This is a genomic window from Flavobacterium sp. HJ-32-4, from assembly GCF_022532105.1.
Taxonomy (GTDB): Bacteria; Bacteroidota; Bacteroidia; order Flavobacteriales; family Flavobacteriaceae; genus Flavobacterium.
Genome location: NZ_CP092832.1, coordinates 576714 through 692056 on the forward strand (window position 1 = coordinate 576714; position 115343 = coordinate 692056).

At 50.7% G+C, this 115343-nt stretch carries 93 protein-coding genes and 2 tRNA genes (2 of these 95 cut by a window edge); 56 read left to right on the plus strand and 39 right to left on the minus strand.

Features of this window, described 5'->3' with window-relative positions; all coding sequences use genetic code 11:
• On the minus strand, positions 1-281 hold the 5' portion of the coding sequence (locus MKO97_RS02195; RefSeq protein ID WP_241104440.1) for a succinate dehydrogenase cytochrome b subunit. The gene continues 610 nt to the left of window position 1, outside the view; 281 of the gene's 891 nt are visible here — the first part of the coding sequence; it begins with the start codon at positions 279-281; the stop codon falls past the left edge of the window.
• A 252-nt stretch (positions 282-533) separates the two neighbouring features.
• On the opposite strand from MKO97_RS02195, the gene MKO97_RS02200 reads away from it, so the two are divergent.
• Positions 534-1904: a hydroxymethylglutaryl-CoA synthase family protein gene (locus MKO97_RS02200; RefSeq protein ID WP_241104441.1), complete on the plus strand. Its 1371-nt coding sequence runs from the start codon at positions 534-536 to the stop codon at positions 1902-1904.
• Here the strand turns inward: MKO97_RS02200 and MKO97_RS02205 are convergent.
• Both MKO97_RS02205 and MKO97_RS02210 read right to left on the minus strand, forming a co-directional pair.
• Complete coding sequence (locus tag MKO97_RS02205) at positions 1887-3038, minus strand: hypothetical protein (protein WP_241104442.1); 1152 nt, start codon at positions 3036-3038, stop codon at positions 1887-1889. The two genes, MKO97_RS02200 and MKO97_RS02205, sit on opposite strands and share 18 nt — an antisense overlap.
• Positions 3035-3625, minus strand: coding sequence for a hypothetical protein (locus MKO97_RS02210; RefSeq protein ID WP_241104443.1), 591 nt, complete (start codon positions 3623-3625; stop codon positions 3035-3037). The genes MKO97_RS02205 and MKO97_RS02210 overlap by 4 nt, the downstream gene beginning before the upstream one ends.
• A gap of 122 nt (positions 3626-3747) precedes the next feature.
• On the opposite strand from MKO97_RS02210, the gene MKO97_RS02215 reads away from it, so the two are divergent.
• The 4 genes from MKO97_RS02215 (at position 3748) to MKO97_RS02230 (ending at position 6779) form a co-directional block, all read left to right on the plus strand.
• Positions 3748-4308: a Crp/Fnr family transcriptional regulator gene (locus MKO97_RS02215; RefSeq protein ID WP_241104444.1), complete on the plus strand. Its 561-nt coding sequence runs from the start codon at positions 3748-3750 to the stop codon at positions 4306-4308.
• Positions 4309-4380: 72 nt separating this feature from the next.
• Positions 4381-5673 carry an aminopeptidase P family protein gene (locus tag MKO97_RS02220; RefSeq protein WP_241104445.1) on the plus strand — a complete coding sequence of 431 codons (1293 nt, stop codon included), beginning with the start codon at positions 4381-4383 and terminating at the stop codon, positions 5671-5673.
• 130 nt (positions 5674-5803) lie between these two features.
• On the plus strand, positions 5804-5953 hold the full coding sequence (locus MKO97_RS02225) for a hypothetical protein (protein WP_241104446.1): 150 nt from the start codon (positions 5804-5806) through the stop codon (positions 5951-5953).
• A gap of 52 nt (positions 5954-6005) precedes the next feature.
• Positions 6006-6779, plus strand: a complete 774-nt coding sequence (locus MKO97_RS02230) for an alpha/beta fold hydrolase (RefSeq protein ID WP_371820416.1) — start codon at positions 6006-6008, stop codon at positions 6777-6779.
• Here the strand turns inward: MKO97_RS02230 and MKO97_RS15100 are convergent.
• The 5 genes from MKO97_RS15100 to MKO97_RS02250 form a co-directional block, all read right to left on the minus strand.
• Positions 6771-8093 (minus strand): PD-(D/E)XK nuclease family protein, encoded by a 1323-nt coding sequence (locus MKO97_RS15100; protein ID WP_371820417.1) that lies wholly within the window; start codon positions 8091-8093, stop codon positions 6771-6773. The genes MKO97_RS02230 and MKO97_RS15100 overlap by 9 nt on opposite strands.
• Entirely contained in the window at positions 8023-9528 is a 1506-nt protein-coding gene (locus MKO97_RS15105; protein WP_371820418.1) for a hypothetical protein, read from the minus strand. Before MKO97_RS15105 ends, MKO97_RS15100 begins: the two co-directional genes overlap by 71 nt.
• A gap of 63 nt (positions 9529-9591) precedes the next feature.
• A complete protein-coding gene (locus MKO97_RS02240) occupies positions 9592-10986 on the minus strand; it encodes an OmpA family protein (RefSeq protein WP_241104447.1) in 1395 nt (464 codons plus the stop codon).
• 108 nt (positions 10987-11094) lie between these two features.
• The gene (kbl, locus tag MKO97_RS02245; protein ID WP_241104448.1) at positions 11095-12288 is read right to left on the minus strand and encodes a glycine C-acetyltransferase; all 1194 of its coding nucleotides are present in this window, start codon (positions 12286-12288) and stop codon (positions 11095-11097) included.
• A 20-nt stretch (positions 12289-12308) separates the two neighbouring features.
• Positions 12309-15716 carry a UvrD-helicase domain-containing protein gene (locus tag MKO97_RS02250; RefSeq protein ID WP_319800024.1) on the minus strand — a complete coding sequence of 1136 codons (3408 nt, stop codon included), beginning with the start codon at positions 15714-15716 and terminating at the stop codon, positions 12309-12311.
• A 50-nt stretch (positions 15717-15766) separates the two neighbouring features.
• Here MKO97_RS02250 and MKO97_RS02255 point away from each other — a divergent pair, with 50 nt between their 5' ends.
• Positions 15767-16375 carry a superoxide dismutase gene (locus MKO97_RS02255; RefSeq protein ID WP_241104449.1) on the plus strand — a complete coding sequence of 203 codons (609 nt, stop codon included), beginning with the start codon at positions 15767-15769 and terminating at the stop codon, positions 16373-16375.
• Between the two features lie 54 nt (positions 16376-16429).
• Here MKO97_RS02255 and MKO97_RS02260 read toward each other — a convergent pair whose 3' ends face one another.
• Positions 16430-17632, minus strand: a complete 1203-nt coding sequence (locus tag MKO97_RS02260; RefSeq protein ID WP_241104450.1) for an ABC transporter permease — start codon at positions 17630-17632, stop codon at positions 16430-16432.
• Between the two features lie 3 nt (positions 17633-17635).
• Positions 17636-18028, minus strand: a complete 393-nt coding sequence (gene rbfA, locus MKO97_RS02265; protein ID WP_241104451.1) for a 30S ribosome-binding factor RbfA — start codon at positions 18026-18028, stop codon at positions 17636-17638.
• Between the two features lie 512 nt (positions 18029-18540).
• On the opposite strand from rbfA, the gene mce reads away from it, so the two are divergent.
• The 9 genes from mce (at position 18541) to MKO97_RS02310 (ending at position 30576) form a co-directional block, all read left to right on the plus strand.
• Positions 18541-18948, plus strand: a complete 408-nt coding sequence (gene mce / locus MKO97_RS02270; protein ID WP_241104452.1) for a methylmalonyl-CoA epimerase — start codon at positions 18541-18543, stop codon at positions 18946-18948.
• A 147-nt stretch (positions 18949-19095) separates the two neighbouring features.
• Positions 19096-20832: a discoidin domain-containing protein gene (locus MKO97_RS02275; RefSeq protein WP_241104453.1), complete on the plus strand. Its 1737-nt coding sequence runs from the start codon at positions 19096-19098 to the stop codon at positions 20830-20832.
• Between the two features lie 103 nt (positions 20833-20935).
• Complete coding sequence (gene bglX / locus MKO97_RS02280; RefSeq protein WP_241104454.1) at positions 20936-23191, plus strand: beta-glucosidase BglX; 2256 nt, start codon at positions 20936-20938, stop codon at positions 23189-23191.
• On the plus strand, positions 23179-24600 hold the full coding sequence (locus MKO97_RS02285; protein ID WP_241104455.1) for a glucoamylase family protein: 1422 nt from the start codon (positions 23179-23181) through the stop codon (positions 24598-24600). The genes bglX and MKO97_RS02285 overlap by 13 nt, the downstream gene beginning before the upstream one ends.
• 617 nt (positions 24601-25217) lie before the next feature.
• Positions 25218-26045, plus strand: a complete 828-nt coding sequence (locus tag MKO97_RS02290; RefSeq protein WP_241104456.1) for a phytanoyl-CoA dioxygenase family protein — start codon at positions 25218-25220, stop codon at positions 26043-26045.
• Between the two features lie 142 nt (positions 26046-26187).
• Positions 26188-26261 (plus strand) — tRNA-Ile (locus tag MKO97_RS02295).
• Between the two features lie 384 nt (positions 26262-26645).
• A complete protein-coding gene (locus MKO97_RS02300; protein WP_241104457.1) occupies positions 26646-27077 on the plus strand; it encodes a response regulator in 432 nt (143 codons plus the stop codon).
• Positions 27077-29767, plus strand: coding sequence for a PAS domain-containing protein (locus MKO97_RS02305; RefSeq protein WP_241104458.1), 2691 nt, complete (start codon positions 27077-27079; stop codon positions 29765-29767). Before MKO97_RS02300 ends, MKO97_RS02305 begins: the two co-directional genes overlap by 1 nt.
• Positions 29764-30576: a carboxypeptidase-like regulatory domain-containing protein gene (locus MKO97_RS02310; protein WP_241104459.1), complete on the plus strand. Its 813-nt coding sequence runs from the start codon at positions 29764-29766 to the stop codon at positions 30574-30576. The genes MKO97_RS02305 and MKO97_RS02310 overlap by 4 nt, the downstream gene beginning before the upstream one ends.
• Here the strand turns inward: MKO97_RS02310 and MKO97_RS02315 are convergent.
• From MKO97_RS02315 to MKO97_RS02325, 3 genes are read right to left on the minus strand one after another with little or no spacing between them, the layout of a single operon-like run.
• Positions 30554-31741: a hypothetical protein gene (locus tag MKO97_RS02315; RefSeq protein ID WP_241104460.1), complete on the minus strand. Its 1188-nt coding sequence runs from the start codon at positions 31739-31741 to the stop codon at positions 30554-30556. The genes MKO97_RS02310 and MKO97_RS02315 overlap by 23 nt on opposite strands.
• Positions 31742-31771: 30 nt before the next feature.
• On the minus strand, positions 31772-33046 hold the full coding sequence (locus tag MKO97_RS02320) for a sensor histidine kinase KdpD (protein ID WP_241104461.1): 1275 nt from the start codon (positions 33044-33046) through the stop codon (positions 31772-31774).
• Positions 33043-33723 (minus strand): response regulator transcription factor, encoded by a 681-nt coding sequence (locus tag MKO97_RS02325; protein WP_241104462.1) that lies wholly within the window; start codon positions 33721-33723, stop codon positions 33043-33045. Before MKO97_RS02325 ends, MKO97_RS02320 begins: the two co-directional genes overlap by 4 nt.
• Positions 33724-33932: 209 nt before the next feature.
• Between MKO97_RS02325 and MKO97_RS02330 the strand changes: the two genes are divergently transcribed.
• From MKO97_RS02330 to MKO97_RS02400, 15 genes are all read left to right on the plus strand, one after another.
• Positions 33933-34427, plus strand: a complete 495-nt coding sequence (locus MKO97_RS02330) for an ankyrin repeat domain-containing protein (RefSeq protein ID WP_241104463.1) — start codon at positions 33933-33935, stop codon at positions 34425-34427.
• Positions 34424-35188 (plus strand): T9SS type A sorting domain-containing protein, encoded by a 765-nt coding sequence (locus tag MKO97_RS02335; protein ID WP_241104464.1) that lies wholly within the window; start codon positions 34424-34426, stop codon positions 35186-35188. The genes MKO97_RS02330 and MKO97_RS02335 overlap by 4 nt, the downstream gene beginning before the upstream one ends.
• A 1-nt stretch (position 35189) precedes the next feature.
• Complete coding sequence (locus tag MKO97_RS02340) at positions 35190-35579, plus strand: hypothetical protein (RefSeq protein ID WP_241104465.1); 390 nt, start codon at positions 35190-35192, stop codon at positions 35577-35579.
• A 6-nt stretch (positions 35580-35585) separates the two neighbouring features.
• Positions 35586-36446 carry a DUF5777 family beta-barrel protein gene (locus tag MKO97_RS02345; protein ID WP_241104466.1) on the plus strand — a complete coding sequence of 287 codons (861 nt, stop codon included), beginning with the start codon at positions 35586-35588 and terminating at the stop codon, positions 36444-36446.
• Position 36447: 1 nt separating this feature from the next.
• A complete protein-coding gene (locus MKO97_RS02350; RefSeq protein ID WP_241104467.1) occupies positions 36448-36789 on the plus strand; it encodes a hypothetical protein in 342 nt (113 codons plus the stop codon).
• A gap of 6 nt (positions 36790-36795) precedes the next feature.
• The gene (locus MKO97_RS02355; protein ID WP_241104468.1) at positions 36796-37338 is read left to right on the plus strand and encodes a YceI family protein; all 543 of its coding nucleotides are present in this window, start codon (positions 36796-36798) and stop codon (positions 37336-37338) included.
• Positions 37339-37823: 485 nt separating this feature from the next.
• Positions 37824-38318, plus strand: a complete 495-nt coding sequence (locus MKO97_RS02360; protein ID WP_241104469.1) for an OmpH family outer membrane protein — start codon at positions 37824-37826, stop codon at positions 38316-38318.
• Entirely contained in the window at positions 38302-38901 is a 600-nt protein-coding gene (locus MKO97_RS02365) for a hypothetical protein (protein ID WP_241104470.1), read from the plus strand. The genes MKO97_RS02360 and MKO97_RS02365 overlap by 17 nt, the downstream gene beginning before the upstream one ends.
• Complete coding sequence (locus MKO97_RS02370; RefSeq protein ID WP_241104471.1) at positions 38898-44465, plus strand: hypothetical protein; 5568 nt, start codon at positions 38898-38900, stop codon at positions 44463-44465. The genes MKO97_RS02365 and MKO97_RS02370 overlap by 4 nt, the downstream gene beginning before the upstream one ends.
• An 11-nt stretch (positions 44466-44476) precedes the next feature.
• Positions 44477-45571, plus strand: a complete 1095-nt coding sequence (locus tag MKO97_RS02375; RefSeq protein WP_241104472.1) for a hypothetical protein — start codon at positions 44477-44479, stop codon at positions 45569-45571.
• A gap of 4 nt (positions 45572-45575) precedes the next feature.
• A complete protein-coding gene (locus MKO97_RS02380) occupies positions 45576-46280 on the plus strand; it encodes a hypothetical protein (RefSeq protein WP_241104473.1) in 705 nt (234 codons plus the stop codon).
• A gap of 156 nt (positions 46281-46436) precedes the next feature.
• A complete protein-coding gene (locus tag MKO97_RS02385; protein WP_241104474.1) occupies positions 46437-46934 on the plus strand; it encodes a hypothetical protein in 498 nt (165 codons plus the stop codon).
• A gap of 109 nt (positions 46935-47043) precedes the next feature.
• Positions 47044-56292, plus strand: coding sequence for an RHS repeat-associated core domain-containing protein (locus MKO97_RS02390; RefSeq protein ID WP_241104475.1), 9249 nt, complete (start codon positions 47044-47046; stop codon positions 56290-56292).
• Between the two features lies 1 nt (position 56293).
• Positions 56294-57040, plus strand: a complete 747-nt coding sequence (locus MKO97_RS02395; protein WP_241104476.1) for a toxin-antitoxin system YwqK family antitoxin — start codon at positions 56294-56296, stop codon at positions 57038-57040.
• Between the two features lie 144 nt (positions 57041-57184).
• Positions 57185-58228, plus strand: coding sequence for a tyrosine-type recombinase/integrase (locus tag MKO97_RS02400; RefSeq protein ID WP_241104477.1), 1044 nt, complete (start codon positions 57185-57187; stop codon positions 58226-58228).
• Positions 58229-58550: 322 nt separating this feature from the next.
• Here the strand turns inward: MKO97_RS02400 and MKO97_RS02405 are convergent, their stop codons facing one another.
• Positions 58551-58946, minus strand: a complete 396-nt coding sequence (locus MKO97_RS02405; RefSeq protein WP_241104478.1) for an MlaD family protein — start codon at positions 58944-58946, stop codon at positions 58551-58553.
• 6 nt (positions 58947-58952) lie between these two features.
• A complete protein-coding gene (locus MKO97_RS02410; protein WP_371820419.1) occupies positions 58953-59873 on the minus strand; it encodes an RHS repeat domain-containing protein in 921 nt (306 codons plus the stop codon).
• A 174-nt stretch (positions 59874-60047) separates the two neighbouring features.
• On the opposite strand from MKO97_RS02410, the gene MKO97_RS02415 reads away from it, so the two are divergent.
• The 13 genes from MKO97_RS02415 (at position 60048) to MKO97_RS02475 (ending at position 71316) form a co-directional block, all read left to right on the plus strand.
• Positions 60048-60806: a toxin-antitoxin system YwqK family antitoxin gene (locus MKO97_RS02415; RefSeq protein WP_241104480.1), complete on the plus strand. Its 759-nt coding sequence runs from the start codon at positions 60048-60050 to the stop codon at positions 60804-60806.
• Positions 60790-61995 (plus strand): polymer-forming cytoskeletal protein, encoded by a 1206-nt coding sequence (locus MKO97_RS02420; protein WP_241104481.1) that lies wholly within the window; start codon positions 60790-60792, stop codon positions 61993-61995. Before MKO97_RS02415 ends, MKO97_RS02420 begins: the two co-directional genes overlap by 17 nt.
• A complete protein-coding gene (locus tag MKO97_RS02425) occupies positions 61970-62287 on the plus strand; it encodes a hypothetical protein (protein WP_241104482.1) in 318 nt (105 codons plus the stop codon). Before MKO97_RS02420 ends, MKO97_RS02425 begins: the two co-directional genes overlap by 26 nt.
• Positions 62275-62766 carry a hypothetical protein gene (locus tag MKO97_RS02430; RefSeq protein WP_241104483.1) on the plus strand — a complete coding sequence of 164 codons (492 nt, stop codon included), beginning with the start codon at positions 62275-62277 and terminating at the stop codon, positions 62764-62766. The genes MKO97_RS02425 and MKO97_RS02430 overlap by 13 nt, the downstream gene beginning before the upstream one ends.
• Positions 62763-63878, plus strand: a complete 1116-nt coding sequence (locus MKO97_RS02435; protein WP_241104484.1) for a type II secretion system F family protein — start codon at positions 62763-62765, stop codon at positions 63876-63878. Before MKO97_RS02430 ends, MKO97_RS02435 begins: the two co-directional genes overlap by 4 nt.
• Before the next feature lie 78 nt (positions 63879-63956).
• Positions 63957-64391 (plus strand): type IV pilin protein, encoded by a 435-nt coding sequence (locus MKO97_RS02440; protein ID WP_241104485.1) that lies wholly within the window; start codon positions 63957-63959, stop codon positions 64389-64391.
• Between the two features lie 196 nt (positions 64392-64587).
• The gene (locus tag MKO97_RS02445) at positions 64588-64866 is read left to right on the plus strand and encodes a hypothetical protein (RefSeq protein WP_241104486.1); all 279 of its coding nucleotides are present in this window, start codon (positions 64588-64590) and stop codon (positions 64864-64866) included.
• A 65-nt stretch (positions 64867-64931) separates the two neighbouring features.
• Positions 64932-66260 (plus strand): GspE/PulE family protein, encoded by a 1329-nt coding sequence (locus tag MKO97_RS02450; RefSeq protein ID WP_371820420.1) that lies wholly within the window; start codon positions 64932-64934, stop codon positions 66258-66260.
• 1 nt (position 66261) lies between these two features.
• Complete coding sequence (locus MKO97_RS02455; RefSeq protein WP_241104488.1) at positions 66262-68172, plus strand: type II secretion system protein GspD; 1911 nt, start codon at positions 66262-66264, stop codon at positions 68170-68172.
• Positions 68172-69362 carry a PilN domain-containing protein gene (locus MKO97_RS02460; protein ID WP_241104489.1) on the plus strand — a complete coding sequence of 397 codons (1191 nt, stop codon included), beginning with the start codon at positions 68172-68174 and terminating at the stop codon, positions 69360-69362. The genes MKO97_RS02455 and MKO97_RS02460 overlap by 1 nt, the downstream gene beginning before the upstream one ends.
• Complete coding sequence (locus MKO97_RS02465; RefSeq protein WP_241104490.1) at positions 69355-69885, plus strand: hypothetical protein; 531 nt, start codon at positions 69355-69357, stop codon at positions 69883-69885. Before MKO97_RS02460 ends, MKO97_RS02465 begins: the two co-directional genes overlap by 8 nt.
• A gap of 55 nt (positions 69886-69940) precedes the next feature.
• Positions 69941-70831: a hypothetical protein gene (locus MKO97_RS02470; protein ID WP_241104491.1), complete on the plus strand. Its 891-nt coding sequence runs from the start codon at positions 69941-69943 to the stop codon at positions 70829-70831.
• Positions 70828-71316, plus strand: a complete 489-nt coding sequence (locus MKO97_RS02475; RefSeq protein ID WP_241104492.1) for a hypothetical protein — start codon at positions 70828-70830, stop codon at positions 71314-71316. The genes MKO97_RS02470 and MKO97_RS02475 overlap by 4 nt, the downstream gene beginning before the upstream one ends.
• Positions 71317-71347: 31 nt before the next feature.
• Here the strand turns inward: MKO97_RS02475 and MKO97_RS02480 are convergent.
• A tRNA-Ala gene (locus tag MKO97_RS02480) sits at positions 71348-71424 on the minus strand.
• 85 nt (positions 71425-71509) lie between these two features.
• On the opposite strand from MKO97_RS02480, the gene MKO97_RS02485 reads away from it, so the two are divergent.
• Positions 71510-72271 carry an enoyl-CoA hydratase/isomerase family protein gene (locus tag MKO97_RS02485; RefSeq protein ID WP_241104493.1) on the plus strand — a complete coding sequence of 254 codons (762 nt, stop codon included), beginning with the start codon at positions 71510-71512 and terminating at the stop codon, positions 72269-72271.
• Here MKO97_RS02485 and MKO97_RS02490 read toward each other — a convergent pair whose 3' ends face one another.
• From MKO97_RS02490 to MKO97_RS02505, 4 genes are all read right to left on the minus strand, one after another.
• Positions 72272-72724 carry a 6-carboxytetrahydropterin synthase gene (locus tag MKO97_RS02490; protein WP_241104494.1) on the minus strand — a complete coding sequence of 151 codons (453 nt, stop codon included), beginning with the start codon at positions 72722-72724 and terminating at the stop codon, positions 72272-72274.
• A gap of 267 nt (positions 72725-72991) precedes the next feature.
• A complete protein-coding gene (locus MKO97_RS02495; RefSeq protein WP_241104495.1) occupies positions 72992-74872 on the minus strand; it encodes an OmpA family protein in 1881 nt (626 codons plus the stop codon).
• A 19-nt stretch (positions 74873-74891) separates the two neighbouring features.
• Positions 74892-75815 (minus strand): type IX secretion system membrane protein PorP/SprF, encoded by a 924-nt coding sequence (locus MKO97_RS02500; protein ID WP_241104402.1) that lies wholly within the window; start codon positions 75813-75815, stop codon positions 74892-74894.
• Between the two features lie 55 nt (positions 75816-75870).
• Entirely contained in the window at positions 75871-82689 is a 6819-nt protein-coding gene (locus MKO97_RS02505; RefSeq protein WP_241104496.1) for a fibronectin type III domain-containing protein, read from the minus strand.
• 193 nt (positions 82690-82882) lie between these two features.
• On the opposite strand from MKO97_RS02505, the gene hflX reads away from it, so the two are divergent.
• On the plus strand, positions 82883-84103 hold the full coding sequence (gene hflX, locus MKO97_RS02510; protein WP_241104497.1) for a GTPase HflX: 1221 nt from the start codon (positions 82883-82885) through the stop codon (positions 84101-84103).
• Positions 84104-84115: 12 nt separating this feature from the next.
• Here hflX and MKO97_RS02515 read toward each other — a convergent pair whose 3' ends face one another.
• From MKO97_RS02515 to MKO97_RS02540, 6 genes are read right to left on the minus strand one after another with little or no spacing between them, the layout of a single operon-like run.
• Positions 84116-84997 (minus strand): DUF3078 domain-containing protein, encoded by an 882-nt coding sequence (locus MKO97_RS02515; protein ID WP_241104498.1) that lies wholly within the window; start codon positions 84995-84997, stop codon positions 84116-84118.
• Between the two features lie 22 nt (positions 84998-85019).
• The gene (locus MKO97_RS02520) at positions 85020-85526 is read right to left on the minus strand and encodes a DUF2480 family protein (RefSeq protein WP_241104499.1); all 507 of its coding nucleotides are present in this window, start codon (positions 85524-85526) and stop codon (positions 85020-85022) included.
• 2 nt (positions 85527-85528) lie between these two features.
• Entirely contained in the window at positions 85529-85852 is a 324-nt protein-coding gene (locus MKO97_RS02525; protein WP_241104500.1) for an SUF system Fe-S cluster assembly protein, read from the minus strand.
• Positions 85852-86274: a SufE family protein gene (locus MKO97_RS02530; RefSeq protein WP_241104501.1), complete on the minus strand. Its 423-nt coding sequence runs from the start codon at positions 86272-86274 to the stop codon at positions 85852-85854. Before MKO97_RS02530 ends, MKO97_RS02525 begins: the two co-directional genes overlap by 1 nt.
• Entirely contained in the window at positions 86271-86711 is a 441-nt protein-coding gene (locus MKO97_RS02535; protein ID WP_241104502.1) for a hypothetical protein, read from the minus strand. The genes MKO97_RS02530 and MKO97_RS02535 overlap by 4 nt, the downstream gene beginning before the upstream one ends.
• Position 86712: 1 nt before the next feature.
• Complete coding sequence (locus MKO97_RS02540; RefSeq protein ID WP_241105489.1) at positions 86713-87933, minus strand: aminotransferase class V-fold PLP-dependent enzyme; 1221 nt, start codon at positions 87931-87933, stop codon at positions 86713-86715.
• A gap of 222 nt (positions 87934-88155) precedes the next feature.
• On the opposite strand from MKO97_RS02540, the gene MKO97_RS02545 reads away from it, so the two are divergent.
• The 7 genes from MKO97_RS02545 to MKO97_RS02575 all read left to right on the plus strand — a co-directional run bounded on the left by MKO97_RS02545 (position 88156) and on the right by MKO97_RS02575 (position 94807).
• On the plus strand, positions 88156-89442 hold the full coding sequence (locus MKO97_RS02545; RefSeq protein ID WP_241105490.1) for a serine hydrolase: 1287 nt from the start codon (positions 88156-88158) through the stop codon (positions 89440-89442).
• A complete protein-coding gene (locus MKO97_RS02550; RefSeq protein WP_241104503.1) occupies positions 89439-90095 on the plus strand; it encodes a hypothetical protein in 657 nt (218 codons plus the stop codon). The genes MKO97_RS02545 and MKO97_RS02550 overlap by 4 nt, the downstream gene beginning before the upstream one ends.
• A gap of 96 nt (positions 90096-90191) precedes the next feature.
• Entirely contained in the window at positions 90192-90665 is a 474-nt protein-coding gene (locus tag MKO97_RS02555; protein WP_241104504.1) for a methylated-DNA--[protein]-cysteine S-methyltransferase, read from the plus strand.
• A gap of 1 nt (position 90666) precedes the next feature.
• Positions 90667-91380 carry a hypothetical protein gene (locus tag MKO97_RS02560; protein WP_241104505.1) on the plus strand — a complete coding sequence of 238 codons (714 nt, stop codon included), beginning with the start codon at positions 90667-90669 and terminating at the stop codon, positions 91378-91380.
• A gap of 18 nt (positions 91381-91398) precedes the next feature.
• Positions 91399-92112: a 3'-5' exonuclease gene (locus MKO97_RS02565; RefSeq protein ID WP_241104506.1), complete on the plus strand. Its 714-nt coding sequence runs from the start codon at positions 91399-91401 to the stop codon at positions 92110-92112.
• Between the two features lie 66 nt (positions 92113-92178).
• Positions 92179-93627, plus strand: coding sequence for a nucleoside recognition domain-containing protein (locus MKO97_RS02570; RefSeq protein WP_241104507.1), 1449 nt, complete (start codon positions 92179-92181; stop codon positions 93625-93627).
• Position 93628: 1 nt separating this feature from the next.
• The gene (locus tag MKO97_RS02575; RefSeq protein WP_241104508.1) at positions 93629-94807 is read left to right on the plus strand and encodes a DUF1569 domain-containing protein; all 1179 of its coding nucleotides are present in this window, start codon (positions 93629-93631) and stop codon (positions 94805-94807) included.
• Here MKO97_RS02575 and MKO97_RS02580 read toward each other — a convergent pair whose 3' ends face one another.
• From MKO97_RS02580 to MKO97_RS02620, 9 genes are all read right to left on the minus strand, one after another.
• Positions 94808-95941 carry an esterase gene (locus tag MKO97_RS02580; protein ID WP_241104509.1) on the minus strand — a complete coding sequence of 378 codons (1134 nt, stop codon included), beginning with the start codon at positions 95939-95941 and terminating at the stop codon, positions 94808-94810.
• A 46-nt stretch (positions 95942-95987) separates the two neighbouring features.
• Positions 95988-96647 carry a CoA transferase subunit B gene (locus tag MKO97_RS02585; protein ID WP_241104510.1) on the minus strand — a complete coding sequence of 220 codons (660 nt, stop codon included), beginning with the start codon at positions 96645-96647 and terminating at the stop codon, positions 95988-95990.
• Entirely contained in the window at positions 96647-97345 is a 699-nt protein-coding gene (locus MKO97_RS02590; RefSeq protein ID WP_241104511.1) for a CoA transferase subunit A, read from the minus strand. Before MKO97_RS02590 ends, MKO97_RS02585 begins: the two co-directional genes overlap by 1 nt.
• A 97-nt stretch (positions 97346-97442) precedes the next feature.
• The gene (locus MKO97_RS02595; protein ID WP_241104512.1) at positions 97443-99806 is read right to left on the minus strand and encodes a penicillin-binding protein 1A; all 2364 of its coding nucleotides are present in this window, start codon (positions 99804-99806) and stop codon (positions 97443-97445) included.
• Between the two features lies 1 nt (position 99807).
• Complete coding sequence (locus MKO97_RS02600; RefSeq protein WP_241104513.1) at positions 99808-100293, minus strand: gliding motility lipoprotein GldH; 486 nt, start codon at positions 100291-100293, stop codon at positions 99808-99810.
• Positions 100277-101635: a regulatory iron-sulfur-containing complex subunit RicT gene (locus MKO97_RS02605; RefSeq protein WP_241104514.1), complete on the minus strand. Its 1359-nt coding sequence runs from the start codon at positions 101633-101635 to the stop codon at positions 100277-100279. The genes MKO97_RS02600 and MKO97_RS02605 overlap by 17 nt, the downstream gene beginning before the upstream one ends.
• Before the next feature lie 94 nt (positions 101636-101729).
• Positions 101730-101960: a ferredoxin gene (locus MKO97_RS02610; RefSeq protein ID WP_241104515.1), complete on the minus strand. Its 231-nt coding sequence runs from the start codon at positions 101958-101960 to the stop codon at positions 101730-101732.
• A complete protein-coding gene (locus MKO97_RS02615) occupies positions 101957-103192 on the minus strand; it encodes a U32 family peptidase (protein WP_241104516.1) in 1236 nt (411 codons plus the stop codon). Before MKO97_RS02615 ends, MKO97_RS02610 begins: the two co-directional genes overlap by 4 nt.
• 11 nt (positions 103193-103203) lie before the next feature.
• Positions 103204-104571: a rhodanese-related sulfurtransferase gene (locus MKO97_RS02620; RefSeq protein WP_241104517.1), complete on the minus strand. Its 1368-nt coding sequence runs from the start codon at positions 104569-104571 to the stop codon at positions 103204-103206.
• Between the two features lie 142 nt (positions 104572-104713).
• Between MKO97_RS02620 and MKO97_RS02625 the strand changes: the two genes are divergently transcribed.
• Entirely contained in the window at positions 104714-105637 is a 924-nt protein-coding gene (locus tag MKO97_RS02625) for a PfkB family carbohydrate kinase (protein WP_241104518.1), read from the plus strand.
• 194 nt (positions 105638-105831) lie between these two features.
• A complete protein-coding gene (locus MKO97_RS02630; protein WP_241104519.1) occupies positions 105832-107730 on the plus strand; it encodes an amidophosphoribosyltransferase in 1899 nt (632 codons plus the stop codon).
• Positions 107731-108077: 347 nt separating this feature from the next.
• On the opposite strand, the gene MKO97_RS02635 is transcribed toward MKO97_RS02630, so the two are convergent.
• Together MKO97_RS02635 and MKO97_RS02640 are read right to left on the minus strand one after the other, a co-directional pair.
• Positions 108078-109040 carry an OmpA family protein gene (locus tag MKO97_RS02635; protein WP_241104520.1) on the minus strand — a complete coding sequence of 321 codons (963 nt, stop codon included), beginning with the start codon at positions 109038-109040 and terminating at the stop codon, positions 108078-108080.
• A 29-nt stretch (positions 109041-109069) separates the two neighbouring features.
• Positions 109070-109834, minus strand: coding sequence for an exodeoxyribonuclease III (locus MKO97_RS02640; protein WP_241104521.1), 765 nt, complete (start codon positions 109832-109834; stop codon positions 109070-109072).
• Positions 109835-110005: 171 nt separating this feature from the next.
• On the opposite strand from MKO97_RS02640, the gene MKO97_RS02645 reads away from it, so the two are divergent.
• Positions 110006-111814: a lysophospholipid acyltransferase family protein gene (locus tag MKO97_RS02645; RefSeq protein ID WP_241104522.1), complete on the plus strand. Its 1809-nt coding sequence runs from the start codon at positions 110006-110008 to the stop codon at positions 111812-111814.
• 287 nt (positions 111815-112101) lie between these two features.
• Positions 112102-113385, plus strand: coding sequence for an OmpA family protein (locus MKO97_RS02650; RefSeq protein WP_241104523.1), 1284 nt, complete (start codon positions 112102-112104; stop codon positions 113383-113385).
• A 77-nt stretch (positions 113386-113462) separates the two neighbouring features.
• Here MKO97_RS02650 and MKO97_RS02655 read toward each other — a convergent pair whose 3' ends face one another.
• Together MKO97_RS02655 and MKO97_RS02660 are read right to left on the minus strand one after the other, a co-directional pair.
• Positions 113463-114527 (minus strand): AMP-binding protein, encoded by a 1065-nt coding sequence (locus tag MKO97_RS02655; protein WP_241104524.1) that lies wholly within the window; start codon positions 114525-114527, stop codon positions 113463-113465.
• Positions 114524-115343, minus strand: partial view of a CPBP family intramembrane glutamic endopeptidase gene (locus MKO97_RS02660; protein ID WP_241104525.1) — the 3' portion only. The gene runs 89 nt beyond the window's last position; only the last 820 of its 909 coding nucleotides appear in the window; its start codon lies off the right edge, out of view; its stop codon occupies positions 114524-114526. The genes MKO97_RS02655 and MKO97_RS02660 overlap by 4 nt, the downstream gene beginning before the upstream one ends.

A 115343-nucleotide genomic window follows, 5' to 3' on the forward strand; every position in this document is an offset into this window, starting at 1 on the left:
TTTACATATCCCACCGGACGCGCCTTCGCGTTCTGGATCGTCAGCAACAGGCCGTCGACCGCGTGGAAAAGAATGGAGAAATACGTCAGGTACGATAACACTTTCACCGCCGGATTGGTGGTCATGAACAGCGCGTACGCGTTGAATTGATGTGCATCGGCGTAGAGGATCTGGAGGTTCCCCAGCAAGTGTCCTACAAGGAACAGGCAGAGGAAAAGTCCGGTCATGCCCATCCAGTATTTTTTCGCCAGCGACGACTTCAGTAAAGCGGATTTTGCCATACGGAATAACGGTTTTAAAAATCAAACAAAAGTAAGGCTTATGACCTTTAACACAAAGGGGTTTCGTAATTTATAATCAGTATAAAATGTTGAAGCGAAAACGTTTCCCCGACGCGAAATTCCGCGTTTTTATCAGCGATTCAAAAAATCGTGTTAAGATTTCCATCATATCCGTAAAAAGTTGGGTGTAAAGGCACTCCGGGTTTCTTACAGCGTCCGGATATCGTATTTTTGCACCTCAAAATCCTACTTATGACTGTCGGAATCGATGCTGTTGCGTTTGATGTTGCCCGTATCCATTTACCTATCACGTCATTGGCCACTGCCCGTGGCATTGACCCGGAAAAGCTTGAAAAGGGACTCGGACTGACCCGAATGACCTTTCCGGATGTGCACCAGGACGCCGTGGTGTTCGCCGCGAATGCCCTCACGCGGCTCGCCCAGCAGGAAAACCTCGACTTCCGTACGATCACACGGCTGTATGTCGGGTCGGAAAGCGGCATCGACAACGCCAAGCCTATCGGGTCGTTCCTGACAGCATTGATGGAGCAACAGTTTGGCGACGGTGTGCTCGAAAACTGCGACACGGTTGATTTTACCTTCGCCTGTATCGGGGCGGTCGACGCGTTGCAGAATTGCCTCGATTATATCCGTCTTCATCCAACGGAAAAAGCCATTGTGGTAGCCACGGATTTTGCCAAATACGATCTCGGTTCCACAGGTGAATATACGCAGGGAGCCGGAGCCGTGGCGTTGCTCGTATCGGCACAGCCCCGGCTGCTGTCGCTGGGCACCGACTGGGCGGTAAGCACGAAAGGCGTGTTCGACTTTTTCAAGCCGTATCGCACGCTCGCCAAAGCGGAGATCCTCGGCGGAAAGGACAATACACCCTGGTTCGGGCACCTCGAAGCCCATCTCGAAATACACAAAGACCAGCCGGTATTTGACGGTCAATACTCGAACCAATGCTATATGGACCGCACGCGCCAGGCGTATTTTTCATTGAAAGGAAAAAAGAATGCTCCGGCTACACTTTACGATTCCTGGAGCCGTATCATCATGCACTTACCTTACGCGTTCCAGGGACGACGGATGCTGACGGAGATTTTTGCATTGGACGGTGACTTGTCACTCGACGCTACGGATGCCGAATTCCCGCAAAAACTCAAAGACCTGGCGAAATCGGATGCGTACCGTGGTTTCGTCACCGAGAAATTGCAGCCGGCGGAACGGGCGTCTTCCCTTATCGGGAACCTGTATACGGGCTCGATCTTTATGGGCTTGCTGTCGACACTGGCCGATGCGGCGGAAAAAAACACCGAATTGTCGGGATCGACTTTCGGCTTCATGGCCTACGGAAGCGGATCGAAGTCGAAAGTGTTTGAAGGAACGGTGGAAAATGGCTGGAAGTCGCAAATCGAAAAAATCCATTTGTTCGAAACCCTCGCGGCAAGCCAGGAAATGGATTTCGACACCTACGAATCATTGCACCGCAAAGAACGTGGGGAAAGCGTCCGAAAACCCGAAGGGGAATGGCGGTTGGCTTCCATTGAGACGACGCGTCCCAACCTCATCGGAGCGCGGTATTACGAATGGGTGGCGCCTTCACTCGAAGTCGTCTAAGAGAAAATGGGTATCATCCTGCAAAGCGGGAAGTTTCCGGATATCGATTGCCTTCCCGTTGAACAGCCAGCCCCTTTCGGGCACCTCGAGGCGTAACAAACTGTCTTTTCGGGAAAACTGAAAACGGCCGACCGTCTTTTTTCCTGCGTAATCCTCTACCAAAATAGCAGGGCCCACCACCTCGAAATGGTAATCCACAAGAGACCCTGTCGTATCCTGTAGGATCAGGTAATCGTGACTGTGGACAAAAAAACGCCGTATGCTGCCCGGCCGGGATGCTACTCCGGAAACCACTTCATAAGCACCATTTGGAAACGCACGGTGCCGGTCGGTCGGAAGTTGCTGCCAGATCGCCGTCACAACGATCGTCGATGCGAGAAACACCTGCTGCCACAGCGTCCAAACAGAACGGATCGACCATTGAGGGAACAGCCCGTTGAGCGATACAACGCCCTTCCCTGCGAAAAAACGACCAAGGGCGGGCAAAACAGGCCACAGGCAAAACAGGTTGAGCGCCGTAAGCAGCAATGAAAATAATTTGACAGATATATCGAACGTGAAGTTGAGGAGTACGATTCCCAGCAACACGAACAGGCACAAAAATAGACCCAGCACCCTTGTTCGTCCTAACAGCAACAGCAACGCAATGGCGCACTCTATAATGCCCGTCACCACATTGAAGGAGTGCGACGTGCCCACCGTGCTCCAGAAGAGGATGTCTTTGGTCAGTTGCCCGAAGGGCGTAAAAAGGACATTGGCTTCGGGGATGTAAAATTGTAATCCGAGTATTTTCCCGACGCCGTAACACAGCAGGACATAGGCCAGGTAGTAGCTACCCCCGATGCGGACCACTTTGGCAACCCGAAAGCCCGTCTTCAAAGCAGACAAAATCCAGCCCAGGGCGGCGGCCAGGATCGCGAGTAGGCCTAACAGTATCAAAAGGGACAGGGTGTCGGAAGAGAAATCGGCCGGCAGCGGATGGTCGTGTACAAAATAGGAAATATGGGTTACGAGATCCCCGAATACGAATAACGAAAGGCCTCGCTGCCAGCCTTCCCCTGCATCGAAGGGAAGGAAGAACATCGTTCCCGCAAAGAACAGCGCCGTTGCTGTCGAAACTACCCGCTGTATCACGCAGCCAGGGGCGTTTTCATACCCCGAAGTCGCCACAGTGAAAACGCCACGAGTCCAGACCCAAACGCGAGCATTAGTAACAATCCGACCTGCGGCCACTTGTTTGCAAAAGGAAGGACAACGCCTTTTTTCCTTGCTTTTTTGGGCGGTTTCTTGTTGTTGTCGTAGCCCACGAACACCACCTCTTCAATGTTATTCCGGAAATTATAGTCCCGCGCCAGGATGTTCTTTATCGAGTCAAGGGAATGGTAATTTGAAAATAACGGATGCCGACTGACCGTATCGCGACCCGCCGACCATTTTTCTGTTGACACGACCCTACAGGTGCTACGGTTTGTTTCGTCACAATATTCGCTCGTTACCAATATTGCTTTACCATCCGGCAGGCGGATGACGGAGTCAAGTTGTGCGTTCTTTACGGTCTCAGTCGGCGCGATTCCCAAATTGGACGCTTCCAGGTCGAAGGCCCGATGTTCAATTGCACTTCGGAAATGCCGCATGTCGCCGCTATGGCTGCGGAAGGAAATAAGCCGGGTTTGGCCCATTGCACAAAGTGACACCAATAAAGAAAACACCACTAACCTCATAACCAACGCTTTTGGGCAAAAGTATAAAAAAGCGCATACCCGCCTGACGCTTTAACAAAGCTATAAGACCATCCAACAATGCAAACTTCAATTATGTAATTTTACCAGGTCAACACAAGGCTATGTATCCCAAAAACGACCCTGACGACGCCAAAGCACTACGCCTTTTTATCGAGGGTGGCGCCGTGCATTTTGTGAAGAAGCGGTTTCGAAAAAACGAACTGATCGTTCGACAAGGCGAGGTATGTCCGTGGTTTTGTTATGTGGAAAGCGGAATACTACAGCATCTTATAGAGGTCGAAAATGGTGAAAAAACAACGTATTTGGCGCTGCGAAACACCTTTACCTCCTCACTCAGGAGTTTCCTTTCTGGAACGCCCTCTCGCAAGAGCATCAAAGCGATTGCCGACAGCACGGTTTGGGTCATCGACCGCCCGGGTTTTGAAAAACGCATGGCAGACGATCCCACTTTCCGCGATTATTACCACCAACTCATCGAGCGCCAGATCTGCCTCATCGATGAATACAGAATTGACCTGCTTACCCTAACGCCCGAGGCCCGCTACCGCAAACTGCTGGCGACTGAACCGAAATTGCTGCTAGAAATCCCGCTCCGCCACCTGGCGTCGTTTCTCGGGATATCCGACCGTCACATGAGCCGCATCCGGAAAAGTGTACGCTGATTTTTCGGCCAAATGGCGGCAAGCCGATGCGCCATTCTCGTTACATTTGCCTTATATACAAGTTTGCCCACCATGAAATACCATCCTATTCCCAATTCCCTGTTTATCAAAAACCGCCAGAAGTTCATGGCGCAAATGAAGCCGAACGCCGTAGCGGTTTTCAATTCGAACGATATTTATCCGATCAGTGCCGACAGCACCATGCCGTTCCAGCAGCATCGGGATATCTTTTACCTGAGCGGCGTCGACCAGGAAGAAAGTATCCTCGTGTTGTTCCCCGATGCGCCGTACCCGCACCTGAAAGAAGTGCTGTTCCTTACCGAAACCAGCGAGCACATCGCGATCTGGCATGGCGCCAAACTGAACAAAGACCAGGCATTTGAAGTGTCGGGAATCAAATCGGTGTATTGGCTACAGGATTTCGAAAAGGTCTTTTTTGAAATCATGACCTACGCCGAGACCCTTTATATCAACACGAACGAGCACTACCGTTCGGCCGTCGAAACGCAAACGCGGGAAGACCGCTTCATTGAATGGGCGAAAAAGAAATATCCGGCCCATACGGTAGCGAAAAGCAATCCGATCCTGCAGCGCCTGCGGTCGGTGAAGGAAGCGGAAGAACTTGCCCTCATCCAAACAGCCTGCGACATCACGGAAAAAGGGTTCCGGCGATTGCTGTCGTTCGTCAAACCGGGTGTGATGGAATATGAAGTGGAAGCGGAGCTGCTGCACGAATTCGTCCGCAACCGCGCGCGTGGTTTCGCCTATGGCCCTATCATCGCCTCGGGCGCCAACGCCAACGTCCTGCATTATGTCGAAAACAATAAAGAATGTAAAGCCGGCGACCTGCTGCTGCTGGATGTCGCGTCGGAATATGCGAATTATTCATCTGACCTGACGCGCACCATTCCGGTTTCCGGTCGTTACACCGCCCGGCAGAAAGATGTCTACAACGCCGTGCTGCGCGTGAAAACCGAAGCTACCAAAATGCTCGTGCCGGGCACGCTGTGGAAGGAATACCATAAGGAAGTAGGAAAACTGATGACGTCTGAACTCCTGGGTCTCGGCCTGTTGGACAAAGCCGACGTACAGAATGAAAATCCGGACTGGCCGGCGTATAAGAAGTATTTTATGCACGGCACATCGCACCACCTCGGACTCGACACCCACGATTACGGACTGCTGCATGAGCCGATGAAGGCGAACATGGTCTTTACCGTTGAACCGGGCATCTATCTCCCGGCAGAAGGTTTCGGCATCCGGATCGAAGACGACGTCGTGGTGCAGGAAACGGGCGAACCGTTTAACCTCATGCGAAACATACCGATTGAGGCCGACCACATCGAAACGTTGATGAATGCCTAGAAAAAAGCGGATGGAGCCCAGTTTCATCCGCTTTTTTGATTTAAACTGCAACGTTTCATAACAATCCCACAACAACGGCGGAACATGGAGGCGGTACCTTTACGGAGACGTGATCGTAATCCCCACTACCATGAGAACCCTACAATTTCCCTACCGGCTGACCGACGCGTACGACGGGCAGCAAGACATCCGCGAAGCCGAAAGCAACGACGAAATCACGGATATTACGGAAGACATCCAATACGATTGGTATAACTTCTATCCGGACAGCGCATTCTGAGCCTTTGTGTCGGGCAACGGAAGCCCTATATTTGCGCCTCAGTGTGCTTCGTATGACCTATAAAAACATCCCTGTTTCGTTTTCGGATACCGGCAAAGGTACGGCCGTCGTACTACTGCATGGTTTTCTCGAAAACAGCACCATGTGGAAGGCGCTCACTCCGGCATTGGCCCGCAAATACCGCGTGGTTTCCATCGACCTGCTCGGGCATGGCGGCACGGACTGCCTGGGGTATGTGCACGGAATGGAAGACAATGCCGATTTGGTGCATGCTGTCTTAGCCGAATTGAAGATCCGCAAGGCCGTGTTCGTCGGCCATTCAATGGGCGGGTATGTAGCCTTGGCCTTCGCTGAACTATATCCGGATATGGTAAAAGGGATTGCCCTGATCAACAGTACGTCACGGGCCGACAGTGAGGAGCGCCGTGTCAATCGCGATCGGGCCATCGTGGCGGTCAAGCAAAACCACGCGAACTTCGTGCGGATGTCCATTTCCAACCTCTTCAGCGCCGACAATCGGGCGCGGCTGGCAGACGTGATCGAAGAGGTTAAAAAAGAGGCCCTCTCCACGCCTTTACAGGGTATCGTTGCCTCTCTTGAAGGGATGAAAATTCGCAAAGACCGGGAGGTATTGCTCCACTTTGCGCCCTATCCCATCCTATTGGTACTCGGCGAAAAGGACGAAGTATTGAAATACGATGAGAATCGCGCGCAGGTCGAGGGAACCGATGTGCGATTGGTGACGTTTCCGGATGGGCACATGTCGCACATTGAAAACCGCGAAGAGTTGGAAAATGCACTGCTTGACTTCCTGAAATCACGCTAATACCGGCTCGGCAAACGGCACCGTCGGGTCAAGTATCTCCGAAAGCAACCCTACCAATGCCTCTTCATACGCTTCAAGCGCCATTCGGTCGATGACAGCAGGCACTTGTTCGCCTTTCATGCGGAATCCCAAAAATCCGGATTTGAGGTTTTTGAAGGATACCACACCGGCTTCCATCGGACTACCACCCGCCTCCTCTTCATACATATAGGCATACGCCAACACCTGGATGATTTTGTCATGTTCCGGCGCGATAAGCGCGTCCCAATCGCCCAACGTCAGGTTTCGTTGCTCGGCCCGTCCGGTCTTGAAATCGACGATTCGGATACGCCCATCCCGTCGCTCGATACGGTCGACATTTCCTTTTAACAATACCGGATACGGCAGACGTGGGTGGTGGATCCATCTTTGGTATTCCTGTTCAAGGGCCAACACCGTGATGTCTGCATTCTCGTCTACCAGCTGTGCTTTCTCCTGTTTCAGGTAATTCGATACGTGCCGACGGGCTACTTCAAACGCCAACAGGTTTTTGCCTTTTCGGATATCACCCTCACGGTAGACTTCGCGGAATTGATAGGCAACCTCATCATCCAGCCCCGCTTCGCAGCCTTCGATATCAGCCACCGTCAGGCGCTTGCCAATCAAGGGGCGGTAGAGTCGTTCCAGTGTGCCGTGTATGATAGTGCCCAGCGTGTTGACCGCGATATTCTCTTCGACCTCATCGGCCTCGCGGATGCGCAGGATCCGACGGAAGTAGAATTCGATGGGGTTGCGCACATAGGTGGTAAGGGCCGATGGAGAAAAACTGCTATTGGCAATCTCTCTCAACCGATCCTGGACCGCAGTCGACTTCTCAATAACAACGGGTGTCCCATCGCCCTCAGGAACCGGCGCGTTCCAGATCGTATGTGTAAGACGGTGGTTTGCCTGGGTTTCGATTTCGAGTTGGGTGATGAAGCGGCTCTTTTCGCCCGCGTCGAGTCCTTCGCTTTCCGTATTATACAGCAGATAGACGTGTTGCGCCCGTTGCAGCAGATGGTAAAAGTGGTACGTGTAAATCGCGTCTTTCTCTTTGTAGGTGGGAAGTCCGAGCTCGCGCTTCACATCATGTGGGATGAAGGAATTCGACGATTTCCCCGCTGGGAAACTTCCTTCGTTCACCGATGTCAGGATCACCGTATCGAAATCCAACACGCGACTCTCGAGAACACCCATGATCTGTAAGCCGCCGAGGGGTTCCCCTTCAAACGATACCTCGGCCAGTTGTACCGCCTGCCGATAGAGCGCGTAAACGGTTTTCCAGCGACGTGGCATAGGCGTGCGCGCCACAATAGTGGGCCAATTTGTTTAGGGTTTGGTAGAGTGTATAGACGAAAGCGCCTGTTATGGCGTCCGCATTGTCGTGGGTGTCGAGAGTATGACGTATGGCCAGCAGGAGCTCCGATAACCGGTTCAGGCTTTGTGTCGGAGCGCCGTCCCAACGTGAAAATACCAACTCGAAGATGGCATCCCTTTTGCCGAATAACTCGTGCAATCGTTCAGGGCGTACGAAGGTGAAGTTGTTCCGACGCAACACCGCCGCCAGCGCCCTGTAGTCGCCCAATCGCGTCATCATCGGATGGTCGAGGATTTCGAGCAGGTCGCGGTGGTAAAACACATAACCCGACTTTCCGGATGCGTTTACGTGCAATCGAAATATCCGGGACAAAAGGACCTGCACCGGATTGCCTTTTGCCGGATATCCCATTGTGATATTGAGGGCAGAAAAAGCGTCGGGAAGGGCGTGCAACACGGGAAGTAACAGGCTTTCGTCGCCCAAGACTACGGCTGTATGGTCGGCCACGTTGCCCGGTTGGGCCGCTTCCAGGGTTTCGAGAAGCGAACCTACGATATACGCCTGCCCGACCGCTTTCGGCGTGCCGATAATGTTGATCTCCTTAGGATCGGAAAAAGCCGTGCCCATCCATTCAAAGGAATGCGAGCGGTAGTAACGCCACGTATCGCGGTAGCGGCGCAGGAAAAGTCCGGCGTCGTGCAAAGGATCGTCAAGAAAAGTCTTCTCCGCATCCCAGATAACGCGTGCTTTTCCTGTAACTAAGAGATGCTGGAACAACGTCTCTTCTGCGGCATTGAGTGCGTTGAAGCCGGCAAACAGCAGCGTGCCGTCCGACAATGTGGCCGCCACATGCTCCAGATTGTGAATGGCTTCGCGGTAGAGCATCCCCTGGTAGCCTTTTCCCTCTGCACGCAGTTTCTGCTGGAGGCCGTCGTAGTAGAGCGGCAATTGTTGCCAGAAGCCGACATACTTCTCTATGAGAGGGGTTTTCTCGTCTTGCCCGATGTTCCAGCGTTTGATGTCATCGATATCTTTCAGGTACGAGAACACGCGATCGGGGTCGAGTAAATAACGGTCTATTTCATTGAAGTCCTGCAACAAGGTCACCGCCCAATTCGAGAACACGTCAAAAGGCTGCGCCTGCCCCACTGGCGTCACCTCAAGGTAAACAGCATAAAAAACGAACAACAACTCGACATTGTCAACGGCCTTCAAACCCGCCATCTCGGTGACCATCTCTTCGATGCTGACGATGCGCGGTGCCAATAACGGCTGTGGTGTTTGTTTGCGGATGGCTTCCAACAGGAAAATCCGGGCCCGTTTGTTCGGAAGCACCACGGTCAGGTCAATCGTGTGGGGATACTGCGCCAGGATATCGGCAGCAAGGTGATCGAGAAACGTGGGTTGGGCCATGCTATAAAAATAAAAAAACGCCCCGAATTACCGGGGCGCTTTTGCTTTTATTGAAGCGGAGGATTACTTGATCAGTTTAACCTCTACCCTTCTGTTGTTTGCTTTACCAGCTTTGGTTTTGTTGGTGTCAATTGGTTTTGACTCACCGAAACCTGCTGATGTCAGCCTGTCAGCTGCGATACCGTTCTGAACCAGGTAGTTTTTCACAGCACCTGCACGGTCTTCTGACAGTTTTTGGTTCTTAGCGTCTGATCCGTCGCTATCTGTGTGACCTTCGATGCTGAATTTAGCAGTTGGGTACTCTTTCAGGATCGCTACGATAGACTGAAGAACTGGATATGTTTGTTGCAGGAAGGTTGCTTTTCCGCTGTCGAACAGGATTACTTTAGCATACGCATTCAGTTGGCTGATTGCTGCTTCAGACATTTCAGGACAGCCATTGTTAGCTACAGTTCCTTTCACATCCGGACATTTGTCGTCTTTGTCAAGAACGCTGTCGCCGTCACGATCTGGCCATGGGCATCCACCGTTTTCTTTTGGACCTGCTGTGTCAGGACACTTATCAGACTTGTCGGTGATACCGTCGCCGTCTTTGTCAGGACAACCTTGAAGGTTCTTAAGACCTGCTACGTCTGGACAAGCATCAGCGCTATCCTGAACGCCGTCTCCGTCTGTGTCAGGACATCCCTGGAACTGTGGAAGACCTACAGTGTCTGGACATGTATCGTCTTTGTCAAGAACGGTGTCGCCATCGCGGTCAGGACAACCATTAAGTTCTTTCGGACCTGCATCATCCGGACATGCATCGTATTTGTCATAGATACCGTCGTTGTCTTTGTCGCTACCACCGAATTTGAAGGTCAGACCTGCAAAGTTCTGGAAATGGATAGGGAAGTTTGCCTGATTGTCAGCAAACGAGTGCTTGTACGTTGAACGAAGCTCAAGACCTACTGTTTCTGTGAACCAGAAAGTCACTCCGACTGAAGCGTTAGCCGTACCTTGGTTGTAGTCACCCATCCAGGTATAACCACCACCTACAGCAAGTGAAGGATCGAACCACTTGGCACCGATCATCTGCATGAAGCTATACTTGATCTGCGCATCAGCAGCGTAGTAGCTAAGGTCGCCAGGGTTGAACGTTTCGAAGTCTTTTGGATTTGAGGTGCTACGAACGACGAATTTGTCGATCTTGTTTACCGATCCGGTAACGCCGAAAGAGAATCCACCTCCTACATACTTACTTACTGTAAGGTATGAAACGGATGGAAGGATGTTCCAGTTGTCTTTAACACTGAAGAACTGGTCGAAACGGTGTAGACCGCCGTCACCAGCACCAGGCCTTGTACTAACGGCATTTGCACCGAAACTGACCGCCCATGGATTGTCAGCATCCTGTGCCTGGCTGCCGAAGCCCAATGCCAGAAGCGCCACGACCAGGAATTTGTTAAGGTTTTTCATACTTGATTTTATTTTTAGTTCTAAATATTAACACAAAGGTAAACTGTAGATTTTGAACGGCAAAAGTAAGTGTTAAAAAAATAACATATTTTTTCGCCCATCTTATAATTATATAACACCTAATTCTTTTCCTGCATCAACAAACGCTTTAATTGCTTTGTCAAGATGTTCCTGTGTGTGGGCTGCGGAAAGTTGCACCCGGATGCGGGCTTTTTCCCTCGGCACCACCGGGAAGAAAAACCCGATGACGTAAATGCCTTTCGTTAACAAATTTTCGGCCATACGTTGGGCCAGTTTGGCGTCGTATAACATAACAGGTACGATTGCCGAATCACCGTCGATGATGTCAAAACCGGCCTTCTTCATACCCTCCTTGAAATACTGGGTATTCCACTCCAGGCGGTCGCGAAGCGTAGTGTCTTTCTCCAACAATTCGAAGACTTTGATGGAAGCGCCGACAATGGAAGGAGCAAGCGAGTTCGAAAACAAATACGGCCGCGAGCGTTGGCGTAGCATTTCAATGATTTCTTTCTTTCCGGTAGTATAGCCTCCCATGGCACCGCCGAGCGCTTTGCCGAGCGTCCCGGTGATGATGTCGATCCGGCCCATCACCCCTTTAGCTTCCGGTGTGCCTTTGCCCGTTGCGCCAATAAAACCGGCCGCGTGGCACTCGTCAATCATCACAAGGGCGTCGTATTGATCCGCGAGGTCGCAAATTCGGTCAAGTGGCGCCACGAGCCCATCCATTGAGAATACGCCGTCGGTAACAATGATCTTGAAGCGGGCACCGGCTTCGTTCGCTTTGATTAACTGTTGTTCAAGGTCCGCCATGTCGCTGTTCTCATAGCGGAACCGCATGGCCTTGCAAAGGCGCACACCGTCGATAATCGAGGCGTGGTTGAGGCTGTCGGAAATAATGGCATCCTGCTCACCGAACAACGGTTCGAACACCCCGCCGTTGGCATCAAAGGCCGCTGCGTAAAGAATGGTGTCTTCCGTTCCGTAAAAATCGGCGATCTTTTTCTCGAGTTGTTTGTGGATGTCTTGCGTGCCGCAGATAAAACGCACCGACGACATCCCAAATCCGTGGGAATCAAGGGCGTCTTTCGCGGCCTGGATCACCTCCGGATGCGAGGAGAGCCCAAGGTAGTTATTCGCACAGAAATTCAATACCGTCTCACCGGTTGACACGGTGATTTCGGCTCCCTGCGGCGACGTGATGATGCGTTCCTTTTTGAAGAGTCCGTTTTCTTCGATGGCCTGCAATTCGGCCGTCAGGTGGTCTTTCAGTTTACCGTACATATGCTATAGTGTGTTTGTGCTTACAAAAGTACGACTTCCGTTTCCGCCCCGGTATATACCAGTGCCTTTTTCACTACGTCGTACCCCATTCCCTGCAGCAGCGAAGCGTAGTGCTCGATCTGCGTGAGATGGCTATTCGAACGTGCGCCGGTCTTGTAGTCTAGCAGACGGGCTGACTTACCCGAAAGCACGATGCGGTCTGGACGGGCGATGCCGGCGGGTCCCACGAGGCTGCGTTCGTTAAGGACGACGCTTTCGGCAGAGAAAAACGCCTGCAGGTCCGGATGGGCTACGATACCCTCGATATCGCGCGTGACTGTCTCGAGTTGATCGGGCGCCAGCCAGCCAGATGATACGGCGTCCTGCACGGCCCATTGGATATCGTCGGCTGTCCGCACGGATGCCAGTATCTCGTGTAACATCGTGCCATACGCGATGGCTTCCTGCTGCCGGGTGCCCCACATCAAAGCTTCGCGACGGGCAATGCGGATGGCCTGGAAGTCAAGCGGGCGCGCCACCCTTCTGATAGGGTTGGCCTGGCGCAGCGGCGCGGGTGTTGTCGACAGTCGCGTCGGGTTGCCAAAAACGTAGTCGGTACGATTGGATTCGAATAGTCCTTTTTGCTGTAGGTAGCCCAGGAAAAAACCAGATAAGGTGTTGGGTTTGGGTTCGCCTTTCGGACTCAAATTCAGTGAAGAAATGACATAGAGCTGTTCTTCGGCCCGGGTCAGTGCAACATACAGTACGTTGACGTTGTCAAGGAGTTCCTCTTGTTTTCGGGCGGTATACACCTCACGCGCGGCCGGGCCAAATTGCAGCACCGCGGAACTGCTGTCGACCAACACTTTGGGAAGGCCCAATTCAGGATCTTCGGCGTCGAGCCACAGCTTTTCACGGGGCTTTTTAGCGAAATCTTCCTCCGCAAACGGCATGATGACCACCGGAAACTCGAGTCCTTTTGATTTATGTATGGTCAGGATTCGCACGGCATCACGCCCTTCCGGCGACGGAATGCTGAACGTTTGGCCTTTCTTCTCCCAATAATCGAGAAAATCGGCAAGGCCGCCCTGCCCCCGTTGCTCGCGTTCGAGCACCAGGTCAAGAAAATACTGGGTGTAGGCATTGTGACTACCCGTAAGGAAGACACTGGCCAGCAAACCGGCCATTTCGTACATCCCTTTTGTTCGGGCATGGGAAAAGCGAAATGGTAGTCCTTCGCGTTCGAGCCACTGTTCGAGTGCCGTTTCGTCCCGGCAGTCGAGTCCGGCCGCGATGAAATCGTGCAACGGCGCTTTCCCGGCTTTTGAACCTATATGGAATAGGAACAACGCCTTTGATTCGGCATCGCCGGGATGGTTCAGGTAGCGAAACGCCGCGAGTAAGAGTTGCACTTCGGGTGCGTTGGCAATCAACAGCGTCTCTGATGACACGATTGGGATGCCCAACGACGTAAGGTAACGTGCCACCGCAATACCTTGCCCGGTTTTACGCGTCAAAACGGCTATGTCGGCATAGGAGAACCCGCGGCCTCGCACCTCCTCTATCGTGGCCGCCGTGGCTTTGGCAAACCGGATATCGGCCGTTTCGTCTTCGTCATCGGTAGCGATGGTGGGGAGGAAGGAAAGCCGCACGTATCCGCCCACTTTATCGTTTGTTTTTTGGGCGGCCCGGTTTTCATACAGGTCGGCATAATCCGGATGCTCGAAGGTACCCGAAAGGTAGCGGAAAAAATCGTTGTTGAAGTGGATGACCTCGGTAGCGCTGCGGCGGTTGGTTTCGAGTGAAAACAGCTTCCAGTCGGGATTCTTGAACGGATGTTTGCCTTTTGACAGCTCGATGAACTGTTCGGCTTTACCCCCGCGCCAACGGTAAATCGACTGCTTCGGGTCGCCAACAATCAGCAGCGTTCCCTTTTGTCCGTAGTCGTCGGTGCCGGAAAGGGCATTGTCAATCAACGGCACCAGGTTGCCCCATTGCATTTCGGATGTGTCCTGGAACTCGTCGATAAAGAAATGCCGGTAACGTTCCCCTATGCGTTCATAGATGAACGGCGCAGGTTGGTTCTTGATTTCGTTATGGATAATGGCATTGAACTCGGATATCGGCAGCAGGTTCTGCTCGTCGCGGATGACGGCAAGTTGCTGCGCGACGGTATTCAACAGCGACAAGGGTGTGATATTTCGCGTGAGGGCGGTATAAAAAAGATGTTTCGCGGCCAGTGCATTCAGGGTCACCAGCATTTCCAGCAGCGTGTCGGCGATGCCGTCGATAGCAGCTTTATCGGATGCCGGAGCCTTCGCCGGATACCGTTTTCCTTCGGCCGCTTCGAGGTATTTGTAATGGCCTTCCTTGATTTCGATGGCACCCTGTTGCACGCGCAGGAAGTGCTTCGGCACATAACTGCTGTAAAAAGAACTCGGGTCGATGCCGTGTTGTGTAATGAGCGCCAGCGCCTGGCCGGCCAGTTCGCGGCTTTCGGCTTCGATGGCGGTGAGGGTGTCGCGCAATCGGTCGCGGATGGTGCGGAACTGCCCGATGCTGGTTTCCGACAGCAAGGCGATTTCATGTCGGTTGGTTTCGCGTAGCAGCAGTTTGCCGGTATCGAGGATGTCGCGCGACACGTCCCAGCTTTTGTCGTCGTCGGTTTTTTCGAGGGTATACGACAGCAACAATTCAGTGAGTTCAGGATTTTCGCCCGCCTGGGCAATCACCGCATCGACCGCCTCGGCCAACAGGTTTTCGGTGTCGAGGCTGACTTCGAACGACAGCGGCAATTCGAGGTCGTGCGCGAAGGTACGGATGACCCGGTGCGTGAATTTATCGATGGTGGAAATATCGAAGGCCGCATAGTTGTGGATCAGGTGCCGCAGGATGGCATTTGCCTTCGCTTTCAACTGTGGAAGCGACCGCCCGGTTTCGTCGGCGAGCACCTCCATGAGCCGGACCGTCTTTTCCGATGGAGTGTCGGAAGCGAAGCCGACCAGACTGTCGACGATGCGCGACTTCATCTCGTGCACCGCCTTGTTGGTAAACGTGATCGCCAGGATGTTGCGATACGCGTCGGGGCGGTCGGCGGTGAGGATAATCCGGAGGTATTCCTTTACGAGCGTGTAGGTCTTACCCGAACCAGCGGACGCATCGTAAACGGAAAAAGAAGGCTGTTCGTAGCTCATGGTGTTTGCCTCGTAAATGTACGACTTTGGTGGAATTATTGTGGCGGTTGGATGGTAGAAGGATGCAGCCCGGATAGCAGCGGAAAGCCTTTCGAACGGGAGCGGCGCGGCGGCCGGACGGCGGGGGCGACCAACGGAAGCCGATGCCGGACGATGCCGCCGCCCGCGATCGGAGAAAGCTTGCAGCGGATAGCCGGATAGGCTGCCCAAAAAACGAAAATCGGAAAAATCATCGGGTGTTTTTTTGAATGCCATTAATCCGTAACTTTGATAGGATATTTACAAACCATTAAAAACAGACTATTATGGCTTTTGAGTTACCGAAACTGCCGTATGCCTACGACGCGCTGGAACCGCATATCGACGCGCGGACGATGGAGATACACTACACCAAACACCACAATACCTATGTGACCAACCTCAACGCGGCGATTGCCGGCACGGACATGGAGGGGAAAACGATCGAGAACATACTGATCAACCTTGACATGAAGAATGCGGCGGTACGCAACAACGGAGGTGGTCATTACAATCACACCCTATTCTGGAGCATCATGGGACCGAACGGCGGCGGAAAGCCGACCGGGGAACTGGCTGAAGCGATCGAGCGCGAGTTCGGCAGCTTCGACGAGTTCAAGGCGCGTTTCGCGAAAGCGGGCACCACCCGTTTCGGCTCAGGCTGGGCGTGGCTTTGCGTTCACAAAGGAGGAAAACTGGAAGTGTGCAGCACCGCCAACCAGGACAATCCGCTGATGCCTGACACCGGTTGCGACGGCACGCCGATTTTGGGTATGGACGTTTGGGAACACGCGTATTACCTGCATTACCAAAACCGTCGCCCAGACTACATCGAGGCGTTTTTCAACGTCATCAACTGGACGGAGGTCGCGCGGCGTTACGCGGTTGAAAAATAAAGGAGGAAGTACTCCAATAGAAGACCCGGCACCCAAAGCCGGGTTTTTTTATGCCTATTGGCGAAGGAGGGCGGCGCTGATGCGACGTGACGCGATGAAGGACGCCAGGGTGCCCAAAGTGCCGATGGTGGCAAACACGATCAGCACATTGACCATTTCGAACTTCACCGGATAGGGCTGCGTCATGGTAATCATAACAAGTTCAAACTGTTGCTGGACAAAAACAAGCAGTGCGCCGAGCGCGATGCCGAGGAGGCCTCCGAAAACCGTCAGCAACGTGCCCTGTAAAAAGAAGATGCGACGCAATTCGGGCAGCGTCGACCCGAGGCTGAACAAGGTGCGCAGGTTCGATTGCTTTTCGATGATCATCATGGTGAGCGCACCGACGAGGTTGAAGAGCGCGATGATGATAACGAGGGTGAAGATCAGATACAACACCAGGTTCTCGGTATTGAGCATGCGGTAGAGCGAGGCGTTGAGTTCGGCGCGGTTCTTAATCGTAAGCGACGGGCCGACTATAGTAGTGATGCCTTTGCGTACGGCGGCCTCGTCGGCACCGGGCGCGAGGGCGATTTCAAGCGAGGAAATACGGGTGGGCGGGTATGCGAGTATCGCCTGCACGAGGCGGATGTCGGCGAAGACATATTGGCTGTCGAGATCCTCGCTGAGGGCGAAGAAACCTACCGGTACCAATTTGGCGCGGGTGAGTGCCTCGTCGGGCGAATCAATGGTGCCTGTTCCGGGTCGCGGCACGTAGACCTCGAGTAAGTTATTGGCATCGACGAGTCCGATAGAAAGACGGTCGAGGATGCCGTAACCGACGACGCACTCAATGGTTTCGGGTGTCCACCATTGCCCATCCTGCAGGGATTTCTCTACGGTGCTTACCTTATTATAAAGCGTATCGGTGCCTTTGAGGTAGGCGACCATTTCCTTTCCTTTGAACGAGAAGAGCACCCGTTCTTCGACGGTTTTGCTTACCTGCGCGATACCTTTCACCTGCCGAAGCGCCCGTTCCTGTGCGGGCGTAACGGTAAACGTCTTGCCGATGCGGGCGGTAGCTTTCAGGTCGGGGTCGGAGGTGTTGGAAAAAGAAAGGCTGAAATCGACGAGTCCGCTGAACACCGACATCACCACGAACAGCGCCATCGCACCCGCTACGACGCCGATGGCCGCGATGCGGTTGATGATGTTGATCGCATTGTTCTTGCTGGCACTCCGAAGGTAACGCTTCGCGATGTAGAGCGGGAAATTCACGTGTCAGGACTTTTTCCGACGGGCCAACAGTTCGGGGTTTTCGAGTGGGTTATCGGCACCCGTAAGCGCACGGTCAATCTTGGCGATATACTCGAGTGAGTCGTCGATGAAGAATTGCAGGTTCGGCACTTTGCGCAGTTGTTGCCGTACGCGTTGTGCAAGGTCGTGTTTGATGAGAGGCCCGTTCGACTTAATGGCGGCGAGGGTAGCCTGTGCCTTGTCGCTTGGGAAAATACTCAGGTAGACGTTGGCAATGGAAAGGTCGCTGGTAACCGCCACTTTCGAAACGGAAATCACCAGGTTCGGGATGGCGTTTTTGCGCACTTCCCCCTGCAGGATGTCGACCAGATCTTGCTGCAAGAGGCCTCCTATTTTCTTTTGTCTGTTCGTTTCCATGGGGCAAAGATACGGAAGAGAGTTGGGAGTTGGGAGTTCAGGGTTCATAGTTCATGGTTCATAGTTGATGGTTCAGGGTTCAGGGTTCAGGGTTCATAGTTCGTAGTTCATGGTTCATGGTTCGTGGTTGAGGTTGAGGGACGATGGTTCATGGCATTGGGTACGATAGCGGGCTGACACCTTGCAGGGAGCCATTGCACCACAAACCGGAATGCTGTATCTTGCATCCCGCAATTTCTCAGTTACTCAGTTACTCAGTTACTCAGTTACTCAGTTACTCAGTTACTCAGTTACTCAGTTACTCAGTTACTCAGTTACTCAGTTACTCAGTTACTCAGTTACTCAGTTACTCAGTTACTCAGTTACTCAGTTACTCAGTTACTCAGTTACTCAGTTACTCAGTTACTCAGTTACTCAGTTACTCAGTTACTCAGTTACTCAGTTACTCAGTTACTCAGTTACTCAGTTACTCAGTTACTCAGTTACTCAGTTACTCCTTACCCCTCCCTCCCATGAACAAAATCGAACACCTCGGAATCGCTGTCAAAGACCTCGCCGCTTCGAATGCCCTTTTCGAAAAACTGCTGGGTGTGGCGCCGTATAAAATGGAAGAAGTAGAAAGCGAAGGCGTGCGCACCTCGTTTTTCCTGTCGGGACCGAACAAGATCGAATTACTGGAAGCCACGCATGACGATAGCCCGATTGCAAAATTCCTGGAGAAAAAAGGGGAAGGCATCCACCACATCGCCTTTGACGTAGACGACATCGCAGCGGAAATCGCCCGTTTGAAAGGCGAAGGGTTTACTGTTTTGAACGAAACACCCAAGAAAGGTGCCGATAACAAACTCGTGGCCTTCCTACATCCGAAGGGAACGAATGGCGTTTTGGTGGAGTTGTGCCAATCCATCACGCCGGAATAGCGATGATGTAGTGTTACTGCCGCCTAACGTGGTCAAAAAGCAGTAAATACGCGAAAAAAATTAGGGGTTGATGTAGTTTTGAGAAGGTACGCGATCAGCGCCCTCATTTCTCTTTTCGTTATTTTAGCGCTACCAACCACACAAACCATGAAGTATTTTTTCGCACTAGTGGCAGCCGTATGGTGCCTATCCGCCACGGCCCAACAACAAACCTTCTGTAACCCCATCAATGTCGATTATGGTTACACCCCCTTCGAGAGTTTTACCGAATGGGGGCGCCATCGCGCCACGGCCGACCCGGTAGTGGTGAACTACAAAGGCGACCTTTACCTGTTTTCAACCAACCAATGGGGCTATTGGCACAGCAACGATATGTTGAACTGGAAGTTCCACGAAAAGCGTTTCCTCCGCCCCTGGAACCCTGAAAAAGATGAACTGTGCGCACCGGGTGTAGGCGTTATCGGCGACACGATGGTGGTGTTCGGCAGTACCTATAAAAAGAACTTCAGTCTGTGGGGCAGCACCGACCCCGAACACAACAAATGGTTCGTTATCAAAGACTCGCTTGAAATCGGCGGCTGGGATCCGGCCTTTTTTACCGACGACGATGGCCGCTTTTATATGTACAATGGCAGCAGCAACCGCTACCCGGTGTGGGGCGTCGAGCTGAACCGCAAGACGTTTGAGCCGATTGGCACCCGCATGCCGATGTATCTTTTGGAAGACTGGCGCTACGGTTGGCAGCGTTTTGGGGAATATATGGACAATACCTTCCTCGATCCGTTCATTGAAGGGGCGTGGATGACGAAGCACAACGGCAAATACTATTTCCAGTATGGTGCGCCCGGCACCGAATTCAGTGGCTATGCCGATGGTGTTGTCATGGGAAGTAAACCGCTGTTCGACGGCATACAGACCTTTCCTCAATCGGACCCACTGAGTTTCAAGCCCGGCGGGTTCTCGCGGGGAGCCGGACACGGATCGACTTTTCAGGATAAATACGGCAATTACTGGCACATCTCGACCAGCATCGTGTGCGTCAAAAACACCTGGGAGCGACGCATGGGTATCTGGCCGACCGGGTTTGACAAAGACGATGTGATGTGGTGCAACACGGCCTTCGGCGATTATCCGCAGTACCTGCCGGAGGCGCGCAAAGACGGCAAGACCTTTCCAGGATGGATGCTGCTGAACTACAAAAAACCGGTGACGGTATCGTCGACGCTGGGCAGTTTCTTCGCCAATAATGCCGTCGACGAAAGCATCAAAACCTATTGGAGCGCCAAGACGGCGAACCCGGGCGAATGGATCCAGAGTGATCTCGGACAAGTCTGTACCGTCAATGCGATCCAGATTAACTATGCCGACCAGGACGTGGAATTCCTGGGTAAACAAACCACTACCTACCACCAATACCGTCTCTATTGCTCGAATGACGGCAAGAAGTGGACCTTACTTGTAGATAAAAGCAAGAACAAAACGGATGTGCCGCACGACTATGTCGAACTCGCCCAACCGATAAAAACCCGTTTTATCAAACTCGAAAACCTGCACATGCCAACCGGGAAGTTCGCCATCAGTGGACTTCGGGTCTTCGGAAATGGCGGCGGCGCGAAACCCGACGCGGTAAAAGAACTGATCGTCCTGCGCACCGAGAAAGACAAACGCAGCGCCTACATCAAATGGTCGCCGGTGGATAATGCATACGCCTATAACCTGTATTACGGAACCGCTCCTGATAAGCTCTACAACTGCATCATGGTGCACGACTTCAACGAGTATTGGTTCAAGGCGATGGACCTTCAGAAAACCTATTATTTCACCATCGAAGCCATCAACGAAAACGGCGTGTCCGAGCGTACACCGGTTAAAAAAGTAGAGTAAGTGATCGCAGTGCCGACAGCGCCTCCGTTTGGGGGCTTTGGGGTTTGACACTTCCTCACCCTTCGGACCTGACCAGAAATTTAGGACCTCTTATTTCCCTCTAATGAAACACTTGTATGCACTTCTGTTGCTGGGCGCCTCGTTTAGCTACGCACAGAACACCACCAAAGACGCCTTCCTCGACCAATTGCTGTCTAAAATGACGCTTGAGGAGAAGATCGGGCAGCTTAACCTCATCTCACCCCCGGGGGATATCTCTACCGGGGCCGCCGTCAGTTCTGATGCTGAAAAGTACATCATCGACGGAAAACTCGGCGCCGTCCTTAATATGACTTCTATCGATCGCATCCGCAAAACGCAGGAAATCGCGGTTACGAAAAGCCGCCTGAAAATCCCGCTTTTGTTTGGGTTGGATGTCATCCATGGCTATAAAACACAATTCCCGATCCCACTTGGCCTTTCTGCCACCTGGGATCCCGAAGCGGTGCAACGGGCTGCGCGCATTGCCGCGACGGAGGCCACCGCAGATGGTATCGACTGGACCTTCTCGCCCATGTGCGACATCAGCCGGGATCCACGTTGGGGACGTGTGGCCGAAGGATTTGGGGAAGACCCCCTCCTGGGCTCGAAAATGGCGGCCGCCATGGTAAAAGGCTATCAGGGACAATCGCTATCGTCACCTAACAGCATCCTGGCCTGCGTAAAACACTTTGCTTTGTATGGCGGTGCCGAAGCCGGACGCGACTACAATACGGTCGACATGAGCCTGAACCGGATGTATAACGAGTACTTCCCTCCGTATAAAGCCGCGGTTGACGCAGGTGCCGGCAGTGTCATGACGTCCTTCAATGACATCAACGGCGTTCCGTCGACGGCCAATAAGTGGTTGCTGACAAACGTGTTGCGCGACCAATGGCATTTCGGCGGTTTCGTTGTCACGGATTTTACGGCCATCAAGGAACTTATTGCGCACGGACTCGGCGACAGTCCACAGGTGGCGGCCCGATCGCTCAAAGCCGGAACCGATATGGACATGGTCGGTGAAGACTTCCTAAACACCCTGGCCACATCCGTGAAAGAAGGCAAAGTGACCGTCGCGGATATCGACCATGCCTGCCGTCGTATCCTTTCCATCAAATACGACCTCGGACTCTTCCGCGATCCCTTCCTCAGACTCGACACCAAACGCCGTGATACGGAAATTTTCACCCCCGCCAACCGTTCTGAGGCGCGGCGCACGGCAGCTTCGTCTTTCGTGTTAATGAAAAACGAACGGAAAGCGTTGCCCCTGCCCACATCCGAACGGGTAGCCTTTATCGGACCGTTGTTGGATGATAAAGCCAATATGCCCGGAACCTGGGCGGTGGCCGTGGAATCCGACAAGGCCGTTACGCTGAAACAAGCCCTGAACGAACGTACTGACCGTGAACGATTTTCCTTTGCCAAAGGCTGTAACCTTACGGATGACCCGAAAATGGCCGAAAATGTCTGGATCAAGACGCCGATTGACAATCCGGAGAAGTTGTTGGCGGAGGCGCTGGCCGTTGCGAAAAAAGCCGACCGCATCGTATTAATATTGGGCGAAGCCTCAGAAATGACCGGGGAAAGTGCCAGTCGCTCCGACATCGCCTTCCCGGAAAACCAATTGAAACTGGTGGCGGCAATGCGGGCACTGGGGAAACCTATGAGTGTTGTGCTGTTCACCGGCCGGCCACTTGACCTCACAAAATTGCTGCCGCTCACCGACGGGTTGCTGAACGTGTGGTTTCCGGGGACCGAAGCGGGCTATGCGATTGCCGACGTGCTGTTCGGAGACGTCAATCCTTCCGGCAAACTTACGATGACCTTCCCGAGGGCGGTGGGTCAGGTGCCGATCTATTACAACCACAAAAACACCGGCCGTCCGATTGGCAACCTGGACGGCAAATTCGAGAAATACCGTTCAAACTACCTTGATGTTCGCAACGAACCACTGTTTCCGTTTGGGTTTGGCCTGAGCTATACGACCTTCGAGTACTCGAAACTGACCGTATCGAAAGAGCGACTGAACGGCAACGAAACCCTTCGGGCGAGCATTACGGTCAAAAACACCGGACGTGTTGACGGCACGGAAGTCGTTCAATTGTACATCCGCGACCAGGCCGCCAGCATTACCCGGCCGGTTAAAGAACTCAAAGGCTTCCAGAAAATCAGCCTTGCCAAAGGGGAAAGCCGCGTGATCAGTTTTGACATCACGCCTGAACTACTGTCCTTTTACAATGAAGACCTTATTTTTGATTGGGAAGCGGGCGCATTCGACATCATGATTGGCACCGATTCTGAAAACCTCCAAACCAAAACCGTAGTATGGGAAAAATAACCCTCTCCGCCCTGCTGCTCTCGTGTGCAGCGCTGTTTGCACAGAAGCCGAACGAAGCGAATGTCACCGAAAAAATCCCCGTGGTGGGTGTCGTCAAAGGACTGACCGACGAACAATTGATGGAAACCGTGCAACGGCAAACGTTCCGGTATTTCTGGCACTACGGCCACCCAGTATCGGGAATGGCCCGCGAGCGTAGCAATACCGTTACCTGCAACTATTATTGGGATTACATCAATGAGGCCTGGGACGAGCCCAACCTCAGCAAGGGCACCTTCGGCCCCGAAGCGATTGCCGTGGGAGGCACGGGCTTCGGCATCCTATCCACCGTAATTGCCGTCGAGCGGAAGTGGATCAGCCGCGAGGCCGCACTTGACCGTTTGATCCAGATTGCGGACTTTCTCACGAAAGCGGATCGGTTCCACGGTGCCTTCCCGCACTTTATGGACGGTGCAACAGGTAAGACCATCCCTTTTGGCCGTCTGGACGATGCGGCCGACCTGGTCGAAACCTCCTATCTAATGATGGGATTCCTGTGTGCCCGCGAATATTTTGATGGAAAGACGCAGAAGGAAGTGTACCTCCGCCGTCGTATCAACGATATGTGGGACACTATCAACTGGAAATGGTTCACCAACAACGAGCCCAAGCTTTACTGGCATTGGTCGCCCTATCAGGGCTTCGACATGAACTTCCCGATCTGGGGGTGGAACGAGGCACTGATCACGTATATCGTTGCCGCATCGTCGAACTGGCATGCCATTCCGAAGTCGGCTTACGACGGTACCTGGGTCGGAAGCCAGGGGTTCCGGAATACACAAAAGTATTACGGACTCGAACTCCCCTTGGGCAATTACGGAGAAGACAAGGGCGGTCCTTTGTTCTTCGAGCAGTACACCTTCCAGGGAATCGACCCTAACGGTTTGAAGGACTCGCTGGGCATCGACTACGCCCTGCAAGCCCGCAACCATACGCTGATCAACCGGGCCTACTGTATCGAAAATCCGAAGAAATTCAAAGGGTATAGCAGTAAATGCTGGGGATTGACGGCTGGCGACAGCTATAAAGGATACGTCGCGCACAGTCCGTCGAGCGACAAAGGCGTCATCCAGCCGACCGCCGCCATTTCGTCGATGCCTTTCACGCCGAAGGAAAGCATGGAAGCGATGCGGTATTTCTATGAAGAACTGGGTGGTAAGATTTGGGGCGAATACGGCTTTCATGACGGTTTCGACCTCGGACACGACTGGTCGTCGAACACCTATCTGGCGATTGACCAGGGGCCGATTGTGGTGATGATTGAAAACCACCGCAGCGGCCTGATATGGAAACTCTTCATGAAGATTCCGGAAATACAGAGGGGATTGAAGCGATTGGGATTCCGGAGTCCGTATTTCGAGAAGAAGTAAAGAAAGAGATCGGAAGTTGGGGAGATCGGAAGTTCGGAAGACGGAAAGTCGGGAAGAGACGGATATAACCTGCAAGGTTTTCATAACCTTGTAGGTTTTAATGGAGATCGGAAGATGGGGACTCCGAAAGAGAACGATACAACCTGCAAGCGTTTTATAACCTTGTAGGTTTACGAGAAAATTGGAAGATCGGAAGAATCCGCATGGAAACCTAAAAACCGATTTAACCTAAGCCTTTATACCACCCAAAAACCATGATACATTTTAAGAAAATATGCGGGTTTCCCGTACCCACAATTCCGACGCATTTCGTAGCGACTGCCATGGCCCCTCCCCAATGCCAAACTACCGATTCCACCGCACACGGCCGTGCGGGAAAACCGTACTTATTGTTAAACTATGAAGACGGAAAACAATGCTGAATTTTAACAAAATATGCGGGTTTCCCGTACCCAAAAGTCCGCCGCGTTTCGTAGGGACAGCCATGGCCCCTCCCCAATACCAAACTACCGATTCCGCCGGACATGGCCGTGCGGAAAAACCGTACTTATTGTTAAATTCGTAAGCACCGGAACGTAAAGCGACACTCTCTAAAACCACCACACAACCATCAAACTATGGCCTATTCCACACTCACCACCGACCAAATCGCCGCCTATCACCGTGATGGGTATGTGATCGTAAGCGGCTTTCTTTCCGCAGAAGAAACACGCAAACTGCATGACATTGCGGTAACCGATGATGTCATGCGCCGCAATGCATTCCACCTTAACGACCAAACCGGCAAAAAGACTAAACTGACCCTGTGGTATACGCCGGGTGACGACATGTATGGCTTGCTCTCAAAATCAGAGCGTATGGTGCACAATGGCGACCTCTTGATGGACGGCGACGGCCCAGTCTGCCATTTCCATTCGAAGCTGATGCAAAAAGAACCACGGGTGGGTGGCGCATGGGAATGGCACCAAGACTATGGCTACTGGTATAAGAATGAATTCCTGTTCCCCGACAAGATGCTGTCGGTGATGGTGGCGATCACCGATGCCAACAAAGAAAACGGCTGCCTGCAGGTCATCCGGGGCACCCACAAAATGGGCCGCATCGAACATGGGTTTTCCGGCGAGCAGGTAGGAGCCTCCCAACATTACGTCGACCTGGCGTTGAAGACGATGCCTCTCGTCTATGTCGAACTCAAAGCCGGCGATGCGCTCTTCTTCCACCCCAACCTCCTGCACCGCTCAGAGGCCAACCTGTCAGACTATCCAAGGTGGAGCCTGATTTCGTGCTACAACCGCGCCTCGAATGTGCCCTATAACGAACCCAACCTAAGTTGTATCAAACCCCTCGAGGTCGTACCCGACAGCTCGCTACTCGACTGCGATACGCATGGTTTGACCGACAGCATGGACTTTTTAGAAAAGGACAAGGATGAGGCGTTGAAGTAGTGGATTGAGAGTTGAGGGTTTAAGGTTCAGAGTTGACAGTTAACAGTTCGTACTCTTTCGGACTTCCCTACTCCCGATCTTCTGATCTCCCCAACTCTCTTGCACCAAACCGAAAATAGTCGTAATATTGCAGCCCTAACCCGGTCCTATAGCTCAGTTGGTTAGAGCACCTGACTCATAATCAGGTGGTCCCTGGTTCGAGCCCAGGTGGGACCACTTTTAAGTCGCAGTCTCAGTGAACAGAGATGCCGAAACAGTAAGCCTCCAACTATTGGGGGCTTTTTCTTTTTGAAAAAGAAACTGCACCTGACTCATAATCAGTCCCGATAGCTATCGGGACAAGTGGGACACTTTTTAGTCTCAGTCGCAGTATCCGCGGACAGAGATACCGAAAAGGAGAAACCCTTCGCACTTTAAACACCTCATCCCGGATTGCAATAAACCCGCGCAACTGAATTAACTCCGAATTCAATCTCCGGCCTCCACACTGACTACTGTCTACTGACTACTGTCTACTGTCTACTCTCCAGCTTCAACAAATCTTAACAAATCGCGAATTTATATTCCGTATATTTACATTACAACCTACACGTAACCCTCATGAATGTGTTTTTGGCCGATGATGACGAAGACGACCGCCTCTTTTTTGAAGAAGCTTTGCGGGAGGTCTGCACCAAGTCGCTACTGATGATGGCCGATAATGGCGAACGGCTGATGGAACTCCTGCGCGACCGCCGCAACCCGCAGCCGGATGTGCTGTTCCTCGACCTCAACATGCCAAAGAAAAACGGCTATGAGTGCCTGACGGAAATCCGCCGCGATGAAAACCTCCGACACATTCCGATCGTGATCTTCACCACCAGCCAGCAGGAAGACAGTATCAACGCCGTCTACCAACAGGGCGCGCACTTCTATATCAGGAAACCGAACGATTTTGGCCAGCTGAAATCGGTCGTGCGCAAGGCGCTTTCCATCGACTGGGCCGCGCAGCACGCACAACCTGAGAAAGAACGCTTTATCCTGACGCCCTGATGCAACACCGAATCGCCGACGCACGCAACGCCCTTTATGACGCTCTGGCATCCGGTGGGAACCATCCGTTACCCGCCCTCGCCAACCCGTTCGGAAAACGGCCGGGCACCGAGGCACTACCGGAAATCCTCGACTTCCACGACACCTTCCTCAAATTGCGCGAAGCCGGTGACGTGCCCTCTTATTGGCGCGAAATCGGTATCCGTCACCTAATCACCCTGCTCGATCTCATCACCTTGCGGTGGAACGACAAGGGCGAACACCATCATTCCGACGCCGAATTCGATGAAATCGAACGCCGCATCGAAGACCTCAATGCCCGTTACCGCGAGCAGGCCGACGAACTCGACCGCACCCGCGCCCGCACCCAACGCGACCTCGAAGTGTTCTTCCGCCAGGCACCCATCGGTATCTTGGTGCTGCGGGGGCCTGAACTACGGGTCGAACACGCCAATCCGCTCTACCTCTCGCTCATCGACAAAGGGCCCGACTTCATAGGAAAGAACTTCCTCGAGGCCCTTCCCGAACTGAAAACGCAGTCCGTCAAAGACATGCTGTTCGAGGTCTACCAAACCGGGCGGCCACACGTGGGCTATGAACACGGTGTGGTCCTGCGCCGCCACCAGCGCGAAGAGCAAACTTACTTCAACTTTGTCTACCAACCCCTGCGCGAAGACGACGGCACGGTCACGGGTATCATCGTCGTGTGCAGTGAAGTAACAGACATCGTCCTGGCCAAACAGGTGCTTTCGGAAAAGGAACGCGAATTCCGCAACATCGTGACCCAGTCGCCTATTGCCATCGCTATCTTTAAAGGCCCCAACCTTGTAATTGACCTGGCCAACCGCACGATGCTGGAAACGCTTTGGCGACGAACGGATGCAGATGTAATCGGACATCCGCTGATGGACGTCTTTCCCGAACTCGAAAACCAGCCCTTTCCGCGACTGCTGCACCATGTAATTGAAACGGGCCAGCCACTCCGCGACCGCGAAGCACTGGCGGTTGTGGATGGACCTGACGGACGGCGTTCGTTTTACGTTGACTACGACTATACGCCTCTTATGACGTCGTCAGGAAAAGCGGAAGGCGTGATTTGTACGGTAAACGATGTCACCGAAAAAGTGCAGGCCCGCAAACTGCTCGAATCCGCCCAAGTGCGCTACAGCCACCTCATCGAAACGCTGCCGGTAGGGATGTACACCATCGATGAAAACGGCTATATCGACCTCTACAACCAGGCCGCCGCCTCGGTATGGGGACGGCATCCGGAGCCGGGGGTCGACCGTTGGTGCGGCGCCTATCAGTTATATTCCCTTGACGGCGTGCCCATCCCACATGATTCGTGCCCCATGGCCCTGGCCTTCCGCAACGGTCAGTCATTGGAGGAAGAACTGTATATGGTGCGCGAAAACGGCGAACGGCGCCATGTGATCGTGTATCCACGGATGCTGCATGACGAAGACGGACGCCGGATTGGGGCTTCGAAAGTGATGATTGACATCACCGAACGGAAAAAAGCAGAAGAGGCGTTGCGGGAAAGCGAAGAGAAGTTCCGCCTGCTGACCGATACCATTCCACAACTCATCTGGACGGCGGACGCCCTCGGCAATATCGACTACTACAGCGATTCGGTCTACCAATACTGTGGCAAAAGTCCGGCTGAACTTGCCCGGAAAGGCTGGCTCGAAATTGTCCACCCTGACGACCGTACGGCCTATCGAAAACGATGGCTGCACTCGTTGCAGTCGGGCGAGGATTATACCTTCGAACACCGCCTGCGTGGCTACGACGGCCAGTATCGCTGGTACCTCAGTCGGGCCGTACCGTTGCAGAACGAAAACGGGCAGGTGACGCAGTGGGTCGGAACAGCCACGGATATTCAAGACCAGAAGGACTTCCAACAGACGCTCGAAAAGGTGGTAGAGGAACGCACCTTCGAACTCAAACGGGCGAATATGGAACTCGAAGGCCGCAATAAAGAGCTGTCGTCGTTTGCCTACATCTCAAGCCATGACCTGCAGGAGCCGCTGCGGAAAATCCAGACGTTTGTCAGCATCATCATCAAAACCGACCACGACAACCTGTCGGAAGCCGGACGCAGGAACTTCGAACGCATGCAAGTTGCCGCCAACCGGATGAAGACGCTGATTAACGACCTCCTCACCTACTCAAGGGCCAATAACGGTGAAAAAGTCTTCGAGCCCACCCACCTCAACACGATACTGGGCGAAATAACGGCGGAACTATCCGATGCGGTCGAGGCGAAAAACGCCCGTATCCTGATAGACGATCTTCCTGTGGTAAACGGCATCCCCTTCCAGTTACGGCAGCTGTTCATCAACCTGGTATCGAACGCGCTGAAATTCACCCGCCCCGAAGTGCCTCCTGTCATCCGGATTACGTCCGAATCGGTCAACGGGAAAGACCTTACACACGAAAAAGCGGATCCGGGTCGCCGCTACGTACACCTCGCGGTAGCCGACAATGGCATCGGGTTCGAACCGGAATATGCGACGAAGATCTTCGAAGTATTCCAGCGCCTCCACTCCCGTGGCGATTATGAAGGCACCGGTATCGGCCTCGCCATCTGCAACAAAATCGTCGAAAACCACGAGGGCATCCTCTATGCGGAATCGCAACCCGGAGAGGGCGCGACGTTCCACATTTACCTACCTTTGCCGGCATGATGCGATGGTGTTTGTTTGTATGGGGATGGATGTCGGTAGCCGCTTTTGGCCAAACCGTCACCGGGAAAGTGATAGAAGCGGGTTCGGGCGCGCCGGTACCCTATACCAGTATTGGGGTCGTCGGACGCAATATCGGAACGGTTTCCGGTAGCGACGGATCGTTTTCGCTCTCCCTTCCGGAAGGCGTCGACGGCACGCTACGGATTTCCGCCTTGGGATATGTATCGTTCGAAGCATCGGTAGCCGACTTCCGCAAACGCGGTGACAACACCATTATCCAACTAAAACCCGATGTAAAAGCGCTCCGGGAAGTGACCGTACGCCACTTCGCGAACGCCGACGAGTGGGGCAACACGCGCATTTCTCGAAAAGAGAAGGTCGACGCCGGTTTCGTCAACAACAAACTAGGCAATGAACTCGGTATGGTCATCAAAGCACGGCAAAAACCCGTCAAACTGATGAAGTTCAAGGCCCAGGTCGCCTATAACCGGTATGAAGAAATGCGGTTCCGCCTGAATGTGTATGCCATGAAAGACGGCCTGCCGGGCGAATCATTGCTGACCGACAACATCATCGTAACAAGTACCATCCGCAAGGGCGTATTGGAAGTCGATTTATCGGATTACGGCATCGTGGCGGAAGGGGATTTCTTTATCTCCCTGGAATGGATTGAGGACTTGGGAGAAGGCGGACTCCACTTTTACGCCGATTATTCCGGACCCAAAATCATCACCCGGGCCGCCGCACAGGGCAAATGGAACGAACAGGACGACCTGAGTTTCGCCTTTACCGTTTCGGTGCGCTATTAGCTTTTACCGGATATATCCCGATGGTGTGATTCGCCAACCGATAATCGGACGGCTGCGCATGCCCGTCCAGGCGGAAGGTAATCGCCGACGAGGCTTCCTTAGGCATGTGGCATTCTACACATTGCGCTACGAGCGTTTTGGCATCGCGCGAAGCGGCCGTTCCGGTCTGGTGTTTGACGCCCGTGTGACATTGCAGGCAGACGTTTCCGAAAAAGGCCGGATCGTGTGAACTGTCGCCGTGCGAATCATGGCAGGAAACACACGTCATCTTCCCACTTCCCTGAAAACAGGCGCTCTTCGACAAAGCCGCATACTGGTTGCCATGTACATCGTATTTTTCCTTGGGGATGATGCGGTAATAGTCTTCCAACACATCGCCCGGCCGGAAATCGAAAGGGGTTTTCACCCGTGCACCGTCCACACCCGAGTGGCAAATGGCACAGGCATCGTTTTGTTGTTTGGGTGTAAGGGAGGCAAAAGACGTCATAAACCGGGCCGACTTCAGGTTCGGATGCTCCCGATGTGCCTCCACATGCTGTTGGGCAGGGCCATGGCAGCGTTCACAGTCGATGCCCAACACCAACGCCTGCGGGTCAATGAAATCCTGGGCGTCGTAGTCGGCGAAACCACCCGCTCCGGTGCGGGGATGTGCGGCGGCGAAAGAGGCGTGGCACGTATAGCAGTCTTTGGGAATCTTGCGGTCGAAGTAGGCGCCCACGGGTTCAAATCCCGGACTCATGCCCCATGCACCGGCATCTTTGTAATACGACACCGGCAATTCATAGGTGTTGTGATCGCGCCAGTAGGCAGACGTTTGGGCGTGCCTGGAACCGAAGACCACCGCAACCGGATACGCTTTTTTCTCCACCCGGTTTTGGTAGACGACGTGGTAAACGCTATCGCCGCGCTGTTCGACCTTCACGACGGTGCCGTTGCCGAAATCGAATCCGGTTTTTCCACCCAGGCCCAGCACCTGATCGGGATTTCCGGGCGCTGTGGCAAGCCAGTGCGCCGTTTGCGTATACTGTTGGTGAATGTCAGCGTGGCATTCCACACACGACGCACTGCCCGCGAACTCCGGTCCGCGCGGGTCATAGTAGTCGGGTTCACGGTTACAGGAAAAGGCACACGCTGCCGCGATGCTGAAGAGCCACCACTTTTTCATCCCCTAAATATAGGAGTTTCCGGTTGTATGTCAGTCGGCCCGCGTCAGGCGAAACACGTGCAGGCCGTCTTCAAAATCGTAGCGCAACACCAAACCGCTCGCGTTCGCGATCTCAGCCGCAATGGAAAGCCCGAGGCCAATCGAGTCTTTGACCTCCGCATTCTTATTGAAGCGTTTGAAGAGTCCTTCTTTCCGCAGCGCTACGGACGGCCCGGTATTGGCGATCTGGAAAAGGTTTTCCTCGACCGTTACGTCAATCGAACCGCCCGGATAGTTATACCGGATGGCATTTTGCACGAGGTTATTGACGAGCACCAGGCACAGGTCGGCATTGGCCGTCAATTGGAAATCGCCTTTTTCTTCCACTTTAAGGGAGAGTCCTTTCTCTTTCAGGTGGTCATCGAACAGGGCGAGCGCGCTCTTTATTTTCTTTAGGAAGGAAACCCCGTCCGAAGCCGGAAACTGCTTGTTTTCGATCCGCGTCAGCAAAATAAGCGAACGGCTCATCCGGATGAGTTTCGAGCACGCATCATCGATACTGGCCACGAGGGGTGCCATCTTGTCGGTGAGGTCGGGCGACTGGATCAGGATATCGATTTTTGACTTGATTACCGCCAACGGCGTTTGGATTTCATGTGAAACCGCTTCCGAAAACTTTTTCTGGCGGCCATAATCGGCTACCATCGTCTGCATCATTTGCTCGAGTGAAGCGTTCAGTTCTTTGAACTCCGTAATCTTGCTGTCGACAAAGACCGGTGTTTCGCCTTCACTCGCCCGGAAACCGCGAAGGTTGTCGAGCGCGCGGTAGAACGGTCGCCAGAGCCATTGTGAGGTATAGTAATTCAGGATGAAATAAATTCCGCAGAGAAACAACAGCACCGTCAGCACCGCCGCGGAAATGCCCAGCACCAATTGACCCGACTGCATCGTCGTGCGCCATACCTTGATGCGATAGCCCTGGTTTCGGATGTTGACGTCGGCCGTGATCATCCGGTTGACGTTCAGTTCGTCTTCACCCGGATCGGCCGGATCGGCAATCAACGTATCGGAAAAGGTGACGGTGGGCTCCTCCACCTTGGGTATCCGGCGCACATAGGCTTCGCCGCTGCGTAGAAGAGAATGTAACGAAGCGGTATCCTTCCTTTTTATCAGTCCTTCCACCTGGTGCCGCACGTGACCGAGCAAAAGGTCGCTGTTTTCCCGTATTTCCTCCGTCGCAATTTTATAGCAGACGAAGCCCGAAATGATCATCACCGGGATGCCCGACACAAGGTAATACAGACTGGTGCGCGTTACGAGTTTCATTCGGTTGCCTTAAACGTGTATCCCAGGCCGTACACGGTATGTATATAATCCGTACAGCCCTGTTGCAGCAATTTCTTCCGCAGGTTCTTCACGTGGTTATAAAGGAAATCAAAATTGTCGAGTCCGTCGGCATAATCACCCCAAATGTGCTCCGCCAGTGAACTTTTGCTCAGCACCCGGTTCTTGTTGGCGATGAAATACATCAAAAGTTCATACTCTTTACCGGTAAGCGTGATGTTTTTGTGGTGCACCATCACCGTTCGTTCGGCGGGCACTACCGTGATTTCGTTGAACACGATGTCGTTCTCGCCCTGGAATTTCCGTCGTCGTATGAGGGCTTTTACCCGTGCATTGAGTTCGGGCAGGTAGAAGGGTTTCGGCAGGTAGTCGTCGGCGCCCAGGTCAAGGCCGGCGATTTTATCGTCTAACGAGTCTTTGGCGGAAATGATGATGACGCCTGCGGGTGATTTCCGGTTTTTGATATCGCGAATCAGGTCAAGGCCCGATCCGTGTGGCAGGGTGATATCGACCAGGATGCAGTCGTATTCATACTCCGCTATTTTCTGCGCAGCCCGGACGTAGTCAGTGGCCTCTTCGACGATATTTCCTTCCGTTTCGAAATATTGGCGTATGCTGTCGCGAAGTCCGGGTTCGTCTTCTACTACAAGTATCTTCATTTGGGTTGGTTCATGTAGGGTTGGCGCGCAAAGATGGCATCCGATTCTATCGCAATCCTGTAGCGGTTTACCGCATTTTTTGGCAGGGCTTTTTTCATCCTCTTAAATTTCCATTTTTTTCTACAGAATTGAAATAGATTCTGCGAATAGTTTTGTAGAGAAATTTAAAATAGATGAAAACTCGCCTATCTTTCTTGTTAATTCTTTGCATGTCTTTTAGCACATGGGCGCAACAAACTACGGTTTTCGATGTGGCCCGCAAGGGAACGCTGGCCGAGATGAAGGCACTGTATGACGCCGACCCTGCTATTACGTCGCAGCTAAATGAGTCTAAAGCCAATGCCCTGATATTGGCTGCCTATCGTGGAAACCGTGATGTGGCCTTGTTCCTTTGTGATAAAACCGCCGACCTCAACTATAATTGTGGTCGTGGCACGGCACTGATGGCCGCCGTCATGGGAAGCGACATCGAAATTGTAAAAGCACTGATCGCGCGTCACGTCAACCTTGACACAACGGATGACGACGGCAAAACCGCGCTGATGTATGCTGCTTTCTTCAATAAAAACGACATCGCGCGCCTGCTTATCAAGAGCGGCGCTGATAAAACCCAAAAAGACCACGAAGGCCGAACGGCGCTTGATGTGGCACGATTTAACCAAAATACGGAACTCATCATCTTACTTGACACCTCGAAATCATGAAAAAAATCCTTGTATGTGCGCTTTTGGCGCTTTCTGCCGGTGCCGGTGCCCAGATAAAAACCACCGGCGTAAAGAACATCGGTTCCATGACCATTAAAATTGACCTCAACCAGGCAACGTCGGTGGCCACGTTTACCATGACCGGGCCTTCTACAAAATGGCTTACGGTTGGCCTCCATGCCACCACCATGTCGAGCAACACCCCAATCGACTGTATGACCTTTTCTACCTCGCTGCTCGACCAGCACCTTTCCGGCGGTCACAACGCGGCCATTACCGATGGCACACAAAACTACACGCTGGTGAGTAACACCGTCAGCGGCACAACGCGCACGGTTGTCGCCACACGTCCGTTCAGCACGGGCGATGCCAACGACTACACCCTTACATACTCGATGACCTCCATGAGCATCATCTGGGCTGTCGGGCCATCGACCAACGTAAACAGCGAGCACGCATCAAAAGGAAGCAGTTCGGTGACATTTACGACCGTACTCGGACTCGACGAGCCTTCGCTTGATGATAAATTGTCGGTCTATCCGAACCCATGTAAGGAAAAACTGTCGATTAAAAATGACTTCCACACACGCATCGACCGTATCGCGATTTACAATACTGAAGCGGAATTGGTGAAAGAAATTAACATTAATGCGGATGATGCCGACATTCCTGTATCTTTATCCGGTATTGCATCGGGCGTTTATTTTGTCGAAATTGCCGCAGATAACAACCGTGCAGTGAAAAAAATCGTAGTTGAATAGTATGAAGAAACGACTCAAATGGGGGCTTATAGCCCTGGTAGTACTGGCGATAGGGATCGGCGGCGGGTACTATTATGTAATGTATGCCGGTGCCCGTGATGTCGCATCCGAAGACGCGGCCTTTACGCTAACGTCAAAGCAGTTGACGGATGCTTTCAGTGCAGACGCAGCCAAATCGACCGCGCTGTATCTGAACAAAACCATCGAAGTCACCGGGCCGGTTTCATCGGTCAAAGACAAAGAGGTGGTATTGGATGGTACGATTATCTGCTCGTTCACCGCAGCTACAACCGTTGCTGAGGGCGCATCTGTCACCGTAAAGGGACGACTGCTGGGCTATGACGACCTGCTGGGAGAAATCAAACTTGACAATTGCTCTTTAACCAACTGATACAACATGAAACACTATGCAATGATGCTGGGTCTGTCGATGCTGTTTGCCGGATCGGCGATGGCCCAGGACGATGACTTAATGAAAGAGATTGACCAAAAAGCTGGCGATAAGGAAATCGCGACGGCCGCCTTCAAAGGGATACAGGTCGTGACCATGCAGTCGACCAAACTGGCCGCGAAAAATGAATGGTATTTTGTGGTCTCGCACCGATTTGGCGATTTGACCAACGGACTCGACAATTTCTTCGGACTCGACAATGCCTATACCAAACTGGGGGGTATTTATGGAGTAACCGACTGGCTTTCCCTCGGACTTTCCCGCCACACCTATAACAAGGTATTTGAAGGAAGTGCCAAATTACGGTTGTTCCCACAGCAAAACGACGGCTTTCCGGTGACGATCGTGGCATACGGCACGATGGATGTCAATACCAAGCTCAGTACGGACGAATATCCTAACCTAAGTGGTTCCGACCGTTTGGCGTATACAGCCCAACTGCCGATTTCGCGGAAGTTCTCGGAGTCGTTTTCAATGGAGTTGAACCCGGTTTACGTACACAAGAACCTTTATGATGCGCTGACGGAGAAGAAAGACCAGTTTTTGGTGGCTGCCGGCGGACGTTATAAAGTTTCGAAACGCCTGAGCATCAACTTTGAGTATGCCGCGCGTATGGGCCAACCGGAAGTGGACATGTATACCAACCCCCTTTCAGTAGGACTCGACATCGAAACAGGCGGACACGTATTCCAACTGTTGTTCTCGAACAGCCAGGCCATGAACGATGTGGCCTATTTTACAAACGCAGCCGGCAACTGGGACGGCGGCGGTATTTTCTTTGGATTTAACATGTATAGAGTATTTTAAGATGAAGACGATTGGAACCTTACTTATCGCAGCGGTAGCCTTTGTGGCCGTATCGTGCGAATCACGAACGTATGATGAAGTGTCGGCCACGGTGACCGACCCCACCTATACGGCAGATGTTAAACCGATCATGAACGGAAACTGCACCAGCTGCCACAGCGTAGACGGCAATCAGGAACCGTATCTCGAAACTTACGACCAGGTGCGGAACGCCGTAATCGAAGACGGACTTCTGGATGAAATCTCCGCGCCATCGGGTGACGGTATGCCTGAGTCAGGTCGGATGCCACAAAGCAAAATCAATATCGTTACGACCTGGGCCGAAAACGGATTCCCTAATTAAGTAGTTATGAAAAAATGGCTTGTTGCCTTGTTGGCGACCCTCCCGTTCGCTGGTGCCTCGGCCCAGAAAATGATTACCCGCTCGGGTGAAATCAGCTTTGAAGCGTCGATGCCGGCTCTGGAAGAGATCGCGGCGAAGACGAATACGGCTTCCTGCCTGTTCGATACCTCGACAGGGGAGTTCGTGTCGCTGGTGCTGGTGAAGGCCTTCCATTTCAAAGTCCCTTTGATGGAAGAGCACTTCAATGAGAATTACATGGAGTCTGACAAATACCCGAAAGCCACCTTTAAAGGGAAGGTCAGCGGTTTCAACCCCAACTCCAAACAGAAGCAGGTGTGCGATGTAGAGGGCGATTTGACCATCCACAACGTAACGAAGCACGTGAAAACGACAATGACGTTTGTACCCTCGGGTGACAAGCTATCGGCCAAAGGCACCTTCTCGGTCAAACCGCAGGATTACGGCATTTCGATTCCGGCCGTGGTCAAGAACAAGATCGCCGACAAAGTGAATATTGTGCTTTCTTTTGATTTGGAGAAGAAGGCGTAAGACGGATATGGAAAAGGAAAAGAGAGGACGCTGGGAGGCGTCCTTTTTTATGTACCATACAACTCAAAACGCGGGCCTTCCCATCGACCCCGGTTTGCGCTTTTCCCGATATCTCAAAACGCCCAACCGGAATGTCACTCTGACATTTCAACTGAGGAAAATTGGCTTTTTCTTTAGTCTGTTTAGCGATAGATAAACTTGTACTGCGTTAGACACATGTTCGTTCCCATCGGATGGAATCCGGGTATTTAATCGATATTGAATTGGGTTACTGGCAACTGTACGGGCATGCCAAAATTTCTGTTGTGACCCCGGAAATTGTTAAATCTTGGGCGGCTGTATGTTTTTAAAATAAATAAAGGTTTGTAAAACAATTACTTAACTTGTATCCCAATTTTGAATCTTTAAATTTTCATTAAGATTTTTTTTGTAGGTGTTGAAGTGTAGCTCCGAATCGTTATATTTGGACTTCACTTACCTTTTGTATGTCCACACAAAAAAAATGGCTGTATACCTTCCTAACGGTTACGACCGTGGGTGCTATAGCCTTTTTGATTACCTCTGTCTTCACTGCACCTACGATTAAGGTGATAGATAAAAAGATTTTGTTTGAAAAGTTTACCATGACCCTAGAAGCAAAAAAGAGAGGGGAGGCTGCGTTTAACAGGTTGAACTACGAACTGGACAGTCTCCGGCTTTTGACCGCTGCTGACGAGAACAGGCAGCGCATGCTGACACAGGAGATAGAGCAAAGATCGCAGGCGTTGGCAGATCTTAACGGGCGTTTTTGGCAAGAGGAGAGTTCCTCTATATGGGAACGAATAGATACTTATGTAGCGGAATACGCCAAGGAAAAGAAGATCAAAATCCTGCTCGCAAAGGATGTTGTGGGCGGAAACGTGCTCTATTTTGACAAGGAATACGACATCACGGCCGATGTACTACAATACGTAAATAAGCGCTATGAGGGTCAAAACTAAACATCTGCTAGTAGCGCTGCTTTACATGGTTCTTTTAAGTTGTAAGGAAGAAGCAAAAAAGACACCTGATGATAGTGCGATTCGCTATCGCTACTTCAATCTTGAAAAAAGCGGCTGGCGTTCTCGTAACCATACAGAACGATTAGGCGAACTAACCTTCAGCGCGGCAGAAGTGCCTGTCGAGTATTATATTTTAAAAGAAGAGGGGAATACCGATCTCCTAAAGGTGGACTCATTATATGAAATGCACAAAAACGAGCGAATCATAGAATTCACATTTCGTTCAAAAGACGACGCAGATGTACTAGAGAGTCGGTTCACAAACCGCGGCTATTCCAAAGCCGTCGAATACATGTCATTCGGGATTGAGAACGACTTTTCCATAGTGACGGAAAAGCACGATACTATAAAATGCGCTGGGGTACTTTTTGAGCGCAATTTCAAGATTGCCCCTTTCTCAAGAGTTATCCTGTTTTTTGGTGGGGTTCCTCCAAAAGATAAGATACAGTTAGTATACCGTGACAAGCTCTTTAAAAAAGGCACGATAAAATTCCAATTTAACGACCCAATTATTGCATTATGACCATGATGGACCAAATCAGAAAAAGCCGCGCCACCAAAGTAATCGCGTGCTATCTCGTTTTGATGCTTGTTGTCGAGACGCTGGCTCCCACAGCCGCATACGCGTTGACCGAAGGGCCATCGCAGCCCGAGTTCAACTCGTTTACTCCGATAGGAACCTCGGATATGGTGAATCTTTCATCTGGGGATTTGAATTATAATATTCCGATTATGGATGTGGGTGGTTATCCCATTAACCTAGCCTACCAATCAGGCGTCACCATGGACCAGGAAGCCTCTTGGGTAGGCTTGGGCTGGAACCTTAACATTGGGCAAATCAATCGGGAAGTAAGGGGGCTGCCAGATGATTTTAAAGGGGATAAAGTCGTCAATCAAAATAAGGTAAGGCCGAATGTCACAATTGGTGTGACTTCGTATGTTAACCCAAGTTTTATTGCCTTTGGTGATGGCGATAGCATGGGATTGAAGTACGGTGGTGGTCTTGACATTCAGTATAACAATTACACTGGTATATCTGTTGTGCCGTCGCTAGGCGCAACTTTTCAGATTGGTGAAAATGTGTCGGTGGGAATGTCTCTTACTGCTTCTTCTGAAACGGGAGCATCGATTACGCCCTCCATTTCCGCAAAGCTCACGAAAACAGTAAAGGACAACGACTGTAACGAATCCTCGTTTGTTGGCACTTTATCTCCCAGTCTCACTTATAATTCCCGTCGAGGACTTGAATCTTTTAATCTAAGCTCGTCCCTCGCTGTAACCACACAGATGCAGAAAACAAGATCCGAAGGGACAAAGGATTTCACAGTCAGTTCATCGGGGATGGGAACTATGTCTTTTAACCCCGTAAGTTTTTCTCCTACAAAACGTCCTGGTATGAAAAATACCAGTGCCAGATTCACATTTTCATTTGGTCCCAATGCCTCGGGCCTATCTACGGAATTTAGTCTTGGAGGTTATGGGACGATTCAAAAACTAGCCGAAAATGAGAGACATATAGCGGCTTATGGATATGAAAATTCTGAGTCTGCAAATGCTGATGATCTTATGGACTTTAATAGGGAAAAAGAGAGGTCTGAGATCACATCCAACACACGTGTGCTCTCTCCGTCCGTATACACCCATGATCTGTATTCTATCCAAAGTCAGGTTGGGGGCGGGATGTTTCGCCCGTATCGCTCACAAGTCGGATTTGTTTACGACCCCGGCGTATCAGACGGCTCTGGTTCAGCTAGTTTCGGTGCGGAACTCGAAGTTTTGACAGCAGCCCACTATGGCTATAATGCGCGGGTAACTAAATCAAAAACGAAAACGGGTGTTTGGAATACGACGGCAACTCCTTTTTTTAAGGAGAAAACAGCAAGTGCTTCACGTGATTACGAACCCGTTTACTTTGCGAGGGTCGGTGAATGTAAACCCGATCCCGGATATAACTCATTATCTCAGACTCTTCAGGGTAACAAAGCCATTACGCTTAAGTTCGAAAGACTAAATAAAAGCGCAGTCAACGCCTATCAGTCAAAGGATTCGACTTCCAACCCCCTTGTCTCCAATCTAGGCGCAGCGGTCCCCTTTCTGGCGCCTATTAGGAGAACTACACGGCAACAGCGCAACACGGTCATTCAAAAAGTAACGAAGGCCGAGGCTATTGCTTATGGCTTGTCCCCATTTATCAACTACAACACGTCTGTCAGGAAAAGGTTCGGGTCGAATGTATTTAAACCGTTAGCGCCCGGACACCACACAGCAGGTTATATAGTTACGGATGAAAATGGTAGCCGCTCTATTTATGGCGAAACTGTCTATAACAAGGAGAAACGAGAGGTAACGTTCAACGTCGGGAACCGTCCCTCTGCAGTCTCTAATGCTACAGGCTTGGTGAAATACGAGACACAAGACACTAGTCTTGATAACTCCAATGGAATCGATAACTACTTTAGTCGCGTTATAACTCCTGGATACGCCCATACCTACCTTTTGAGTTCTGTACTCTCCCCAGACTATTCGGATATAACAGGCAACGGTCCATCAGACGACGACCTAGGCTCCTACACAAAATTCGTTTACAAGAATTATGGCGACTATCAATGGCGTGTGCCATTTGGCGTCGTAAAACCTGACAATGCTGACGTATCCTCGAATGGCTATGGTGCCTCTTATAATGAAGGACTCAAGTCTAATAAGAGAGACCAAAAGGGCAGTTACCTATACGGCGTAAAGGAAAATAAGTACCTAAAAATGATTGTGACTAAAACACATGTCGCATTCTTTGATTTGTCTGAACGATATGATGGATTTGGAACTATGAACGAATATGGAGGTGGAACACCCTTAGCGCCCGCTAACAACCGCACCTACCATCTGGATCAAATCCGGTTGTACTCAAAGGCCGACGCGCTCCGACTCATGGACAACAATCCTGCAAATGACGCAGGAATACAACCGATTAAAACAGCACACTTCAAATATGATTACTCCCTTTGTGGCCACGTAGACAATAATTTGGCTCCGCAGTCGGCCGAAGGAAACGCAAACAAAGGTAAACTAACCCTACGACAGGTATACTTTACATATCGAAACTCCCAAATGGGCAAATACACTCCGTATAAGTTTGACTATAGCCCACACAACCCGGACTATAACGCAAAGGCATATGACATCTGGGGCAACTATAAACCGTTCGAAGCCGGGAGCTGGCTTGACTCGAGTTCGAAGACAACGCCACAAGAGTTTCCTTACGTAGACCAGCAGGATAGTCAATTAGATGCATATGCGGAAAGTTGGAGCCTAAAGACTATAACCCTGCCATCCGGCGGAAAAATCAGTGTTTCGTACGAAGCGGATGACTATCAATATGTGCAGGACAAACCTGCAATGCAAATGTTTAAGGTCGATGGTGTTACTGATGATATCGGCCGTTATGTGTCGGGAAGCAGTACGAGTCTTTACACCTCAAGCGGGCATAAAAAGTATATTGTTGTAAAACTTCCTCCACAGGTGGGTCTCACACCGAATCAAGTAGTTGAGCGCTATACCAAAGGCCTCGACAAAGAGAACGTTTACTTTAACTTTCTAGTAAACATGACTGACAGTGATTACGATTACGTGTCGGGATACTTTAAAATGGAGAATAACAAAAATGGATTGCATCCTGAATATCAATCTTCGTCAGGACTTTTATTTATTCCCATGAAGATGATAGATAAGGAGGGCGGAAATGGTACAGGCGACAGCAGTCCAATCTCGGTAGCCGGCTGTTTTTTTGGCCGTCAGTATCTAAATACGCAGATCAATGGTTTGCCTGACCCGGATGGTTCCATACCGAACATTGCGGATATGGCGAAGAATCTCGTCAAACAAATGGACTTCTTTTCGGAACTCTGGAACGGGGCTAACGGGCGTCTCCTAAAAAGAGGAATTGCCCGCAACTTTAAGCCAAAAAAATCGTGGATTCGCCTATGGGATGCGTCAGGACATAAAAAAGGAGGCGGATCTCGGGTTAAGCAAGTCCTTCTTTACGACGAGTGGAATTCGATGCTTGAGAATCCAGCTTCAACCAACCTTGACAGGTACAATAAAAGTTATGGTCAAAATTATGCCTACACGTTGGCTGACGCTCAGGGAACATCAAGCGGTGTGGCGACTTATGAGCCAAACGCCTGTAAGGAAAATCCATTAATTGTGCCACTTGAAGAAAAAGCGCAGCGCCTTGCTGCAAAAACGTATGCAGAAAAGCCCTTTGGAGAAAGTTATTTTCCGGCGTCGACCGTGACCTACAGTAGAGTAGTGGTAACTAACGAGGCGGCTGACGGTAATTCAAAATCGGGAAGCGTCGTTTCAGAGTTTTATACGAGCAAAGACTTTCCAACACTTTCTGACTACACGAACCTCGCCAAGAGTTCAAAGTATCACAGCGATACTGGTAATTTGCAGAACGCCCTCGCCTCATCATTTTCTTCGCTTTTTGGACTCACTGTCTTCACAAACGACTATCTCGTTGGTACGCAGGGCTTTGTAGTGCAAACGAATGACATGAATGGTAAGGACAAAAAGAAATCTGTTCTCGACGCGGGTGGTAAACTTATTTCTAGCGTTGAATACAGATACAGTACTAATGCAACCGATAACAGGTTACTTAACAACAAGATTCCTACCATCGATGCGACTGGGGCGGTGTCAACCGATAATGAGGTTGCCACCTCTATGGATGTCGTCAACGACTTCAACGAAAGTTTTGCGCAGACAGAATCATATGGCCTTTCTGCCAACGTTGACTTATTAAATTACGGTATTCCGATTATTGTAGGGATTGCGTTGCCCGAGTCGGCAGTCCACAAACAAATACTGCGAACAGCCGTAACTACGAAGGTCATCCACCGCTGCGGAATCCTTACGGAAACCATCGCGACCGATCTTGGCTCACGGGTGAGCACCCGTAATGTCGCATGGGATGCCAACACTGGCAAAGTGCTCCTCACCCAAACGGTAAATGAGTTTGACGACAGTTATTATACGTTCGATTTTCCTGCTTACTGGCATTACAAGGAAATGGGAATGGCGTCAAAGAACATCGACATAAAAGGTGAATTCGTTAACCAGCCAGAAGGAAGCAATATGTTCTACAGCGCAACCATCAATGGGTTTGCGACGACCAGTGGCATCGACCAATATCTTCGCCCGGGTGACGAAATCCTAATTGGCCAACCCCAGCTTCGCGTTTGGGTAGGTGGGTATAACACCTCGAAGACTGCTGTTTTCCTCATAGACGCGATGGGACAACGAATAAATTCGCTACTGCAAAACGCATCCTATAATCGAAGATTTAGGGTTCTCCGCTCTGGCTTCAAAAATCAGCAGATGGCGTCAATGGCATCGATTACCCTAATGGCCAATCCAGTAGCAACTAGTTCCATTGTTAATCGATTCAAAAAAACGGCAGCATTTGATCCCCGTGTCATAAATGCCTCCGCGATAGAGTATACGGATATATGGCAATCTCAATGTGAAAACGGACTTCCAAGCCCCGGACAAACCGACATCAATGCTTTTCTCTACAACACCCGTAACATCTGGCGTCCTTCAAAATCATACGCCTATTTAACTGGGAGGAACCGTAATCTCAACGACAATACGAGGAAGTCTGGATTCTTCAGCGCATTCAGTCCTTTTTACTACTTCGACGACGGTTGGAAAAAGGACCTGTCCGGATGGGAGTTTGCGAGTGAGGTTACTTTAGTAAACCCCTATGGACCGGAAATCGAGAACCGTGACGCACTTGGCAGATATTCATCAGCACAGTATGGCTATGGTTACCAGCTTCCAATGGCAATATCAGCCAACGCGCGCTATCAGGAGATGGGTTATGACGGATTTGAAGATTACAATCCACTGTATTTTGCAAAGCCAAATCCAAAACGCAGCCACTTTGGGTTCCAAAATGAGGTCAACAACGAAGACGGGACGATCACTGACGAGGCCGCCCATACCGGAAAACGTAGTTTGCGCGTCCCCCAAGGACATGCAATCTCTGTAAGTCGCGATCTAATTCCTTGCGCCCAAGGCCAATAAAAAGCAAAATTATGAAACAACTACTTTTCCTTCTATGCTTTTACCCGTTGATGGGGCATTCACAGGATTTTATGGAGGCCAATTCATCTCTGCTGATTGACCCAACATTCGAGTGTTACTCCACGTCTGTTTCAGCAAACGTGTGCCAAGACATACAAGACGTTAGTTGTGCGGGGATGGGAAGTGTTTCCAATGACCCTCTAGAGATTTGTGGGCATGAAAATAGCACATCGGACTTAGGTGCTGTATATGTGACGGCATCTTCTTACACAGACGCGTTTGGTAATATAACCATGCCCGAAATTGCGTTTAAAGCATCAAGCTCCTCTAGTTTTAATTACACATTTTTATGCTCATATTCCCTGTTGTCTGTCCCGGAAGAGGCCACGTTTGACGGAAGTCTCTTCATGGTGATCAGATTGGGCAACCGGGAGTTTCGTAGGCTCATATCACCAAATGATATGGCGTGGACCAACCTTCAGTACGACTTCTGTACGGACGAGTTCGAAAACTCCTTACCTATATCGATTTCGTTTGAGCTCCCCAATATAGAAGAGGGTCAAACAATCCGAGTAGGAATTGATGGCATTTCCTTATTGAAAAAAATGGGCTGCCAGGCGTGTCACTGTAGTTCATTTGCACCAGTAAATAAGCGGTATGCGATCAGCGGATGGGTCAAAGAGGGGGAGCAATATTACGGTTTTAACTACACATCAACGATTCATGTATCTATTCAGGGGGCGACCGGTCCGCCAACAACCGAAACATTCGAACCCTCCGGCGAAGTTATAGATGGTTGGCAGCGGATTTTGGGCGTGTTTGAAACACCAGAAGACCCCCAAAACTTCTCCATAACACTAGAAAACATGGCGAGTCAAGTCCCTGCATTCTTTGATGACATACGGGTTTACCCGCTAGACAGTTCCATGAAGTCTTTTGTATATGATCAAGACAGTAAAAAGCTTATGGCCGAACTTGATGAGAACAACTATGCAACGTTCTATGAGTATGACGCAGAGGGGGGGCTTGTACGTGTAAAAAAGGAGACAGAACGAGGTGTGTTTACGATACAGGAATCGCGTTCCTCAACTCTTAAAAAGCAATAGTAGTATGAAACCGCGGTTCAGTAGGATAGTGTTGCCTTTATGTGCCTCCCTGGCATTCAATTTCGGTTTTGGGCAGTCAGCCGAAAATAAAAAGATTCGTGATCTGTTGGCCGAAACACAGAGAAATTATGCCGCTGCAGGGGCATTTTCCGTAGACACACGTTATTCGTTGAAAATAGGCGAAGACGTATGTGAAAGCCACACCGGTGGTCTAATCGTTGACGGAAAAAACTACTACCTCCGCATCGCCCAAACGGAATTCGTTGGAATAGCAAACCGCTTTTTGAAAATAGATGGGGTCAATCACCTGATGCAACTCGTTCCGGACGACTCAGCCCCTGTGATCATCAACCTGGAAACCACACTTTCCCATTTTGAGAACGGCACGTTAGCCGAAACGGCCCAGGAATGGGTTTGTACGCTTCTAGCGCCAAAATACACATCTGTACCCTATGGGAAGGCGGTTATCTATATTGACAAAAAAACACGCCTGATCCGCCGCCAGATACTGTTCCTGTCAATCAAATCCTCCTGCAAAAACAAAGCCGGAAAAATCGTAACCGGTTTCTCCAAGATTGATGTCGTTTTCAGCAACTTTTTACGAGGTAACGTAAAAACAGACAAACTGGAACTCTCTCGCTATATCAGATCTAGGAACGGACGTTATATACCGGCCGTTAACTATAAGGATTTTACAATTGTCGATTAAACTCGTTGTGTTATGAACCATACTCATCTTGTAAATGGAGAGTTTCTTCGGAAATGCTCCCTTGTCTTTTTGCTATTCGCGTCGATTTTCGCGTCAGCCAAGGATACGCGGTTGGAACAAAAACTATCAGGGAGTGCAATAGTAGTCGGTCAATCAATGACCCTGACTGACCCTGCGGATAGTGGGTATCTTGCCTCGTCACGGGGGGCCGTCGAACTGCGTGTCGAAGATTATATAGGTCCGTTCGAATGGTATACCTGCGAAGTCCGTTTGGCTGTTTCAAGGCTAGACAATGGGGACTGGTCGGCTCCGACCGAAGTTCGCCTCAAAGTAGAAAATAATCGACTACGGGGTGTCGGCAACTTTGTCGACCTACAGAAATACCTGGTGGACGGCGCTACGGGAATAATGATCGAAATCGTGTCGATAACTTGCTTGGACCCTCAGACAAACGAATTGTTGGGAACGACTCCGGAAAACGTGTCTCTGACGATATCGTACGAATCAACGCGATATTTCCAAATGGACGCATATACGCTCATCACCCCGACATTTACTCCGTTGTCCAGCAACGAATTAGCCATCTCGTGGAGTCCGATTGAAGGTGCAGAAGAATACGATGTTTTTTTGGACGTGGGTCGACAACTACAGTGAGGACAGTTTGCAAACTGTACTCAGCACATCCGAAGTAGGACTTACGATTGACGACTTCACCCGCAACTCCAGTCGCGTACAGGTAACAGATACCCATTACACCCTTCCTTTGATTTACGATCGTGGTTACCTGGTCTGTCTGATCCGGAGCGTAGGCAGGGCCTGGCCTAATTACGAATTCAAAAGCTATTCCCTTTATCTGGACGCAATAAGCAATCCCGTATTTGTTTCCGATTGGCCAGAGGGCAATGTGTATGAGATAACTAGTGGGTTTGAAGGCAAAAAAAACTGGCAGTTTACCGCTTCATATGCTGAAAATGGAAAGAAAAAAGAAGTAGTCTCCTTCTTCGACGGTTCGCTTCGAAACAGACAAACCGTCACAAAAACAAACACAAATAATGAGACTATAGTTGGAGAGGTTATATACGACAATGAGGGCCGGCCGGCCGTGGAGGTTCTGCCTGTTCCAACCGGCACGAACCGGTTTAAGTACTACGAAAGGTTTAATCGCATTTTACAGGGAGAATCGTATTCCTATCAGGACTTTGTATCTCCATCAAGCTGCACCCCGATTGTAACACCGATGTCAAATGCCTCTGGGGCAAGCAACTATTACTCCGGTCAAAATGCAATTACCGACGGGCCGCTGACGGGCTTCATCCCAAATGCGGAGGGCATTCCGTTTACACAAACCCAATATACCGCTGATAATACAGGTCGCATTGCCAGAAAAAGCGGCGTCGGCCCCACACACCAGTTGGGAAGTGGGCACGAAATGAAGTACTACTATGGAATACCCGATAAATCCGAACTAGATCGTCTGTTTGGCTACAGCGTAGGCAATGTTTCCCATTATAAGAAAAATGTCGTGATCGATCCAAACGGGCAAGTTAGTGTGTCCTATCTCGACCCGAAAGGGAATGTAATTGCAACCGCCCTGAGTGACGAAAACCCGGCAAATCTCAGTGGCCTCGTGCCTGATGAAACGGCACCTAGTACACCAATTACCTTGGATCTACTTGGCAAAGCTAATCCTGAGGCGATGGATACCGTACTCGATAACAACGAAAGGACGTCATCGGGTGCTTTTGGTATGCTGGACGATGGTTTACGCTATTCTGGACAGAAAATATTTACTAGCCAAAGCAACTACACTTTTAACTACAGCATCTCAAATACGCCACTCATATATAGCTGTGATGGGAAATTCAACTACAGCTATCCTATGGTGTACAAACTGGAAGAGTCTGTTACAGACGCATGTGGGAATAGTATGCTCTCGGTCAGCCAAACGATTGGAAGTACCATTCCTAATTCCAATACCTCCACAACGCTGTCGAATTCCAACGTTCGGGAATTACAACCGGGTTCCTACCAAGTCACGAAAACGCTGACCGTCGATCCCGTAACGCTTGAGTCCTTTGCTAACGATTATATCGCCCGCGGATTGGAAAGCGGCTGCATCCTTCCCGAACAGTATCCCGCCGCTCCCCTGGACTGTTATGAAACCTGCGAACAATGTGCAGCGCACTACACAGGACTCACGTATCTGAATTTCCCTCCGGGAAGAGTGTCATATCAGGAAATGATGCTGGCGTCGGACTCAACCTATTTAATGGCTGATCCTCCATTAGACGCTGATGCGATTGCGCTTATAAAAGACCGATATGGAAGGGAATATGACCTGTTGGTCGCCACTTGTTGGATGCCATGTGATGGAGACCCAGCAACAGGACCTCCTGCGCCCGGAGATGGTGATCTCGTTTCCGACACTTGTGCAATAAGCCTGAAAGCGCTGATGCAAGACATGATGCCAACCGGTCAATACGGTGTTGCCGGTATTGATGTAGATGAGGAGGACTTCAGTTTTGTGCTGGGTTCTGCTGATACCGTCGACGAATACATCGGAAACCTGAAGATGTCTGTTTACAACGAACAAAATCAAATATTCAGAGGATATCCTGACCCTCTCTATCCCGATAATCCAGACTGGAGGCACCCCAATTTCTATGATGCTGATGGTATCCTCGGCGCCAATCCGACCTATGCGGCCCGCGCCCACTACTTCGATGAAAACGGCCATATCGATTATACAGAAGTTAAATGGTCCGATGAAGAAAGTACATTTACACCTCCACTGAAAGATGGCTATAATACGCCCGCACAGTTGGATGCATTACCCGATGAAATAGCCTTCAAAGTCAAAGACGGGGTTTACAAGATTGAACCGCAATACCTGGCGGATGTAAAGGATTTCATTCGTATTATCCCAGACCACGATACCTGGACGCAGTCATTGGTACGATATCATCCGGAGTTCCTCTATATGGACTATATCTACAAAACGTGCTCCATGGTAAACACCGTGACACTTCAGCCAAACGGACACCAGTATACGTTCAATCCCGATGGTTTTGACACATTCCTTAATTCCGTCGACACGTATGAAGACGCGGTAAACAAAGGCCTTTTGGCTGATGCGCTTACCCTTTTTAATAACGACCCTTACTTCAACAATCACCATCCTTATGATGGCGTATCCCAGGATCCTGGAATGATACCGACGGTCGCAAACGCCGACCAATGGTATAACATCAAGCGGGCTATTATGTTTTATGCACTGAATCCAAATGGCTCTTATACCATGCAGGGTAGCACATCAAGCGGCGACGCCTATACTAACAGCAATCAAGGAGGATTTGAAGGATCCGATAAGAGCCTTTCCAATTATGCGTACCATGGCGTAAAATGTACGGGTATAGACGGCGGGTGCGTTGGGGGAAGTGACGATTTCGGGACGCTCTTAGGCTATATGCAGACCAACCTCACAGATGTAGAACGCAACGAATGGTGGAAGCGCTACAGCGCATATTACCAGAGCCTGAAACAAAAAATACAATCGTCATTCGTGAACGCGGTTGCAGCTCGAAAAGGCTTCTTTGGCGATTGTATCGGCCGCAGCAACGGGGGCGAAAAAACCCGCCGGATTTACAATATCGTCAAGAAATATGCAAACCAACGGGAAGTAATCAAAACCTGGATACAGGACCAGCAAATACCTGACCATCGGCTTAAGACAGAAAATGGCCAGTTTGTGAAAAAATTTTCGCGCCGCTTCCCTCCATATGATGCTAAATATGATTCAGATTCATCTGAGGACGAAATCTTTGAAAATGGCTTGGCTGAAGGCAATTATCAGTATTTGAGCGAAACGGGGAATTGTCCTATCATGCAAGATATTTCTGCTTTCCTCGAGGGTATTTCAAAAGAGAAAACGGCGAACGGCACGCCGAAATATATGAATGGTACAACGCCTTTGTACTTCAACCCCCCGTATTTTTCGGAAACGCTGTTCAAAGCAATCGGCGGTGTACTGGATACGACTTTCATAATGGGCGAACCTAAATTGGGCACCACTGTCATTTCACCCTACGTTTTGAAACTCGAAGTGTTAAGAACGAATAACCCCATGAGTCCGTTTAATCTGACCATCCCATCATCCGCTTCTTTCCCCGCTGACACTACGGCCCAACTCGGCGTACTAAACATGACGTGGAATAACTACGGATTCTCCGGTAACACCTGGAAGATTACCGAGATCCGCAACATCGGATACGTATCGGGCCCCGTAAACGGTATCTATACATTCCAGTTTGCGGTGCGCGTACACCGTAACAACGACCCCAATAGCTATTCCTTCAAGGAAATGCTATTTACAGGTACTACCGGCGCAAAGCTGACGTGCAGCACCGATCCGGGCGTTGCCGTATCGGAAGGGTCTATCTATGTACCCTATGCCGATAATGACTGCCACAAAAAAGAAGATTTCGAAATCTCCCTGGCCAACCTGATCAATGCCCTCATACAGTCGGGGCAGGTGAATAGTACGACGCCCGTCGACCTTATTAATTTACCAGCTTACACGGAAGGTTTCCTGCCCGAATACTATCATTTAGGAGGTGTGCCTCAGGTCAAGTGGCTCCATATTCCGGCGTACGATACTTACGAATTTAGAGCTGGTGCGGTCGGTTCGTCTGGCAGCTATTTTTCAATGACTGTCGATTTCGGGACGATATCAAACGATTATTCAATTGAGTATCTATCGGTTGGGGAGCCTGATGCCTCTGGAGGCAACAAAATCCATTTCAAGAAAATATATGAGCCTACCGGCGCTGAAACGATAATTGACGGAGTCATAAAAGGAGAAATGTGGGCTAATACCAACAGCATTATGGATTTTGCCTGTTGCGACGACGGAACGAAACGACTGCTTGAGCTCTTTAAAATCGTTTTCAATCAAGGCCTTGATACATATGTCGCTGCAGTCCAGGGCAATCCGGTTCCGGCACCTATAGTAACGCCGGAAGTTCTCGAGTTTGCACATAATCTGGACATAAATATAGGTGGCCCGAATTTCGGCCTATGGATGGCAGATGCAAATGCTGTAAACTATAGTTATTGGAACGCGTTTCAGACCAACGTACCTTACATCTTTACACCCACAACTGATGTTTGGTTCGCTATCGGCGATCAGTCGCCTAACTTATGTGTGTTTGGAAACTCTTGGAACTACGCCGATCTTTTTACCACGTCGATAGTCAATGGCGTAAGAGTTGCACAGGTTATTCCAGTCACATATGAATTTTTCAATTCAGACAACAATCTTCCCGCCGCCGCTTTTGTGATGACGGATGGGAGTGTCTTCGCGTTCAAGCTTCCCAACTGCCTGTTTCGTCCACAACGAACCTGCGACTGCCAACCACAGCCTATTGCCCCAGTTGACTGTTCGGCCGCCTATCAGCAATACGCCAGCCTGATACAGTCATTACCGAATTATGCCACTGCCAATAATCCGATGACCGAAGAGGATTTCTGCAGCCACAACTACCACTATGTCATTGCCGGTTACTCGTACTATCTCTCGTCGTTTAACCTGACCGCCACATCATTTGAAAGTACTAACTATATTTCGTTAACGGAGTTTGCCAGCTCCGCGTTTGGCTACGGCTATCCGAACTATAACACGCAGATTGACCTGTTCAAGTCGTATCTTGGTGGTTCCAACCTTTACTATAAGGGTCCTGATGGCCATTTCGTTACTGCAAACGAGCGTATATCCGGCATCGACTACAACCTTGTTGACACCTGGAGGGAATATGCCGAGTGGGTCGTCAGCCGCGATCAAATCTGTTTACCCAGGGCATTGCCGTCAGCACCTGTGAAGAACCTGATCCCGTCTGATCCTTGTATCAGCTTTACAACAAGTGTGTACGACGCGTACAATCACGATGCCTATAATGCCTATATCCAAAAGAAAAAAGACGACTTTAAAAAGGCGTATTTGGAAAAGGCCCTGAAAGCTGTCGAACAATTTACTGTATCGTACCCCGACAAGGAATACCAATACACGCTGTACTACTACGACCAGGCGGGCAACCTGATCCAGACGGTGGCTCCGGAGGGCGTCAGCCGCCTGAACATGACTACTTCATTGTCAACACAGATAGCCACAGCAAGGGCGCAGAATATAACGACGTCTACGGAAAACACCAGCCTACTGCCTTCCCATAGATTCAAAACCCAGTACCGATACAATTCCTTAAATCAACTCGTGTGGCAGTCGACCCCAGATGGCGGGGAAACACGCTTCGCCTATGACAAACTTGGTCGTATCATTGCCTCTCAGAATGCCAACCAAACCCAGGAAGTGCCTGAATTGTTTAGTCTCCTCATAGGAGCTCCCACTATTTCTAAAACAGCCGACAATGTTTTGGTAAAGGCCGGAAACAATTTGTGGGCGGACCAACACAGCAGTTCACCCATACTGCCGGCCGGCGTGAAGGGGTATGTAGAGTTCACCGTGCGTGAGTTGGCTAATAATCCCAATGCCTCCGTTAACCTTATGGTCGGATTCTCAATAAATAACCTGTCAAATCCCACCTCAATGCGGTACGCGTTTAGCGTCACCTCACTGACAGATGTCAAATATGTTTTAAATAATGTCCAGTATGCATTCCCTACTTCTATTACATTGAAAGACGGTGACATTCTTCGGGTTGAACGTAGTAGTAGCAACCAAATGCGCTGGCTCGTAAATGATGTAGTCGTCCACTCTATCGCGGATCCGACACCTAACCAACCGTTAATAGTTGATACGGCAATGTATACTCCTACCAGTCGTATCGAAAATCTAAAAGCAGCTCGTTTCGACAAAGGAAACCTCTTTGCTTACAGCAAATATGATAATTTGGGCCGCGTTGTCGAATCCGGAGGGATGACACTCGCTTCCAACTATTTTGTCGATGACAACGGTCGCCTGTCAGACAGAGCGACCAACCAACCTGTGACGATCAACCCTGAGACGTATCCGTATGCTTTCTCACCTACTACGACTGAAGTCACGAAGACATACTACAGTGATTATCCCCTTAATCCAGACGCCTATCTTACACCCAAACCGACGCGTAATTCCCAAAACAGGGTGACGGCAATACTGACATTTAAAGAGAATACACTGTCTACGCCTGTCACAAACCATGAAACGGCTATTCTCTACGATTACGATATACATGGAAACGTAAGTGAGATGGCACAGCACTTGAGTGCTGACGTGTCGTATATGCAAATGACGAAAAAGGTAGAGTATGAGTATGACCTGATAAGTGGGAACGTAAATAAGGTGACCTATCAAAAGAACCAAACCGACCAGTTTATACATCGCTATGAATATGATGCTGATAACCGTATCAGCTCTGTCGAAACGTCGAAAGATGGCGTCATCTGGGAGCGTGATGCAGCTTATAAGTACTATGATCACGGACCTTTGGCACGCGTTGCTTTGGGTGACAAACAGGTACAGGGAATCGACTATGCCTATACCCTCCAAGGCTGGCTGAAAGTGGTAAACTCGGAAAACACCGCAAACTTGCATTCCGACATGGGACAGGATGGGGATGTCGTATCGAAAGACGTATTCGGCTATTCGCTGGGTTATTTCGACAACGATTACCAACCGATTGCGCCGGGGAATATCACACCCCTTTCCGTCTCCCCAACGTCGCCAGGCTCAGCCGACCTCTTTAACGGCAATATCAAGCGTATGATAACCACGTTACGCTATGCAAGCGATGAAAAACAAATTCCTATTCAGTCAAACCGCTACCAATATGACCAGTTAAACAGGCTGATCAGAATGGAAGGATTCCGGATCGGTGATACGGGCGAGCCTGCACCTGACTACACCAGTATGTATAGCTACGATCGAAACGGCAATATAAAAACATTGCAGGCAATGGCGCCCAACAATACGCAGAGTATTGTGGCAATGGACAATCTCACATATCAATACCAGCCAAATAAAAATAAGCTAGAATATGTTTCCGACGCGATTGGTGCCGGCGTATTCGGATCAACTGGTATTGATAAAGACATCGACAACCAAACGGCTGGCAACTACACCTATGACGCGATTGGCCAGCTCAAATCAGACCAGGCCGAGGGAATTACGAATATCGAGTGGCGTTTAGACGGCAAGGTTAAAAAAATCGAAAAAACGAATGGTGTAGACCTCATGTTCTTTTATGATGGCCTCGGCAATCGTGTGAGTAAATTCGTTATGGGTGACGCCAAAGATTTTACGGTATATAGCCGCGATGCGCAGGGCAACACCCTTGCGGTATACAAAAATAGTAGTAGTTCGCCGTCCCGTCTGCTCGAACATCATCTATATGGCAGCAGCCGACTGGGGATCCAGCAGTACGAGGGGCCTCCCGGGAATCCCGGGTCAGCAATTTACGGACGTATCGTGGGAGATAAACGATACGAACTTTCCAATCATCTGGGCAACGTGCTGTCGACCATAACCGACCGTAAAACGGTTAGCAATGAACAGAAAAGGACGGTATTCGATAACTTCTTCAACGCCACACCCTGGGCCGCGTTCAATAGCCCTGTCAGCACCAGCCTTGAGAATGGAGTTCAGGTGATCCAGGTCAGCCAATCCTATTCGGGCGCGTCTGACTCATTCCCACTTGATGCGGGAACGCCATACGTATTCCAGCTTCAGGTAAACCGGGGCGACCTGCCGGCCACTGTCGCTGCGCGGCTTAGCCTTCATGATCTGACGGGTGACATTCTCGCAACTACTACGTCTGTTTTGGACGGCGTTGTCTATCTGCGGTTCACGCCCACGCTTACAGACACCTATTCGCTTTCCATCACGTGTGACAACCTGACAGGTGGCTCCTACCAGTTTTCAATCGACAACTTTGCTGCGTGGAAGGAGGAAATCCAGCTTACGACCGACTTTATCGCTAACTTCGTACCCGATGTGGTTAGCACCAATGATTACTATCCTTTCGGGATGCTGGTGCCCAATCGACATGAAAGTACCGATGGGTCGTATCGATACGGGTTTAATGGGAAGGAGAAGGATGATGAGTTGAAGGGGGAGGGGAACAGTTATGATTATGGAGCGAGGATGTATGATTCGAGACTGGGGAGATGGTTTTCGACGGATCCGTTAACTGATAGTTTCCCTTTCGAATCGCCATATGGGTTTGCGGGTCAAAACCCCATTGTTTATAATGATCCAGATGGGGAAGCCAAGTATCTAACTATAAACATACTGGATGAAACAACTGGGCTTAGGACACAAATTAGAGTCTGTGTTGATGAGGACGCCCTAGCAAAAGTCAGACGGGATGTTGGGCCGAAAGGACACGCGGAGTACGTTTATGATTGGTATGATATAAATGTGACGCAGAATATCGTTAGGAAAAAGGATGGGACTTTTGTCTTAAACGGTACTACAAATGAGAGTTTGGGAAGTAAAAGAACCACTACTCTTTGGGACTGGGGAGAGTCTTATGCAAATGGGCAAGCTCAACTTGGTGATTTTTTGACACAGGAGGAATCTCCTTCAAAGTGGGAAGGGGGAATCGCCTGGTACAGCAAAACTGGCCAAGGCGAAGAAGAAAGAATTGGAAAAAGAGAAAATGTCAAGTTTGAAAATGGCGACGAAATGCTGGAATTGTTATCTACTTTTAAGACGTTTGGTCGACCTGGAATAAAAACGCCCTTTCCTACAACGATCGATGGAAAATTGGGAGTAAAGTCAACTGAGGCTATCAAAAAAGTTTACGACAAAGCAAAACAACTTGCCGAGGAAGTTGAGAAATTTTCTAAGATATACGACAATGGTATTAAAACAATAGATACAGCAGAAAAGGCGATACCTGAAGAGACTGCGAGTCCTAAGGTTCTACCCGACTCAATAGATCGCCATTATTATGAGAATCCCGATCATAGTCATAGTAGAACTGAAAGAATTGCAAACCCAGATAAAAAAAAGAAATAAATTGAAGAAAGCAAAAAGTTTGTTTGTAGCGATATTAGCCTGCTTGACTGCCTCTTCGTGTCAGAGAAATGAGGATAACCCTAAACTTATCAAATCTTACCCCAAAGAAAATAAAATAGCCGAATTTGGTTATTTGCTCAAGGGAAATGACACTATCATCGACGGCGAAGCGGTGTATTACAGCCTGGATAAGAAAACTATCTTAGGTAGAGCTTTCTATAAAAATGGTCTTTTAAATGGAATTTACACGGGGTATTACGGAAACGGAAAAATTGAACAGATTGTGAATTACCGGAATGATACAATTATTGGAGATAGAATACATAATTACACAAACGGAAGTATAGAACGTTACATTTTATATGATGAGTCGGGTAGAGCGGCTTTTCTGATTAAGTTCGACAGTAAGGGAAACGTTATAGACTATCAAGGCCACCCCATTGTCGATGTTGAAAATGTTGGACTTAAAAAGTTAGATTCTTTAGAAATAGGTGACTCACTAAAGTATAGTTATTATTTGGCGAACATTCCCGCTTCAAAATATCTATTCACGGTAAGGTCTCTAAGATCGGATAAAAGTAAAAATCATCGAGAAATATCGTCCAGAAAACAGTGTCGTATAACCGTGAAGGAGAAAATTCTAGTAAGAGGAGAAAATTCTATCATCGCAAAAGTGAAGTTCGAATTTTCTGATCTAAATAAAACCACTATATCTGATTCATTAAGATTTGACTACTATGTGAGATAATGGCTCTCTTACGCGGCCGCGAACGTCTTCCGCCTTTCCGCTATCATAAAACCGTCTTTTCCGGTCAAATCAGAAGACTCTATAGTCCAGTTTGCAATCTTGCAAGCCACTGCAAGAATTCGTACTTTAAGTGTTTAACCAACCGTGAAAAAAACCACCGCGCTTCTTCCGTTATTCACCCAATTCATCCGCGATTCCGAAACTGGGAAGCGGCTGAAGAAAAATGGCGAGAAGATCCGTCCGCAGTCTATCGACAATTATCGCTATGTACACCAAAACCTGGTGAAATTTTCGACTGAAACCGGCTTTGTGTTGCTTGTGTCGGATGCGTCTAAACTTAACGCGCGCGAATACCAGGTGGAGAAGAATTATTGGAAGAAGTTTTACCGCAACTTCACTAACTTCCTATACAAGCAAGGCTGCCATGACAATTATGTGGGCGCCAACATAAAAGTGATCCGCACGTTTTTCACCTACCTTAAAACCGAGAAAAACCTCGACGCCGGTGATTTCCATAAAGCTTTTTATGTGCGGAAGGAAGAAATTCCTGTTCTCGTTTTGTCGCCGGAACAGTTGAAGTTTCTCATACATGACGACGCTTTCGCACGCCAATTGCTGCCATCGGAGCGGCGGGTGAAGGATGCATTTGTGTTTGGGTGTACTACCGGACTGCGTTTCTCAGATCTCTTCCTGCTTACCAACCAGAATTTTGAACCGACAACCGATGGCTACTACCTGAAACAGCGCTCTAAGAAAACCAAGACCTACACCCGTATCAAGTTGCCACCCTATGCCGCCGAAATTTATGAACGCTACCGCCTAAAAGAGGCAGCGGCCCCCGTCTTCGGTAGCATCAGCCTGTTTAACTTCAACAAGACACTGAAGCAAGTAGGCGCAAAAGCCGGCTTCATTCACCCGGTTGATGTGACAAGGGAAAAATTAGGCCGCGCCGTACGGCCCACCGCCAAAAAAGAAAGCGGCCGAAACCGCTTTTGTGACCAGATGAGCTCGCACATGATGCGCCGAACGGCCATTACTACCTTGCTGACCCTCGGCATGCCGGAGCACGCGGTTCGCAACCTCAGCGGACACAGCGCCAACAGCACCTCATTTCGCCGATACGTGCACTATGCGCAGGCGTATTTGGATGAGGAGATGGAAAGGGTGCATAAGCGGTTAGAGAGATAGGCAAAAGTTTCTCTGTTGGTGATCGCGCAAAGTCAGAGACTATTGCGCAACTTATCGTTTCATACCAGATGTTCCCGAGCGGGTGGCAGTATGGTTTTTCATGTTTAAGAGGGCACGTACGGGACGTCTGCGCCATAGGGGGGGTAGAGATGTAATTCAAATACGTATGTAGGAATCGCGCAAAGTCAGAGACTATTGCGCAGCTTATCGTTTCATAGCAAATGTCACTTAGATGGGCGAATGCTGGAGCCTATGGTGTATTCAAGAAGAGGCTCCGCTGTTGCAAGTGTGTCGCCGAATATTTGCCGTAATTCAATATCTTTTACATTTTATCTAAAATCGGTTGAATTGGCAAGTATAATCCGTCAACAGTATCCTTTTCCGTAAGAATTTTTCTTTTTTTCCCGACCATTGTTACCTCAATACTTCTAGTTAATACACCTCTGTCCTTAACGCAAAATTTGGAATCAACCGGAATTTTTACTTTCTTATCAATTTCGACTTCAACAATGACGCCGTTTTGACATAAATCCATCTTCCGAACTTTTCCAATTGTAACGCCCCGAGATTCAACAATCGACTCAATGTTCAAACCTTCAACATTATTGAATTTCACATACATTCTATATGTTTCTTGTCGCTGGGAGCAGGAATCGAGCAGCCAAAATATTGCGAGTAGAAACCCTATTTTTTGCATTAAGTTTCTATTATGTTTCATATTCCACTAGCTTTTCTTCTTGCCTTTTTCTTTTTTAGAAATATCCGTTGCTTTTTTCTTATCACCGAAGGGCAATTCAATTTGAAAATACAAAATTCCCTGATTAGTATAATACCTCAGTGTGAAACTGATTACAGTATCATATTTTACATTGGTATATGTATTGCCCTTCGCCTTTTCATATTTGAAGACATCGTGCCTAAAACGCACTATTAAATCAGCATTGCCATCTTTGATATCATTGTAAACTTTCCTGATTAACTCAGCACTTGTTTCGACTATTAAGCCTTGGAATTCTTTAAAGTCTTTGTTTTTTGCGAGTTCTTCGGTTAATTTCTGAAGTCCGTAGTCAATAACATTTCGTAACTTACCCGTAAGGTAATCACTTTTGAGGGCAGTTCTTATTTCTCTGGATGGATTGACACCTGTTTCAAATTCATTGGAGACTTCATCCAAAGTAATACTTGGACAGAGCCCCAATCCAATCCTTACTTTGTTCTTAATCTCTGAATTCATGTCTATGGCTCCTAAGACATTTACGCCATCGATTTGGTTTATCGCGAACCTACCTCTCTTAGTATTTATATCATACTCCATATAGCTGTAAAAATCTCGATTTAGGAAAAGAGACCTTACTCGTTCCAAACCTTCGAGTTCTCTGCCATCTATTAGCCTATTCTCACTAAAGCTATATGGAGAATTAGCTGGATATTTTGACCATAAAGGATCCACAGCAAAAAACCTCCCCAACCTTGGATCGTGCATCCTGTAGGTATAATTCAACGAATTACCTTCGCCCTTGATTTCATCATCCTTTTCCTGGCCCTGGAAGCCGTATCGATACGACCCATCGGTACTTTCATGTCGATTGGGCACCAGCATCCCGAAAGGATAGTAATCCAAAGCAGCGGACAGCCTTGTATGCAAAGAACGTAGCGCCGATAACGGCTTTTTAAAGATAGCACAAAAAGACGGAAACCGGTCAAAACAGCCCCGTTTTTTATTGCCATCCGTTCCCTCCCACCCAATTTTATATCGTCGTACAACTATTTTGAGCGTAACGCCAAAATCGTATATTGCACCTACACAATTCCGTCGGTTTTGAAGCGATTCCCTTTACTCCCGTTCCTGGCGCTGTTGCCGTTGGCGGCGCTGATGGCGTTCCACGATCCGTATACCCTCAAACGGATCACAGATGCCAACTTCCGCTATGAATTCTATACCACCACCCAATCGGTATCACCCAAAGAAGGTCGCGTATACTATTGGTTCAAAGGGGGCGCCATCCACTTTTCGGAAGCAGGTATGGCGGGCGAATTGCTTGATGGCCCCTACCGGCGTTCCTACCTCGACAACCAGATTGCCGAACAGGGCAGTTTCAAAGCCGGACTGCGCACCGGCACCTGGAAAACCTGGCACCGCAATGGCCTGCTCGAAACCCGCTCGAACTGGAAAGACGGGCGGCTGGAAAAAGACTACGCCCGTTATGACGCCCTCGGTAACCTCGTCGAAAAAGGCCACTACCGAAAAGGTCGCAAAGACGGCACCTGGATTGATGCCGCCCAAAATGATACCGTCGAATACCGCAAAGGCCGCGTTTACCATACACGCCCGAAGCTGACGAAGGAACAGAAAAAAGCCGCACGCGAAGAGAAAGAATGCCTGCGCGAAGAGGCTAAAAAGGCGAAAGCAGCCCGGAAGGAAGCCGCAAGGCAAAAACAAGCGCCCGGTCCGTCAGCCGCACCCGTAAAAGGAAAGACCCAGACAAAAGCGCAAACAAAGCCTGAACCGCAACCGGGTTTCTGGAAGCGGCTCTTCTCAAAAAAACCCAAAACCAACACCCATGGTAAAGGCCAATAGCCTGATCTATGCGGTATATGTGTGCCTGGTCATCGGCATATTGTGTGCCGGACTCTTGTTTGTATCCGATCTTTACAGCCGGCTCAACCTGCATTATAACAGCCTGGAATCGCTGTATATCGCCCACCGCTCGGCGGTGCACTACGCCCTCGGGCAGTTTCCCGATACCGAAACGACGATAGAAGGCACCGACGGCATTGCGTCACAATCCAGCATGCGTCCCTATGGGGTTTTCGATATTCTGAGCGTGCAATCGCATGACGCCCATGATTCGATTGCTTCCTGTTACCTCGCCGCTCCGATAAATCGCGATCCTACCTGCCTGTTCGTCAGCCGTATCAGCCGCTCTATCTCCTATTCCGGCGCGGTGCGGCTTATCGGAGAAAAATCGATCCCGGGCGGCGTGCTGACCATCAATTTCCTGTCCGGCGAAAAAACCACGCTGCAGTCAGAAGGGCCATCCCGTGAACAACAGTCGTTATTGCCTCCCTTTTCGGATCGGTTTGAAAAAGCCTTCCAAAACGCGAATTTCATTGGCGTCGGGCGCGGTGAACTGTCGCAGGGCGAAAACGGCGTCTACCATCGCTCATTCGCTGAACCCGGCGCCCAGCTGTCTACCCGTTCGTTAGACGGGATGGCACTGTCGGGTAATTTCCTGGTGACGGCTTCGGATACCCTGGTCGTGCCGCGCTCCTCGACACTCGACAACGTGATCCTGCGGGCACCGGTCATCCTTATCGAAGAAGGATTCAGGGGACGGCTACAGGCCTTTGCCACCAAAAGTCTGCTGGTGGGAAAAGACGTGGTACTTCGGTACCCTTCCGTTCTTTGCCTAAAGGCACCCGGAGCCGGGCTTTCAGAACTGGCGCTCGGTGAAAAGTCAAGGGTGGCGGGTCTCCTCGTTCTGTTCGGAAATGATGTCGGCAATATCCCGCAACATAAATTGCACATTGATCCGGAGGCGGTGGTAACAGGCGATGTTTACTGCAGCGGCAAGGTATCGATCAGGGGTAAGGTAAACGGCTCAGTATATGCAAACCGGATGTATTATGAAGATGGCGGAACTGCCAGCGAAAATGCGCTGGTAGGAACCTGGATCGATGTGTCGAAGCGCCCTGCCTTTTTTGTGTCCCCTAACTTATTTGAAACCAATAACAAACGGTATGGCATTGCGGGTCGTCTTGAATAAAGTTCGCGCCGGCTCATTGATCGAATCGGTGATGGCATTGGCCATTATCTCCGCCTGTCTTTTTATCGCGCTGGGTATTTACGGACAGGTATTCAGCAAACGCACCAGCGCGCGTTTCTACCTTACGTCGCAGCACATCCAACGCGACTATTTCCTGATGCAGGTGACGCCCGATTCTGTCACCTCAGGCCTTCCCCAAACCGAGTGGGTAAACGCCGGCTTGCGCGAATTCGTGGTCCCGCAAACCGATTCAACCGCCTTTGAAACGCGTTACTACATATGGGAACCCTGAGACACAAAACCGTGCCGGCCTTTTCGGTTTTTGAGGTCATCATCGCGCTGGTGGTGACAGCGATTGTCGTGAGCCTTGTCTTCGTGTTGTTTGACATCGTAGGCGGACGGCTCCGCGATCTGAAAACGGAGAATGAAAAAACGGCCGACCTTAACCGGCTCTGCTTCCTCCTGAACCGCGACGTATTCGATGCGACCTCGCTTCGGGTCTCCGATTCGGTTGCCACATTCGGATATGCCTCGGCCGATTCCGCACGCTACCGGGGAACGGATCGGTACCTCATCCGCGAACAACGGGGTTATGTAGATACCTTCCACCTCGCCTTCCGGGGCTTCCGGTCTGATACCCTGCGGAATGCCCAACGTACAACCTGCCTGCAACGCATCCGGATCCGGGCGGACATCAACGATAGAAAAGAAACACTTTCCTTTTTTCGGACCTTATTTCCTGATATACTTCTTAACCGCGACTCCCTATGAGCCTTGACCTATCCCAATACGAACGGATCCAGAAGGGACGTGAGGAGAAAAAAACCGGTTTCTCCTTTTCCAGTAAGAAACTGTCTGATAAAAAGAAAGAAATTCTGTATCGGGAGTTGGGACTTTTGCTCCGTTCCGGGGTAGATTTTCGAAAATCGCTTGAAATCCTGGGCCATCAGGCGGACAGCACATTGGAAAAAAAGGTGATTGAGGACATCCGGCTTAAAGTCGTACACGGAAAGCCCATATACGAAGCGATGCGTTCGTCGGGGCAGTTTTCGCCTTATGAATACTACAGCGTACAGATTGGAGAAGAGACACGAAAACTCGAACAGGTACTGACAGAACTACAAAAGTTCTTTACACGAAGGATCCAGATGAAGCGCCAGGTCATTTCGGTACTGACCTACCCTTCCATCGTATTGGCCGTAACGTTTGGCGTGCTCTACTTCATGCTGCATAAAGTCGTTCCGATGTTTAGCACGGTGTTCCGTCAATTTGGGAGCGAGCTACCCAAAAGCACCCGCATCATCCTGTCACTTTCCCAGCACAGCGGCTTGATTTTCGGCACATTTGGCGCAGTTATCATAGCGTTGGTGGTGGCGCACTACAGCCTGCGGAACCAGGAAAACTATCGGCGGATGACAGCGTCTGCCGTGCTCCGTATACCGTTCTTTGGGAAACTCATCCGCAAGATCTACCTGTCGCGTTTCTGCCAGTCTATGAATTTACTGCTTTCGTCCAGGACCACCCTGTTGAATTCGCTGACCCTTACGTCAAAAATGATTGGGTTTTATCCGGTAGAAAAGTCGATTGAGGCCGTGAAAGCGGATATTACGAAAGGCGCCACCTTATCGGAAGGACTCAGGAAGCATGCGGTGTATGAAAATCGGATGGTGGCGATGATTGAAGTAGCCGAACAAGTCAATGAACTCGACACCATGTTTGAGCGTCTGTCTGAACAGTATAACGACGACATCAACCACCAAACGAAAATGATTGGCGTTGTGCTTGAGCCCATGATTATCATATTTATCGGCGTGATCGTGGGCGTCATTATGATTTCGATGTATGCGCCGATGTTTGACCTGAGCAAAATTATACACCGATGAATTTAACAGTACATCGCGCTTTTTTATTAAGAGAATTTTAAAAAAAACACGTAATTAGTGACGTACAAATCATGCATCATGAGAAAGTTCTACAGACATCCGGCGAGGCGCAACCCAGCCTGGCGGGTACGGGCCTATTCTATGACTGAAATCCTTATCGTGTTGTGCATTATCGGCATCATCCTGCTTATGGTGTTGCCGAACCAGACATCGGTTATCAGCCAGGCTAAATCAATTGAGGCGCAGGCGATGCTGAACCAGGTATATGGTCTTGAGAAAAGTTATTTCTATCGCTATTCAAAGTACACGTCCAATTTGGAGGAACTGGGTTTTGAGCAAGAGCAAACCGTCGACCAGGGCGGCCAGGCGGTTTATAAAATTGAAATCGCAGAAGCCACCAACAACGGGTTCCTGGCACGAGCGACGTCTGTTTCTGACCTTGACGGTGACGGCGCGTTCAATACCTGGGAAATAGACGATAAGAAAATATTGACGGAAACGAATAAGGAATAAGGTGGGACTTTTGCTGGCCTGTTGCGTCATGGTAAGCCTTGCGCTCATGTTTTGGCAGGATATCCGATATCGCGAGATACATATCCTACTTCCTCCAGCGGTTTTTGCCTGCGCATTTGGTCTCGGCGGTAGCTGGCGTCAAGCCCTTGCGGGAATGGGTTTTTTTATGGTGGTATTCGGGACAATGACGGTTTATATGAGGGTACGGCAAAAAGAGTGGGTGAATCCGTTTCGGGCTTATTTTGGGCTCGGCGACTTCCTGTTTTTTCTCGCCGTGACGCCTTTTTTCAGCCTCCGGTCATACGTCCTGTTTTTCATTTGCTCGATGGTCTTTTCCCTTGCGATAGTAACCGTTTGGGGAGGGCAGCTGAAACAGAGTGTGCCGTTGGCCGGCCTGGCCGCGCTCTTTTTCGCAGGTGTCATAGCGGCTTCTTTCTTCTTTCCCATTGAGGGCTTAGCTTTTCAATTACGATGATTGAGCTAACTGTACATCCGAGGCACCGACACCTGATCAGCGGCGATCTGGCTAATCACTATCGTGTGATTCCTGCAGACGGGGACGAGCATTTCGTTCGGTTCTATATAGATGATGCCGCCGACCTGTCGTGTCGGGATGAACTTGAATTGCTATTAGGGAAGGAGGTAATCCTCGACCCTGTATCGGGCGGCTCGGTTGAAAAAGCCCTGTCATTGCATTATCGAAAAGACCGGGGTGACAGCATTCGGGCGTTCAGTGTCGGCGAAACTGACTTCCTTGAGGATCTTCTTACTGAGGCCCGCTCGCTCAAATGCAGTGACATCCACTTCGAAGCGTTCGAAAAAAGCGCCCGTATCCGGTTTCGAATAGACGGACAACTGCTAGAGCGCTACAAGATCGAGCCTGACCAATACCTTGAATTAGTGAACAAAGTCAAGATACGTTCTAAACTTAACATCACTGAGAAAAGGCTACCCCAGGACGGTCGTATTACAAACGATACTTTCGACATTCGTGTATCAATACTGCCTACGCTTTTCGGCGAAAAAATCGTTTTGCGTTTGCTCGGCCAGGACGCGTCTGCCATTGAGCTCGATACCCTCGGCTTTCGCCGGGAGGAACTCGACATCTACCTGGAAGGCGTTAAAAAACCTAATGGCATCATCCTCATCAGCGGCCCGACAGGATCCGGAAAAACCACAACGTTGTATGCCACACTGCGTCTGTTGAATGACGCGCGGCGGAATATTGTTACAGTCGAAGATCCTATTGAATATACACTTGCTGGCATCAACCAGGTACAGCTAAAAGAAGATATCGGCCTTACGTTTGCAGCCGCACTACGTTCTTTCCTGCGCCAGGATCCGGACATCATTATGCTGGGTGAAATACGGGATCCGGAAACAGCCCTCATGGCCATTCGGGCATCCCTTACAGGACACCTTGTATTGTCGACCATCCATACGAATTCTGCCACGGGTACGATTTCCCGACTCATCGATATGGGCATCCCTCCCTACCTGATTTCAGAGACGTTAAATCTCTCGGTAGCACAACGACTCGTTCGTAAACTTTGCGTGCACTGTCGGGAAGCGGTATCCACAGACGAGACCGATTTCCCGGATCACTTCTCTTTCCCTTTCCCGATTGATAAGCACTTTCAGGCAAAAGGGTGTAATGCCTGTTATCATACCGGATACAGTGGCAGGATAGCTATTTATGAACTGCTGCCGGTAGACCGAAAAGTAGCGGAGAAAATCAAGGCGGGACAGGTGACGGAACTCGTTACCGGAGAGTGGAAAGACCAGACCTTATCGTATAAAGCGTTCTCCCTTCTCGCTGAGGGTGTCACATCGCTTGAAGAAATTTATCCTATCCTTATAACCTATTAGCATGACAAACCGTCTCTGGGTCATCCTTATTCTTTTTTTGTCGTGTTGCGCATCCGCCCAACAAGACCTGAGCGCTCTTGATAAACAGTTCACGGAACTGGCTTTCAAGAAAAAAGGACTGAACGACGTCATTAAAACGGATGTGTCAGGACTGGTGCTTCGCGATTTTATCAATACCGTCGCGCAGGAGCATCAGCTAAACGTTAGCATTGATTCCGATCTCGACCAGTTGGTGGTAAATAGCTTTTTCGACGTAACGGTAAAGGACGTGTTCCTATTCCTTGTTCAGAAATACGATCTGGAGGTATCCTTTATGAATACGATCATACTCTTCAAAAAAAGAAAGGCCCTCCCTCCACCCTTAGTAGAGAAAATCAGGAAGCTTCCGAACATCGAATACAACGCCCAGAACGATTTCCTTTCCGTAAAACTTGAAAAAGATTCACTCGCGAACGTAGCCCAGGGCATCATTGACCGTTCAGGGAAAAACCTGGTTTTGTCTCCAGAGGTACGAAACCAAACCATTTCCGCTTACATCCTAAACCGACCCTTCGACCAAGTGCTTGACATGATGGCCAAATCCAATGCACTTCAGGTCACAAAAGACGAAAATGGGTTTTATTATATTGACCGGGGTTCGCCTATTTTGACACCTGCTTCGCCAGACAAGGCTTCGAAACAACCCAAGACTACGAAAGCCAACGCCGACGTGCCAGGCGGATTTGAGATAATCGAAAACGAGAACGGGTATGTTTCGGTTCGGGCCAATATGGCCGATATGGCAGAGCTTATAACGGCCGTGGCAGAGAAAGTAAAGGCAAATTACTTTTATTATAACAAACCGGAAGGTGAAAAAGTCAGCCTTAACGTTGAAAACGTAACGTTCGATACCTTATTGGGGCATATTTTCAAAGGAAAAAAATACACCTTTAAGGTTCAGGATAATTATTACCTTATCGGAGAACAGGTAGTGGAAGGACTGCGTTCTACCGAGCTTATTCAACTGGAAAACCGCTCTATCGAATCGGTGTTGCAGTCGCTACCGCGTGTTTTCAGTGAGAAATTGGAAATAAAAGAGTTCATCGAACTCAACGGATTGATTGTATCAGGCGCCAAAACCATCGTTGACGAATTGCGCGTTTACGTGAGGCAGATTGACAAAGTCGTTCCGATGGTACAAATCGAAGTGATTATCGTACAATACAAGAAAGCGTACGATATTCAAACCGGAATTAAAGCCGGTCTTGACAAAACGGCCAATCCAACGACCTCTGGCGTACTATTTCCCAATCCGGAAGTCAATCTTAATGCCTCTTCCGTCAACAATTTGATTGATGCGTTTAACGGACTTGGTTTCATTAAGCTCGGTAAGGTCACGGAGGCTTTTTACCTGAACTTACAGGCCCTGGAGAACAATTCTATCATCAAAATCGAGTCGACGCCCAAGATAGCCACCATTAGTGGTCATGAGGCCCGTTTGGCCATCGGCGAGACGAGCTATTATTTCGAGCAGACTAACCAGCTGATCAACAGCGGACTAAACAATAATGTCTTACAATCTGGATCTTGGAAGAGCACCGACGCTAACCTTAGCGTATCTATAAAACCGTATGTATCGACCGATGAAAATGTCACGCTGACAGTTGTCGTAGAAAAAAGTTCCTTCCTGGCTCGGGTCGGAGCCACAGCACCGCCGGGCAAAGCGACGCAGAAATTCGAGTCGTTGGTACGCGTGAAGAATGGGGAAATGGTACTCCTCGGCGGACTTGATGAACTACAAAAAGAAAATTCCGGAACTGGAACGCCTCTTCTATCGCGGATTCCCATTCTAAAATGGCTTTTCAGTAGTCGGAAAAAATCGAAAAGCAATTCGAAGTTGCATATTTTCATCAAACCGTCTGTAATCTATTGATGAGTGCTGTTTGGGAAAATATCACGTCTATTCGGCAGCTACGGGTAATCGGGCTTTACCGTGACGATGACAATAATGAATATTGGAACGTTCTGACGGTTAAACGCAAAGGTAAGTCCCTTGTCATTACAGATGCCGTCTCATTCGATGATCTCGAAACACTGGATAAGGCGACCGATAAAAAGACGCCTGTTGTAATTGTTCTGGAGGGAAAAGGCATACTATTCAAACAAACAACGGCAACCGACCCGGTAGATGCTGCATGGCTTCGCAGCCTCGCATTCGACACTATCTATTTCTCGGCCTGGGAACATCGTGAAAACAGTTACCTCTTCTTTTGCCGAAGAAGTCTGGCCGACCGATACCTCGACCTCCTGAGAGATCGAAAATTTGAAATACTCGATGTGTATGTTGGAAGTATTACTTCTTTGCTTCTTTTGAACGGACAACCGGGGGCGTCGCTATTTGCCGGTGATTATCGATTACAGATCTCAAGCGATTTTACCCCTGTCGTCGAACGACATTACCCCGTTGACAAGGCGGTTCTTTACGCAGTGGGTGACTGGAGCTTGAACCCGCTACAAACCTCGCTTTTTGCTTCCGCCGCGCATTTCTTTGTACCTGTGGAAGCCCTCACAAAATCCAATGGGCAATGGGCTGACATCGAAGAGGTCAAATACAAGCGATTGTTCTCGGTGGTTGGTGTGGCTGTTCTTCTGGGGTTTTTCGTGCTTCTTGCCATCAGCTATGGGCTCATGCAGTATTACAACAGCAGGAATGCCGAGTTGTCTCTTAAAATGGTCTATTATAATCAATCTTTCGAAGACATTAAGGACATGGAACGAAAGATAGAGGAAAAGCAGGCAATACTAAATGGCACTGGGTTCTCGTCTACCCATTTTCTTAGTTTTTATCTATCCGAACTGGCACAAACCTGCCCGGCTGATATCCAGTTCACAGATCTTGGCGTTCAACCGGTGGAGAAAGAGATCAAGAGCGCGGAGAAAATCCTGACACAGGTAGGCACGATTATCCTGAAAGGATCTGTATACGATCAGACCTCGTTTAATACCTGGATCAAATCCGTTCGTTCCCGCAGCTGGATTGATAGGGTGGAAATCAAATCGCTAAAGAAAGACAAAAAAGGTGCCACTCTTTTTGAACTCGACATCTCGGTGAAAAATGTTTGAAAACCTATCTTATAAGACGAAGTTCAGGGCCTTGATCGTCATCGCCTGTATGCTGTCTGTGGCAGCATACAGACGGTCATTCTACCCGCTTTTTCAGGTGGTGGAGGAGCACCATGCCCTATCAGAAAAAGTGCGGGAGATAACGCAACGTACGGAAGGAAAGCGTGATCTCGACAAAAAGCTGTCGTTGCTTGACCGGCTCATCGGAAAACAGGATGTGGTTCCAGATCAAGTACAGCAAGATATCATATCGTTTGTAACACAACATGCTTCCGGACGTATTTCCGTAAACAAACTAGCACCGGTGCATGCGATACAAGAAGGCCGATATCGTATTTTCAGCTATCAGGTAGAACTGACCGGCTCTTTCAATGACCTTTTACGGTTGTCGTACGAGTTTGAAAAATCGTTTACCGATTCGAAAATAGTCAGTATGCAGTTTTTTGTAACCCGAAAAAATGAACGTGTTGAGGCACTACATCTCACTATAATATTTCAAAACTATGAAAACAATCCGGCTTAGCCTTCTGGCTGCTCTTGCGCTACTTCCCGTGATATTCCTCTCTTGTGATGATGTTATGGAAGAGGACATAACCAATCGATCCGTCAATTTACTTGCACCCGCAGACGGCGCGACCGTTTCCACTAATGTGGTACACTTTGAATGGTCTGAAATGGATGGCGCGGACGATTATCGCTTACAGATTATAGACGAAACCCAATCAACGGTACTTGATACGCTTATCAGCGAACGCCTATTCGCCTACGCCATGCAGCCCGGGCATTATCAGTGGCGGGTGCGGGGCGAGAATTTTGCCTATACCTCCTCATACTCTTACACGTCAGAATTTGACGTAGTCCGCACAGATGACCTCTCATCGCAACAAGTTGTTCAGACGGCGCCAGCGGCGGGTCTTTTTACCAAGAACACCTCGCTGACATTACTTTGGGATTCCGTATTTGCGGCAGATTCATATGATCTGACAATTTATAACCTCACAACAGGAAGCGTCTCACAACAAACCGGCATTACATCGACCACATTCACCCTTTCAGGTACAGCACTTGAATCGGAGGGGGAATTCCAATGGAAGGTTCGGGCAAAGAATAGCGCAAATGGAACAGAGACTGCCTATAGCACCCGCAATTTCTTCATCGACAGAACGGCGCCGCAGGCCCCTTCCTATAACACCCCGGCGGCAAACGCAACTGTTTCATCGGGAACAGCCGTGAACTTTACCTGGTCAACGGTTACACACGGAGACAATGAGAGCCCCATAAGCTATACACTCGAGATATCCGAGTCGAACACGTTCACCTCGGTTCTCCAGACTTATAACGTCGCTGTAAACTCGCAAAGCCATACGTTCTCAACAAGTGGTGATTTCTATTGGCGCTTACGATCAAAAGACGCAGCTGGGAATATAGGGAGTTACGGCCCTGCGTATAAGGTGACGGTCACGCAATGATGAAAAAGAAACTAAATGTGGTGCTCCTACTTGTCGTGGTTGGCGTTTGGGGAACGGCTATATACCGCTATGTAGCACATTTCTTTTCTAACGACACTTTGACATCGATTCCTGTGGGGGATGCATCCCGTGCTATTTCCTTACACGAAAAAGATACATTTGCGCTTGCTGACATACAACGCGATCCTTTTCTAGGCAAAACCTATCCCGCTCGTGGCGCCGCAACTGCCGGCCTAAGGCCATCGAAATCATCCAACTCCCCATTTACGAAAAAACCGCGGGTCACCCCTGTGGCTCCCGACATTCGTTATTTTGGCTATATCGGGACCAATGAAACCACCACGTTCCTACTGGAGTTAAATGGCGAGCTACAGAAGATTCGTAAAAATGAAGTAAAAAACGGCGTTAAGGTCTTATCATTTTCAAAAGACTCGATCACGATTCGGTATGACGGATCTTCGTATCGATATGCAAAAAACAAATAAAAAAACCCGAACGTTATGTTCGGGTTTTTTTTGGTGGAGAAGATGGGGCTCGAACCCACGACCTCTTGCATGCCATGCAAGCGCTCTAGCCATCTGAGCTACATCCCCGGCTAAGTGGAGGCAAATATAGTATTTTCAAGCCAATCCCAAAACGGTTTACCCAAAAATCGTACCTTGTCACAAAGATTCTACTATGTCCGATTCCGGTTCTATTTCGGTCTCGATCCGCGGTAATGCGGCGTATGTCACATTCGGTCACCCGGCTGGAAATTCCTTTCCATCTTCGCAATTATTAAAACTTACGGAAGCCCTGGGGCAACTCGCGCACGATCCAGCCGTGGCGCTGGTGGTGCTGCAAAGCAGTGGCGACGGGGCCTTCTGTGCGGGCGCTTCATTCGATGAGCTATTGTCAATCTCTGATCCGGATGCCGGCACTCGGTTCTTCTCGGGTTTCGCCAACGTCATCAATGCCATGCGACAGTGCCCGAAACCCATCATCGGACGGGTGCAGGGGAAAGCCGTGGGCGGCGGCGTCGGATTGGCTGCTGCCTGTGATTACGTATTCGCTACCCATGCGGCGTCGGTACGGCTATCAGAATTGGCGATTGGCATTGGTCCTTTTGTCATTGCGCCGGCCGTCGAGCGGAAGGTAGGCAAATCCGGACTCGCAGAGCTCTCATTTGCGCCGTCGGAATGGAAGGATGCGACGTGGGCCCTGCAACGCGGCCTTTTCTCGCGTCTGTGCGACGATATCGCATCCATGGATGTGGCGTTGGACAACTTTATCGAAACCCTGGGCGGTTGCAATCCAGAGGCGTTGTCGGAAATGAAAAAAGCGCTATGGGAAGGCACCGATCACTGGGGCACCCTGTTGTATGAACGCGCAGCGATCTCGGGTAGTCTGGTGCTGTCGGATTTTACACGGCAAGCGCTGGAAGCCTTTCGGAAGAAATAATCAGGGGTTATCGGAAGCGAACCACTCGGCATAAGACGTTTCGGTCTCTTGTAGCCTTAGCGAAAAAAGGCTGACATTAGACGGGAGGCGTTTTTGGAGCTTAGCTGCGAAATCAATGACCATATTCTCACTCGTCGGTTGGTAGTCAACTAGAATGACGTGATGCCCGCGCTCCCGAAGTTCCTTGGCTAATTCCACGTGGGGCGTACCGCCGTTGAAGACCGTGGCATGGTCAAATACATCGACGATCTCCTCGCGGACGATTTTCTTCAGATCCGAAAAATCAATCACCATCCCATACTTTACATGCGCTGTATCGGCCAAGGGCGTTCCGATGACGGTTACTGACAGTTTATAGCTATGGCCGTGCACATTACGGCATTTGCCATCATAGCCATAGAGGGCGTGGCCGGTTTCAAAACTAAACTGCTTGGTGATACGGATTTTCGTCATGCGACAAAGGTAGGCGACAATCGACAAATACACAATCATTGCCCTTGACGTTCCCGACTGAACCGTTGCGCCCGGACGGAGGCGGAAATCGCACGCCGGGCACGGGCCCGACTTTGCCGAGCAGCGGGGCGACCAGCGGAAGCCCGGATGCGAGAGACAAAGATGCGCGGGGCCCAGTGGGATTGCAGTCGTAGGCCGTGAAGGCGCCCAAAAACAAAAATCCCAGGCAAGTATACCCGGGATTCTGTTTGGACGTTTTCAGGTCGCTTATTTCTTCACGATGAGGAACTCGCTTCGGCGGTTCATCGCGTGTTGTTCTTCGGTGCAGGCCTCTTTGCAGTCGACCTTCGGCTCGCTCTCGCCATAGCCCTTGCCCGAGATGCGGTCTTTGGAGATGCCTTTCGAGATGACATACGCCACCGTGGACTTGGCACGACGCTCGGAGAGGTCGAGGTTGTATTTGTCGGAACCGCGGTTGTCGGTGTGCGACTTGACCAGTATCACCATGTTCGGGTTGTTATTCAGCACCTGTACGAGCTTGTCAAGTTCGAAAGCGCCCTGCGGGGTGATGTTGCTCTTGTTGTACTCGAAGAAGATGTCTTTGAGGATGATTTCGGTCTCGGTCACGATCACATCGATCGGGTTCAATGCCGCCGGTACCTCTACCTTGCCGCCCTTGTTCTTGTCGATACCAAAGGTGCCGCTCTCAAAGCCGTCTTTCATCGCCTGGACGGTGTAGGACTTGTTACACTCTACCGTATAGACCACCGCCCCGTTCGAGTCGGAGTTGCGCGTCTCAATCACGTTCTTCTTATCGTCGAGGATTGCCACGCGAGCCCCGTCAATCGGTTGGCCTGTCTTGGCGTTGGTGACCATAACCGTGGCCTCTACGCTACATATTGGGTCGGCGATGTAGAGATCGTCACTACCCGAACGGTTCGAGGCCAAAAAGCCAATGTTCTGGGCCGTGTTGAAGCTGAAGGAGAAGTCGTCTTTCTCACTGTTGACCGGCTTGCCTAAATTGGTCGCCTCGGCCGGTTTCTTGGTATCGAAGACAAAGATGTCGAGTCCGCCAAGGCCCGGTTTGCCGTTTGAGGCGTAATACAGCAGTCCTTCGTCGGTAATCGATGGGAAGTTCTCCGAGCCTTCGGTGTTGACCATCTTGCCCAGGTTCTCCGGTGTGCCGTAGGTGTCGCCGTTGATGGATACCTTCCAGATATCAGAGCCTCCGAAGCCACCTGGCATATCCGATGAGAAGTACAGCGTCTTGCCGTCTTTGGAAAGGCTTGGGTTGCCGGTAGAGTACTCCTTGTTGTTGAAAGGTACTTCCTTGACATTGCCCCAGCCGTCGCCGGTCTTGGTGGCTTTGTAGATGTAGACCTGTCCGCGGTTAAGCTTCGCGTTCTTTACCTTTCTGTCCTTTACGTATTCCTTTTCCTTGAAGCTCTCCGAGGAGAAGTACATCGTCTTGCCATCGGCGCTTATCGTAGCCGGGCCGTCGTGCCACTTGCTGTTGATACCCGTAATAGGGGTAGGTTCTGCATAGCTGCCATCGGCGTTGCGAACCGCCTGGTACATATCCAGATACGGCTCATCGTTCCAACCATAGGTCTTGCGCGACTTGTTGCGGGCCGAGGTGAAGTAAAGGAAGTTGTCATTGGAGAGCACAGGGCCAAAGTCTGACTCCGGGCTGTTGATGGCCATTGTCTTTACGTTGAAGGCCTTGCTCTTGTCAAGAAGCTTGGGAAGGTAGTCCGGGTTCTTCATGAACTCCACCGCACGTTGGTCCGAGGGGGCCATCGAGGCGAACTTCTTCATCCATTTGTTGGCCTCTTCATACTTGCCGTTCATCTTCAGCATCTGGGCATACTTAAAGTACGTCTCAGCATCCTGGGGCTCGTTGATGATACGGGCATACCACTTGGCTGCTTCCTTCGGGTTGAACATATTGTAGTAGGCTTCGGCCAGTTGCTTGTACACATAGCTGCTCCCCTTCTTCTTCTCTACCAACGATTCGTATTCCTTGGCGGCATCCACATACTCCAATCGACGGAAGAGCTTATCGGCCGTCTCAGTGTCTCTGTTCTGTGCCTGCACCGAGAATGCGGCAGCTAACACAAAACTGAATATAAGTGCTGTTTTTTTCATTGTCGTGTTCAGGTTTATGTTAGAAAAAACGTGGTGAACGTGATACCTTCTTCGGGAAGTCAAGATCGAACAAAAGGATGATCTCGTGCGAAGACGTGGTAACGGTCTTGATATCCGAGATCACATGGTCATAGGCATAACCGATGCGGATGTTCGGGTTGATCGCATAGTTCACCAATCCACCAAAGCTGTCATCTACACGGTAGGTGGCACCGATTTCAAACTTCTCATTGAAGAGGAAGTTGGTCGAGACATCCACCGACGTAGGGGCATCAAAGGCACCTTTCCACATCGCAAAGGGCTTGAACTTAACCGTCGAACTCAGGTTGAAGACATAACCTCCGGTAAGGAAGAAGTGCCGCGTCTCGCTGCCGAACTTCCGTCCGTTGTAGTCCAGTTGGGTCGCCTTGAGCATGTTCGGTACCGAAAAGGCCAGGTAGTAATGGTCGGTGTAGTAGAACAAACCCCCACCGATGTTCAAATACACATTGTTGGTGTTCTCCTGGAAGGCGTCATCGCTCGGGTCGGGAAGGTTCCCGTTGTTGATGTCGCTGTATAGACCGATCCGCTGGAAGGTAGCGCCCGCCTTCAGACCAAAGGCCAGGCGGTGCTCACCGTTCAAACGAAGGGTGTAAGAGAAGTCGCCATAGGCGTTCTGCTCCTCTACAGGACCTATCTTGTCCGATATCACCGAAAGACCCAAACCTACGTTCCTGCCAACAGGCAATGAACCTGAAAAGGTCGCCGTCTCAGGGGCACCGTCCAAATTAACCCACTGCTTGCGGTAGAGAAGACCCATCGAGAGATGGTCTTTCGAGCCCGCATACGCCGGGTTCATAACGTTCATATTATACATATACTGCGTATAGTGTGGATCCTGCTGCGCATAGAGACCCGTAGCACCCAGCAAAACGGCTAACGCCGCCAAATATAGTTTCTTCATCTGTATGGTAATTTATAGCCTGCCCCGAAGGGCAGGCCTGAATTTAGGTTGCCGTTTATCTGTTGATGTAAATCCAGCCCGTCAGCTGGTCGCCTTCCGCCGTCTCTATAACATAAAAATACGTAGCCGAAGGAAGCGTCTCGCCCCCAGCAGAATGACCATCCCACTGGTTGGTGTAGTTCAAATACTCATACACCTGGGTGCCGTAACGATTGAAAATCGTCAACTTCTTGACGTTATAACCACTCAGATCAAACGTGTCGTTCTTACCATCCCCGTTCGGAGAAATACCACGCTGGATGCCGCAGGCGATGATCAGTTCAGATTCAGAAGCCGTTTCCGTACAACCATCGGCCGTTGTGACCGTTACCTGGTAGGTACCGCCCACGGTCGCGATGATCACAGCCGGATCCGTTGTAGGCTGCACGCCAGGTCCTGTCCAAGAGTAAGTGGCGGTGGCTGGGTCGAACGAGTTGTTCACCGGCTCAGCATGGAACCTATAGGCGCCGTCCTCACAACCGTGCGTCACCATCACACCAAAGGATGGGATGATTGTTACCGGGGTCGATGCCTGGAACGCACTGCATGCACCATTTGCCGGCAAGGTGTAATAGATCGTGTACAGACCGCCGCTGCTGGCCGATGGGTTAATCTCACCCGTGGCAGCATTAATAGTCAGACCTCCCGACGCACTATATACACCTCCTGCCGGAGCCGTATTGGTCGGCAACTGCGCGCCAGCATCACTACAATAGCTGCTGCTCGAATAGCTGATAGTGCCCGTATATGCTTCGGTTACCGTCAGTGTAAACTGCTGACTGTCACCACTACAAGGCCCGTTGTTCGTGATAGTGTTCGTGATCAAATAAACGCCTGCATCGGAATTCGCCAGATCAATAGCACCCGTAGCAGCGTTAATTGAAAGCCCCGCCGGTGTAGCTGTAAAGGTGCCTGCGACGGTACCCGTTGCCAAGGACGGTGTTAGCTGGCCTCCGTCGGTACAATAGGATGTGGAAGGATAGCTGAAGACAGCGCCGAACTGCTCGTAGATGGTCAGGTTAAACGTAGCCACGTCTTCCAAACAACCACCGCTTGCCGCCCGTGTATTGGTCACCGTATAAGGGCCAGGTGCACTCGCGCTCAGGTCGATTGTACCTGTGGCCGCATCAATCACAAGGCCTGCAGGTGTAGACGTAAACAAGCCTGCTGCACCTGTAGTGAAGATAGGCGATGGGTCCGCTTCCGTTTTACAATATTGGTTTGAATCATACGTGAAATCGGCTATTTGTTCCAGTGACACGGTAATGGTTACCGGATCGCTGACAACCTCATCACACTCACCCGAAGCCGCAATCGTATTGATAATTTCATACGTTCCTTCGGCGCTGGTCGCAAACGTAATCACACCCGTACTCGGATCGATATCCAACCCAGCCGGCGTAGCAGAGAATTGTCCTGCCGTACCCGTCAAAACAGGGCTTATCGGTGAAGCGGACGTACAGTAATTGGTCTGCGGATAGGTGAACGCAGCGACAGGCTTCGGTGTAATCGTCACATCGAAGGTGGCCTCGACGTCGATACATCCGTCGACACCTACAATGAAATTCTTCACGGTGTACGCCTGTGGTGTACTGCCCATGATATCAATTTCACCCGTAGCAGCATCGATCACAAGACCATCCGGCGTAGCAGAGAACAGACCTGCAGTTCCTGTTACTGTTGGCAAAACGGTAGCAGGCGTACCATCCTGGCAGTAAGAAGCCGATCCGTATGAGAAAGCTGGATCTGGCAATGGATTCACTACCAAATTAACCGGCACTACCGCATAACAGGTAGACAACACCACGCTTTCCACTCGGATATAAACCGTCTGTGACCATTGCGTTGTGGTGTCGAAAGGTATAGAGGTGTCGATCGCTCCGGTGTCGCCTCCGGCTAATGCCGAATCAATATGGTAGGTTACCACATAGTCAGCTGGGTTCAGGTCACCCAAGACCGCCGGTGTGATAGCTGTAAGGTCGAACGAACCCAGTCCGTCACGCGAAATGTCATCACAGATCACAACATCTGCAGGGGTGTCTGCCTCAACGGCTGGTCCCAGCGTCACGACAATGGTGTCCTCTTCAAACGTAAAGCCGCAACGACCGCGCACCTTGTATGTTCCGGATTGTGTTGCCGTGAACGTAGACGATGTTGCGCCCGGGATTGGAGTGCCATCATTGTATGACCATTCGAATTCAACCGGTGTGAATTCCGGCGCAATTCCGACAAGCGCGCTCAACTCAACGCTTGGTTGTCCGCAGACGCTTATATCATCTCCCAGGTTCACACCACAACATGAGGTGGTCGCGGCATCCGGATCAGATATATTCGTTTGTGCAATACTGATTTGGCCTGCCGTGTTTGCAAAGTTCGTTACCAATACCACGTAGTATTGGCCCGGTTGCGCATTCTCAATAGTAAGGGATTCGACAGGTGCCCCGCTGTAACTACAATCTACCACGTTTCCTGCCGGATAGAAATCCGGGTTCGTGGTGTTGTTAGGACATGGCGGGTTACAAGGTCCGAATACGATTTGGTCGCAGCTTTCCGTATCGGTGAACGGACCCCATGCGACAAAGTCGACATCCAGCGGTGTACCCGTTTCAGCGCCGGTTTCATAATCAATCTGGGTATTCTGGTGAATCGTAAACACCAGCGTACCCGTACCATCTATCTTCAGAATGTGATAGGTCGGGTTCGGTGCCGTGAAGAGACACGCAATTTGCCCAGGGCTCGGAAGTCCTGTGCTGTTGTCGTATACATCCGGAGCAGTTACCGGTTTAGCACAAAGTGTCACCGCATTTTCGCAGGTCGAGATACCCTTTACACATACGTCGAATGTCACAACCTGAGGCGTTGATCCGACTGACCATACCCGTACATAATAGGTCTGATTGACGACGTAGGTAGTATTCAGGTTCGTCAGTCCGTTCGCGCATTGCTTGAGTGTGAGCGAACCGCAGCTTCCGGAATACACGGCGAAATTGAGGTTAGCCGTGGTACCTTGAATATTAAGCAAGTCGATAATTTGCGTGGTCTGCTCTGCAACGAAACTGAACCAAACGTCATCATCCTCCGTTCCGTTACAGCTGTTCGCAGCACCGGTTGAAGCAGTAGCGCCAATAAGGTTACCCTGGACCGTCTGGAAACATTGACCCGTTTCATTGACTACCAATGGAATGGCATTTGAACACTCGTCATTGGTACCGGGAGGTGGCGGTGTTCCCACACATACATTGAAGGATGCGGAGCCGCCAGAAGCTGCGAGTGTATAGACGCGTATATAGTAGGTGTTACCAACGGTAAGCCCTGTCGCCACACTCGTGTTCTCACCAGAACAATAGAGGTTTGTTAGCGTGCCATCACATGATCCAGAGAAGACATTGTGGTTAATGTTAGACGCGGCAGCCGGAGTACCCACCACATTGAGCAAGTCGATGGTGTGGATGTTACTGGTAGCTACGAACGAGAACCATACGTCGTCATTAGAAGTTCCACAATCAACTCCTGTGAGGATTGGCCCGGATGACGTAGCACCAAGTGTGCTTCCGGTTGCATTCAGGGATGGATTACAGTTCCAGTCTGGATTGACAGTCACCGGAATGGCATTCACGCATTCGTCGTTAACCGGTTTGGTAATGAAAGTACCAGGACCCGGTACAATAGGAGCGACGTTAATCGGGATCGTCCAAGTACTGGTAGAGGTAGGCGAACAGATCGCACGTACATAAAATAAATAGGCTGTCCCCGGCGTAAGTCCGGTCAATTGGAAGTCGGTATTCGTGTTCGCAATGAAATACGGAAACACGCCGGTTACAGGAGAACCGTTCACTGGCAGTGCAGATCCTACTGGCACGGCGTATACCTCCCATTGTGTAGCGGTTCCATTTTCTGTCCATGAAATGGTAGCTGTTGTCTGTGTCGGAGGCGTAGTCGTTGACGCGACAAGGTTTGTTGGTTTCGGACAGGCCGGCGGATCACACTCCGCAATAGCTGAATAAACACTTGTCAACGGCGTACCTGTACCCGGTTGATACGTATACACGATGTCGTTGTACGGGTTAACTACCGAGAAGCCTACTTCTTCTGGATTCGCGCCCGCTATACTCCAGAATACGTCAAATGGAATATCGTCGCACAGTGCCACGCTAACCGAAGTCGGGCCTGCCCCGTTTGCCAGGTTGAGTGTGGCTACTACGATACAATTCTGGCGCACCTGCAACCTAGTGGCACCCCATCCATTTGCACCCGTATCCGTGAGAAGGAAGCGGTAGTTACACTTGTCGGCTGCATCACAGGTAGTGGTGTTAATATTCACTGGTCCTGTCCACGTACTCTTGTCGTCCGCCGGACAAACCGTACGGATGTAAACGTAGTATATTGTGGCCTGTGTAAGCCCGGTTACGGTGTAGCTATAAGGCCCGGGAGGCGTTCCCGTTACATCCGCGATGTTTACCGGATATACGGTGCCTTCTGTCGGATTCACGCCTGGTGCCGCAGGAGGTGTTGCACAACCCGGAATAAGAAGGATTTCCCAGTTGGTATCCGTTCCGGTTCCCGGAGTCCAGTTTACTTTAATACTATTAAGAGTCGGTGTATTCACCGTAAGCCCTGTCGGCTTCGGACAGGTAGGAACGGTGGTAAAGTTGGTACAAACCCAATCCGGCGTTGTGAAGTCGCATTGTACGCGAACACAGACCTGATAAGGGGTATCGGGCGTCAGCGGCACAATTGTCGTAAACGGATTGGACGTAATGTCATCGTACGTTGGTACGGTTGCATCGTCAGGTGCCGGTCCACCGCCTGGCCCGACGAAAATATCCCATGTATCGGTTCCTGGCGCACTCCAGTTGATTTGAGCGCCATTGGTGGTGATATTGCTAACCGTTAGGTTGAGAGGGAAAGTGTCACAGGTAGTCGCCGAGCACGTAGCGCTTGTCACACCGGAATATACCGTTTGGTTGACTCCGCTCACACCTGCCGGCTTCAGGAAGATGGCCTGCCCAGCCGAGTTCAGGATGGTCAGGATACACTGCTGCGGTTGCGTTCCCGCTGTGTTCCAGAAAACGCTGAACGGCTGGCCCGGACAAAGTTGAACCGCTACGTCCACAGGTCCTGCGCCCGCATTGTACGTAGAGCCGATAGTGGCTAACACCGCGTTGTTCTGTATGATTTGCATCCTTGCGCCGTTCCAGCCGTTATTGGCCGAGTCGGTCATACGGAAGGTATAGGTACATTTATCAGCATCGTTACAAAGAGGCGTCGTAAAAGGAAATGGCCCATACCAGATAGACGTATTTCCGCTGCCGTCAGGGCAAATTCCCTGCACCCAAAATTCGTAGGCTACACCTCCGGTAAGACCAGAAACCGGGAAGTTCGTGTTCGTGTTGGCAACAACGCCCCCACCTGTCGGAACCGGTGAAGAGGCAGGTTGTGTGACGACATTCCACGAGGTATAGGCGCCTCCGGCCGTCGCACCGGCAGCCCATGATAATTGGGCGGAATTCGACGTGATAGCACCAGCCGTACCACCTGAAATAGGAGTAGTCGTGGCGCAGGAAACACACTGCAGCACAAGGTCGTATGCTACGTTCGTAACAGCCGCCGTCGAAGAAATGACTATATAATAGGTAGTGCCCGCCGTCACGTCAAAATTGAAGGTGCGGGGAGTCGAGTTGCTATTCGCGGCACCCGCTATACAGTTCACACCGATGTTGGCACAACTGGAGTATACGAATATACCCGAGTTATTCTGAACCGGATCCATCCAAAGGTTGATCGTACCATTTGAGGTCGCCGTATAGGAGTATACCACTTCAGGCCCCGCCATGTAATTGGTAGTCGCAGGCACGGCTCCACAGAGCGATCCGGCTGCGGGTGACTGGATGGTATCGAAATCGTCGCCGTAGTCTTGTGTGTTGCCGGAAAACTGAGCCGGACAAGCCGTTATTTGAATCGGACAATTACAAAGAGAACCCGCTGCAATCGTCGTAAAGTTCAACGGCCCGAGCCAGGCACTGGTATTGTCGGCAGCACAGAAACTGCGCACATAAGCCGAATACGTGGTACCTGGTAGCAATCCTGAATAGTTATAGGTATTACCTGTTGCCGTTTGTGCCAAAGTTTCGTTAATCGGATTTCCTTCCGGAACGATTACAACCTGATAGGTTGTTACGCCAGCCGGTGCGGTCCACCCGAGGGTGGTGCTGTCGCAGGTAGTGCCGGAAACCGTTAAATTCTGGGGTTGCCCGCATATCTGTACCAAATTAACCTGGTCAATCAAAAAACGCTCGCCTGTACGGGCTGGTGTTGGTTGTGTATACTCGCGAACAAATGCGATGTAGACCGTCTGTCCATACAACGATGGGTTAAAATTGACAGTACGTAAATCAAAATCGGTGACATCACCGTCGTCGAAATCGTTTAGCTCCGCCTCGGTCCACGACTGGGCAACGGAAAAAGCTGCCAGGTTGTTTTGAGTCGGATCCGTCGAAACCATTACACGGAACTTCGTGTTGATATCGCCGATTTGGAACTGCCGAACGTAGAAACGCAGCTGTCCATCGACTGGGATCACCAATTGCGGACTGATCAGCCAGTCCTCCTCGGTGTTACCCGACCCGATATTCTCGTTGTTGATGTAGGCCGAGACATTTCCCTGATAGGGCGTGATCCCCGTGGGGTTCGCCTGCCAGGTAAAGCCGGTGCCCAAGCCGTTCGCGCCGTTGGTTTTGATCCAGCCCGTCGGCGGCACGCCGCTCTCAAAGTCTTCCTGTGCCGAACCCGTTATCCAACAGGCCAGCAGCAGAAAAAGAAAAATAATTTTTTTCATGGAAGGAATTAGTTGTGGTTATAGATGTTTGTCTTTTACTTTTTGAAAAGAAACCCAAATTTAGGAATTTTTAAGACGTTGCTTACCGTAAATTAATATTTAACTTACACACAGGCACAACAGCCAGGGGTCGTTTTACCCTACCTGCGACCAACTGATTTCATTTGATTACCTTTGCCCTTCACAGTTTCACATGTTAGAAAAGCCCTCCATACAGATTGAAAAGACGGTTGTCGTCGGTATTGTCACCCAACTCCAGGATGAGGAAAAACTCCGTGAGTACCTCGATGAACTCGAGTTCCTGACGCTCACCGCAGGCGGTACGGTTGTCAAACGATTTTACCAGAAAATGGATAAACCGAACCCCAAGACCTTTCTCGGTACGGGGAAAATGGAGGAAATTGCCACCTACATCAAGCAACAGGCAGTGTCAACTGTCATTTTTGATGACGAACTCTCGCCTTCACAGCAGAAAAACATCAGCAAGCTACTCGACTGTAAGGTGCTTGACCGAACCAACCTCATCCTTGACATCTTCGCCCAACGCGCGCAGACGTCGTATGCCCGAACGCAAGTAGAATTGGCGCAATGCCAGTATTTATTGCCGCGCCTTTCGGGTATGTGGACGCACCTTGAGCGGCAAAAAGGGGGAATCGGCCTTCGCGGACCCGGTGAAACGGAGATCGAAACCGACCGTCGGATCGTTCGCGACCGTATTGCCTTATTGAAGGAAAAAATCCGGACAATCGACAAACAAATGGCCATCCAGCGAAGCAACCGCGGCGCCATGGTACGTGTGGCCCTGGTAGGATATACCAATGTTGGAAAGTCAACCTTGATGAACGCCATCGGCAAAAGTGATGTGTTTGTGGAAAACAAGCTGTTCGCCACCCTCGACACGACCGTACGGAAAGTGGTTATCAAGAACCTTCCCTTCCTTTTGTCGGATACCGTTGGGTTCATCCGGAAACTCCCCACCCAGTTGGTGGAATCGTTCAAAAGTACGCTCGACGAAGTGCGCGAGGCCGACCTGTTGTTACACGTAGTGGATATCTCCCACCCGGATTTTGAAGATCATATCGAATCGGTCAACCAAATCCTGGCCGACATCAAAAGCGCCGACAAACCGACCATCATGGTTTTTAATAAAATCGACGCCTACCGTCCGGAAGTCATCGAAGCAGATGACCTGGTTACGGAACGCACACGAAAACACTATTCCATTGAGGAATGGAAAGGTACGTGGATGTCACGGGTCGGAAAAGACAATGCGCTGTTTATTTCCGCAACGAACAAAGAGAATTTTGAGGAGTTTCGGGAACGTGTCTACGAAGCCGTACGAAGCATCCACATTACGCGATTCCCGTATAACAACTTTCTGTATCCCGACTATAAAGATGCGGTAGAGGAATAACCGTACGTTGGTTTAGATTCCGAAATTCACGCCCAGACCAAAGACTTGCCTTACCTGAAACCCCTGAAACGCGTTGTCGTCATATATCGCCTGGAACGACAGGTTGGTTGACAGGTACTTGTTGATCTTCATCACGACATTGAGTTGGTAATCGATGTCGACATTCTGGGGGTCTTCGAGGTAATTGCTATACAGCGACAGGATGTTCTCAAACGACACATTGGCCATGATAACTGCTTTGTAGTAACCGGACGCGTGGAAACCGAGTTCGTACCGCATCGACTTGCCCTCGTCCACCCCAAAGTAACTGCCGTCTACATAGCCCGGCCCAGAGGTGAAGGAATTGTCGACGAAGGTCAGTTTTGATGTGGCCGGTGCCAGGTTGAATTTGAGTCCGTCGTTTTTCTTCCACAACATACCCGGACCAAACTGCAGGTAGCCCGGCGACAGGAAGCTTGTTTTCTCCGTCCGGATTTCTGTTCCGTTGGCGTCGGTACCATACTCATATCCTTTCGTAAACTGCGTCCGGAAGTTGAGGAAGGCCGAATAGAACCAATAGCCGGTGGCCTTTTTCCCTAAGAGGGAATTAAACTCGAGCCGGTCGTCGGTTTTTTTCTCAAACGGTGAATTGTTGGTCTTGACGAGTCCGTACGACGCAATCAGCTTGTTATCCCAACTGACATCGCCCTTTTTATAATTGAAGTCGTAATTGACATTTGCCGTACCCGACACGTTGTTCTCGCCACCGGCTGCCCAGTTACTGAAGGTTGACTGGTTGATAAGGATGGACACATTACCTTTGGCGGTCCAGGTTTTGGTAGAATCGGCGGGGGTTTCTTGTGCGTAACTGCTGGCAACCATCGCCGTAAGCAGAAAAGTCAGGACTTTTTTCATCGTTTTTGTTTTTGTAAACCGTTTACTTAGGTCGTTTGTAAAGCGGAACCGCCGAGCAGGCTTCACCGAACATAATCGAACGTGCGACCGGCTGCAGGAACCGCATAGCCTCTACATAAGCCGCTTCGGGTACGGGTTTATGCGCACATCCTTTCAAAATCAACGGTTTATCGGTATAAGGCGTATAATCGAGCGTAGGCAACAGTTCGCGGTACAGCGCGGTATCGAGATCTTCGAGGGTGCCGACGACCACTTTTCTTGCATACGGCATCACGTGCACGGCCACCAATGTCGCGGCCCAGGCCGGGATGATGGCATCGGTGCTGCATCCTATTGCCACATAATGGCCTTCGTATTGCGTCCAGTCGTGTTCTTTCAGCGCCTCACGGAACGGCTTTTCCCGCAGCAGGAAACCTTCAAACAGCCACTGCGCGATGTCGATCTGCGTCCGGACACCTTCCGGATAGTAATCCTCAAGGTCAAAAACCTCAAGTACACTCGCCGCGACTTTATTGACAATCTCTTCCATCATCAAAGCATTCCCAGTTCGAGTTTGGCTTCTTCGCTCATCAGGTCTTTGCTCCAGGGCGGATCAAAGGTAATTTCCACCTCACAGCCGTTGACCGCATCGATCGACTTGATTTTCTGCTCGACCTCCTGCGGAAGCGTTTCGGCCACCGGACAGTTGGGCGATGTCAGTGTCATCAGGATTTTGACATCATTATCTTCGTTGATCATGACGTCGTATACGAGTCCGAGTTCGTAAATATCAACCGGAATCTCTGGATCGTAAATAGTCTTGAGCGTCTTGACGACGTTCTCCCCGAGATTGATGGTATCGTTGAATTCTTCCATTATACTTGTTTGGTTTCGTACGCCAGCGCGTATAGTTTGATTTGTTTAACCATGGATACCAGACCGTTGGCACGGGTGGGCGACAAATGTTCCTTCAGTCCGATGTCGTCGATGAAGGCAGTGTCGGCATTGACGATGTCGGACGGCGTTTGCCCTGAAAACACCCGTATCAGGATGGCAATGATCCCTTTCGTAATGATGGCATCGCTGTCGGCGGTGAACCACACACGGCCCTCGCGCGCTTCGGCATGAAGCCACACTTTTGACTGGCAGCCTTTTATGATATGGTCGTCGGTGCGATAGGTCGGGTCGATCAGCGGCAGGCTTTTCCCCAGGTCGATGATATACTGGTACCGTTCGTCCCAGTCATCGAACATTGCGAATTCTTCGCGGATTTCTTCCTGTAAGTCCTGTACGGTCATTCTTCTGTCTTTAGCGTAATAGCGATCAGCTTTTCTACCACCGGCGCGATTCCTTCCGGCGGAAATCCATGGTCAAAAGGTTTTGACTCATAAGATTGCCCGGCATACGTCACTTTCAGGTTCGCAATGGCGGCGCCGTCGTAAAAGCGTTTTTGGGTAGGATCTTTCATTTCCGGGATTTCCTTCAGGTTCACGCGTCCGAATGCGGTTACGAGTTCGTTCCAGTCGGCATCGGAAATGCGCACTTTTGTTCCTTCATCCGGATTATTGCGGTCTTTCGACACGATCGCTTCATGGTCTTTCAGCGTCACCTTCCGGAAGAATCCCCTGCTCGTAGCGGTATACTCGACCGAAGCGTTTTTCAGGCCCTGTTGCGCATTGTCCCCGCATCCTTTAGCGAGCATCAGTGAAAAAAAAGCGATTACGAGTGTCTTCATATCAGGCTAGCATTAGCGCCGCTTTCGAAACGGCTTCGACCATGAGGTCGATTTCTTCTTTTGTGTTATAAAACGAGAATGAGGCGCGCACCGTACCCGGCACACAAAGGAAATCCATTACTGGCTGCGCACAATGGTGGCCTGTGCGCACGGCAATCCCCTTCTTATCAATGATCGCGCCAATATCATACGGATGTACCCCGTCGATATTAAACGAAATCACCGAGGCCTTGCGATCAAGGGATTTAGGTCCGTATAACACCACTCCTGGAATCTGCAATAGTTTTTCCGTTGCATACGCCAACAACTCCCGTTCCTGCTGTTGGATGGCATCAAAGCCCACTTCATTCAGGTAGTCGACCGCCGTGCCCAGCGCGATACCATCCGCTATATTGGGCGTTCCGGCTTCGAACTTGTGGGGTAAATCGGCATAGGTGGTTTTGGCAAACGTCACTTCGCGTATCATCTCGCCTCCTCCCTTATAAGGCGGCAATTTCTCAAGCCATTCCTTCTTCCCATATAAAATACCGACACCCGTAGGGCCGCACATCTTATGTCCGGAAAACGCGTAAAAGTCGCAGTCGAGATCCTGCACATCCGGGCGTAGGTGCGGAACCGCCTGGGCCCCATCAAGGAACACCGCGGCACCTACTGCATGGGCCTTCCGTGTCATGTCTTTCACCGGATTGATGGTGCCCAATGCATTTGAAATATGGTTAACGGCCACCAGTTTGGGATGTCCTTCCAGCAGTCGTTCGTATTCCGATTGAATGAGCTCACCATCCGCGTCCATAGGAATTACCTTCAACACGGCGCCGGTGCGCTCACACAGCATCTGCCACGGCACGATATTGCTGTGGTGCTCCATGGCCGACACTAAAATCGTGTCACCCGGACGGAGAAATGCGGTAAAACCGTTGGCTACCAGGTTAACCCCTTCGGTCGTGCCCGAGGTAAACAACACTTCACACTCAAGGGCGGCATTGAGGTGCCACTGGATCTTCCGTCGTGATGCTTCGTAGGCATCCGTCGCCAGTTGGCTCAGCGTGTGCACACCCCGGTGGATGTTGGCATTTATCTCGCGATAATAGGTTGAAATCGCATCAATCACCACCTGTGGCTTCTGCGAAGTGGCCCCGTTGTCAAAATAGACCAAGGGTTTTCCGTTCACCTTTTGGGAGAGCAAAGGGAAATCGGCGCGGATACGGCTGACATCAAACATCATTTGCATAGAATCATTCTATGCAAAGGTAGGTATTTTGCGCGGATGCAACGCCTCAACATCCCCTAACGATTCGTTATCTTTAGGACGAAAATCCTACCTGGTATGAAAAGCACCCATCGCAATCAAACGGATACGTTGGCACGCACACCCAAAAAAAGAAGGGCATCCAAAATCATCCGCTACGGCCTGCTCTCGCTCTTACTTCTCCTGGCGGTGGCCATGCTGTGGAATTACCCCAAACTCGACCTGATTTCGGGGTTTTCAGCCAAGAGTGTTGCGTCGGCCCACTTCCTTGACGGGCGATCGGTCGACAGCATCAGCCAAAGCGACAATGATATCGCCCTGGTGCGTTTGGCACGCAATGCGGTAGACGATGCCGGAAAGGCCGCTACATCGACTGTATTCGGACTCAAAGAGCGGAAAGCGGTGTTCCGGCCGGGGCTCGGTGCGGTATTAATCGACGATGACTTCGATGTCAATGCGCCTTATGACATGCCGCATCGCGCCCAACCCGACCTTACGACGCCCTTCCCTTACGGCAACGCGGAACCGAACGATACCGTTTTCCAAAACGTCGACTATCCCAAACTGGAAGCAGCGGTGGCGCGGGCCTTCGACAAATCGGGCCCAAAACTGAAACGGACGCGGGCAGTGTTGGTGGTCTATAAAGATCACATCCTGGCCGAACACTACGCGCCGGGCTTCACCAAGAAAAGCCGGATCTTGGGGTGGTCCATGACCAAAAGCATCACCGCCACCTATTTCGGTATCCTACAGAAACAGCGCAAAATCGACGTATTCGCACCGGCCCCGGTAGCCCAATGGCAAAAAGATGACCGCCGGAACATTACGGTCAACGACCTGTTGCATATGAATTCAGGACTGGCGTGGGAAGAAGATTATACAAAGATATCCGACGTCACCAAGATGCTCTTCCAGGCGCGCGACATGACGGCGGTACAGGCAGAAAAGGAAGCCGTGGCCGCGCCCGACACCAAATGGAACTATTCTTCCGGCACCAGCAACCTGTTGTCGGGCATCCTGCGGAAGCAATTTTCGTCCCAACAACAATACCTTGACTTTTGGTACGCCGCCCTCATCGACCGTATCGGGATGAACTCCATGCTCGTAGAAACCGACATGAGCGGCCATTTTGTAGGTTCGTCTTATGCCTGGGCCACCACACGCGACTGGGCGAAGTTCGGTCTTTTGTACCTCCACAAAGGGAAATGGCAGCGCGACCAGGTGTTCGATCCGTCATGGGTTGATTATGTTACGACGCCCACAACCGGTTCCGACGGCCGTTATGGTGCGCACTTCTGGCTCAACACCGGCGGGTATTATAAAGATGCGCCGCGCGACATGTATTCCGCCAATGGCTTCCAGGGACAACGGGTGTTCATCATTCCGTCGAAGGGATTGGTGATTGTGCGGCTCGGACTTACGGAAGACCCGGCTTTTGATTTCAACGGATTTGTGCGTGACATCGTCGCTTCGGTAAAATGAAAAGCGGCTGGGCCTTATTGCTGGTGACGACGGGGCTTTTCGCACAGCGGATACCCGTTCCGGAAGGATTGACACCCCTCGACTCAATCCGAGGCGATCTCGATAAAGACGGGCGGGACGAGCGGGTAATCGTGTATGAAACCGTACTTCCCGATTCGGTTTACGCCAGCGCCGACAGGAAACTCTGTGTGTACAAAAGCGAAGGCGGACGTTGGATGCTCTGGCAGGAATCCGACCAGGCTTTGATGGGAAGTCGGGATGGTGGGATGATGGGCGACCCATATGAGGGAATTGACATCAAAGCCAACACACTCCGCGTTACCCAATCGGGCGGCTCCAGTTGGAAATGGAGTGAAACGGACATCTATCGTTGGGATGGAACGGCCCTCCGCCTGATCGGACACACCAGTTACTTTGGACGGCCCTGCGACTACTTCTCCACATTTGATTATAACCTGTCGACGGGGAAAATCCATTACCGGCTTGACCCCGACCCGGATGGCTGCGAAGACGGCGCTTTCGAACCGCTGGAAGTCTACCACAAACAAAAAGAGACCTTCTATTTCAAAAGTCCCATCATCACCTTACAGGACCGCAGCGCACACGACGTGACCATTGTAACGCCGAAGTACAAAGTAGAGCTGCATCTCTGACGACCCGTTACGGGAAACCCGCAAAAAAAGTTAATTTTTGGCCTTACGGAGGCGACCCAATCGCGATGGAAATCCATCTTTCGTTACCTTTACCGGATGGAGATGGCCTATATACAAACCCCCTTGGGTGTCGCCCGGATCGAAGGAGACGCGGCGGGCATATCCGTTATTTCTATTTTGGATGAACCGCAGCCGGTTTCCAATGAAATCCCAGACGCATTGCAACAGGCCGTGACGGAGTTGACCGCTTATTTTGCTTCCGGGCGGCGTGATTTTACGTTTGCGCTTGCGCCGGACGGTACCGACTTCCAGAAACGCATCTGGCAGCTTCTCGCCGAAATTCCGTATGGCAAAACGGTCTCCTATCTCGACCTTGCCCGTCGGTTCGGCGACGAGAAAGCCATCCGTGCGGTGGCCGCCGCCAACGGAAAGAACCCGCTTTGGATCGTCGTCCCCTGCCACCGGGTGATTGGATCAGACGGATCACTCACCGGATACGCCGGCGGACTCTGGCGCAAAAAATGGTTGCTGGAGCACGAAAACCCCTCTGGCCAAACACGCTTATTCTAATATGAAGAAACTACTTGCACTGGCGCTTTTTAGCTGCGCTTACCTGTCGGCACAAGTCGACAAAAAACTGGTCGGAACCTGGGAATTCGTCAAGACCGACCTCGCGCAAACCGAGAAGGCCGGCCTGCATCCTTCCTACACCATCAAAGATTTCACGTTGGAACTATCGGCCTCAGGCGTCCTTCGCACAACCGAACTCCACCGCAGCATCACCGGCACCTGGACGCTTTCGGATACCGGTAACACCCTGGAAGCCGAACTTGAAACCGGACGATTGCTCACGCTTTCCATCCGCGACCTTACTTCCGACCAACTGACCATACAATACCGTAACGGCATACAGCTTTTGAAAAGAACCTCAGCCGCAGACCCTGCCGTTACGTCCCATCCATTGCCTAAAACCGTCGTCACGACTAACCAACAGGTCGCCGGAAGATGGAAAGCGTCCGCCATCACTATGGCCGACGGCACAAAAGTTCCGGCGTCGGACATGCCGGACATCCGTTTTGGTTTCCAGGGGGATGGAGCGCTGGAGGCCGTTTCGCAGGGACAGTCGGTAGCCGGTAACTGGCGCCTGGGTGCCCGCTCGTCTACCCTTTTGGCCAGCCTCAACGGTGAAACCATCGTCTTTTACGTGCTTTCCGCATCCGACGGGGCGATGACCCTGCGCGAAGGCCCGAAAGGCATGACCTTAGCGCTATCGCGTTTACCCTGACACTTTTTTTTACACGCCATGATAGATAAAATTCCACTCCACAACCTCCTTTTCCTCGACATCGAAACCGTCCCGCAGGCGGAAAACTACCAACAGCTCGACGCTGAAACCCAAGAGCTCTGGCAACAGAAAACCCAGTACCAGCGCCGGGATGAGTACACCCCGGAAGATTTTTACGATCGTGCCGGAATCTGGGCTGAATTCGGAAAGATCATCTGCATCTCAGCCGGCTATTTCGTGGTGAAAGGCGACATCCGGCATTTTCGGGTCACCTCTTTCATTGGGGAAGAGCGTAAGCTACTTAGCGATTTTGCCAACTTATTGAGCAACCATTTTTCAGGACCGCAGTACCTGCTGTGCGGACACAACTCTAAGGAGTTTGATATACCGTTTATCGCCCGACGCATGATCATCCACCAACTGCCCTTGCCCGACAAACTGCAGCTTTTCGGTAAGAAGCCGTGGGAAATTCCGCATCTCGACACCCTTGAACTCTGGAAGTTCGGCGATTATAAACATTATACGTCACTAAAGCTGCTGACCAAGATACTCGGCATCCCGTCATCGAAAGACGACATCGATGGTTCACAGGTGGGGCATGTGTATTATGTAGAGAACGACATCGACCGCATCGTAACCTATTGCGAGAAAGACGTGATAGCCGTGGCGCAGATCCTCTTGCGAATGCGGCGGGAAGAGCTGTTGATCGACGAGGAAATCCTGCATGTCTGATAAATTTTCGAACGGCGGCTCTTTCCGGCGTTCTGACTTTCCCTTACATTTACCAAAAAACCCGGTATGGTCTTAAGCAGGTTTTGGCTCGGCATCTTTATTTCCTCCATCGTCTTTATCTTCATCAGTCTTTTTACGGGAGGTAATTACACCCTTGATTTTCTTCTCAATGGAAAAAAGGACGACCCGATCCTGATTGCGGAGCACTACCGCAATGACCTGCCGAAATCCCTTCGCGACAGTCTGGTTCTCAGCGGGAAGGAAAAAGAGAAGACCTATGTCGTCAACCGTGACACACTCGACGCCGATACGACCTATGTGTATAAGAACAAAACCGTAAAAGTCTACAGCGGCGTCCAGAAATCGGACGGCCTGTTGCCGACGTGTAAGAATACGGTGCTCGACCTCATAATCCCACTGGTCGCGTATCTGGCCTTTTTCTGTGGCCTGATGCAGTTGCTGATCGACTCGGGCGCTTCTGAAAAACTCGCTCGGAAATTGAGTCCGGTTTTCGTGAAAGTGTTCCCTTCCGTTCCGAAAAACCACGAGTCTATTTCGTATATGACGCTGAATTTTGCCGCGAATTTCCTCGGGCTCGATTCAGCCGCGACTCCCTTCGGACTGAAGGCGATGCAAAGCCTCCAGGAGCTCAACCCGGATAAAGACCGAGCCAGCGATGCCCAGATCATGTTTATGTGCCTGCACGCGGCGGGCCTGACGTTGATTCCGACCTCTATCATCGGCTACCGGGCCGCCGAAAATGCTGCCAATCCGGCTGATGTGATGCTCCCGTGCATCATTACGTCGTTCGTGGGTACTATCGCCGCTTTCCTGATTGTGGGCATCCGCCAACGGGTCAACTTCTTTAACGGCGTGTTGCTTTCGGCCCTAATGGGTGTGATTGGGGCGATTGTCGGATTGCTGTACTACATCAATGGCCTTGACCTCATCGGGAAGAACGAATTTACATCGAACCTGTCGGCGCTGTTGCTAATCGGGATCATCGTGTTCACCTTACTGTTCGCGTGGCGGCATGAGAAGAAATTCACGGCACTTGACACGACGGTATTCGACTCGTTTGTGTCGGGCGCGCAAAACGGATTGAAGACGGGCATGACGATTTTTCCTTACGTACTCGGTATGCTGGTCGCCATTTCGCTTTTCAGGAACAGCGGTTTGTTCGAAATCATCAGCCACGGAATTTCGGTTGCGTTCGCTTCCATCGGTGTCAGCCCCGAAGTGACGGATTCACTTCCTGTGGCGATGCTGCGCCCCTTCAGTTCAGGTGGTTCGCGCGGCTTCATGATCGATGCGATGCGACAGGCCGGGCCTGATTCGTTTACGGGCCGATTGGTGTGTATCTTCCAATGCAGCGCCGAAACCACCTTCTACGTCATTGCGGTCTACTTTGGTTCGGTGAAGATCAAGGATACCCGCTATACACTTCCGACTATGTTGTTGGTGGACCTGATTTGCGTGGTGGCCGCGATTTTTGTGGCGGGGTGGTTTTTCTGATATGAAGAGTGGTCTGTACATCGCCTTTTCGGTTTTACTGCTGTCGTGTCGGCAAGACTCGGCCGTAAAGCCTGTTATGGAAGAGGCTCCTGTAATCATGGCCCCTACCCAGTTGCCCCCGGCTTCTGACACGCTTAGGTTCGAAAAACCTGCGCCGGGTGGTCCGGATGATATCCTGATTTATGTTTTGAAGGACGAGGAGGTTCCGGATAGGGGCCGCCTTCTCGACGTCCGATTCGATTTCCGCCTGAAAGGACATGTCGTGTATAGCGAACGGCTAAAGGTCGACGACAATCGGTCAGAGCGCGGCGAGTGGTACCTCTCGGAAGGTTATTTCGACTCAAAAGGTGACGGCGGCGATCCGCACATATTTGCCTTAAACTTTGGATACGGCGCCTGTGGCTACACACAAACGGTGTTTATCTACCATACGTCTAACGGCAAAATCCTGCCGTTTGACCGAATTGACTGGATGACAGACAGCGGTTACGGCGTGCGCCCCGCCTTTACACCTGTTTATGTAAACGGTGCTTTATCAGAAGTGGGTGGGTGTATGATTGAGGTGGAGCCCGACACGCTGGCCGCCAATGAGAACGGGGAACCCTTGCTGATTTCCTATCGCGATTCTGTATCCTATGAACTACGCAATCTCCGATGGACTAAGAAATATATAACAAAAAAGGAATCCCATACAGGCAAGAACACAGCAATTTCGAGACGTATTATGGAACCGAATAACATTTTTGACACCAAGACGAATGCACAACTGATCGCCCGTCTTTCCGGCCTGCGGGCCGCTACTGTGCCCCTGTGGGGCAAAATGAACGCTTCGCAAATGGTACTCCACTGCCAGAAACCACTGGATGTGGCGCTAGGGAATCTAACCCTCAAACCGGGACTACTTGGGTTTCTGTTTGGAAAATGGGCGAAAAACAAATTCCTGAAGGAACAGGGATTTGGGAAAAACAGTCCTACCGCACCGCAGTTTCGCGTGCCGGGGCATCCGGACTTTGAAGCAGAGAAAAACGTCTTACTCACATTGGTGAAACGTTTTGGAGAGGTCGGGCCCTCGGTGATTGCGAACAAGACCCATCCGTTTTTCGGACGTATGACCGATGCGGAATGGGGACAGTTACAGTACCTCCACCTCGATCATCACCTGAAGCAGTTCGGACTCTGACTATTTAAATAACAGCGGCAGGAACTCGGTAAGATACATCCGCCAGTTGGCCCAATTGTGGCCGCCTTCGCTTTCGCGGTAGGTATACTTGAAGTCAAGTGCGTCGAGTTTTTTGCGAAAATCCTGAAAGGGAGTATAGAGGAAGTCGGTCTTCCCCATTCCCATCCAATACAACTTATAGCCGTTGCGCTTTTGCAGCGCCAGCTTGTCGTCGAGGTTGGTATACAGTGACACGTTGCCGTTCTTTGGCTCGATGGTCGCCGCCGAGAAGAGTCCCATATAATCGAAAGTATCCGTATAATTCGCCGCTATATACAAGGTATGGAAGCCTCCCATTGACAGGCCCGCCAGGGCACGGCTTGACTTTTCGCGACGGATGCGGTAGTTGGTCTCGACAAACTTCATCAGGTCGCCGAAACTCTCTTCGAATTTGCCGTTGAACACATCCGGTCCGCCGAACTGTGGCACGTAGGGCACCGGCGATTTTCCGGGAACGGCCGCGTGGCTTGCGTGCCCATTCGTCATGACGACAATCATGGGTCGTGCTTCCTTCCGGGCAATAAGGTTGTCAATGATTTCGGCCGCGCGCCCGAGTTCCAACCACGCCTCTTCATCACCGCCTACACCATGCATGAGGTACAATACCGGATAATTGTCTTTTGATTGTTCGTAGCCCGGCGGAGTATACACCGACAAGCGTCGCTGTTCGCCGATAGTCGGCGCGTCGTACCAACGAAACGCTACCGTTCCGTGCGGTACGTTGCCCGTGCGATACAGGTCGGCGCGGCCACCCGGCACTATAAAGAAGTTCAGGACGTTCATGGCGTCACGCACCAGGTTCAGGTTTTTTGGGTCATGGGCCGGCACGCCGTCTACGATGAATTGGTAGCTGTACATTTCCGGCTCCAATGCGGTCGATGAGACTGACCAGATGCCCGAGGCGTCCTTTGTCATGTCGGCAGCGGCCCATTCGGGTTGGGTAAAGTTTCCGACTATCTTGACCGATTTGGCGTCAGGTGCCTGCAACCGGAAGGTCACCGTATGGTCGGCGGCGATTTCGGGTGATACGATCTCTTTTTGGTTCTGCGCCCAAAGCGGGAAAGCAAAAAGGCACATCAGGGCAAGGGTTTTCATACTAAACGGGAATAAAAAAGCCGGATACTTCCGGCCTAATATACGATTAATCGATGAGCATTTCGGGTATTTCCCCCTCGATAATGAGGTCGGCCTCGGTGGCTTTGATGATGTCTTCCACCGAAACACCCGGTGCCCTTTCGAGGAGTTTGAAGCCGTTGGGTGTAATTTCCAGGACGGCCAGTTCGGTGACGACTTTACGCACGCAGCCCACGCCCGTAAGCGGCAGGGTGCAGCGTTTGAGGATTTTCGATTCGCCTGCCTTGTTGACGTGCATCATTGCGACGATGATGTTTTCGGCTGACGCTACAAGGTCCATGGCGCCGCCCATTCCTTTGACCATTTTCCCGGGTATCTTCCAGTTGGCGATGTCGCCGTTTTCCGATACTTCCATCGCGCCGAGGATAGTCAGGTCGACCTTCTGGCTGCGGATCATCCCGAAACTGAAAGCCGAGTCGAAAAAACTGGCGCCCGGTAATGTAGTAATGGTTTGTTTACCTGCGTTGATGATATCCGCATCCTCTTCCCCTTCATACGGGAAAGGGCCCATGCCCAAAACGCCATTTTCACTCTGGAATTCAACCGAAATGTCGTGGCGTACGTAGTTGGCCACCAGCGTCGGGATTCCGATGCCCAGGTTGACGTAATAGCCGTCTTTTACCTCTTTCGCGATACGTTTCGCGATTTCTTCCTTACCCAGTGCCATTATTTCTTTCTTACGGTTCGTTGTTCGATGCGTTTTTCAAATCGTTCGCCTTTGAAGATCCGCTGCACCATAATGCCAGGAATGTGGATCTCGTTCGGGTCAAGGCTGCCCACCGGCAACAATTCCTCGACTTCCGCGATCGTGATTTTGGCGGCACCCGCCATCGGTGCGTTGAAATTGCGGGCGGTTCCTTTGAAGACCAGGTTACCGGCTTCATCCCCTTTCCACGCTTTTACAATCGAAAAGTCGGCCTTGTAGGCATGTTCGAGGATGTGCATCTTCCCGTTGAATTCGCGCGATTCTTTGCCTTCCGCCACTTCCGTTCCAAAACCGGCCGGCGTGTAAAAGGCGGGAATACCGGCCTGTGCCGCGCGGCATTTCTCAGCGAGTGTGCCCTGGGGCGTTAATTCGACTTCGAGTTCACCCGACAACATCTGGCGTTCGAATTCGGCGTTCTCGCCCACGTAAGACGAGATCATTTTCTTGATTTGTTTTTTCTGGAGGAGGAGTCCGAGACCGAAATCATCGACGCCTGCATTATTGGAAATACAGGTCAGGCCGCTGACGCCCATCTTCACCAGTTCGGCGATGCTGTTTTCGGGAATCCCACACAGCCCGAAGCCCCCGAGCATAATGGTCATGCCGTCCCCAATGCCTTGCAGCGCCTGGGTGACATTGTCTACTTTCTTGTTGATCATGATAATTGGATCGTGTATCGAAATCGATTGCGAATGTACGAAAATTGTATGAGGAAGCGAAGGTACATCCGGCACGAAACCGGTTACCTACGCACGGCTAAAACTTGAATTCTTCCGTGTCTTGCTCCTGGGTCTCAGGCGCGACGGTTTCGCCGCCTTCTGTATCGGTGGTGTCGACTTCCTTGGCGCGTTCGTAGCAATCGACTTTGATCGCGAGGCCGGCCGGTCGTTTGAACGGTTCCCGCGACACTTGCAATTCATCGTCGCCGTAGCATTTTTTCATATACATCGCCCAAATCGGAAGTGCCGCCGTAGCGCCCTGTCCGTAGGTAATTCCTTTGAAATGCGCCGCGCGGTCTTCGTTGCCGACCCAAACGCCGGTGACGAGGTTGGGCACCATACCCATGAACCAACCGTCTGACTGGTTCTGTGTCGTTCCCGTTTTACCCGCAATCGGGTTGGTAAAGACGTACGGATAGCCTGTAACCCGGTTGTAGCCATTTCCGCCGCCCTGTGTGCGCAGGCGGGCGCCTGAACCCGATTCGGTTACCCCTTCCAACAGTTTGATGACGGCATAGGCCACGTCTTTGCTTAGCACATCGTGGGTTTCACGAGCCGGCTTGTAAAGGACGACACCATTTTTATCTTCGATGCGGGCGATTACCTGTGGTTTGACATAGACACCTTCATTGGCAAACGTGCCATAGGCCGCTACCATGTCTTCAACCGTAATTTCCACCGCGCCGAGGGCGATCGACGGCTGGGCCGGAATCTCGCTGTGTACGCCCAGTTTGTGGGTCATTTCCACGACGGCCTCCGGACCTGTGCGGTCGATGAGTTTGGCCGATACGGTATTGATGGAAAGCGCCAGTGCCTTTTTAAGCGTCACCATGCCGCGGTATTCGCCGTTGGAGTTACTCGGTGTCCAGGTGGCCGTTACGTGGTGACGGCCTACCGGGATGGTGTGGGGCGAATCGAGTATGCTGTCGCAGGGTGACAGTCCGAGTTGTTCGATGGCCGTTGCATATACAAACGGCTTAAACGTCGAACCCACCTGCCGCGCACCTTGTGCTACGTGATCGTATTGGAAGTGTTTGTAGTTGATACCGCCCACCCATGCTTTTACGTCACCGTTGGCCGGGTCCATTGACATCAGGCCGGTTTGCAGGAAGCTTTTGTAGTAGCGGATCGAATCATTCGGTGTCATGATCGTATCGCGCTCGCCCTTCCAGGAAAAGACGGTCATTTTCGTCTTGCGGTTGAAGGAGGCGGTGATTTCGTCTTCCGATTTTCCGAGGTCTTCCTTCATGTGGCGCCATCTTTCGGAGCTTTTTCGGGCACGCGACATGAGTTTGTCTGTTTCCGCATCATTGAGGTTGCGGAACGGCGCATTTTTGTTGTCTTTCTGCTGCGAATCGAATTCTTCCTGCAGGTTCTTCAAGTGCGCTTCGACGGCCTCCTCGGCATACGTCTGCATGCGCGAATCGATGGTTACGTAGATCTTGAGTCCGTCACGGTAAATATCGTAGTCGCTTCCATCCGGTTTTTTGTTTTCCTGCGCCCATTTCTTCATGAAGTCGCGGAGATACTCGCGGAAATAGGTCGCCGTACCATCCTTATGCGTCTGTAAATGGAAATCGAGCTTGATGGGAAGCGCCTTCAGTTGGGCGCGTTGTGACGCCGTGATAACCTTCGCTTTTTCCATCTGCCCCAAAACCACGTCGCGGCGGTTTTTTACGCCTTCCGGGTTACGGATGGGATTGTAGAGGGAGGAATTCTTAAACATCCCCACCAACATGGCCGACTCATCGAGGGAAAGGTCTTTTGGCTCTTTGTTGAAGTAGGTTTTCGCGGCCGAGCGGATGCCCACGGCATAGTAACCGAAATCGTACTCGTTGAAATACATCGCGATGATTTCATTTTTGGTATACTGGCGCTCAAGACGAACGGCGATGATCCATTCCTTGATTTTCTGAATACCCCGCAGGACCGGATTGCGTGACCCTTCCCCGTGGAAGAGCATTTTCGCCAACTGTTGTGTCAGTGTACTCGCCCCTCCGGAGGTTCCGAGTGAGGTGACGGCACGCAGGGTGCCCCGTCCGTCGATTCCCGAATGCTCGTAGAAGCGCTCATCCTCCGTGGCCAAAAGTGTCTTCACCAAATGCGGCGGCAGGTCTTTGTATTTGACCGGTGTACGGTTTTCAATGGCAAAGGTTCCGATGACGACACCGTCCGATGAAATGATTTCGGTTGCCAGGTTCGACTCCGGATTCTCAAGTTGTTCGAACGACGGCATGTGACCCAGAAGACCCCATGACGCGAATAAAAACAGTAATACGATGAAAGCGGCAAAACCGCCGAAGAATTTCCAGAACAGACGGTTGAACTCGGCCAACGTCCGTTCTTTCTTCACCGAGGTCTTGACCTGGTTGAGTTTTTCTTTGACTTTCTGTACTGCCATATCATTTGATCGATTCGATCCGTAGGCCTACTTCGGTGATGCCCTCAAGTTCGGTGACGCCGTCTACCTTTCCTGTGGGACGCACCGCCTGCCGGATGCTGAATTTATACTCTCCTTTTAATGGGAAACGCACTTTTTCCTTGTAATACAACTTGTTTTCCTTGATGCTTGAGAAGCCATCACCCATGAGCGTCCCATCCGGATTCGCCATTGGGTACTCGAGTGTATCCACATGGGTCAGCCCGTCGGGTTGTTGCATCGCTACAATCAGGAACAGGTTGCTGAATTTATAGTCGTCGTTGTCGCGGATGTTCACGAACAGGTTGTAGGGATGCGTTGTGTCGTCCTGCCTGACGTTGAAGGTGACGACCGAGTCTTTGTGCCAGGCCGTTCCGACCGACTTATACTCGTCGAAAAAACGGGTATCATCGCACGATACGAACATCGTGGCGAGCACCATCAAGACAAGGCTAATTCTTAGGTTCATCACCACGGTTGTTGTTCTTCCTGCGGTTGTTTCGGTTGCGGTTACGTCCGTCGCGGTTACGGTTCGGGTTGTCATTCTTCTCGGTCGGATTTCCAGCCTGTGCCTGGGGCGGACGGTTGTTTTGTGGCCGTTCTCCCTGTGGCCGGCTTTGTTGTTGCGGCTTCGGCGGACGGGGTTCCTTACGCTCCGTTGCAACTACTGCCCCTTCAGGTCCCGATCCTTTTTTCTTGTTCGGGCGTTTTTTGCGGCGCGGCTGGTCAAAACGCGTCAGGCTTTCCTGTCCGACGGGGTTGCTGAACACCTTCTCCGGCGTTGGTGAAAGGTCTTCGGCATAGTCCTCTAACGACGAAACCTTCCGTTTCTGTTTGTTCTCCTCGATAATTTCTTTCACCTGCTCAATCCGCAGCACATGCCAGTTGGCGAAATTATCGGTATAGGCAAACCACATAAGCCCTTTGAAGATGTCTTGTTTCTGGCACACGGCCTCTCCTTTTTCGGTGTAAAGTCTTGTCTCCGAATCCGGGAAGCCTTTGAGCGCATCCATATAGGTGTCGAGCTCATAATTCAGGCAGCATTTCAGCTTCCCACACTGACCGGCCAGTTTTTGTGGGTTCAACGACAATTGCTGGTAGCGCGCCGCCGACGTATTCACGCTACGGAAATCGGTCAGCCAGGTCGAGCAACAAAGTTCGCGTCCGCACGATCCGATGCCGCCCAAACGCGAAGCTTCCTGACGGAAACCCACCTGGCGCATTTCGATTCGGATGCTGAATTCACGGGCGTATTCTTTGATGAGTTGCCGGAAATCGACACGGTCTTCCGCGGTATAATAGAACGTCGCTTTCGATCCGTCTCCCTGGAACTCGATGTCCGAAAGTTTCATCTGAAGTTTCAGGTAGATCGCAATCTCACGGGCCCTCACTTTCATCGGTTCTTCTTTCTCGCGCGCCGCGGCCCAGATATCGATATCCCGTTGGGATGCTTTCCGGTAAATTTTGGGAAGGTCGGGTGCATCAGGCTTCACACCTTTGCGTTTCATCTGCATCTTGACCAGTTCCCCTGTCAGCGATACGATGCCGATGTCGTGCCCCGGATGTGCCTCCGTAGCCACGATATCACCCATAGAAAGACTTAGTTTTTCGGTATTTCGGTAGAATTCCTTCCGCCCGTTCTTGAAGCGGATTTCCACGCCGTTGAACGGCTCATGTCCGCCCGGAAGGGTCATATTCGAAAGCCAGTCGAAGACCGCCAGTTTGTTGCAACTGTCGGTGCCACAGGCCCCTTTATTCTGGCAACCTTTGGGCGCGTCACCGCCGGAGGTTGAGCAACTAGCACATGCCATATGTTATATCGGATGCCGCGCGTGGCGGCTTGGGTTCGTAATAGAATCTTTAGCTGGTAAAGATAGTATTTTTCATCGAATGGAGGGAAAGACGCTACTTCGTGCGGACGCTAATGATCTTAACCGGACACGCCTGTGCGGCCCGAAGCGCTTTCTCAGCAGGATCCTCGCCCGAAAGCCGAACGGTATGGAAGCCTTTGGCATCGTGTGCGTGCAACAGCGTCGACTTTCCGTCTTTGCGCGACATGCGGAAAAGCTCGGGCGCCATTTCCTCGCAATAATTACAGCCAATGCACTTCGCGCGCTGCAGCGTGACAGTCGTCATGGGTTGGCCACGATTTTATAGAGTTTGTCGGAAGGGCGGATGCGAAACGGCAGCCGAAGCGCTACCAAATCGCCTTTCACGGCCTTGTCTTCGGGGCGGTCGTCTACAAAAATAGACTCCACGACATGTTCCTTCGCGCCAGTCGTGGGGCCGGTCACCAGCACCCGGTCGCCCGCGCGGAGGTCATAGGCTTCGACACGAAACGTACCCACAGATGCCTTCGGATAAAAATGATGCCCTTTTCCGATGTACACCTTTCGTTGGGTAGCAGCGGAACCCGAAACCGGACTCCACTCGCCGAGCTTCTGACCGAGGTAATACCCCGACCAAAACCCCCGGTTGTAGACGGTCGTCAGCGCTTCCATCCAGGCTTCTTTCTTTTCGGCTGAGAAGGTGCCGTCGTGCAGGCTGTCGAGTGCTTCGCGATACACCCGGGTAACGGTCGCTACATACTCAGGTGCACGACCGCGGCCTTCAATCTTGAGTACACGAACACCTGCTGCGGCTACCTGGTCGAGGAAATCAACCGTGCACAGGTCTTTGGGCGACATCATGTATTCGTTGTCGATTTCGATCTCGAAACCCGATTCCTGGTCGATTACGGTGTATTTCTTACGGCAGTTTTGCTTACACGCACCGCGGTTGGCCGAGGAATTGTGCGAGTGGAGACTCAGGTAACACTTGCCGGAAACGGCCATGCACAACGCGCCGTGGCCAAAAATTTCGATTTCGACAAGACGTTCGGACGGACCTTTGAGTTGTTCTTTCTCGATCTGTGCGGTGATGGCGGCTACCTGGCGAAGGCTGAGTTCGCGGCTCAAGACGATGGTATCGGCGAAAAGGCTATAGAACTTGACCGTTTCGAAATTCGTGACGTTGAGCTGCGTTGAAATATGGACTTCCATCCCGAAACTGCGCGCCGAGGCAATCACCGCCTGGTCTGACGCGATGACGGCTGTGACGCCAGCTTGTTTCGCCTCAGCCAGTATCGTTTTCACCACCGAAACATCGTGGTCGTAAATAATGGTGTTGAGCGTGAGGTAGCTGCGAACTCCTTTGGCTTCACAACGCCTTACAATTTCCGTTAGGTCGTCTATTGCGAAATTGGCGGTCGATCGGGCCCGCATATTTAATTGGTCGATACCGAAATAAACCGAATCAGCGCCATTGTCGAGCGCGGCCTGCAGCGACTCGAAATCGCCGGCAGGAGCCATAAGTTCCATCCTGTTCATGGGGCGCAGCTTTAGGCTTCTGACGGAACCACCCGATACAACTTGTCGGAAAGTCGGATGCGCGACGGCACTTTGAAGCTCACCAAATCACCCGGAACGGCTTGGGTGGCCGGGGCATCGTTTACGAACATCTCAGCGACGGTCAGATGCAGTTCGCCCGTGGTTGGGCCTGTAATCAGGATGTCGTCACCGGTGTTCAATGACCCCTCCTCTAAGCGAAACTGCCCGATGGACGGTTTCGGGAAAAAGTGGACACCTCGTCCGAGCAATACCTTCCGTATACGTGGCCGTTCGACTACCTTCGTCCGCGGATTGCGAACCGGCGCCTCTGCCACTGCCTGTTGCGGAACATTCCGGTAGGTCAACACTTCCGATTTTCCTTTCTTGAAAATCATATTGCCATTCTTGAGTCCGCGACGCATCGCTTTCTGCTCCGCCTCCGGCAGGTGGATGACCTCCGCGCAGGCGGTCGAACAGCAGCCTTCCATATTGGCGGCGCACTCCTCACACTGGATGAAAAGCAGGTGGCAGGCCTCATTGGCGCAATTGGTATGGGTGTCGCAGGGTTTTCCGCATTGATGGCAACTGGAAACAATGTCGTCTGTGATGCGTTCGCCTAAACGGTGGTCGAACACGAAGTTCTTCCCTATGAATTTACTTTCGAGTCCTTCTGTCTTGACCTGGCGCGTATATTCGATAATCCCGCCTTCCAACTGGTAGACATTCTCGAAGCCTTTGTGGCGGAAATAAGCCGAAGCCTTCTCACATCGGATGCCGCCGGTGCAGTACATCAGCAGGTTCTTGCCTTTTTTATGTTCGGCGAGTTGTTCTTCTATGATAGGAAGCGATTCGCGAAAGGTGTCCACATCCGGTTTGATGGCGCCCACAAAATGCCCGATTTCGCTTTCATAATGGTTGCGCATGTCGACCACGATGGTATCCGGATTGTCCATCATCGCATTGAATTCCGACGCTTTCAGGTGGATGCCTTTTGCGGTCACGTCGAAGGTTTCGTCGTTTAATCCGTCGGCCACGATCTTGTCGCGCACCTTGATGGTCAGCTTCAGGAACGAATGGTCGTCTTGTTCGACGGCGATATTAAGGCGGATGCCCTTCATGAAGTCGTAGGCCTCGAGCGTGTCGCGGAATTCGTAAAAATGATCGGCCGGCACCGACAATTGGGCGTTTATCCCTTCGTGGGCGACATAGATGCGGCCCAGCACTTCAAGCGGATCCCAGGCCAGGAACAGCGCATCGCGGAATTGTTTCGGATCTTCGATTTTGGCATACGCATAGAAAGACAGCGTGAGTCGCTGCTTGCCGGCATCGTCTATCATGGCGGCCCTTTCCTCTGCGCTTAACGTGTTGTACAGTTGCATGCTATAAACAGTTTACGTGAGAAAAAATGTGCGGCAAAGGTAACAAAAAAAGCAGAAGTGCCGCCGCATCCACACGGGCCCCGCAACCGCTTGCAACTTCCCAACTTATGCGCTACCTTTGCACCTTCCTTTTAATCTGTATATGAACAAACTCCTTATCGTCGGAACCGTAGCTTTTGACGCGATCGAAACGCCTTTCGGAAAGACGGATAAAATCCTGGGTGGCGCCGGTACGTACATCGGACTGTCGGCCTCTTTTTTCAACGTATCCTCTGCCATCGTATCGGTGGTGGGCGACGACTTCCCGCAAGAATATCTTGACCTGATGACGGCGCGTAACATCGACATCTCGGGAATCGAAATCGTCAAGGGCGGTAAAACGTTCTTCTGGGCCGGAAAGTACCACAACGACCTGAACTCACGCGATACCCTCGTGACCGAGCTCAATACGTTGGCCGACTTCAACCCGGTTGTGCCCGAGAATTTCAAGGACGCGGACGTGGTGATGCTGGGGAACCTGCATCCGAATATACAAATAGGTGTACTCGACCAATTGACCGCCCAGCCGAAACTCGTCGTGCTTGATACGATGAATTTCTGGATGGACTGCGCGCTTCCGGAACTGAAAGAAGTAATGAAGCGCATCGACGTCATCACCATCAACGACGAGGAAGCCCGCCAACTCTCTGGGGAATATTCGCTGGTGAAGGCCGCGGCCAAAATCCATGAGATGGGACCAAAATATGTCGTCATCAAGAAAGGCGAACACGGCGCGTTGTTGTTCCACGGAAAAGACATCTTCTTCGCTCCGGCCCTGCCGCTGGAAGACGTATTTGACCCAACCGGGGCCGGTGATACCTTCGCGGGTGGTTTTGCAGGCTACATCGCACAGAGTGAGAACGTCTCGTTTGACAATATGAAAAATGCCATCATCTATGGCTCGAACCTTGCGTCGTTCTGTGTCGAGAAGTTCGGCACCGAGCGAATGGAAAAACTCGAAAAACAGGAGGTGAACGACCGGCTGCGACAGTTCAAAGCCCTCACCCAATTCGAGATTACGACCTAAATACGCCCCTTCATGGGGCTTTTTTAATGCCGGTTGATACGGAACATGAAGGGTAAAAACCTCATCGGATGTAGCAACCAAAAACGACAAACAACAACACAACTAAATGACGTAAGGAAAAGGCACATAACACGCAACGAATGTTCATCGTTCATCGTTCATTGTTCATTGTTCCTTTCCTGCTCCCAACAAAAATGAGTGACAGCATCAAACACGAATGTGGCATTGCCCTTCTCCGGCTGAAAAAGCCCCTTTCCTTTTACCGCGAGAAATACGGCTCGGCTTTTTATGGCATCAACAAGATGTACCTGTTGATGGAGAAACAGCACAACCGCGGACAAGACGGTGCCGGATTCGCCTCGATCAAGCTTGACGTCGCGCCCGGCCAACGCTATATCAGCCGTGTGCGCTCGAACGACTCGCAACCGATACGCGATATCTTCGACCAGATCAACGACCGTATCAACGAAGCCATGGCGGAACGTCCGGATTATCAGGAAGACATGGCAGCCCTCAAGGCCGGTGTGCCTTATATAGGGGAATTGTTCCTGGGCCACGTGCGCTATGGTACGTTTGGCAAGAACAGCATCGAAAGCGTACACCCGTTCCTGCGGCAAAACAACTGGATGCACCGCAACCTTATCGTCGCCGGTAACTTCAACATGACCAATGTAACCGAGCTGTTCAACAGCCTGGTCGAATTGGGTATGCATCCTAAGGAAATGGCCGACACCGTAACGGTGATGGAGAAAATCGGGCACTTCCTTGACGACGCGGTCGCCGATCTGTACCAGGAATGTAAGAACAACGGTTTGTCGAAACGCGAGGCTTCGGAAGTCATCGCGCAAAAGCTCGACATCACCCGCATCCTGAAACGCGCCTCAAGAGGCTGGGACGGTGGTTATGCGATGGCCGGTCTTTTCGGTCACGGAGATGCCTTCGTTTTCCGGGATCCGGCGGGTATTCGTCCGGCCTACTATTACGAGGATGATGAAATTGTGGTGGTGGCCTCCGAACGTCCGGTCATCCAAACGGTCTTCAACGTGCCGTTTGAGGCGGTGAAGGAACTTGGCCCCGGGAATGCCGTCATCATCAAGAAAAACGGTACGGTATCTGAAGAGAATATCATCACCCCGACCATCAAAAAAGCCTGTTCGTTCGAACGGATTTACTTTTCAAGGGGAAGCGATGCCGAAATCTATGAAGAACGCAAGCAGCTCGGCCGCCTTGTTTTCCCGGCCGTGATGGATGCGGTGGAACAAGACATCGCCAACACCGTTTTCTCGTATATCCCGAACACGGCGGAAACGTCCTTTTTCGGGATGACAGAAGCCGCGCAGGGCTTCCTTAATAAAAAGAAAAACAAGCTCATCCTCGACCAGCACCGCACCCTGACGGAAGCCGGACTCATGGAGATCCTGGCCGAGAAAGTGCGTACGGAGAAGATTGCCATAAAAGATGCCAAGCTGCGCACCTTCATCACCGAAGACAGCAGCCGCGATGACCTTGTCGCGCACGTGTATGATGTGACGTATGGCGTTATCAAACCGACCGATAATCTCGTGATCATCGACGACTCGATTGTGAGGGGCACAACCCTGAAAATGAGTATCATCAAAATGATGGACCGCCTGCGGCCGAAACGCATCGTCGTGGTGTCGTCGGCGCCCCAGATTCGCTATCCCGACTGCTATGGCATCGACATGGCGAAGCTCGAAGGACTCGTGGCCTTCCGGGCGGCATTGGCGTTGTTGAAAGAACGGAACCTGTATCACATCGTCGACGAAGTATACCATAAATGCAAGCAACAGGAAAACCTGGCGGATGCCGAAGTGACCAACCACGTCACCGCCATTTACGCGCCGTTCACAGATACTGAGATTTCCGATAAAATCGCGGAAATGCTCCGTCCGGATGACATCCAGGCAGACGTAAAGATTATCTTCCAGACCGTGGAAGACCTACACCGCGCCTGTCCGAAAAACCTGGGCGATTGGTACTTCACCGGCGACTATCCGACGCCGGGCGGGAACCGGGTGGTCAACCGCGCGTTCATGAATTTCTACGAAGGAAAAGACGCCCGCGCCTATTGATCGTCGCCGTTGCGAAAAAGGTGTTTCGCGCACCTCAAGATTGCTAAAAAGGTGAAAAACAGGGCAGAATACGCATGGATTTTGCAGTACATCGAATTTATAGGTCGTTCATCTAAAAGTTTTGACGGAAAAGTACTATCGCCATAGCTTTGGTTCACCATGGAATTAGTAGGTTAAGTTTATGGTAGATTTGGGGCAAAAAGGGTGAAAGTAACATTTCACCTTTTTTATTTTATATCGGTTCCGATTTTGGCGACATTACCCAGTAGCCATCGCCCCACCGCCCGAAAAAAGGCATAAAAAAACGGCCAGGGGTTCCGGCCGTTCTTCTGAAGAAAAAACACAATTTAAAATTCGTTCAGCATCTTTGAGATCTCGTCGAGTTTCGGCGTCAGGATGATTTCGATGCGGCGGTTCTTCGCCTTTCCTTCCGCTGTTTCATTTGAGGCAATTGGGGCATATTCACTACGCCCGGCCGCTGTAAGATTCGCTTTTACTACCCCTTTGTTTTCGGTAAGGATGTTGACCACCGCCGTCGCCCTCTTGGTCGACAAATCCCAGTTATTTTCAACCGACCCAACCGATCCGGCGAACTTCTGGTCGTCGGTATGGCCTTCGATCAAGACACCGATGTCGGGGTTCTGCGCCAATACTTTGGCAACTTCCACCACCGCTTTGCGTCCTTCAGGGTTCACCGTCCAGCTTCCGGTTTGGAATAACAGTTTGTTCTCCATCGACACATATACTTTGCCATTCTTTTGTTCGATGGTAAGTCCTTTGCCTTCAAAGGCGTTGAGTGCCTTCGACAACGTTTCCTTCAACTTCTTCATCGCCGCATCTTTCTGCGACATCATGCTCTCCAGTTCGGCGAGTCGTTGCGAACTGCTTTCGAGGTCGGCCTTGAGTTTGTTAAGGCGTTCCTGTTCGGCGGCAAGGGCCTTTTCTTTTGCCTCGAGTTGTGCCAACAGCGTGCGGTTTTTATCCATATTCGACTTGAGCGCGTCGTCGCTGTTCTTCTCAAGTGCCGCATACGACGACTGCAACGTCTTCAGGTTGCTGTTGGCCGCTGCGAGGTCGGCCTGCAATTTGTCACGTTCGGCCTTTAGCTTGTCGTGTTCTTTTTGCAGATTGGCATAGTTGAGGTCGAGTTGGTTTTTGGTTTGCGTCAGGTCTTCGAGGTCGTCAGAGAGTTTGCGGTTCTCTTTCTTCAACTCGGCAAACTTGTTTTCGAGATCGGTGTAGACCTTTTTCGAAACGCAGGAAGTCGTCAGTGCGGCGATCAGCAGCAGTGCGGAAACGTTCTTAATCATAGGAGGGTTATATAAGTACTTTATATTTATCATGCTTCTATTTCGGCCATCACCGGACAGTGGTCGGAGTGCCGTGCTTCCGGCAGGATGACAGCCCGGCGGAGGCGGTGTTCAAGTTCGCGGGCGACCAATATATAATCGATACGCCAGCCTTTGTTATTGTTGCGGGCATTCGCGCGGTAGCTCCACCACGAATAATGATGCGGGTCTTTGTTGAAATGTCGGAAACTGTCAACGAACCCACTATTGATGAAGGCGTCAAGCCAGGCGCGCTCGGCCGGCAGGAAGCCCGAAACGTTGGCATTCCGGATCGGATCGTGTATGTCAATGGCCTGATGGCAGATGTTATAGTCGCCGCAGATCACCAAATGCGGAATTTCGGCCCGCAATTGTGCCACATAAGCATGGAAATCGTCCATATACATAAACTTATGGTCGAGCCGGTCCATGTTGGTGCCGGAAGGAAGATAGAGACTCATCACCGACACGTCGTCAAAATCAACACGGAGGTTCCGCCCTTCGAAATCCATGTGTTCGATACCGGTTCCAAAAACGACGCGTTGGGGCTTTATTTTGGACAGGATGGCGACGCCGCTGTAGCCTTTCTTCTGCGCCGGATACCAATAATGATACGGATAACCCGCCTTTTCAAATTCCGCCACCGGCACCTGGTCGGGCGTGGCTTTGATTTCCTGCAGACAGATGACATCGGGGTCGGCTGACACCAGCCAGTCGAGAAACCCCTTTGTGAGCGCGGCGCGGATGCCGTTTACATTGTAGGAAATGATCTTCAAGGTCGCGTATTCGATTTAGGACGGTTTCAAATGTAACCGAAAAACCCGCGGTGACGAAACGGCCCACCAAGCAGTTTTGAGCATAGTTTTAAACAACGTCAGGCACTCGGTCGACCGTACCGCGTAACAACATTTTGTTATCTTTGCGACGGCCTCTTAAAACAAACGAAAATGGGATTAGTGACCGCAAAGGAAGTCGCCAAAGCGATCAACGCCTCGAAGTATGGTGTCTTCGGGACCTTTTTAGGATGGGCGGTCATGAAAGCGTTGCAGATTTCGCGACTCAACAAAATCTACGACGACAACAAGCACCTGAAGGATGTCGAGTTCCTGAACGCCATCCTGGATCGTTTTGAGATCAAGTTCGAGGTGCCGGAAGAAGACCTGAAACGCCTTCCGAAAGAAGGCGCGTATATTACCATATCCAACCATCCGCTGGGCGGCATCGACGGCATCCTATTGTTGAAACTGATGCTCGAACGCGAGCCGAATTTCAAGATTATCGCGAACTTCCTGCTCCACCGGATCGAACCGTTGAAGCCTTACATCATGCCCGTCAACCCTTTTGAGACGCACCGTGATGCGAAATCGAGTGTGGTGGGTATAAAGGAAACCCTGCGGCATCTGTCGGATGGCAAACCACTCGGCATGTTCCCGGCTGGCGAGGTGTCGACCTACAAAGACGGCAAATTGGTGGTTGATAAAGAATGGGAAGAAGGCGCGATCAAGGTCATCCGCAAGGCCCAGGTGCCGGTGGTGCCGATATACTTCCATGCCAAGAACAGCCGTTTCTTCTACTTCCTTTCGAAGTTGAGCGATACGTTGCGAACGGCGAAGTTACCGTCTGAGTTGTTTTCCCAGAAAGACCGCGTCATCCGCGTCCGGATTGGGAAGCCCATTTCGGTAGCCGAGCAGAATGAATACCAGTCATTGGACGATTATTCAGAGTTCCTGCGTCGGAAAACCTACATGCTGGCCAACCCGTACGAAAAAGACCAGAATTTCCTCGCGGCTGCCAGCAACAATCTGAAAATACCGAAAGTGCCGAAGCAGATCGTGCTTCCGGCCAACCAAGACAAAATCATCGAGGAGGTGGCGGCGCTCCGGAAAGGTGATGCGCGTCTGCTGCAGAGTAAGAACTACGAAGTTTTCTTTACCAAAGCCGATACCATCCCGAATATCCTGCATGAAATCGGACGTCTTCGCGAGATTACGTTCCGTGAAGTCGGCGAAGGAACGAACGAAGCCATCGACATCGATTCCTACGATTCGTACTACTACCATATGTTTCTGTGGGATGACGAGGCGAAGTTGATTGCCGGCGCGTATCGGATGGGCCTTGGTTCTGAAATTTATCCGTTGCGGGGTGTGAGTGGCTTTTACCTTCAGGAACTCTTCCGTTTTGAACCCGAGTTACACGACATGCTGAGTAAGTCTATTGAAATGGGACGTGCCTTCATCGTCAAGAGTTACCAGCAAAAGCCGATGCCGCTCTTTTTGCTGTGGAAAGGCATCATACACACAACGTTGCGCTATCCGGAACATGTATTCCTGATTGGCGGCGTCAGTATCAGCAACCAGTTCTCCGACTTCTCGAAATCGCTGATGATCGAGTTCATGAAATCAAACTATTATGACCCGTTCATTGCGCAGTATGTGCATGCCAAGAAGGAATACAAAGTCAAGTTGAAAGACGCCGACAAGGATTTCATTTTCGACGAGGCCGAATCGGACCTCAATAAATTCGACCGCATCATCGATGAACTCGAACCAGGCAGTTTGCGATTGCCGGTGCTGATCAAGAAATATATCAAGCAGAATGCGAGGGTAGTGGCGTTTAATGTCGACCCGTTGTTCAATAATTCGGTTGACGGATTGATGTATATCCGGATCGCCGACATTCCGGAAAGCACCATGAAACCCGTTATGGAAGAATTCCAGGCCGAACTCGAACGAAAACTGACGGAGCGGGGCGAATAGCCGCGATTTTGCTTTCCGTTAGCCCTCAACGAGTTGCATAATTTGGCTTTTTCGTTGCATTTTCACGATATTACCTAAAAATTCCTAAAAAAATCGCGCCGTAGATAGGGTTTTTTTGTGGCGAAAACACTGCGAAAGGGGTAATAAATGTGAAAATAGTGTATTTTCTTTGGTCAATCGATGAAAAATACGCAAAAAACGAGGTTCACAGTCGGGCAGTTGTTACAAATAGTCGGGTCATGCCAAAATAATTCTATCTTTGTGTTGAAGAATTTAAAAACACAATTATGAAAAAAGTATTACTAACGCTGGCGTTCGTGTCTTTCGCTGTAGCTAATACGTTTGGCCAGTCCGACTCGACGTATACTGGCAGCGACTACAACAAGTGGTCAATCGAGGTGGGAGCAGGTGTAAACAAACCGTTCAAAGCGTTCACTGAGCGTTATCGTTCTGGAGTAGAGCCTCTTACCGTGAATCTCGGAGCCCGTTACATGTTCAACACGAAATTCGGTTTGAAATTGACTGGAGAGTTGAGCAAGTTTAAAGATTTTGACTCAAGCTTGCCATTCGAAAGCCAATACATCACGGCGAATCTCCAGGGAGTATTCAACCTTGGCCGTATCATGAACTTTGAACAGTTCACAAAGAGCTTCAACCTTTTGGCGCACGCCGGTGCGGGTTGGTACCAACTGACTTTCGACGGAGATGGTGCCGCTGAAGGGCAGGATAATGGTATTAACTTCATGGGAGGTCTGACCGGACAAATCAAACTGTCGAAGCGTATCGTATTCAACCTCGACGCAACGCTGTACGCAAACTCATTGCAACAGAAGAACTTCGACGGTTACGGAACCATCGACGGCCAGGTATTTGATGCGTGGATGCTGACCGCTACAGGTGGTTTCACGTTCTACCTCGGAAGCAAAGATGTTCATGCTGACTGGTATATCGAAAGCGATAAAACAAAAGAGCAACTTGATGCGCTTGAAAAGCGTGTGGGTGACCTCGAAACCATGCTGAACGATACCGACAAAGACGGTGTGCCGGATTACCTTGATGCTGAGCCAAACACTACTACAGGTGTAGCGGTGAATTCAAAAGGCCAGGCCATCGACAACAACGGAAATGGCGTTCCGGATGAGTTGGAGAGCTACATGACCAAAACATATGGCGACCCAACAAAATCAGCTACGTCTTCAAGCACATACGTTTCAAACAACGAGTTGATCCGCAACCTTATCAATGAAGGATATGTTTGCTCCTACTTCAACTTCAACGAATCAAAACCAACAAACGTTTCAACAGAAGGCATCGATTTCATTCTTACCTACCTGAGAAACAACCCGAAAGCAAACGTAGAAATCATCGGACATGCTGACGAAATCGGCCGTACGGCTTACAACGACCAACTGTCTGTGAAACGTGCTGAGGCTGTGAAAGCGATCCTCGTGAAAGCGAAAATCGATGCGTCACGCCTGAAAGTAGTTCCTGCAGGTGAAGATCGTTCAGTCGACTCTTCTTCTGATGGTGCCCGTAAACTGGTACGTCGTGTAACGTTCCGTGTGAACTAATCACCACACCAACCCATAAAAAACGCCCCGAGAATTCGGGGCGTTTTCTTTTTTATACTCCTTCTGCCTCCTTCTGATCAGGATAGTTGGTCCAGCGAATCGCGGCGTATGATCTTCCCGTTTCCGGTTTCTTTAAAGCGCGGAATAAACACCACTTCTTTAGGGCGTTCGTACTTGTCGAGTTTGTCAAAAGCGTGTGGTGGCACCTCAACAGCAGCTCCTTCAAGGGCCAATACCAACTTCTCGCCTAATACCGCATCCGGGAGTGACCCCACAAAAAACCGTTGCTCGAAATGGGGCGCCAGCTTCGCTTCGATCTGCTCGGGGATGAGCTTGATACCACCACTGTTAATGACATTGTCAACGCGTCCTTTCCAGTCGAATTCGGTTTCAGAAAGGAGTTCTACCAAATCATTGGTCACGATCGGCTCGTCCGAAATCGCAGGGGCGTGGATCACCAGACACTGGCGGTCATCGGTTTCAAGCCGTACGTTGGGCAAAACGTGAAAGTGTTTTTGTCCAACCCTCTTGGCGGCGATATGCGATACGGTTTCGGTCATGCCGTATGTTTCGTAAACGGCCGTAGGTAACTTCATCAATTGCTTTTCGAGGGGCGCTGCAATCTTAGCTCCACCCACGATGAGCTTTTTGATTTGCTTCAGGCGGGGCAACGCATTCTGTGCCTGCAAGGGGACCATAGCCGAAAAGTCATACAGATGGTCGTTGTTCTTCAGCGGATGTGACGTGGGCGCTACGAAATCCATATCAAGGCCCAAGACAAACCCACGGACGAACATCATCTTTCCTGCGACATACTTTGCCGGCAGACAATGCAACACCCGATTACCGGGCATAAGGTCGAAGAAATCGCCGGTCGCAATGGCCGAATTGACCATGGCCTGCTTCTTGACATACATGGTCTTTGGCAACCCCGTGCTTCCGGAGGTCTGCATTTCGATATAGTCGTTGCCGTCGAACCAATCCAGCAGGAACTCGCCTACCGGGCGCTCGAAGTCATCGCCTTCCTTAATAAAACTATACGCTACGCGACAGAGATCGTCGCGGTCAAGATGAAAGCCGTTGAGCCGGAATTGGCTGTGGACTTCATAATAAGCCGGGGCTTCGGTGAGGGTTGTGTTCATGTTAGTTTTCCGGTCAGCTTTTCCTTCCAGTCTGACCATTTATAGAGTTTACTAAAGATAAGCAAAAGCAGGGGGAATAGGACTACCACCGGGAAAAATACTTCAAATGACAGCGAGGGCTCCGACACGTCTTTCCAGACGCTATTGGTTTGGAGAGCCGTCCAATCAGCCGTTACGAGCAACGCAGTTACAAGGTTATTGGCCGCATGAAAACCAAGTGCCAGCTCAGTGCCATCGTCCATAAGCGTCAATACGCCAAGGAAAAGTCCTGTTCCGACATAATAAATCAAAATTGCAGGGCCGAGCTTGGCCACTTCAGGATTGAATCCGTGCAACAACCCAAAAATCAAGGACGTTAGCGCCAACGGAAACCAGCGGTTTCGCGCCAACGCTGCAAATCCCTGCATAAGATATCCCCTGAAGATCAACTCCTCTACAGATGTCTGTATCGGCAACAAGGTGATCGAGATCAAAGCCATGATCGCAAATGGTACGGGACAGAAGTTCCAGGCGAAGTCCTCTGGAGTGACGAAATACGCCACTACGACGCATCCGCCAGAAATACAACCCCACAACGCGAACGCCAGAAAGATCCGCTTCCAATCTACAGCCGGACGGGCCGTTACCAGCTCCCGAAAGGGTTGGCCGTGAAAATACCTGGCCACCACCCAGATTCCGCCCAATGCGAATACGTAGGGAACGAGATTAAAGAACAGGGTCGCATTCGGCTCAAGATAAGACAACATATTCGTCTCGGTGATGGCAACGCCGGTCTCGCGAAAGCGCATGGCAAGCGCCATTTCGAAGGGCAGTATG

Coding starts and splice junctions, on each gene's coding strand:
- MKO97_RS02200 (WP_241104441.1), top strand. CDS start 534: ATGACTGTCGGAATCGATGCTGTTGCGTTTGATGTTGCCCGTATCCAT.
- MKO97_RS02210 (WP_241104443.1), bottom strand. CDS start 3,625: ATGAGGTTAGTGGTGTTTTCTTTATTGGTGTCACTTTGTGCAATGGGC.
- MKO97_RS02215 (WP_241104444.1), top strand. CDS start 3,748: ATGTATCCCAAAAACGACCCTGACGACGCCAAAGCACTACGCCTTTTT.
- MKO97_RS02220 (WP_241104445.1), top strand. CDS start 4,381: ATGAAATACCATCCTATTCCCAATTCCCTGTTTATCAAAAACCGCCAG.
- MKO97_RS02225 (WP_241104446.1), top strand. CDS start 5,804: ATGAGAACCCTACAATTTCCCTACCGGCTGACCGACGCGTACGACGGG.
- MKO97_RS02230 (WP_371820416.1), top strand. CDS start 6,006: ATGACCTATAAAAACATCCCTGTTTCGTTTTCGGATACCGGCAAAGGT.
- MKO97_RS15100 (WP_371820417.1), bottom strand. CDS start 8,093: ATGCCACGTCGCTGGAAAACCGTTTACGCGCTCTATCGGCAGGCGGTA.
- MKO97_RS15105 (WP_371820418.1), bottom strand. CDS start 9,528: ATGGCCCAACCCACGTTTCTCGATCACCTTGCTGCCGATATCCTGGCG.
- MKO97_RS02240 (WP_241104447.1), bottom strand. CDS start 10,986: ATGAAAAACCTTAACAAATTCCTGGTCGTGGCGCTTCTGGCATTGGGC.
- kbl (WP_241104448.1), bottom strand. CDS start 12,288: ATGTACGGTAAACTGAAAGACCACCTGACGGCCGAATTGCAGGCCATC.
- MKO97_RS02250 (WP_319800024.1), bottom strand. CDS start 15,716: ATGGCATTCAAAAAAACACCCGATGATTTTTCCGATTTTCGTTTTTTG.
- MKO97_RS02255 (WP_241104449.1), top strand. CDS start 15,767: ATGGCTTTTGAGTTACCGAAACTGCCGTATGCCTACGACGCGCTGGAA.
- rbfA (WP_241104451.1), bottom strand. CDS start 18,028: ATGGAAACGAACAGACAAAAGAAAATAGGAGGCCTCTTGCAGCAAGAT.
- mce (WP_241104452.1), top strand. CDS start 18,541: ATGAACAAAATCGAACACCTCGGAATCGCTGTCAAAGACCTCGCCGCT.
- MKO97_RS02275 (WP_241104453.1), top strand. CDS start 19,096: ATGAAGTATTTTTTCGCACTAGTGGCAGCCGTATGGTGCCTATCCGCC.
- bglX (WP_241104454.1), top strand. CDS start 20,936: ATGAAACACTTGTATGCACTTCTGTTGCTGGGCGCCTCGTTTAGCTAC.
- MKO97_RS02285 (WP_241104455.1), top strand. CDS start 23,179: ATGGGAAAAATAACCCTCTCCGCCCTGCTGCTCTCGTGTGCAGCGCTG.
- MKO97_RS02290 (WP_241104456.1), top strand. CDS start 25,218: ATGGCCTATTCCACACTCACCACCGACCAAATCGCCGCCTATCACCGT.
- MKO97_RS02300 (WP_241104457.1), top strand. CDS start 26,646: ATGAATGTGTTTTTGGCCGATGATGACGAAGACGACCGCCTCTTTTTT.
- MKO97_RS02305 (WP_241104458.1), top strand. CDS start 27,077: ATGCAACACCGAATCGCCGACGCACGCAACGCCCTTTATGACGCTCTG.
- MKO97_RS02310 (WP_241104459.1), top strand. CDS start 29,764: ATGATGCGATGGTGTTTGTTTGTATGGGGATGGATGTCGGTAGCCGCT.
- MKO97_RS02315 (WP_241104460.1), bottom strand. CDS start 31,741: ATGAAAAAGTGGTGGCTCTTCAGCATCGCGGCAGCGTGTGCCTTTTCC.
- MKO97_RS02320 (WP_241104461.1), bottom strand. CDS start 33,046: ATGAAACTCGTAACGCGCACCAGTCTGTATTACCTTGTGTCGGGCATC.
- MKO97_RS02325 (WP_241104462.1), bottom strand. CDS start 33,723: ATGAAGATACTTGTAGTAGAAGACGAACCCGGACTTCGCGACAGCATA.
- MKO97_RS02330 (WP_241104463.1), top strand. CDS start 33,933: ATGTCTTTTAGCACATGGGCGCAACAAACTACGGTTTTCGATGTGGCC.
- MKO97_RS02335 (WP_241104464.1), top strand. CDS start 34,424: ATGAAAAAAATCCTTGTATGTGCGCTTTTGGCGCTTTCTGCCGGTGCC.
- MKO97_RS02340 (WP_241104465.1), top strand. CDS start 35,190: ATGAAGAAACGACTCAAATGGGGGCTTATAGCCCTGGTAGTACTGGCG.
- MKO97_RS02345 (WP_241104466.1), top strand. CDS start 35,586: ATGAAACACTATGCAATGATGCTGGGTCTGTCGATGCTGTTTGCCGGA.
- MKO97_RS02350 (WP_241104467.1), top strand. CDS start 36,448: ATGAAGACGATTGGAACCTTACTTATCGCAGCGGTAGCCTTTGTGGCC.
- MKO97_RS02355 (WP_241104468.1), top strand. CDS start 36,796: ATGAAAAAATGGCTTGTTGCCTTGTTGGCGACCCTCCCGTTCGCTGGT.
- MKO97_RS02360 (WP_241104469.1), top strand. CDS start 37,824: ATGTCCACACAAAAAAAATGGCTGTATACCTTCCTAACGGTTACGACC.
- MKO97_RS02365 (WP_241104470.1), top strand. CDS start 38,302: ATGAGGGTCAAAACTAAACATCTGCTAGTAGCGCTGCTTTACATGGTT.
- MKO97_RS02370 (WP_241104471.1), top strand. CDS start 38,898: ATGACCATGATGGACCAAATCAGAAAAAGCCGCGCCACCAAAGTAATC.
- MKO97_RS02375 (WP_241104472.1), top strand. CDS start 44,477: ATGAAACAACTACTTTTCCTTCTATGCTTTTACCCGTTGATGGGGCAT.
- MKO97_RS02380 (WP_241104473.1), top strand. CDS start 45,576: ATGAAACCGCGGTTCAGTAGGATAGTGTTGCCTTTATGTGCCTCCCTG.
- MKO97_RS02385 (WP_241104474.1), top strand. CDS start 46,437: ATGACCCTGACTGACCCTGCGGATAGTGGGTATCTTGCCTCGTCACGG.
- MKO97_RS02405 (WP_241104478.1), bottom strand. CDS start 58,946: ATGAAACATAATAGAAACTTAATGCAAAAAATAGGGTTTCTACTCGCA.
- MKO97_RS02420 (WP_241104481.1), top strand. CDS start 60,790: ATGGTAAAGGCCAATAGCCTGATCTATGCGGTATATGTGTGCCTGGTC.
- MKO97_RS02425 (WP_241104482.1), top strand. CDS start 61,970: ATGGCATTGCGGGTCGTCTTGAATAAAGTTCGCGCCGGCTCATTGATC.
- MKO97_RS02430 (WP_241104483.1), top strand. CDS start 62,275: ATGGGAACCCTGAGACACAAAACCGTGCCGGCCTTTTCGGTTTTTGAG.
- MKO97_RS02435 (WP_241104484.1), top strand. CDS start 62,763: ATGAGCCTTGACCTATCCCAATACGAACGGATCCAGAAGGGACGTGAG.
- MKO97_RS02440 (WP_241104485.1), top strand. CDS start 63,957: ATGAGAAAGTTCTACAGACATCCGGCGAGGCGCAACCCAGCCTGGCGG.
- MKO97_RS02445 (WP_241104486.1), top strand. CDS start 64,588: ATGAGGGTACGGCAAAAAGAGTGGGTGAATCCGTTTCGGGCTTATTTT.
- MKO97_RS02455 (WP_241104488.1), top strand. CDS start 66,262: ATGACAAACCGTCTCTGGGTCATCCTTATTCTTTTTTTGTCGTGTTGC.
- MKO97_RS02460 (WP_241104489.1), top strand. CDS start 68,172: ATGAGTGCTGTTTGGGAAAATATCACGTCTATTCGGCAGCTACGGGTA.
- MKO97_RS02465 (WP_241104490.1), top strand. CDS start 69,355: ATGTTTGAAAACCTATCTTATAAGACGAAGTTCAGGGCCTTGATCGTC.
- MKO97_RS02470 (WP_241104491.1), top strand. CDS start 69,941: ATGGAAGAGGACATAACCAATCGATCCGTCAATTTACTTGCACCCGCA.
- MKO97_RS02475 (WP_241104492.1), top strand. CDS start 70,828: ATGATGAAAAAGAAACTAAATGTGGTGCTCCTACTTGTCGTGGTTGGC.
- MKO97_RS02485 (WP_241104493.1), top strand. CDS start 71,510: ATGTCCGATTCCGGTTCTATTTCGGTCTCGATCCGCGGTAATGCGGCG.
- MKO97_RS02490 (WP_241104494.1), bottom strand. CDS start 72,724: ATGACGAAAATCCGTATCACCAAGCAGTTTAGTTTTGAAACCGGCCAC.
- MKO97_RS02495 (WP_241104495.1), bottom strand. CDS start 74,872: ATGAAAAAAACAGCACTTATATTCAGTTTTGTGTTAGCTGCCGCATTC.
- MKO97_RS02500 (WP_241104402.1), bottom strand. CDS start 75,815: ATGAAGAAACTATATTTGGCGGCGTTAGCCGTTTTGCTGGGTGCTACG.
- MKO97_RS02505 (WP_241104496.1), bottom strand. CDS start 82,689: ATGAAAAAAATTATTTTTCTTTTTCTGCTGCTGGCCTGTTGGATAACG.
- hflX (WP_241104497.1), top strand. CDS start 82,883: ATGTTAGAAAAGCCCTCCATACAGATTGAAAAGACGGTTGTCGTCGGT.
- MKO97_RS02515 (WP_241104498.1), bottom strand. CDS start 84,997: ATGAAAAAAGTCCTGACTTTTCTGCTTACGGCGATGGTTGCCAGCAGT.
- MKO97_RS02520 (WP_241104499.1), bottom strand. CDS start 85,526: ATGGAAGAGATTGTCAATAAAGTCGCGGCGAGTGTACTTGAGGTTTTT.
- MKO97_RS02525 (WP_241104500.1), bottom strand. CDS start 85,852: ATGGAAGAATTCAACGATACCATCAATCTCGGGGAGAACGTCGTCAAG.
- MKO97_RS02530 (WP_241104501.1), bottom strand. CDS start 86,274: ATGACCGTACAGGACTTACAGGAAGAAATCCGCGAAGAATTCGCAATG.
- MKO97_RS02535 (WP_241104502.1), bottom strand. CDS start 86,711: ATGAAGACACTCGTAATCGCTTTTTTTTCACTGATGCTCGCTAAAGGA.
- MKO97_RS02540 (WP_241105489.1), bottom strand. CDS start 87,933: ATGTTTGATGTCAGCCGTATCCGCGCCGATTTCCCTTTGCTCTCCCAA.
- MKO97_RS02545 (WP_241105490.1), top strand. CDS start 88,156: ATGCTGTGGAATTACCCCAAACTCGACCTGATTTCGGGGTTTTCAGCC.
- MKO97_RS02550 (WP_241104503.1), top strand. CDS start 89,439: ATGAAAAGCGGCTGGGCCTTATTGCTGGTGACGACGGGGCTTTTCGCA.
- MKO97_RS02555 (WP_241104504.1), top strand. CDS start 90,192: ATGGAGATGGCCTATATACAAACCCCCTTGGGTGTCGCCCGGATCGAA.
- MKO97_RS02560 (WP_241104505.1), top strand. CDS start 90,667: ATGAAGAAACTACTTGCACTGGCGCTTTTTAGCTGCGCTTACCTGTCG.
- MKO97_RS02565 (WP_241104506.1), top strand. CDS start 91,399: ATGATAGATAAAATTCCACTCCACAACCTCCTTTTCCTCGACATCGAA.
- MKO97_RS02570 (WP_241104507.1), top strand. CDS start 92,179: ATGGTCTTAAGCAGGTTTTGGCTCGGCATCTTTATTTCCTCCATCGTC.
- MKO97_RS02575 (WP_241104508.1), top strand. CDS start 93,629: ATGAAGAGTGGTCTGTACATCGCCTTTTCGGTTTTACTGCTGTCGTGT.
- MKO97_RS02580 (WP_241104509.1), bottom strand. CDS start 95,941: ATGAAAACCCTTGCCCTGATGTGCCTTTTTGCTTTCCCGCTTTGGGCG.
- MKO97_RS02585 (WP_241104510.1), bottom strand. CDS start 96,647: ATGGCACTGGGTAAGGAAGAAATCGCGAAACGTATCGCGAAAGAGGTA.
- MKO97_RS02590 (WP_241104511.1), bottom strand. CDS start 97,345: ATGATCAACAAGAAAGTAGACAATGTCACCCAGGCGCTGCAAGGCATT.
- MKO97_RS02595 (WP_241104512.1), bottom strand. CDS start 99,806: ATGGCAGTACAGAAAGTCAAAGAAAAACTCAACCAGGTCAAGACCTCG.
- MKO97_RS02600 (WP_241104513.1), bottom strand. CDS start 100,293: ATGAACCTAAGAATTAGCCTTGTCTTGATGGTGCTCGCCACGATGTTC.
- MKO97_RS02605 (WP_241104514.1), bottom strand. CDS start 101,635: ATGGCATGTGCTAGTTGCTCAACCTCCGGCGGTGACGCGCCCAAAGGT.
- MKO97_RS02610 (WP_241104515.1), bottom strand. CDS start 101,960: ATGACGACTGTCACGCTGCAGCGCGCGAAGTGCATTGGCTGTAATTAT.
- MKO97_RS02615 (WP_241104516.1), bottom strand. CDS start 103,192: ATGAACAGGATGGAACTTATGGCTCCTGCCGGCGATTTCGAGTCGCTG.
- MKO97_RS02620 (WP_241104517.1), bottom strand. CDS start 104,571: ATGCAACTGTACAACACGTTAAGCGCAGAGGAAAGGGCCGCCATGATA.
- MKO97_RS02625 (WP_241104518.1), top strand. CDS start 104,714: ATGAACAAACTCCTTATCGTCGGAACCGTAGCTTTTGACGCGATCGAA.
- MKO97_RS02630 (WP_241104519.1), top strand. CDS start 105,832: ATGAGTGACAGCATCAAACACGAATGTGGCATTGCCCTTCTCCGGCTG.
- MKO97_RS02635 (WP_241104520.1), bottom strand. CDS start 109,040: ATGATTAAGAACGTTTCCGCACTGCTGCTGATCGCCGCACTGACGACT.
- MKO97_RS02645 (WP_241104522.1), top strand. CDS start 110,006: ATGGGATTAGTGACCGCAAAGGAAGTCGCCAAAGCGATCAACGCCTCG.
- MKO97_RS02650 (WP_241104523.1), top strand. CDS start 112,102: ATGAAAAAAGTATTACTAACGCTGGCGTTCGTGTCTTTCGCTGTAGCT.
- MKO97_RS02655 (WP_241104524.1), bottom strand. CDS start 114,527: ATGAACACAACCCTCACCGAAGCCCCGGCTTATTATGAAGTCCACAGC.